The sequence below is a fragment of the Herbiconiux gentiana genome (genome assembly GCF_024978135.1).
Taxonomy (GTDB): domain Bacteria; phylum Actinomycetota; class Actinomycetes; order Actinomycetales; family Microbacteriaceae; genus Herbiconiux; species Herbiconiux gentiana.
In genome coordinates this window covers 56839-171667 of sequence record NZ_JANTEZ010000003.1, presented here as the reverse complement: position 1 = coordinate 171667, position 114829 = coordinate 56839, and the positions used below count along the sequence as shown (strand labels likewise).

Annotated in this window: 99 protein-coding genes and 4 tRNA genes (2 of these 103 running past the window's edge); 61 read left to right on the top strand and 42 right to left on the bottom strand. The window is 71.3% G+C overall.

The features are described from left to right. The 8 genes in view from NVV95_RS07855 to NVV95_RS07820 are tightly spaced (at most 56 nt apart) and all read left to right on the top strand, a layout consistent with a single transcriptional unit that may run on beyond the window. Positions 1–919, top strand: the 3' portion of a protein-coding gene (locus tag NVV95_RS07855; RefSeq protein WP_259485998.1) for an ABC transporter permease. The gene continues 167 nt to the left of window position 1, outside the view; the window shows 919 of its 1086 coding nt (coding positions 168–1086); its start codon lies off the left edge, out of view; the stop codon is at positions 917–919. 2 nt (positions 920–921) lie between these two features. Continuing rightward, positions 922–1953: an ABC transporter permease gene (locus tag NVV95_RS07850; RefSeq protein WP_259485997.1), complete on the top strand. Its 1032-nt coding sequence runs from the start codon at positions 922–924 to the stop codon at positions 1951–1953. Next, positions 1950–3707 (top strand): dipeptide ABC transporter ATP-binding protein, encoded by a 1758-nt coding sequence (locus tag NVV95_RS07845; RefSeq protein ID WP_259485996.1) that lies wholly within the window; start codon positions 1950–1952, stop codon positions 3705–3707. Before NVV95_RS07850 ends, NVV95_RS07845 begins: the two co-directional genes overlap by 4 nt. A 36-nt stretch (positions 3708–3743) precedes the next feature. After that, positions 3744–4469 carry an aggregation-promoting factor C-terminal-like domain-containing protein gene (locus NVV95_RS07840; RefSeq protein WP_259485995.1) on the top strand — a complete coding sequence of 242 codons (726 nt, stop codon included), beginning with the start codon at positions 3744–3746 and terminating at the stop codon, positions 4467–4469. Positions 4470–4473: 4 nt separating this feature from the next. Next, entirely contained in the window at positions 4474–5145 is a 672-nt protein-coding gene (locus NVV95_RS07835; protein WP_259485994.1) for an aggregation-promoting factor C-terminal-like domain-containing protein, read from the top strand. Positions 5146–5201: 56 nt separating this feature from the next. Further along, positions 5202–6848 carry a cation:proton antiporter gene (locus NVV95_RS07830; RefSeq protein ID WP_259485993.1) on the top strand — a complete coding sequence of 549 codons (1647 nt, stop codon included), beginning with the start codon at positions 5202–5204 and terminating at the stop codon, positions 6846–6848. Positions 6849–6887: 39 nt separating this feature from the next. Beyond that, on the top strand, positions 6888–7190 hold the full coding sequence (locus NVV95_RS07825; protein WP_259485992.1) for an Rv1322 family protein: 303 nt from the start codon (positions 6888–6890) through the stop codon (positions 7188–7190). Positions 7191–7194: 4 nt separating this feature from the next. After that, positions 7195–7914 (top strand): alpha/beta hydrolase, encoded by a 720-nt coding sequence (locus NVV95_RS07820; protein ID WP_259485991.1) that lies wholly within the window; start codon positions 7195–7197, stop codon positions 7912–7914. 11 nt (positions 7915–7925) lie between these two features. Here the strand turns inward: NVV95_RS07820 and NVV95_RS07815 are convergent, their stop codons facing one another. Beyond that, positions 7926–8981 (bottom strand): AI-2E family transporter, encoded by a 1056-nt coding sequence (locus NVV95_RS07815; RefSeq protein ID WP_259485990.1) that lies wholly within the window; start codon positions 8979–8981, stop codon positions 7926–7928. Between the two features lie 120 nt (positions 8982–9101). Between NVV95_RS07815 and NVV95_RS07810 the strand changes: the two genes are divergently transcribed. Both NVV95_RS07810 and NVV95_RS07805 read left to right on the top strand, forming a co-directional pair. Beyond that, a complete protein-coding gene (locus tag NVV95_RS07810) occupies positions 9102–10913 on the top strand; it encodes a DUF8094 domain-containing protein (RefSeq protein WP_259485989.1) in 1812 nt (603 codons plus the stop codon). Next, positions 10910–11917, top strand: a complete 1008-nt coding sequence (locus tag NVV95_RS07805; protein WP_259485988.1) for a tetratricopeptide repeat protein — start codon at positions 10910–10912, stop codon at positions 11915–11917. Before NVV95_RS07810 ends, NVV95_RS07805 begins: the two co-directional genes overlap by 4 nt. A gap of 76 nt (positions 11918–11993) precedes the next feature. On the opposite strand, the gene glgB is transcribed toward NVV95_RS07805, so the two are convergent. Further along, a complete protein-coding gene (glgB, locus tag NVV95_RS07800) occupies positions 11994–14216 on the bottom strand; it encodes a 1,4-alpha-glucan branching protein GlgB (RefSeq protein ID WP_259486463.1) in 2223 nt (740 codons plus the stop codon). Beyond that, complete coding sequence (locus tag NVV95_RS07795; protein ID WP_259485987.1) at positions 14213–16261, bottom strand: maltotransferase domain-containing protein; 2049 nt, start codon at positions 16259–16261, stop codon at positions 14213–14215. The genes glgB and NVV95_RS07795 overlap by 4 nt, the downstream gene beginning before the upstream one ends. Positions 16262–16453: 192 nt before the next feature. On the opposite strand from NVV95_RS07795, the gene glgP reads away from it, so the two are divergent. Then, positions 16454–19015 carry an alpha-glucan family phosphorylase gene (glgP, locus tag NVV95_RS07790; protein WP_259485986.1) on the top strand — a complete coding sequence of 854 codons (2562 nt, stop codon included), beginning with the start codon at positions 16454–16456 and terminating at the stop codon, positions 19013–19015. A gap of 167 nt (positions 19016–19182) precedes the next feature. Here the strand turns inward: glgP and NVV95_RS07785 are convergent, their stop codons facing one another. Further along, the gene (locus NVV95_RS07785; protein WP_259485985.1) at positions 19183–20373 is read right to left on the bottom strand and encodes a cysteine desulfurase family protein; all 1191 of its coding nucleotides are present in this window, start codon (positions 20371–20373) and stop codon (positions 19183–19185) included. 48 nt (positions 20374–20421) lie between these two features. On the opposite strand from NVV95_RS07785, the gene glgX (NVV95_RS07780) reads away from it, so the two are divergent. Further along, positions 20422–22482 (top strand): glycogen debranching protein GlgX, encoded by a 2061-nt coding sequence (gene glgX, locus NVV95_RS07780; protein ID WP_259485984.1) that lies wholly within the window; start codon positions 20422–20424, stop codon positions 22480–22482. A gap of 192 nt (positions 22483–22674) precedes the next feature. Beyond that, on the top strand, positions 22675–23625 hold the full coding sequence (locus NVV95_RS07775; protein WP_259485983.1) for a DUF559 domain-containing protein: 951 nt from the start codon (positions 22675–22677) through the stop codon (positions 23623–23625). Between the two features lie 140 nt (positions 23626–23765). Here the strand turns inward: NVV95_RS07775 and NVV95_RS07770 are convergent, their stop codons facing one another. Further along, a complete protein-coding gene (locus tag NVV95_RS07770; RefSeq protein WP_259485982.1) occupies positions 23766–24740 on the bottom strand; it encodes an endonuclease/exonuclease/phosphatase family protein in 975 nt (324 codons plus the stop codon). Between the two features lie 119 nt (positions 24741–24859). Between NVV95_RS07770 and mnmA the strand changes: the two genes are divergently transcribed. From mnmA to gatB, 6 genes are all read left to right on the top strand, one after another. After that, entirely contained in the window at positions 24860–26086 is a 1227-nt protein-coding gene (mnmA, locus tag NVV95_RS07765) for a tRNA 2-thiouridine(34) synthase MnmA (RefSeq protein WP_259485981.1), read from the top strand. Next, positions 26086–28683 carry an NAD-dependent DNA ligase LigA gene (gene ligA / locus NVV95_RS07760; RefSeq protein WP_259485980.1) on the top strand — a complete coding sequence of 866 codons (2598 nt, stop codon included), beginning with the start codon at positions 26086–26088 and terminating at the stop codon, positions 28681–28683. The genes mnmA and ligA overlap by 1 nt, the downstream gene beginning before the upstream one ends. A gap of 3 nt (positions 28684–28686) precedes the next feature. Continuing rightward, complete coding sequence (locus tag NVV95_RS07755) at positions 28687–29760, top strand: alpha/beta hydrolase (RefSeq protein WP_259485979.1); 1074 nt, start codon at positions 28687–28689, stop codon at positions 29758–29760. A 90-nt stretch (positions 29761–29850) separates the two neighbouring features. Beyond that, positions 29851–30150, top strand: coding sequence for an Asp-tRNA(Asn)/Glu-tRNA(Gln) amidotransferase subunit GatC (gene gatC, locus NVV95_RS07750; RefSeq protein WP_259485978.1), 300 nt, complete (start codon positions 29851–29853; stop codon positions 30148–30150). Further along, positions 30150–31694 carry an Asp-tRNA(Asn)/Glu-tRNA(Gln) amidotransferase subunit GatA gene (gene gatA, locus NVV95_RS07745; RefSeq protein ID WP_259485977.1) on the top strand — a complete coding sequence of 515 codons (1545 nt, stop codon included), beginning with the start codon at positions 30150–30152 and terminating at the stop codon, positions 31692–31694. Before gatC ends, gatA begins: the two co-directional genes overlap by 1 nt. Then, positions 31694–33211, top strand: a complete 1518-nt coding sequence (gene gatB, locus NVV95_RS07740; protein WP_259485976.1) for an Asp-tRNA(Asn)/Glu-tRNA(Gln) amidotransferase subunit GatB — start codon at positions 31694–31696, stop codon at positions 33209–33211. Before gatA ends, gatB begins: the two co-directional genes overlap by 1 nt. A gap of 143 nt (positions 33212–33354) precedes the next feature. Here gatB and NVV95_RS07735 read toward each other — a convergent pair whose 3' ends face one another. Next, a complete protein-coding gene (locus NVV95_RS07735) occupies positions 33355–33948 on the bottom strand; it encodes a TIGR03086 family metal-binding protein (protein WP_259485975.1) in 594 nt (197 codons plus the stop codon). Positions 33949–34113: 165 nt separating this feature from the next. Here NVV95_RS07735 and NVV95_RS07730 point away from each other — a divergent pair, with 165 nt between their 5' ends. Then, on the top strand, positions 34114–34635 hold the full coding sequence (locus tag NVV95_RS07730) for a GNAT family N-acetyltransferase (RefSeq protein ID WP_259485974.1): 522 nt from the start codon (positions 34114–34116) through the stop codon (positions 34633–34635). Positions 34636–34640: 5 nt separating this feature from the next. Here NVV95_RS07730 and NVV95_RS07725 read toward each other — a convergent pair whose 3' ends face one another. From NVV95_RS07725 to NVV95_RS07715, 3 genes are all read right to left on the bottom strand, one after another. Further along, positions 34641–35645: an aldo/keto reductase family protein gene (locus NVV95_RS07725; protein WP_259485973.1), complete on the bottom strand. Its 1005-nt coding sequence runs from the start codon at positions 35643–35645 to the stop codon at positions 34641–34643. A 78-nt stretch (positions 35646–35723) separates the two neighbouring features. Continuing rightward, on the bottom strand, positions 35724–38252 hold the full coding sequence (locus NVV95_RS07720; RefSeq protein ID WP_259485972.1) for an MprF family protein: 2529 nt from the start codon (positions 38250–38252) through the stop codon (positions 35724–35726). Next, positions 38249–39559 carry an alpha/beta hydrolase gene (locus NVV95_RS07715; RefSeq protein ID WP_259485971.1) on the bottom strand — a complete coding sequence of 437 codons (1311 nt, stop codon included), beginning with the start codon at positions 39557–39559 and terminating at the stop codon, positions 38249–38251. The genes NVV95_RS07720 and NVV95_RS07715 overlap by 4 nt, the downstream gene beginning before the upstream one ends. A gap of 205 nt (positions 39560–39764) precedes the next feature. Here NVV95_RS07715 and dinB point away from each other — a divergent pair, with 205 nt between their 5' ends. After that, the gene (gene dinB / locus NVV95_RS07710; protein WP_375163801.1) at positions 39765–40955 is read left to right on the top strand and encodes a DNA polymerase IV; all 1191 of its coding nucleotides are present in this window, start codon (positions 39765–39767) and stop codon (positions 40953–40955) included. 24 nt (positions 40956–40979) lie between these two features. Here dinB and treZ read toward each other — a convergent pair whose 3' ends face one another. From treZ to glgX (NVV95_RS07695), 3 genes are read right to left on the bottom strand one after another with little or no spacing between them, the layout of a single operon-like run. After that, complete coding sequence (gene treZ, locus NVV95_RS07705; RefSeq protein ID WP_259485969.1) at positions 40980–42812, bottom strand: malto-oligosyltrehalose trehalohydrolase; 1833 nt, start codon at positions 42810–42812, stop codon at positions 40980–40982. After that, positions 42809–45166: a malto-oligosyltrehalose synthase gene (gene treY / locus NVV95_RS07700; protein WP_259485968.1), complete on the bottom strand. Its 2358-nt coding sequence runs from the start codon at positions 45164–45166 to the stop codon at positions 42809–42811. The genes treZ and treY overlap by 4 nt, the downstream gene beginning before the upstream one ends. A gap of 47 nt (positions 45167–45213) precedes the next feature. Further along, positions 45214–47415, bottom strand: a complete 2202-nt coding sequence (glgX, locus tag NVV95_RS07695; RefSeq protein WP_259485967.1) for a glycogen debranching protein GlgX — start codon at positions 47413–47415, stop codon at positions 45214–45216. A 125-nt stretch (positions 47416–47540) separates the two neighbouring features. Here glgX (NVV95_RS07695) and NVV95_RS07690 point away from each other — a divergent pair, with 125 nt between their 5' ends. Beyond that, on the top strand, positions 47541–47906 hold the full coding sequence (locus NVV95_RS07690; protein WP_259485966.1) for a hypothetical protein: 366 nt from the start codon (positions 47541–47543) through the stop codon (positions 47904–47906). Positions 47907–47946: 40 nt separating this feature from the next. Here the strand turns inward: NVV95_RS07690 and NVV95_RS07685 are convergent, their stop codons facing one another. Continuing rightward, the gene (locus NVV95_RS07685) at positions 47947–48897 is read right to left on the bottom strand and encodes an endonuclease domain-containing protein (RefSeq protein ID WP_259485965.1); all 951 of its coding nucleotides are present in this window, start codon (positions 48895–48897) and stop codon (positions 47947–47949) included. A gap of 235 nt (positions 48898–49132) precedes the next feature. Here NVV95_RS07685 and NVV95_RS07680 point away from each other — a divergent pair, with 235 nt between their 5' ends. The 4 genes from NVV95_RS07680 to NVV95_RS07665 are packed head-to-tail and all read left to right on the top strand — an operon-like array spanning position 49133 to position 52725. Beyond that, positions 49133–49780: an ECF transporter S component gene (locus NVV95_RS07680; RefSeq protein WP_259485964.1), complete on the top strand. Its 648-nt coding sequence runs from the start codon at positions 49133–49135 to the stop codon at positions 49778–49780. Next, positions 49777–51447 (top strand): ABC transporter ATP-binding protein, encoded by a 1671-nt coding sequence (locus NVV95_RS07675; protein WP_259485963.1) that lies wholly within the window; start codon positions 49777–49779, stop codon positions 51445–51447. The genes NVV95_RS07680 and NVV95_RS07675 overlap by 4 nt, the downstream gene beginning before the upstream one ends. Beyond that, positions 51444–52226: an energy-coupling factor transporter transmembrane component T family protein gene (locus NVV95_RS07670; protein ID WP_259485962.1), complete on the top strand. Its 783-nt coding sequence runs from the start codon at positions 51444–51446 to the stop codon at positions 52224–52226. The genes NVV95_RS07675 and NVV95_RS07670 overlap by 4 nt, the downstream gene beginning before the upstream one ends. 10 nt (positions 52227–52236) lie before the next feature. Next, positions 52237–52725 (top strand): nucleoside/nucleotide kinase family protein, encoded by a 489-nt coding sequence (locus tag NVV95_RS07665; protein WP_259485961.1) that lies wholly within the window; start codon positions 52237–52239, stop codon positions 52723–52725. A gap of 63 nt (positions 52726–52788) precedes the next feature. Here the strand turns inward: NVV95_RS07665 and NVV95_RS07660 are convergent, their stop codons facing one another. The 4 genes from NVV95_RS07660 to orn all read right to left on the bottom strand — a co-directional run bounded on the left by NVV95_RS07660 (position 52789) and on the right by orn (position 55370). Then, positions 52789–54045: a D-alanyl-D-alanine carboxypeptidase family protein gene (locus tag NVV95_RS07660; RefSeq protein ID WP_259485960.1), complete on the bottom strand. Its 1257-nt coding sequence runs from the start codon at positions 54043–54045 to the stop codon at positions 52789–52791. A 122-nt stretch (positions 54046–54167) separates the two neighbouring features. Continuing rightward, on the bottom strand, positions 54168–54518 hold the full coding sequence (locus NVV95_RS07655; RefSeq protein WP_259485959.1) for a metallopeptidase family protein: 351 nt from the start codon (positions 54516–54518) through the stop codon (positions 54168–54170). Between the two features lie 108 nt (positions 54519–54626). Then, positions 54627–54702 (bottom strand) — tRNA-His (locus NVV95_RS07650). A 47-nt stretch (positions 54703–54749) separates the two neighbouring features. Then, positions 54750–55370 (bottom strand): oligoribonuclease, encoded by a 621-nt coding sequence (gene orn / locus NVV95_RS07645; protein ID WP_259485958.1) that lies wholly within the window; start codon positions 55368–55370, stop codon positions 54750–54752. A 76-nt stretch (positions 55371–55446) separates the two neighbouring features. Between orn and NVV95_RS07640 the strand changes: the two genes are divergently transcribed. Beyond that, positions 55447–55665 (top strand): SCO4848 family membrane protein, encoded by a 219-nt coding sequence (locus NVV95_RS07640; protein ID WP_259485957.1) that lies wholly within the window; start codon positions 55447–55449, stop codon positions 55663–55665. Positions 55666–55718: 53 nt separating this feature from the next. Here NVV95_RS07640 and NVV95_RS07635 read toward each other — a convergent pair. The 3 genes from NVV95_RS07635 to NVV95_RS07625 all read right to left on the bottom strand — a co-directional run bounded on the left by NVV95_RS07635 (position 55719) and on the right by NVV95_RS07625 (position 56943). Beyond that, positions 55719–55791 (bottom strand) — tRNA-Arg (locus NVV95_RS07635). A 43-nt stretch (positions 55792–55834) separates the two neighbouring features. After that, positions 55835–56650 carry a hypothetical protein gene (locus NVV95_RS07630; protein WP_259485956.1) on the bottom strand — a complete coding sequence of 272 codons (816 nt, stop codon included), beginning with the start codon at positions 56648–56650 and terminating at the stop codon, positions 55835–55837. Positions 56651–56715: 65 nt separating this feature from the next. Further along, a complete protein-coding gene (locus NVV95_RS07625) occupies positions 56716–56943 on the bottom strand; it encodes a hypothetical protein (RefSeq protein WP_259485955.1) in 228 nt (75 codons plus the stop codon). 73 nt (positions 56944–57016) lie between these two features. Between NVV95_RS07625 and msrA the strand changes: the two genes are divergently transcribed. From msrA to NVV95_RS07600, 5 genes are all read left to right on the top strand, one after another. Continuing rightward, positions 57017–57544: a peptide-methionine (S)-S-oxide reductase MsrA gene (gene msrA / locus NVV95_RS07620; protein ID WP_259485954.1), complete on the top strand. Its 528-nt coding sequence runs from the start codon at positions 57017–57019 to the stop codon at positions 57542–57544. A 124-nt stretch (positions 57545–57668) separates the two neighbouring features. After that, positions 57669–58241: a single-stranded DNA-binding protein gene (locus NVV95_RS07615; protein WP_259485953.1), complete on the top strand. Its 573-nt coding sequence runs from the start codon at positions 57669–57671 to the stop codon at positions 58239–58241. A gap of 87 nt (positions 58242–58328) precedes the next feature. Next, complete coding sequence (locus tag NVV95_RS07610) at positions 58329–58850, top strand: DUF6993 domain-containing protein (protein ID WP_259485952.1); 522 nt, start codon at positions 58329–58331, stop codon at positions 58848–58850. Positions 58851–58852: 2 nt separating this feature from the next. Further along, positions 58853–60535 carry an energy-dependent translational throttle protein EttA gene (ettA, locus tag NVV95_RS07605; protein WP_259485951.1) on the top strand — a complete coding sequence of 561 codons (1683 nt, stop codon included), beginning with the start codon at positions 58853–58855 and terminating at the stop codon, positions 60533–60535. A 7-nt stretch (positions 60536–60542) separates the two neighbouring features. After that, on the top strand, positions 60543–61025 hold the full coding sequence (locus NVV95_RS07600) for an acyl-CoA thioesterase (protein ID WP_259485950.1): 483 nt from the start codon (positions 60543–60545) through the stop codon (positions 61023–61025). Positions 61026–61087: 62 nt separating this feature from the next. Here NVV95_RS07600 and NVV95_RS07595 read toward each other — a convergent pair whose 3' ends face one another. Then, complete coding sequence (locus NVV95_RS07595; RefSeq protein ID WP_259485949.1) at positions 61088–61954, bottom strand: acyl-CoA thioesterase; 867 nt, start codon at positions 61952–61954, stop codon at positions 61088–61090. 84 nt (positions 61955–62038) lie between these two features. Here NVV95_RS07595 and NVV95_RS07590 point away from each other — a divergent pair, with 84 nt between their 5' ends. After that, entirely contained in the window at positions 62039–62707 is a 669-nt protein-coding gene (locus NVV95_RS07590; RefSeq protein ID WP_259485948.1) for a DUF8185 domain-containing protein, read from the top strand. A 63-nt stretch (positions 62708–62770) separates the two neighbouring features. Here NVV95_RS07590 and NVV95_RS07585 read toward each other — a convergent pair whose 3' ends face one another. From NVV95_RS07585 to pepN, 4 genes are all read right to left on the bottom strand, one after another. After that, the gene (locus NVV95_RS07585; RefSeq protein WP_259486462.1) at positions 62771–64441 is read right to left on the bottom strand and encodes an FAD-binding dehydrogenase; all 1671 of its coding nucleotides are present in this window, start codon (positions 64439–64441) and stop codon (positions 62771–62773) included. 70 nt (positions 64442–64511) lie between these two features. After that, positions 64512–64913, bottom strand: coding sequence for a globin (locus NVV95_RS07580; RefSeq protein WP_259485947.1), 402 nt, complete (start codon positions 64911–64913; stop codon positions 64512–64514). Continuing rightward, positions 64913–65992: a mechanosensitive ion channel family protein gene (locus tag NVV95_RS07575; protein ID WP_269909038.1), complete on the bottom strand. Its 1080-nt coding sequence runs from the start codon at positions 65990–65992 to the stop codon at positions 64913–64915. Before NVV95_RS07575 ends, NVV95_RS07580 begins: the two co-directional genes overlap by 1 nt. A gap of 78 nt (positions 65993–66070) precedes the next feature. Next, positions 66071–68626 (bottom strand): aminopeptidase N, encoded by a 2556-nt coding sequence (gene pepN, locus NVV95_RS07570; protein WP_259485946.1) that lies wholly within the window; start codon positions 68624–68626, stop codon positions 66071–66073. Positions 68627–68678: 52 nt separating this feature from the next. Here pepN and NVV95_RS07565 point away from each other — a divergent pair, with 52 nt between their 5' ends. From NVV95_RS07565 to NVV95_RS07545, 5 genes are read left to right on the top strand one after another with little or no spacing between them, the layout of a single operon-like run. Continuing rightward, a complete protein-coding gene (locus NVV95_RS07565) occupies positions 68679–69287 on the top strand; it encodes a mycothiol-dependent nitroreductase Rv2466c family protein (RefSeq protein ID WP_259485945.1) in 609 nt (202 codons plus the stop codon). Positions 69288–69297: 10 nt separating this feature from the next. Continuing rightward, complete coding sequence (locus NVV95_RS07560; RefSeq protein ID WP_259485944.1) at positions 69298–69786, top strand: ribose-5-phosphate isomerase; 489 nt, start codon at positions 69298–69300, stop codon at positions 69784–69786. Between the two features lie 14 nt (positions 69787–69800). Next, positions 69801–70913 (top strand): Fpg/Nei family DNA glycosylase, encoded by a 1113-nt coding sequence (locus tag NVV95_RS07555; RefSeq protein WP_259485943.1) that lies wholly within the window; start codon positions 69801–69803, stop codon positions 70911–70913. A 1-nt stretch (position 70914) separates the two neighbouring features. Then, the gene (locus NVV95_RS07550) at positions 70915–71631 is read left to right on the top strand and encodes an FMN-binding negative transcriptional regulator (protein ID WP_259485942.1); all 717 of its coding nucleotides are present in this window, start codon (positions 70915–70917) and stop codon (positions 71629–71631) included. Next, positions 71628–73169 carry an amidohydrolase gene (locus NVV95_RS07545; RefSeq protein WP_259485941.1) on the top strand — a complete coding sequence of 514 codons (1542 nt, stop codon included), beginning with the start codon at positions 71628–71630 and terminating at the stop codon, positions 73167–73169. Before NVV95_RS07550 ends, NVV95_RS07545 begins: the two co-directional genes overlap by 4 nt. 51 nt (positions 73170–73220) lie before the next feature. Here NVV95_RS07545 and NVV95_RS07540 read toward each other — a convergent pair whose 3' ends face one another. The 4 genes from NVV95_RS07540 to NVV95_RS07525 all read right to left on the bottom strand — a co-directional run bounded on the left by NVV95_RS07540 (position 73221) and on the right by NVV95_RS07525 (position 75524). Then, complete coding sequence (locus NVV95_RS07540; protein ID WP_259485940.1) at positions 73221–73718, bottom strand: Dps family protein; 498 nt, start codon at positions 73716–73718, stop codon at positions 73221–73223. 99 nt (positions 73719–73817) lie between these two features. Further along, entirely contained in the window at positions 73818–74291 is a 474-nt protein-coding gene (locus tag NVV95_RS07535) for a hypothetical protein (RefSeq protein ID WP_259485939.1), read from the bottom strand. A gap of 59 nt (positions 74292–74350) precedes the next feature. Beyond that, positions 74351–75157 (bottom strand): nitroreductase family protein, encoded by an 807-nt coding sequence (locus NVV95_RS07530; protein WP_259485938.1) that lies wholly within the window; start codon positions 75155–75157, stop codon positions 74351–74353. Between the two features lie 7 nt (positions 75158–75164). Beyond that, positions 75165–75524, bottom strand: coding sequence for a hypothetical protein (locus NVV95_RS07525; protein WP_259485937.1), 360 nt, complete (start codon positions 75522–75524; stop codon positions 75165–75167). A 69-nt stretch (positions 75525–75593) separates the two neighbouring features. Here NVV95_RS07525 and NVV95_RS07520 point away from each other — a divergent pair, with 69 nt between their 5' ends. Further along, entirely contained in the window at positions 75594–76496 is a 903-nt protein-coding gene (locus NVV95_RS07520) for a hypothetical protein (RefSeq protein WP_259486485.1), read from the top strand. A gap of 42 nt (positions 76497–76538) precedes the next feature. Here the strand turns inward: NVV95_RS07520 and NVV95_RS07515 are convergent, their stop codons facing one another. The 3 genes from NVV95_RS07515 to NVV95_RS07505 form a co-directional block, all read right to left on the bottom strand. Next, positions 76539–77399, bottom strand: a complete 861-nt coding sequence (locus NVV95_RS07515; protein WP_259485936.1) for an LLM class F420-dependent oxidoreductase — start codon at positions 77397–77399, stop codon at positions 76539–76541. Between the two features lie 28 nt (positions 77400–77427). Then, positions 77428–77775 carry a hypothetical protein gene (locus NVV95_RS07510; RefSeq protein WP_259485935.1) on the bottom strand — a complete coding sequence of 116 codons (348 nt, stop codon included), beginning with the start codon at positions 77773–77775 and terminating at the stop codon, positions 77428–77430. Between the two features lie 91 nt (positions 77776–77866). Next, a tRNA-Gly gene (locus NVV95_RS07505) sits at positions 77867–77940 on the bottom strand. A 105-nt stretch (positions 77941–78045) separates the two neighbouring features. Between NVV95_RS07505 and NVV95_RS07500 the strand changes: the two genes are divergently transcribed. The 5 genes from NVV95_RS07500 to clpX all read left to right on the top strand — a co-directional run bounded on the left by NVV95_RS07500 (position 78046) and on the right by clpX (position 82461). Further along, positions 78046–78120 (top strand) — tRNA-Pro (locus tag NVV95_RS07500). Between the two features lie 42 nt (positions 78121–78162). Next, positions 78163–79524 (top strand): trigger factor, encoded by a 1362-nt coding sequence (gene tig, locus NVV95_RS07495; protein WP_310796057.1) that lies wholly within the window; start codon positions 78163–78165, stop codon positions 79522–79524. 142 nt (positions 79525–79666) lie between these two features. Beyond that, complete coding sequence (locus NVV95_RS07490; RefSeq protein ID WP_259485934.1) at positions 79667–80266, top strand: ATP-dependent Clp protease proteolytic subunit; 600 nt, start codon at positions 79667–79669, stop codon at positions 80264–80266. Between the two features lie 35 nt (positions 80267–80301). After that, the gene (locus tag NVV95_RS07485; protein ID WP_259485933.1) at positions 80302–80967 is read left to right on the top strand and encodes an ATP-dependent Clp protease proteolytic subunit; all 666 of its coding nucleotides are present in this window, start codon (positions 80302–80304) and stop codon (positions 80965–80967) included. A 216-nt stretch (positions 80968–81183) separates the two neighbouring features. Next, positions 81184–82461 carry an ATP-dependent Clp protease ATP-binding subunit ClpX gene (clpX, locus tag NVV95_RS07480; RefSeq protein WP_259485932.1) on the top strand — a complete coding sequence of 426 codons (1278 nt, stop codon included), beginning with the start codon at positions 81184–81186 and terminating at the stop codon, positions 82459–82461. Between the two features lie 78 nt (positions 82462–82539). Here the strand turns inward: clpX and NVV95_RS07475 are convergent, their stop codons facing one another. Beyond that, positions 82540–83550, bottom strand: a complete 1011-nt coding sequence (locus tag NVV95_RS07475; RefSeq protein WP_259486459.1) for a 1-aminocyclopropane-1-carboxylate deaminase — start codon at positions 83548–83550, stop codon at positions 82540–82542. 77 nt (positions 83551–83627) lie between these two features. Between NVV95_RS07475 and NVV95_RS07470 the strand changes: the two genes are divergently transcribed. Next, the gene (locus NVV95_RS07470) at positions 83628–84284 is read left to right on the top strand and encodes a GntR family transcriptional regulator (RefSeq protein ID WP_259485931.1); all 657 of its coding nucleotides are present in this window, start codon (positions 83628–83630) and stop codon (positions 84282–84284) included. A gap of 34 nt (positions 84285–84318) precedes the next feature. Here the strand turns inward: NVV95_RS07470 and NVV95_RS07465 are convergent, their stop codons facing one another. From NVV95_RS07465 to NVV95_RS07450, 4 genes are all read right to left on the bottom strand, one after another. Continuing rightward, positions 84319–84567, bottom strand: coding sequence for a hypothetical protein (locus NVV95_RS07465; RefSeq protein ID WP_259485930.1), 249 nt, complete (start codon positions 84565–84567; stop codon positions 84319–84321). Positions 84568–84581: 14 nt separating this feature from the next. Then, a complete protein-coding gene (locus tag NVV95_RS07460) occupies positions 84582–85067 on the bottom strand; it encodes a GNAT family N-acetyltransferase (RefSeq protein ID WP_259485929.1) in 486 nt (161 codons plus the stop codon). Then, positions 85064–87682: a valine--tRNA ligase gene (gene valS, locus NVV95_RS07455; RefSeq protein ID WP_259485928.1), complete on the bottom strand. Its 2619-nt coding sequence runs from the start codon at positions 87680–87682 to the stop codon at positions 85064–85066. Before valS ends, NVV95_RS07460 begins: the two co-directional genes overlap by 4 nt. A gap of 124 nt (positions 87683–87806) precedes the next feature. Then, a complete protein-coding gene (locus NVV95_RS07450) occupies positions 87807–89642 on the bottom strand; it encodes a phosphoenolpyruvate carboxykinase (GTP) (protein ID WP_259485927.1) in 1836 nt (611 codons plus the stop codon). 112 nt (positions 89643–89754) lie between these two features. Here NVV95_RS07450 and NVV95_RS07445 point away from each other — a divergent pair, with 112 nt between their 5' ends. Then, positions 89755–91185 carry a helix-turn-helix transcriptional regulator gene (locus NVV95_RS07445; protein WP_259485926.1) on the top strand — a complete coding sequence of 477 codons (1431 nt, stop codon included), beginning with the start codon at positions 89755–89757 and terminating at the stop codon, positions 91183–91185. 41 nt (positions 91186–91226) lie between these two features. Here the strand turns inward: NVV95_RS07445 and NVV95_RS07440 are convergent, their stop codons facing one another. Next, positions 91227–92273: an App1 family protein phosphatidate phosphatase gene (locus NVV95_RS07440; protein WP_259485925.1), complete on the bottom strand. Its 1047-nt coding sequence runs from the start codon at positions 92271–92273 to the stop codon at positions 91227–91229. Between the two features lie 98 nt (positions 92274–92371). Here NVV95_RS07440 and NVV95_RS07435 point away from each other — a divergent pair, with 98 nt between their 5' ends. The 5 genes from NVV95_RS07435 (at position 92372) to NVV95_RS07415 (ending at position 96294) form a co-directional block, all read left to right on the top strand. Then, complete coding sequence (locus tag NVV95_RS07435) at positions 92372–93019, top strand: TetR/AcrR family transcriptional regulator (RefSeq protein WP_259485924.1); 648 nt, start codon at positions 92372–92374, stop codon at positions 93017–93019. A gap of 99 nt (positions 93020–93118) precedes the next feature. Next, the gene (locus tag NVV95_RS07430) at positions 93119–93931 is read left to right on the top strand and encodes an ABC transporter ATP-binding protein (RefSeq protein WP_259485923.1); all 813 of its coding nucleotides are present in this window, start codon (positions 93119–93121) and stop codon (positions 93929–93931) included. Continuing rightward, positions 93928–94620, top strand: a complete 693-nt coding sequence (locus tag NVV95_RS07425; RefSeq protein WP_259485922.1) for an ABC transporter permease — start codon at positions 93928–93930, stop codon at positions 94618–94620. The genes NVV95_RS07430 and NVV95_RS07425 overlap by 4 nt, the downstream gene beginning before the upstream one ends. Continuing rightward, positions 94617–95354 (top strand): ABC transporter permease, encoded by a 738-nt coding sequence (locus NVV95_RS07420; RefSeq protein WP_310796056.1) that lies wholly within the window; start codon positions 94617–94619, stop codon positions 95352–95354. The genes NVV95_RS07425 and NVV95_RS07420 overlap by 4 nt, the downstream gene beginning before the upstream one ends. A 4-nt stretch (positions 95355–95358) precedes the next feature. Beyond that, positions 95359–96294 (top strand): ABC transporter substrate-binding protein, encoded by a 936-nt coding sequence (locus NVV95_RS07415; protein WP_259485921.1) that lies wholly within the window; start codon positions 95359–95361, stop codon positions 96292–96294. A 17-nt stretch (positions 96295–96311) separates the two neighbouring features. Here the strand turns inward: NVV95_RS07415 and NVV95_RS07410 are convergent, their stop codons facing one another. Further along, complete coding sequence (locus NVV95_RS07410) at positions 96312–96992, bottom strand: DedA family protein (RefSeq protein WP_259485920.1); 681 nt, start codon at positions 96990–96992, stop codon at positions 96312–96314. 154 nt (positions 96993–97146) lie between these two features. On the opposite strand from NVV95_RS07410, the gene NVV95_RS07405 reads away from it, so the two are divergent. The 4 genes from NVV95_RS07405 to cydC are packed head-to-tail and all read left to right on the top strand — an operon-like array spanning position 97147 to position 103026. Continuing rightward, entirely contained in the window at positions 97147–98559 is a 1413-nt protein-coding gene (locus NVV95_RS07405) for a cytochrome ubiquinol oxidase subunit I (protein WP_259485919.1), read from the top strand. Positions 98560–98568: 9 nt separating this feature from the next. Next, positions 98569–99576 (top strand): cytochrome d ubiquinol oxidase subunit II, encoded by a 1008-nt coding sequence (gene cydB, locus NVV95_RS07400; protein ID WP_259485918.1) that lies wholly within the window; start codon positions 98569–98571, stop codon positions 99574–99576. 4 nt (positions 99577–99580) lie between these two features. Beyond that, positions 99581–101332, top strand: coding sequence for a thiol reductant ABC exporter subunit CydD (cydD, locus tag NVV95_RS07395; protein WP_259485917.1), 1752 nt, complete (start codon positions 99581–99583; stop codon positions 101330–101332). Further along, positions 101329–103026 (top strand): thiol reductant ABC exporter subunit CydC, encoded by a 1698-nt coding sequence (cydC, locus tag NVV95_RS07390; RefSeq protein WP_259485916.1) that lies wholly within the window; start codon positions 101329–101331, stop codon positions 103024–103026. Before cydD ends, cydC begins: the two co-directional genes overlap by 4 nt. A gap of 58 nt (positions 103027–103084) precedes the next feature. Here cydC and NVV95_RS07385 read toward each other — a convergent pair whose 3' ends face one another. After that, positions 103085–103864 (bottom strand): aminotransferase class IV, encoded by a 780-nt coding sequence (locus NVV95_RS07385; RefSeq protein WP_259485915.1) that lies wholly within the window; start codon positions 103862–103864, stop codon positions 103085–103087. Between the two features lie 277 nt (positions 103865–104141). Between NVV95_RS07385 and leuS the strand changes: the two genes are divergently transcribed. The 4 genes from leuS to holA all read left to right on the top strand — a co-directional run bounded on the left by leuS (position 104142) and on the right by holA (position 111314). Further along, a complete protein-coding gene (gene leuS, locus NVV95_RS07380; RefSeq protein ID WP_259485914.1) occupies positions 104142–106748 on the top strand; it encodes a leucine--tRNA ligase in 2607 nt (868 codons plus the stop codon). A gap of 168 nt (positions 106749–106916) precedes the next feature. Further along, entirely contained in the window at positions 106917–107633 is a 717-nt protein-coding gene (locus NVV95_RS07375; RefSeq protein ID WP_259485913.1) for a ComEA family DNA-binding protein, read from the top strand. A gap of 106 nt (positions 107634–107739) precedes the next feature. Then, positions 107740–110184, top strand: a complete 2445-nt coding sequence (locus NVV95_RS07370; protein WP_259485912.1) for a ComEC/Rec2 family competence protein — start codon at positions 107740–107742, stop codon at positions 110182–110184. An 86-nt stretch (positions 110185–110270) separates the two neighbouring features. Continuing rightward, positions 110271–111314, top strand: coding sequence for a DNA polymerase III subunit delta (holA, locus tag NVV95_RS07365; RefSeq protein ID WP_259485911.1), 1044 nt, complete (start codon positions 110271–110273; stop codon positions 111312–111314). A 259-nt stretch (positions 111315–111573) separates the two neighbouring features. Here holA and rpsT read toward each other — a convergent pair whose 3' ends face one another. Next, positions 111574–111834 (bottom strand): 30S ribosomal protein S20, encoded by a 261-nt coding sequence (gene rpsT, locus NVV95_RS07360; protein WP_259485910.1) that lies wholly within the window; start codon positions 111832–111834, stop codon positions 111574–111576. 230 nt (positions 111835–112064) lie between these two features. Here rpsT and NVV95_RS07355 point away from each other — a divergent pair, with 230 nt between their 5' ends. Continuing rightward, the gene (locus NVV95_RS07355) at positions 112065–113240 is read left to right on the top strand and encodes a pyridoxal phosphate-dependent aminotransferase (RefSeq protein WP_259485909.1); all 1176 of its coding nucleotides are present in this window, start codon (positions 112065–112067) and stop codon (positions 113238–113240) included. 1 nt (position 113241) lies between these two features. After that, the gene (locus NVV95_RS07350; RefSeq protein WP_259485908.1) at positions 113242–114285 is read left to right on the top strand and encodes a ketopantoate reductase family protein; all 1044 of its coding nucleotides are present in this window, start codon (positions 113242–113244) and stop codon (positions 114283–114285) included. 54 nt (positions 114286–114339) lie between these two features. Here the strand turns inward: NVV95_RS07350 and NVV95_RS07345 are convergent, their stop codons facing one another. Beyond that, positions 114340–114829, bottom strand: the 3' portion of a protein-coding gene (locus NVV95_RS07345; protein WP_259485907.1) for an NAD-dependent epimerase/dehydratase family protein. Its footprint extends 398 nt past the window's final position; only the last 490 of its 888 coding nucleotides appear in the window; its start codon lies off the right edge, out of view; the stop codon is at positions 114340–114342.

Genomic DNA, 114829 nt, shown 5'->3' with positions numbered 1-114829 from the left:
CCCGATCACCGCGGCCCAGGGCGGCCGGCTCACCGCCGAGCAGCTCCAGGAGCGCATCCATGCCGCCGGCTACGACCGGCCCGTGCTGGTGCAGTACTTCGAGTACCTCGGCCAGGTCTTCACCGGCAACTTCGGCAACACGATCTCCGACAACCGCCCGGTCACCGAGGTGCTGCTCACCTACGGCGGCGCCACCCTCGAGCTCGCGTTCTACGCCCTCATCGTCGCCTTCATCGTGGGCATCCCGCTCGGCATGCTGGCCGCCTCCCTGCGCGACCGGGTTCCGGATGCTGTCCTGCGCATCTTCGCCATCCTCTGCTACGCGACCCCGGTGTTCTTCGCCGGCCTGCTGCTGAAGCTCGTGTTCTCGGTCTGGCTGCAGTGGCTGCCGGTCGCCGGACGGGCCTCGACCCGCACCGAGCTGTCGATGCAGACGCTGCCGAACAAGACCGGCATCTACCTCATCGACGCCATCATGCTGGGCAACTCCACCGCCATCGGCGACGTGCTCTCGCACGCCGTGCTGCCGGGCATCGCCCTCGGCCTGCTCACCGCCGGCGTGTTCCTCCGCCTGGTGCGCACGAACGTCATCGGAACGCTCGGCACCGACTACGTCGACGCGGCCCGCTCGCGCGGCGTGAGCGAGTTCCGGCTCGTGCGCAAGCACGCCTACAAGCCGGCGCTCATCCCGATCATCACGGTGATCGGCCTGCAGATCGCCCTGCTGCTCGGCGGGGCCGTGCTCACCGAGACGACCTTCGAGTGGAAGGGCCTCGGCTTCCAGCTGGCCGCCTATCTGGCCGCGCGCGACTTCGTGGCCGTGCAGGGCATCGTGGCGCTGCTGGCCGTGTTCGTCGCCGTCACCAACTTCGTCGTCGACGTGATCGCGGCGCTGATCGACCCGAGAGTGAGGTACTGATCATGACGAGCGACGTCATCGCCTCCGTGCCGCCCGTGAAGAACAGCCTGCTGGGGCGGATGCCCGTGGTGAAGCAGCTCCGCCAGAGCGTGGGGCTGCAGCGCGGCATGCTGATCGCGGGCCTGAGCATCACGGGCCTGTTCGTGCTGGTGGCCGTCTTCGCGCCGCTGATCGCGCCCTACGGCTTCGCCCAGCTGCGCGACGCCCAGGGCTCCTTCGGCGCCCAGCAGCCGCCGAGCGCCGCGCACATCATGGGCACCACCGTCGGCGGCTACGACGTGTTCTCGCGCGTGATCTGGGGCGCCCAGACCGCCGTGCTCGTGATCGTGCTCGCCGTTGTGTTCTCGATCGTCGCCGGCATCCTGCTCGGTCTCGTCTCGGGCTACATCGGCGGCTGGCTCGACCGGGTGCTCGTCGTCATCGGCGACGCCATCTACGCGTTCCCGTCGCTGCTGCTCGCGATCGTGCTGTCGATCGTGATCTCAGGCGGGCAATCGAGTCTGTGGGGAGGAATTCTGGCGGCGGCGCTGTCGATCACCGTCGTGTTCATCCCGCAGTACTACCGGGTGATCCGCGCCGAGACCATCCGCATCAAGGCGGAGCCCTACGTCGAGTCGGCGAAGATGCTCGGGGCGTCGACCTCGCGCATCATGTTCCGGCACGTGCTGCGGAACGCGACCCGCACCCTGCCGATCATCTTCACGCTGAACGCGTCGGAGGCGGTGCTCACGCTCGCGGGCCTCGGCTTCCTGGGCTTCGGCATCGAGCCCTCGGCGGCGGCCGAGTGGGGCTACGACCTGAACAAGGCGCTTTCCGACGTCACCAGCGGCATCTGGTGGACGGCGCTGTACCCGGGGCTCGCCATCGTGCTCTCGGTGCTCGGCATCACCCTCGTCGGCGAGAGCCTGAACGACCTGGCCGACCCGCGCCTGCGCGGCCGCAAGCGCGTGAAGGCGAAGGCGGGTGCCGTGTCGCTCACCGCCGTCGACCAGACCCTGCCCTCCGACGTCGAGATCCGCGAGGAGAACGCATGACCGCCACCACCCCCGCCTCACCGGGCACCGGCGCGGGAGCCGTCGGCGACGCGGTCGTCGACATCGACCGTCTCGGCATCTCGTTCGCGACCGACGCCGGGGCCGTGAAGGCCGTCGACGACGTCAGCCTCACGGTGCAGAAGGGCGAGATCGTCGCCATCGTCGGCGAGAGCGGCAGCGGCAAGACCGTGACCGCGAAGTCGATCCTCGGGCTCCTGCCCGGCACCGCCACCGTCAACGGGGCCGTGCTGCTGTCGAACCGGGCGGGCACCGGGCGCTCCGACGTCGTGGCGCTGTCCAGGCGCGAGCTGCGCGAGGTGCGCGGCACCGACGTCGCCATGGTGTTCCAGGAGCCCTCGACCGCGCTGAACCCGGTCTACACGGTGGGCTGGCAGATCGCGGAGGGCCTGCGCGCCCACGGCCGCATCTCCCGCGCCGAGGCCAAGGCGCAGGCGGTCGAGATCCTCCGCAAGGTCGGCATCCCCGACCCCGAGACCCGGGTCGACTACTACCCGCACCAGTTCTCGGGCGGCCAGAAGCAGCGCGTCGTGATCGCCGCGGCCCTCGTGATGAACCCCGGGCTGATCGTCGCCGACGAGCCCACGACGGCGCTCGACGTCACCGTGCAGGCCGAGATCCTCGACCTGCTGCGGCGCCTGCGCGACGAGTTCGGCACGGCGATCGTGCTGATCACCCACAACATGGGTGTCGTCGCCGACCTCGCCGACCGGGTCGTGGTGATGTACCAGGGCCGGGTCGTCGAAGAGGCGGATGCGCAGACGCTGTTCTCCGCGCCGCAGGCCGAGTACACCAAGAAGCTGCTGGGCTCGGTGCCCCGCATCGGGCAGGGTCGGGCGCACACCGAGAGCCGGGCGGCGCTGCGGGCCGGGGAGAGCGCCGAGCGCGCATCCGCCGGCCGCGTCGAGAACGCGGTGGTCGAGGCCAAGGACCTCGTGATCGAGTACCCGGGTCGCCTCGGGCGCAAGGGGTTCCGGGCCGTTCAGGGCGTCTCGTTCGCGATCGCACCCGGCGAGGTGCTGGGGCTCGTCGGCGAGAGCGGATCGGGCAAGACCACGATCGGCCGCGCCATCGGCGGGCTCACGCGGGCGACCGGTGGCTCGCTGAAGGTGCTCGACTTCGAGATGGTCGGCTTCTCGGAGCGGCGCTTCAAACCGCTGCGCGCCGACATCGGCTTCGTCTTCCAGGACCCGGCGGCGAGCTTCAACCCGCTGCTCAGCATCGCCGACGCGGTGGCCGAGCCGCTGATCATCCACGGCCGGGCGACGAGCCCGTCCGGGGCGCGGGCGCGGGTCGACGAGCTGCTCGAGGCCGTGCAGCTGCCGAAGAGCTACGGCGACCGCTTCCCGCACGAGCTGAGCGGCGGTCAGCGCCAGCGCGCGAGTCTCGCCCGGGCGCTCGCGCTCGAGCCGAAGCTGCTGATCGCCGATGAGCCCACCTCGGCGCTCGACGTCTCGGTGCAGGCGCGCGTGCTCGAGCTGTTCGCCGAGCTGCAGCGGGAATTCGGCTTCGCGGCCCTGTTCATCAGCCACGACCTCGCGGTGGTCGATCTGCTGGCCGACCGCATCGCGGTGCTCTACCACGGCGAGCTCGTGGAGGAGGGGACCGGGGCGCAGGTGCTCGACGACCCGCAGCACGAGTACACCCGCCGGCTGATCGCCTCGCTGCCCGTGCCCGACCCGGTCGAACAGGCCGAACGGCGCACGGTGCTGGCCGCACTTCGGGCCGGAGCTTAGGAGTCTCCGGCCCGATGGGCTAAAATCGGACGAATCGTGGCCAAGCACTCCCAGAACGACGACCGCCCGAGAGTCACCCGCTCTCCCGGCGCCGTCGAGCGAACCTCCGAGCGCGCATCCGTGGCGCCCCGCACGCCCGCGCGGCGCACGGGTCGGCTCGCGCTGCAGCTGGCCGGTCTCGCCGCCGTGACGGCCTGCGCGTTCGTCACCGTCGTGGCCCCGAACATCGGGGCGTCGTCGGCGACGGCGTCGTTCTCGGGGGAGTTCGACGAGGGCAGTGTCGGGGTGCAGAACCTCGAGGTCTCCGCCTCGGCGGCCACCGCGCTCGTGCGCGACGGCTACACCGTGAAAGACCCGCCGCCCCCGCCGCCGCCCGTCATCGTGGCCGCGCCGTCGCCGGTCGAGAAGTCCACGAGCTCCGACAGCGGCTGCCCCGACCCGAACGCGGCGGTCGCCGACCCCGCCACCGCTCAGGCGGTCGCCCTCGAGCTCGCGGCCGCCCGCGGCTGGACGGGGGCGCAGTACGACGCCCTGATCGCCCTCTGGAGCCGGGAGTCGGGCTGGCGCGTCAACGCGCTGAACGCCTCCAGCTGCGCCTATGGCATCCCGCAGGCCCTCCCGGGGTCGAAGATGGCCTCGGCCGGCGCCGACTGGCTCACCAACCCGGCCACGCAGATCACCTGGGGCCTGAACTACATCCAGGGCCGCTACGGCGACCCGGCCTCCGCCCTCGCCCACTCCGACGCGAACCACTGGTACTGATCCCATGGCGCTTCGTCAGTCCTCCCCGAACCCCGTCGTGCACGCCGGGGTGAAAGCGCTCGCCTTCGGAGTCGCCGCCTCGTTCGTGCTGCTCTTCGCCGTCAACGCGCACTCGGCCGAGGCGCAGCCCACCGGCACCTTCGGGCCCGAGGTGACCAGCGCATCCGTCGCCGGTCAGTCGCTCACCGCGAGCGGGAAGTCGACCGCGATCGCCCGCGACGGCTACACCGTGAAAGACCCGCCGGCCCCTGAGCCGGTGCCGGTTCCCGCGGTCGTCGCTGCCCCCGCGCCCGCGTCGGGTGAGGACGAGGGCGGGTCGGCGGCCCCCGCCTCCTCGGCCGGCTGCGAGGCCAACGTGGTGCCCACCCCCGGCCCGCCCGCCGCGGGTTCGCTGCAGGACATCGCGTACCAGGCCGTCATGGGCTACGGCTGGGGCGAGCAGAACTATTACTACCTGCTGGCGCTGTGGAACCGTGAGTCCGGCTGGAACCCCGAGGCCCACAACGCCTCCTCGGGCGCCCACGGCATCCCCCAGGCGCTGCCCGGCTCCAAGATGGGGCCGGGTTGGGAGAGCGACCCGAACGTGCAGATCGACTGGGGCCTGCGCTACATCGCGGGCAGCTACGGCACCCCGTGCGAGGCCTGGGCGCACTCCGAGGACTACAACTGGTATTGATCCGCACGGCCCGAATGCGGGCCGGCTGCGCGCGGCCGCTTCACTAGGCTGTCGCCATGCGACCTGAGATCATCGGTGTGATCTGCCTGATCATCGTCGTCGGGGTCTCGGTGCTGTCGCCGAAGCTGAGACTCGCGACGCCCATCCTGCTGGTGCTGATCGGGCTCGGCATCTCGATCATCCCCGGGGTGCCGCCCGTGCACGTGCCGTCGGAATGGATCCTCGCGGGGGTGCTGCCGCCGCTGCTGTACTCCTCGGCGATCAACCTGCCGCTGGTGGACTTCCGCAAGAACATCGGCTCGATCTCGGTGCTGTCGGTGCTGCTCGTGATCGTGAGTGCGGTCGGCACCGGTTTCCTGCTGTTCATGATCCTGCCCGACCTCAACCTCGCCGGTGCGATCGCCCTCGGCGCGGTGATCAGCCCGACGGATGCGGTGGCCGCCACCTCGATCGGCAAGAAGCTCGGTCTGCCGCCGCGCCTGATCGCGGTGCTCGAGGGGGAGAGCCTGGTCAACGACGCCAGCGCCCTGGTGCTGCTGCGCACGGCGACGGCGGCGTCGGCGGGTACGCTCGCGCTCGGCGGGTTCGGGGGAGTGGCGGTCGACTTCGCCTACTCCTCCGTCGTCGCGGTGGGCGTGGGGCTCGTGGTGGGGGCGCTCACGGTCTGGGTGCGGTCGCGGCTGAACGACTCCGTGCTCACCACCGCGGTGTCCTTCGTCATCCCGTTCCTGGCCTACATCCCGGCCGAGGCCATCGGCGCCTCCGGGGTGCTGAGCGTGGTGGTCGCCGGTCTCTACACGGGGCACATGGGGGCGAAGCACTTCACCGCCTCGGTGCGCATCAGCGAGCGGCTGAACTGGCGCACCATCCAGTTCCTGCTCGAGAACGGCGTGTTCCTGCTGATGGGGCTGGAGCTCAAGGACATCTTCGTCGACGCCATCGGCCGCGACCCGCAGTCGCAGAACCTGAACGCGTGGGAGGCGGTCGTGCTCGGCATCGGGGCCGCGCTCGTGCTGTTCGTCATCCGCTTCGCCTTCGTCGGCCCGCTGCTGGCCTACCAGCGGGCGCGCGCGCACCGCCGCGACCCGTCGGGGCCCGAGGCCGTCGAGGCCACCGGGTGGAAGGGCGGACTGGTGCTCAGCTGGGCCGGCATGCGCGGGGTGGTCACGGTCGCCGCCGCCCAGTCGCTGCCCGAGTCCACGGCGTACCGCAGCCAGCTCATCCTGATCGCCTTCACCGTCTCGATCGTCACCCTGCTGCTCCAGGGCGGCACGCTGCCGTGGCTGATCCGGATGCTGAAGCTGCGCGGCGTCGACGCGGCGGCCGACCACGCCGAGTTCGCGACCCTCGTGGACGAGCTGCGCGCAGCCGGGCTGCAGGTGCTCGAATCGCCCGAACTGAGTCTGCCGACGGGCCAGGCGGTCGACGAGGGGGTGGTCGACCGGGTGCGCGGCGACGCCGAGCTCCGCAGCGAATCGGCCTGGGAGCGGGCGCACGCGGCGGCCGCGCACGATGGCGCCGCCGAGTCGGCCCCGCACGAGCAGTACCGGGTGCTGCGCATGGAGGTGCTGCGGGCCGAGCGGGCCGCGCTGCTGGAGGCGCGCGGGCGCGGCGAGTTCTCCTCGCGCATCCTGGTGCGGGCGCAGCTCATGCTCGACCAGGAGGAGTCGCGCCTGCTGCAGTCCGACGGCGAAGGGCACTGACCGGCCCCCCGGCTTCGTAGACCTTCGTAGACTGGAGGCATGCCCCGCAGCAACCGTCCCCGCCGCAGCGCGGGCGGAGCCGGCGACGACGACGAGTCGGGCCTCGAGCGCCTGCTGTCGGGCTGGAAGCGCACCGAGGTGCGCCGGGGCATCACCTGGAACGTGCAGCCCGTCTCGGCGGCATCGGCGGTGAAGGCCTACGCGTGCCCCGGATGCTCGGTGCCCATCGCCCCCGGAACGGCCCACCTCGTGACCTGGCGCGCCGACGGGGTGATGGGCGACGCCAGCGACCTGGCGGCCCGCCGGCACTGGCACACCCACTGCTGGAGAATCGGAGCCTGACCCTGTGACCACCCACGAGATCCGCTCGTCGACCGAGCTGCCGGCCCGCCGCGAGGACATCGAGCTGCACACCGACGACGGCCTCACCCTCGTCGGCGAGCTCGCGACACCGCTGTCGGGCGACCCGGTCGCCACCCTCGTCACCCTGCACCCGCTGCCGACGCACGGCGGCTTCATGGATTCGCACATCCTCCGCAAGGCCGCCAACCGGCTGCCGGCGCTCGCCGACGTCGCGGTGCTCCGCTTCAACCTGCGCGGCGTCAGCTCGCCGCGGGGCACGAGCGAGGGCGCCTTCGACGAGGGCGAGGGCGAGCGGCACGACGTGGCGGCGGCGATGCGCTTCGTCGAGGAGCAGGGGCTCCCGCATCCGTGGCTCGTCGGCTGGTCGTTCGGCACCGAGCTCGCGCTGCGCTACGGGGCGCAGTACCCGATCGACGGGGCCATCCTGCTCTCGCCGCCGCTGCACCGGGCGACCCCCGAGGAGGTCGCGGCGTGGGAGGGCAACGGCAAGCGGCTCGTGGCCCTGGTGCCGGAGCTCGACGACTTCCTGCGTCCGGCGGAGGCCCGCCAGAGGTTCGCGACCGTACCGAGCCTCGAGTTCGTCGAGGTCGAGGGGGGGAAGCACCTGTGGGTGGGGGAGCAGCAGACCCGCCGCGTGCTCGATGAGATCGTGGCGCGGGTCAACGCGGCGGCGTACCCGCTGCCGACGACGTACGAGGCTTAGCCGCGCATCCGTCAGCGCTCATTCTGTATCGGTATCACGACCTGCTTGATGATGAGCAGGATGCTCGCCGCGATCGGGATGGCGATGAGCGCGCCGAGCACCCCGAGCAGGGTGCCGCCCGCGAGCGCCGCGATGACGACGATCGAGCCGGGCACCGAGACGGCCCGGTTCATGATCTTGGGGCTCAGCAGATAGGCCTCGACCTGCATGTAGACGATGTAGTAGATCGCGGCGACCAGTGCCGTGAGGGGTGACCCGAGGCCGGGGATCAGGCAGACCAGCACGATGATGACCGAGCCCGAGAGTGTTCCGACGAGCGGCACCAGCGACAGCGCGCCGGCCAGGAACGCCAGCACCGCCGAGAACGGCGCGTTGATGATGTTCAGGAAGATGAAGCTGAGCACGCCGTTGGTGAGGGCGAGCGAGATCTGGCCCACCACGTAGCGGCCGACGGCCCCGGTGACCTGCTCGCCCAGATCGGCGAAGCGCTCGCGCTTGGTGGCGGGCACCAGGCGGTAGACCGACCGCTTCATGCCGTTCAGCGAGGCGGTGAAGTACAGGGTGAGGATGAGCACGATGATGGCGCCGAAGGCTCCGCTCGCGATGCCGATGCCCACCTGCAGGGCGCCACCGGCGAGGGCGGTCACGTTCCCGGCGTCGCGGAAGTAGTCGAGGATCGCGTTGTAGACCTCGTTGACGTCGATGAAGCCGCCGAGGTTGCGGGTGGCCTGATCGCGCCACTGCTGGTCGACCACCTGGTTGAGGAGCGTGGGCATCAGGTCGACGAGCTGCGAGATCTGGTCGACGATGATTGGCACCACGGCGAAGACGAGCCCGGTGAAGATGCCGAGCACCGCCACCAGAACAGTGAGGATGGCGAGCCAGCGGGGCCAGTGCTTGCGCTCCAGCCAGGAGATGATGGGGTCGAGGCCGAGGGCGATGAACAGGGCGACGCCGATGTAGGTGAGGATCGTCGCGAGCGAGGTGACGGCGCCCAGGATGCCGATTCCGACGCCCACACCCAGTGTCGCGACGAGACCGAGCGTGAAGGCGTTCTGAATCTTCACAGGTGCTCCCTCGAAGGTGGTGTCGGCGACGTGAAGCAATCCTACTTGTCGCCTGAACGCCGCCTGTGCGCCGGGCGGCAGCGCATCCGCTATCTTTTAATGTCTTTGTCAGGAGTCTTCGTGCGCTTTATCTTCGCCATCTTCGCCTTCATCATCGCGACCGCGCTGATCGGCGTCGGCGTCGCGCAGCGAACCGTGTTCCTCCCGCCGTCCACGGTCGCCTCGACGGTCGCCGTCGACGACCCGACGCCCTATCTCATGATCGACTCGTCGGCGCTGCTCGCGCACCAGGGTCGGCAGACGCTGGCCCTCACCGGCAGTGACACGGTGTTCGCCGCCTACGGCCGCACCTCCGACGTCGAGGCCTGGCTGAACGGCTCGGCCTACACCTCGATCGGGCTCGACGTCGACACCGACGAGATCACGGCGACCCCGGTCGAGGCGAACGCCGACGCGGCCGACAACGTGGCCGCGGGTTCGGCGAACCCGGCGGGCAGCGATCTCTGGCTCGAGCAGTTCACCTCCGACGACGCCATGTACCGCACGCTCAGCCTGCCCGCGGGCTACTCGGTGATCGTGGCCTCCGACGGCACCCAGCCCGCGCCCTCGCAGGTGCGCATCTCCTGGCCCATCGCCAACGCCACCCCGTGGGTCGGCCCGCTCCTGGTCGCCGGCGTGGTGTTCCTCATCGCCGGTCTGGTGCTGCTCGTGCTCGGGCTGCTCCACATGCGCCGCTCGCAGCGCCCTCGTCGCAAGCCACCGGCGCTGCCCAAGGGCAAGCGGTTCTCGCCGTCGCGCACCAACGCCATCGAGTCGGGCATGAAGCGCGGCCGACGTTCGATCGCCCCGATCATCGCCCTGCCCGTCGCGCTCGCCAGCGTGGTCGCGCTCGGCGGCTGCTCGAGCGACTACTGGCCGCAGGCGGCCCCGGCGACGTCGACGGATGCGGCGACGACGGCCGCGACCCCCGACCCGACGGCGACCCCCGGTGCCGACGGGGCCCTGCCGGTCGACGACGCCGACGACGACTCCCCGACGCCCGCGGTCACCGAGGCGCAGCTCGAGGCGATCGTCGCGAACATCTCCACCGTGGCCGCCGAGGGCGACGCCGCGTCGAGCACCGACGCGCTGTCGAGCCGCTTCGAGGGCCCCGCCCTCGACCTGCGGGGCGCCACGTACGCCATCCGCGCCGGCTATCCCGAGTACCCGGCGCCGCAGGCCATCCCCGCCGGCCCGCTGCAGGTCGTGCTGCCGCAGGCGAGCAGCACCTGGCCGAAGACGGTGTTCACCGTCGTGCAGGCCGACGACACCACGGTTCCGCCCGTGGCGCTCATGCTCGTGCAGGAGAGCCCGCGCGCGAACTACAAGGTCTACTACGAGATCTCGCTCGAGCCCGACACGAGCCTGCCGCCGGTGGCGGCCGCGAGCGTCGGCACCACGCGCCTCGCGCCCGAGACCAAGCTGCTCACCCTCACGCCCGACCAGCTGAAGACGGCCTACGCCGACATCCTGCTGAACGGCGACGCGAGCCAGTACATCGGCGACGTCGACCCCGAGGGCGACACCCTGCGCACGCAGGTCGGAGCGCAGTTCAAGGCCGACCAGAAGGCCGGCTTCTCGACCACCGCGTCGATGGAGTTCGCCTCGGTCGACGCGCCGGGTCAGGACATCGCGCTGGCGACCAGCGGCTCGGGCGGCCTCGTCGCCGTGAACCTGCGGGAGTCGCAGACGGTGAAGCCGGTCGAGTCGGGCGCCACCGTGAGCCCCACGGGTGCCGTGAAGGCGCTCTCGGGGGTCACCGAGTCGGCCAAGGGCACCGAGGCGGTCTACGACTACCAGCTGCTGTTCTACATCCCGCCGTCGGGTGACTCCAGCAAAGCCGAGCTCCTCGGGTTCACCCAGGGGCTGATCCAAGCCAAGGAGCTGCCGTGAGCATGATCCCGCCCTCCGCCGCGAGCCTGCGCGGAGCCGTCGACCTGTCGTCGCTGGTGAACCGGCCTCAGCCGGGCGCCCCGGGTGCCGGGGCCGGGGCGGGTGCGGGCGGAGCATCCGGTGCCCCGGGAGCCCCCGGAGCCCCTGGTGCCCCCCGAGCAGCGGGAGGCCCCGGCGCCGCCGGTGCCCTCGTGCAGGAGGCCACCGACGCCACCTTCACCCAGTTCATCGAGCTGTCGAACCAGGTGCCGGTGATCGTCGACCTGAAGGCCGACTGGGCCGAGGCGAGCGTCGAGCTCACCGCGCTGCTGACCCGCATCGTCACCGCGTACGCCGGCCGGCTCGTGCTCGTCGGCATCGACGCGCAGAACAACCCCCAGCTCGCGCAGGCCTTCCAGGCGCAGTCGGTGCCCACGGTCGCCGCCCTGGTGGGTGGGCGACCCGTGCAGCTGTTCCAGGGCTCCTACCCCGAGGAGGAGGTGCGCGCGGTCATCGAGCAGGTGCTGCAGCTCGCCGCCCAGAACGGGGTCACCGGAACGATCGAGGTCGGCGACGCCGGCGACGGCCCGGCCGAGCCCGTCGAGGAGCCGCTGCCGCCGCACCACGCCGAGGCCTACGACGCCATCGCGCGCGGCGACTACGCCGAGGCGATCCGGGAGTACCAGACCGCCATCGCCCAGAACCCGCGCGACGCCCTCGCGGTCGCCGGTCTCGCCCAGGTGAAGCTGCTCGAGCGCCTCCAGGACAAATCCCTCGACGAGATCCGCTCGGCGGCCGCCGCGGCCCCGGGCGACCTCGACGCGCAGATGCTCGTGGCCGACCTCGACGTCTCGGGCGGGCACATCGACGACGCCTTCGGCCGCCTGCTCGACCTCTTCCCGTCGCAGGACGCCGACGGCAAAACGGCGGTGCGCACCCGCCTCCTGGAGCTCTTCGAGATCGTCGGCACCGACGACCCGCGCGTCACGGCGGCCCGCCGCCGCCTCACGATGCTCCTCTACTGAGCTCACCCCCGATCCATCCGTCGCAAAACGCCCTCTCAGGTCATCGAGAGGGCGTTTTGCGACGGGTCGATCCCCGTCAGGGCTTGTGGGGCTTGAGGAAGAGCGCCGCCAGCGGGGGGAGGGTGAGCTCGACCGAGGCCGGGCGGCCCGACCAGGGGACGTACTCGGCCTCGACGGCGCCGTAGTTGCCGACGCCCGATCCGCCGTACTCGACCGCGTCGGTGTTGACGAGCTCGTCCCAGCGGCCGCCGAAGGGCAGTCCGACGCGGTACGGGCCCACGGGGGCACCCGAGAAGTTCATCAGCACGGCGATTGGGTTGCCCTCGCTGTCCCAGCGCAGGAACGACACGAGGTTCTGCGACGACGAGCCGCCGTCGATCCACTCGAAGCCCGCGGGCTCGTTGTCGAGCGCCCACAGGGCCGGGTTCTCGCGGTACACCCGGTTGAGGTGCCCCACGAGCGAGAGCAGCTGCTGGTGAACCGGCTGGTCGAGGATCCACCAGTCGAGCCCGCGCTCCTCGCTCCACTCGCTCGGTTGCCCGAACTCCTGGCCCATGAACAGCAGCTGCTTGCCCGGGTGCGCCCACATGAAGCCGAGGTACGCCCGCAGGTTCGCGAGCTTCTGCCAGTGGTCGCCCGGCATCTTGTTCAGCAGCGAGCCCTTGCCGTGCACGACCTCGTCGTGCGAGATCGGCAGCATGAAGTTCTCGCTGAAGGCGTAGACGAACGAGAAGGTGATCTCGCCGTGGTGGTACATGCGGTACATCGGGTCTTCCGCGATGTACGACAGGGTGTCGTGCATCCACCCCATGTTCCACTTCATGCCGAAGCCGAGCCCGCCGCGGCTGGTGGCGTGCGTGACGCCGGGCCACGAGGTCGACTCCTCGGCGATCATCACGATGCCGGGGTACTTGCGGTAGGCGGTGGCGTTCACCTCCTGCAGCAGGCTGATGGCCTCGAGGTTCTCGCGCCCTCCGTACTGGTTCGGCAGCCACTCGCCCTCCTTGCGGGAGTAGTCGAGGTAGAGCATGCTCGCCACGGCGTCGACCCGAAGACCGTCGATGTGGAACTCCTCGAGCCAGTACAGCGCGTTCGCGACGAGGAAGTTGCGCACCTTGCTGTTGCCGAAGTCGAACACGAGCGTGCCCCAGTCGGGCTGCTCACCGCGGCGCGGGTCGGCGTGCTCGTAGAGCGCCTCGCCATCGAAGCGGGCGAGCGCCCACTCGTCCTTGGGGAAGTGCCCGGGCACCCAGTCCATCAGCACGCCGAAGCCCGCCTGGTGCAGCCGGTCGATCAGGTAGCGCAGGTCGTCGGGCGAGCCGAAGCGCGAGGTGGGCGCGTAGTAGCCGGTGACCTGGTAGCCCCAGCTGCCACCGAACGGATGCTCGGCCAGCGGCATGAACTCCACGTGCGTGAATCCGGTGTGCTCCAGGTACGGGATGAGTTCGTCCGCGAGGGTGCGGTAGTCCAGTCCGGGCTTCCAGGAGCCGAGGTGCATCTCGTAGACGCTCATCGGGTTCACGTGGGGGTCGGTGGCCGCGCGGGCGGTCATCCACGTCTCGTCCTGCCAGGTGTACGAGCTCTCGCCGATCACGGAGGCGGTGAGCGGCGGCACCTCGGTGGCCCGGGCCATCGGGTCGGCGCGCTGCACCCATTGGTCGTGCTGGGTCAGGATCTCCCACTTGTAGTTCGAACCGGCGCCGATGCCCGGGACGAACAGCTCCCAGACACCCGTGCCGCCGAGGCTGCGCATGGCGTGACGGGTGCCGTCCCAGCCGTTGAAGTCGCCGATCACGCGCACCGCGCGGGCGTGCGGCGCCCAGACGGCGAACGCGGTGCCCTCGGTGTCGGAGTCGACGCCGCGCACCGTCTCCACGTGCGAGCCGAGCACGTCCCAGAGCTTCTCGTGCCGGCCCTCGCCGATCAGGTGCAGGTCGAGCTCGCCCAGCGTGGGGGAGTAGCGGTAGGGGTCGTCGGCCGTCCAGCTCGTGCCGTCGTCGTAGCGCGCCTCGATCTCGTAGTCGTTCAGGCCCGTCAGGGTGAAGCCCTGCCAGATGCCGCCCCAGAGGTGCGTGAGCGAGGCGCGGGCGCCGTTGGAGAGCACCGCGCTCACCTCGGTGGCGAACGGGCGCAGGGTGCGGATGACCGTGATCGGGTCGGAGACGCCCTCCGCGTTCACGAGGTGCTGGCCGAGCACCTCGTGGGGGTTGTAGTACGAGCCGTTCGCCACCTGGGCGAGCAGCTCCTCGGAGAGCTCGGGGAGGGTGAGGGCCGTCGTGCCGTCGGGAGTGGTCATCAGGAGGCTCCGCCTTCGCTGGGTCGGGTGACGTGGAAGATGTGCGCCGGGCGGCTGAAGGCGTCGAGCCGCACGTAGTCGTGCTCCGACCACTCGTAGCTCTCGCCGGTGAACAGGTCGGTGACCCCGAAGGTCGAGCCCGCCGGCAGGCCGAGGAGCGAGAGGTCGAGGTGCACGGTGGTCTCGCGCACCGAGTGCGGGTCGAGGTTCACGACGACGAGCACCGTGTCGGCCACTCCGTCGGGCGTGAACTCGGCGTCGAGGTGCTTGGAGTACACGACGATCGCGTCGTCGTCGCTGCCGTGCACCCGCAGGTTGCGCAGCTGGCCGAGCGCGGGGTGCGCCCGGCGGATGGCGTTCAGCCGCGTGATCTCCTGCGCGATCGAGAGCCCGCTCGCCTCGGCGGCCGAGTAGTCGCGCGCCTTGTACTCGTACTTCTCGTTGTCGATGTTCTCCTCGGCACCCGGGCGGGCCACGTTCTCGATCAGCTCGTAGCCCGAGTACACGCCCCAGAGCGGCGCCCCGGTGGCCGCGAGCACGGCCCGGATGAGGTACGCCGGACGACCGCCGAACTGCAGGTACTCGGTGAGGATGTCGGGGGTGTTCACGAACAGGTTCGGCCGCATGAAGGCGTCGGTCTCCTGCGAGATGGAGGTGAAGAACTCCTCGATCTCGGTGCGCGTGTTGCGCCAGGTGAAGTAGCTGTACGACTGCTGGAACCCCACCTTCGCGAGCCCCTGCATCGGCGCCGGGCGGGTGAAGGCCTCGGCCAGGAAGACGACCTCGGGGTGCGCGGAGTTCACCTCGTGGATGATCCACTCCCAGAAGTCCAGCGGCTTCGTGTGCGGGTTGTCGACGCGGAAGATCTTCACGCCCAGCGCGATCCAGTGCTCCAGGATGCGCAGCGCCTCGGCCCGGATGCCCTCGGGGTCGTTGTCGAAGTTGATCGGGTAGATGTCCTGGTACTTCTTCGGCGGGTTCTCGGCGTAGGCGATCGTCCCGTCAGGCAGCGTCGTGAACCACTCCGGATGCTCGGCCACCCACGGGTGGTCGGGCGACGCCTGCAGGGCGAAGTCGAGCGCGAGCTCGAGCCCGTTGGCTGCGACCTCGGCGGCGAAATGCTCGAAGTCGCTCTGGTCGCCCAGGTCGGGATGCACGGTGTCGTGACCGCCGGCGGCCCCGCCGATGGCCCACGGGGAACCGGGGTCGCCCGGCTGCGGGTCGAGCGTGTTGTTGCGGCCCTTGCGGAAGGCCTCGCCGATCGGGTGGATGGGCGGCAGGTAGAGCACGTCGAAGCCCATGGCGGCGACCTCGGGGAGGCGGGACTCCGCGCTGCGGAAGGTGCCGCTCGTCCAGGTGCCGTCGGGCGCCTGCTCGGCTCCGATCGACCGCGGGAAGAACTCGTACCAGGCGCCGGCGCCGGCGAGCGTGCGCTCCACCTTCAGGGGGTGCCAGTCGGAATGGGTGACGAGGCTCTCGGCGGGGCGGGCTCGCAGAGCATCCGTCACCCTCGTGCCGTAGGCCGCACCCAGGCGCTCGGCCGGGGGGCCGGCCGTCTCGCCGAGCTGCGCCGAGATCTCGGCGAACAGGGTGCGCTCGTCGGCGGGGCGGTGCTCCTCGGCGGAGAGGCGGTGGAACAGCTGCGCACCGATGGCGAACATGAGCTCGACGTCGATGCCGGCGGCGATCTTGACGCTCGCGTTGTGCTCCCAGGTGGCGTAGTCGTCGCTGTAGCCGCGGATGCGGAAGCGCCACCGACCGGGGCTCGTGACCTGGGCGAGACCGCGCCACTCGTCGTCCCAGCTGTGGGTGCGGGTGAGCGGGCGGTCGATGACGGTTCCGTCAGGCGCCTCGAGCTCGAGGTGGGCGCCGACGGCGTCGTGGCCCTCGCGGAAGACGGTCGCACCGAAGGGCATGACCTCGCCGACGTAGCCCTTCGCGGTGAAGCGGCCGCCGTCGACCGAGGGGAAGACGTCGAGGATGGGGATGCGGCCGACCGCGGGGCGGAAGGCGGAAGCGGCCGGGGCGGCCGGTGCGGGCTCCGTCACCGGCGCAGGGGGTGCCTGCACCGTCGTGCGGGCCTTGGAGGCGGGGGTCGTTGCGGGACGTTTCCGAGTAGCTGCCACATGTCAGACCCTACCGAGAACGGGAGGCGCTGCAACGGTGTGTTCACGTCGGCGTCGCCCCTCGGCCCTATGCTTGCCGGGATCGAAGACCCATCGTTTGGAGGAGGGCGTCGCGTGAGAGCGATTCGCAGGTTCACCGTCAGATCCGTGTTGCCGGAGGCGCTGTCGGCGCTCGGTGAGCTCGCCGCCAACCTGCGCTGGGCGTGGCATCAGCCGACCCAGCAGATCTTCGCGCACATCTCGCCCGACGACTGGCGCGCGACCCAGGGCGACCCGGTGGCGCTGCTCGGCGCGGTTCGACCCGAGCGGCTCTCGCAGCTCGCCGACGACCCGGGCTTCGTGGCCTGGGCGAACAGCCTGCGCGACGACCTGAACGCCTACCTCGGCGAGCCGCGCTGGTACCAGGGCCTCGAGGGCCCCCGGCCGCGGTCGATCGGCTACTTCTCGCCCGAGTTCGGCATCGCCGCCGCCCTGCCGCAGTACTCGGGCGGCCTCGGCATCCTCGCGGGCGACCACCTCAAGGCCGCGTCCGACCTCGGTGTGCCGATCATCGGCGTCGGGCTGTTCTACCGTTCGGGGTACTTCCGGCAGGCCATCTCGCGCGACGGCTGGCAGGAGGAGAGCTACCCCGTGCTCGACCCCGACGGACTGCCGCTGTCGGTGCTACGCCTGGCCGACGGCACTCCCGCGCAGATCGTGCTCGCCCTGCCCGACGACCGGGCGCTCTACGCCCGCATCTGGCAGGCGCAGGTCGGCCGCGTGCGCCTGCTGATGCTCGACACCGACATCCCCGACAACGACGACGCTCTGCGCAGCGTCACCGACCGCCTCTACGGCGGCGGCGGCGAGCACCGCCTGCTGCAGGAGCTCCTGCTCGGCATCGGCGGCGTGCGCGCGCTCGAGGTGGTCTCCGAGCTCAGCGACCAGCCGATGCCCGAGGTGTACCACACCAACGAGGGGCACGCCGGGTTCCTCGGCCTCGAGCGCATCTCGACCCTGATCGGCAACGGGCTCTCCTTCGACGAGGCGCTGCAGGTCGTGCGCGCGGGCACCGTGTTCACCACCCACACCCCGGTGCCGGCCGGCATCGACCGCTTCGATCGCGGGCTCGTGGAGCGGTACTTCTCCACCGACATGCTGCCGGGCCTCGAGGTGTCGTCGGTGCTCTCGCTCGGCGCCGAGGACTACGAGGGCGGATCACCCGACGTGTTCAACATGGCGGTGCTGGGCCTCCGGCTCGGCCAGCGCACGAACGGCGTCTCGGTGCTGCACGGCGCCGTCTCGCGCGGCATGTTCAGCGGGCTCTGGCCGGGCTTCGACCGCGACGACGTGCCGATCACCTCGGTGACCAACGGCGTGCACGCCCCCACCTGGACCGACCCGCTGCTGCAGGAGCTCGCCCGCACCAAGCTCGGCACGGGCGACACCACGGTCGCTGACTGGCGCTCCGACGCGGTCTCCGACGGCGAGCTCTGGGCGGTGCGCGGCGACATGCGGCGCCAGCTCGTGCACGACGCCCGCCGCCGGGTCACCGACGCCTGGCGCGAGCAGAACCCCGACTCGATCCCGCCGGCCTGGTTCCAGAACCTGCTCGACCCGTCCGTGCTCACGATCGGCTTCGCCCGGCGCGTGCCGACCTACAAGCGGCTCACGCTGATGCTGCATGACCCGGCGCGGTTGAAGGCCATCCTGCTGAACCCCGAGCGGCCCGTGCAGTTCGTGATCGCGGGCAAGTCGCACCCGGCCGATGACGAGGGCAAGCGCCTGATCCAGAAGCTCGTGCAGTTCGCGAGCGACCCCGAGGTTCGCACGCGCATCGTCTTCCTGCCGAACTACGACATCGGCATGGCGCAGCTTCTCTACCCGGGCACCGACGTCTGGCTGAACAACCCGCTGCGGCCTCTCGAGGCCTGCGGCACCTCGGGCATGAAGGCGGCGCTGAACGGCGGGCTCAACCTGTCGATCCTCGACGGCTGGTGGAACGAGTACTTCGACGGCGAGAACGGCTGGGCGATCCCCACCGCCGATTCCGCCGGCGACTCGGCCGAGCGCGACGCCATCGAGGCCGAGGCGCTCTACGACCTGCTCGAGAACCAGGTCGCGCCGCGGTTCTACGACCGCGACGGCGACGGCATCCCGCAGCACTGGCTGCAGAGCATCCGGCACACCCTCGCCACGCTCTCGCCCGAGCTGAGCGCCGAGCGCATGGTGCGCGAGTACGTCACCCGCCTGTACATCCCGGCCGCCGAGGCCGAGCGCGTGATGAGTGCCGACGACCACCAGGAGGCGCGCGCGCTCGCGGCCTGGAAGGAGCGCGTGCGGGCCGCCTGGCCCGGCGTCTCGGTCGTGCACGTGGAGTCGGGCGGGCTCGACGACACCCCGCAGGTCGGCGACGAGCTGCACGTGCGGGCCCACGTGCAGCTGGGCGGGCTGTCGCCCGACGACGTGGCGGTCGAGGTGGTCTACGGGCACGCCGTGCACGGCGACGAGCTGGCCGAGACGCAGACGGTGGAGCTCACGGCGTCGCCCGCCGCGGCCGACTCGACCGAGCTGGTCTACGCGGGCACGGTGCAGCTCGGTCGCGCCGGCTCGTTCGGCTACACGGTGCGCGTGGTGCCGAAGAACCCCGACCTGGCGTCGCCGGCCGAACTGGGCCTGATCGCGGTCGCGCACTAGCGCCGCCCGCTCGCCGCCCGCCCACTCTCGCCCGCCCGGGTCGCGCAAAAGCGCCCTCGCGCACGCCGCGCGGCGCTTTTGCGCGACCCGAACCCTTCCGCCTCCTTGGGCCCCTTGGACTGGGTCGCGCAAAAGCGCCTTCGCGCGGGGCGGGAGCGGACTTTGCGCTACCCGAAGGCCGTGGGCGCGGGGGTGCGGGTCGCGTGGCCCGCGCGGCGCGCCGAGGCGTAGGCCGCGGGCAGGGCCGCTGCGAGCGCGTCCACTTCCGCCGCCGTCGTGCCGTGGCCGAGCGTGAAGCGCAGGGCGCCGCGCGCCTCGTCAGAGGGCACACCCATCGCGAGCAGCACATGCGAGATCTCGGGCACGCCGGCCTGGCAGGCTGAGCCCGTCGACACCGAGAAGCCGGCCAGGTCGAGCAGGAACAGCAGCGAGTCCCCGTCACACCCCGGGAAGGTGAAGTGGGCGTTCCCCGGCAGGCGTCCGTCCGGCGCGGGGTCGCCCCGCAGCACGGCCTCGGGCACGGCGTCCCGGATGCCCGCCACGAGCCGGTCCCGCACCCCAGCGAGCTCCGCGACGAACGAGGGCTCCGGGAACGGCCGCGTCGAGGCCGCCGCCGCCGCGAACGCCACCGCGCCGGCGACGTCCTGGGTGCCCGAGCGCACGCGCTGCTGGCTTCCGCCGTGGATCAGCGGCTCCACCTCCCACGCCCGCGCCAGCACCAGCGCCCCCATGCCCACCGGCCCGCCGATCTTGTGCGCCGAGACGCTGAGCGCCGCAGCCCCCACGGCGGCGAAGTCGATCGGCAGGTACCCGTACGCCGCCACGGCGTCGACGTGCACGGGCACCCCGGATGCCCGGGCCACCGCCACGAGCGCCGCCACGTCGTTGATCGTGCCCACCTCGTTGTTGCCCCACAGCAGGCTCACGAGGGCGACGTCGTCGCCGTGCCGCTCCAGCGCCGCCGCGAGCACCGATGGATGCAGCCGCCCGAGCTCGTCCACCGGCATCGTCACCACCTCGGCGCCCTCGTGGGACGCCAGCCACTCCACCGCGTCGACCGTCGCGTGGTGCTCCCCGCCCGGCACGAGCACGACCCGGCGCGGTGCGCGCTTCCAGAACAGCCCCTTCACGCCGAGGTTGATCGACTCGGTGCCGCCCGAGGTGAGGATGACCTCGACGGGCTCGGCCCCGAGCGACGCGGCGATGGCCTCGCGCGCCTCCTCGAGCATCCGCTTCGCCTGCTGACCCTGACTGTGGATGGACGACGGGTTGCCCACCACGCCGAGCGCATCGACGTAGGCCGCGCGGGCGGCGGGGAGCATCGGCGTGGTGGCGGCGTGGTCGAGATAGACAGGCATGATGAGGGGATTTCAGTGGGTGAACCGGCTGTGACTACTCTAAGTCGCATGACTGCGGCCGACCCCCTCGCCCGGCTGGGCGTTCGCCAGACCTCGCACGGCGGAGAGCTGCGGGTGTGGTCGTCGACGGCGACGGGTATCGACCTGCTGCTCTACGACCATAAGGACCCGAACTGGGTCTACAAGACCAAGCCGCTCGAGCGCGACGAGGCGAGCGACGTGTGGAGCGTGCGCAGCCGCAGCCTGTCGCCCGGCCGCCGCTACACGCTGCGGGTCACCGGGCCCGACGGCCCGCAGAACGCCTTCGACCCGACCCTCGCGCTGCTCGACCCCTATGCCCGCGGCCTCGTGCGCGCCGGCCGCGAGCAGTGGCGGAGCGTCGTGGTCGACGAGGAGTTCGACTGGCACGGCGTCACCAAGCCGAACACCCCGCTCGACCACACCGTCATCTACGAGGCGCACGTGAAGGGGCTGTCCAAGCTCAACCCGCGCATCCCCGAGCACCTGCGCGGCACCTACGCGGGTCTCGCGCACGACACGAGCATCGGCTATCTGAAGAGCCTCGGCGTGACCGCGGTCCAGTTGCTGCCGGTGCACGCGTTCGTCTCCGAGCAGCGCCTGCAGAAGCAGGGCCTGACGAACTACTGGGGCTACAACACACTCGGCTTCTTCGCCCCGCACTCGCTCTACGCCTCGCGTGCCGCCCAGGCCGAGGGCCCGGCGGCGGTGCTGCGCGAGTTCAAGGGCATGGTGAAGCTGCTGCACGAGGCGGGGCTCGAGGTCATCCTCGACGTGGTCTACAACCACACCGCCGAAGAGGGGCGGATGGGCCCGACCACGAGCTTCCGCGGCATCGACAACGCCGGCTACTACCGGCAGACGGCGCGCGGCGACTACGTCGACGTGACGGGCTGCGGCAACTCGATCAACACCTCGACGCCGGCCGTGTCGCGGATGATCCTCGATTCGTTGAAGTACTGGGCGAACGACGTGCAGGTGGACGGGTTCCGCTTCGACCTGGCGGCCACCCTCGGGCGGAACGCCGACCACTACTACGACCACGAGCATCCGCTCATCACCGGTATCGTCAGCGACCCGGCGCTCGCCGACGTGAAGATGATCGCCGAGCCGTGGGACGTCGGGATGGGCGGCTGGCAGACCGGCAACTTCCCCAAGGGGTGGTCGGAGTGGAACGACCGCTACCGCGACCGCATGCGCAAGTTCTGGCTGCGCGACATCAAGTCGATCCGCGAGAACGGCAACCCGGGCGACGGGGTCGGGATGCTCGCCACCCGCATCGCCGGATCGTCGAACACCTTCGCTCAGGCCCGCGGCCCGCTCGCGTCCGTCGACTTCGTGACGGCCCACGACGGATTCACGCTCGCCGACCTCACGGCCTACAACGTCAAGCACAACGTGGGCAACGGGGAGTCGAACCGCGACGGCAGCGACAACAACATGTCGTACAACCACGGCATCGAGGGGCCCACCACCTCGCGCACGATCGAGCAGGCCCGTCGTCGTGCGATGCGCAACCTCATGGGCACGCTGCTGCTCTCGGCGGGTGTGCCGATGATCACGGCGGGCGACGAGTTCGGCCGCAGCCAGAAGGGCAACAACAACGCCTACTGCCACGACAGCGAGCTGACCTGGCTGTCGTGGGACAGGCGCACCTGGCAGAAGGAGCTCTGGCGCACGACCCAGCACCTGCTGCGCATGCGGCGGGAGAACCCGGCGCTGCGACCCGTGCGCTACGGCGTCTTCGGCGAGCGCACGCCGGGATCGAGCCAGATGGACTGGTACGACGCCGCGGGGGAGTCGATGTCGATCGCCGACTGGAACTCGCCCGAGAACCGCACGCTGCAGTACGTGGCGGCGTCGACGCCCGAGGAGGAGCCGTTCAACCGGATCCTCACGGTCATCCACGGGGTGGAGTCGCCGATCACCGTGACGTTGCCGGTGCACGAGGGGGTCGTGGCGTACGAGCTGCTCTGGGACTCGTCGAACGACGTGCTCCCCGCGGGGCACGAGCTGCCGCGCGTGGCCCCCGGGTCGCGGGTCGACGTGGCGGCGGCGTCGCTGCAGCTGTACCGCGCGCTCTCGTCCTGACCCGCGGTTCGCCCGCTCTCCCGTTGCCCTCGCGCCGCCTGATGCGCGCCCTCCCGCGTCCACCCGCCGCCTCTCTCCCTCCGGGTCGCGCAAAAGCACCTTCACGCGCTTACCGAGCGGCTTTTGCGCGACCCCGTTAGGGCCTGTGGATAAGTTCTGCGGGGACGGGCGCGGAGCGGGCAGAGTGTGCGGGTGAGTGCACGGGTTCCGCTTCCGCCAGGGCTGCTCGGGCGCGCGTTCTCGGTGCGTGAGGGGTACGCGCAGGGGGTGGGGCGGCATCGGATGCTCGGGGGCGACCTCGCCCGCCCGTTCCACGGTGCGCGCGTTCCGCCCGCCGCGCCGCAGGGGCTGACGTTCGAGGGTCTCGCCCGCGCGTACGAGCGCCGGGCGCCGGCGACGCACTTCCTCAGCCACTCCAGCGCAGCACTGCTCTGGGATGTGCCGCTCCCTCGGCGGCTCCAGCAGGGCCCGCTGCACGTGTCGGTGCTGGCGCCGACCGCCGCGCCCCGATCGCGGGCGGTCACGGGGCATCGCCTCCGCGACGCCGACCTCCGGGTGGAGCTGCGCCGCGGACTCAGGGTGGTCGACGCCGCCACGGCCTGGTGCCAGCTCGGTGCGATACTCGGTCACGACGACCTCGTGGCCGCCGCCGATCATCTCGTGCTCGAGCCGTATCGGGCGGAACCGGGGGAGGCGCGTCCGTACGTGACGTTCGACGCTCTCACGGCGCGGGCGGCCAGCTACTCGGCGCCGGGTGCGGCTGCGCTGAGACGCGCTCTCGCCGACGTGCGGCCGGGAGCCGAGTCGCGGCCCGAGACGCATCTGCGGCTGCTGATCGCGCGCGACGGACTGCCCGAACCGGAACTCGCGGCCTGGGTCGACGGATCGTTCGCGATCGAGGGCGGTAGACATTTCCGCGTCGACCTGCTGTACCGGCGGCACGGCGTGATCGTGGAGTACGACGGGGAGCAGCACCGCACCGACGACGTGCAGTACGACCGCGACCTCCGCCGCCTCGAGTCGCTCCGCGAGGCGGAGTGGGCGGTGGTGGTGGTGCGCCGCCGCGGCCTGTACGGCGACCCGGGAACCTTGCTCGCGCGCATCCGCTCTGCCCTTACGCGCGGACGCCCGCCCGCGCCGTGACCGGCCCGTCGTGACCCGCCCGCGCCGCGACCCGCCCGCGTCGTGCCCGCCCACGTGCGCCGTGATCAGCCCGGACGCCGGGGTCGCGCAAAAGCGCCTTCAAGCGGTGGATCCGCGGCTTTTGCGCGACCCGGGTGGGGTCAGAGGGCGAGGGTGGTGATGACCGCGAGGTGGTCGGAGGAGCCCGCGCGCAGTGTGGTGTTCGACGTGACCTCCATGCCCCGCGAGAGCACGTGGTCGGGGCGGGTCGCCGGGAAGGCGGCCGGCCAGGTGAAGCCGAACCCGCCGCCGTTCTGGTTCGCCTCGGCGAGCTGATCGGTGAGGCCGGCCAGGCTGCGGTCGGAGCTGCCGGCGTTGAAGTCGCCCATCATGATCAGCCGCGCGTTCTCGTCGCGCGGCACGTAGTCGGCGAGGTTCGCGAGCATCTCGTCGCGGGCCGCGTGGTCGGCCGGCCGCGCCGAGGCCGCGTGGATGACGTACAGACTCACGAGCCCCGTCGGCGTCGCCAGATCGGCCGCGATGCCGCGCTGCCAGCCGAGCCCGAGGTCGAGCGCCTGGGCGTTCTCGATCGGGTACTTGCTCCACACGCCCACCGTGCCGATGCCGTAGGAGTGCGGATAGCTCTCGCTGAGCACCGCCTCGACCTCGGCGCGCGCCGCGTCGTCCATCTCCTGCAGCCCGATCACGTCGGCCCCCTCGGCCGCCAGCGCCTGCGCCGACTCGGCCGCCGTGCCCGAGTCGGCCTCGACGTTCTGGCTCGCGACGGTCAGGGTTCCGGATGCTCCGCCGGCGCTCTGCGAGAGCGGCACGATGCCGGGCACGAACATCACGCCCCACACGATCGCGGGGATGAGCGCGGCGGCGACCGCTCCACGGCTGCGCGCCACGAGGCCCGCGACGAGCAGCACCGGCACCGCGGCGCCGAACCACGGGAGGGCGGACTCGACGATGAGCGAGAGCCCGAGCATCCGCGGCACGAGCACGTGGGCGCCCAGCAGGAGGGCCAGCGCGAGCGACGCCAGGCACACTGCGATGGCCAGGGCGGGGTGGCTGCGCCGGCGCCTCGGCGGTGTCGGGTGGCCGTTCTGACGCGGCTTCTCGAGCAGTGCTGACATCGGGAACATTCTGCACCGGACGACTGACAATCCTCTCAGTGGCGCGGGTGAATCGGCGGAGTGGTCGCCCATGCTCCCTCCCCGGGGCGGTGTCGGAGGCCCGCCGTATGCTGGACGGCATGAAGGTTCTCGCAGCAATGAGCGGTGGCGTCGACTCCGCGGTGGCCGCCGCGCGGGCGGTCGACGCGGGCCACGAGGTGGTCGGCGTGCACCTCGCGCTCAGCCGCATGCCCGGCACCCTGCGCACCGGCAGCCGTGGCTGCTGCACCATCGAAGACTCGATGGATGCGCAGCGGGCGGCGAACAGGATCGGCATCCCCTATTACGTGTGGGACTTCTCGGAGCGGTTCAAGGCCGACGTGGTCGACGATTTCATCGCCGAGTACTCGGCCGGCCGCACCCCCAACCCGTGCATGCGCTGCAACGAGCGCATCAAGTTCGCCGCGCTGCTCGAGAAGGCGCTCGACCTCGGCTTCGACGCGGTCTGCACCGGCCACTACGCCACGGTCGTCACCGACGCGGCGGGCAACCCCGAGCTGCACCGCGCGGCCGCCTGGGCGAAAGACCAGAGCTACGTGCTCGGTGTGCTCACCACCGAGCAGCTGAAGCACAGCTACTTCCCGCTCGGCGCCACCCCGTCGAAGGCCGAGGTGCGGGCCGAGGCCGCCGAGCGAGGCTTCTCGGTGGCGAACAAGCCCGACAGCCACGACATCTGCTTCATCCCCGACGGCGACACCAGCGGGTGGCTCGCCGAGCGCGTCGGCACCGCCACGGGCGAGATCGTCGACCGCTCCGGCGCCGTCGTCGGCTCGCACGAGGGGGCGCACGCCTTCACCGTCGGCCAGCGCCGCGGTCTCAAGCTCGGCATGCCCGCGCCCGACGGCAAGCCGCGGTTCGTGCTCGAGGTGCGGCCGGTCACCAACCAGGTGGTCGTGGGTCCGAAGGAGGCGCTGGCGATCGCCGAGATCGCGGGTGCGCGGTTCACCTGGGCCGGGCTCGCGCCGACCGACGCCGACCGCGGGTTCGACTGCCAGGTGCAGATCCGGGCGCACGCCGATCCGGTCGACGCGTGGGCCGTGGTGCGGGGCGGTGAGCTCGTGATCACGCCGGTGCTGCCGCTGAGCGGGGTGGCGCCGGGGCAGACGGCGGTGGTCTACGTGGGCACGCGGGTGATGGGGCAGTGCACCATCGACCGCACGGTGGCGGCCGACACGGTCGGCGACGGTGCGACGGGTGCGGCGGCCGGCGAGGGTACCGGTGCGGGGGCCCGTGCGGGCGCGGCGGCCGGTGCCGGTGCCGGTGCGACGGCTGGCGGGGTTCGCGTCGCGGCCGGGGCGGTCGCCTGATGGCCGGCGCCGAGGCGGGCGGCGACGCGCTGCCCGACGAGACACCCGACGAGCTCGAGTCGGCGGCGGTCGAGGTCGATCGACTGACCACCCGCATCCTCGAGCTGCGCGACCAGTACTACGAGCAGAACGCCTCCACGGTCTCCGACCAGGAGTACGACGCGCTGGTGCGGCAACTCGACGAGCTCGAGCACGAGCATCCGGAGCTCAGGTCGCAGGACAGCCCGACCCAGACCGTCGGCGGCCGAGCCGTCACCACCATGTTCACCCCCGTCACGCACGCCGAGCGCATGCTGAGCCTCGACAACGTGTTCAGCGAGGAGGAGCTCGACGAGTGGGCGACGAAGGTGCAGCGCGACGCCGGCCGCGGGGTCGTGCGCTTCCTCAGCGAGCTGAAGATCGACGGCCTCGCCATCAACCTGCGCTACGAGAACGGCGTGCTCGTCACGGCCGCCACCCGCGGCGACGGGGTGGTGGGTGAAGACGTCACCGAGAACGTGCTGCAGATCGACTCGATCCCGGCGCGGCTGAAGGGCTCGGGGCATCCGTCGCTCGTCGAGGTGCGGGGGGAGATCTTCTTCCCCGTCGCGTCGTTCGACGAGCTGAACGCGGCGCAGGAGGCGGCGGGCGAGCGCGTCTTCGCCAACCCACGCAACGCGGCGGCGGGGTCGCTGCGGCAGAAGTCCGAGGGCAAGAACGAGCGTCAGCTGGCGCTCGTGGCGGCCCGTCTGCACCGGCTGCGGATGCTCGTGCACGGCATCGGCGCGTGGCCCGACCCCCCCGTGGCCGCCCAGTCCGAGGTGTACGGGCTGCTGGCCGAGTGGGGGCTACCCACCTCGACGCACTACCGGGTGTTCGACACGGTGGGTGAGGTGGCGGAGTTCATCCGCTCGTACGGCATCAACCGGTCGAGCGTCGAGCACCAGATCGACGGCATCGTCGTGAAGGTCGACGACCTCGCGCTGCACGACGAGCTCGGTGCCACCAGCCGGGCCCCGCGCTGGGCCACGGCCTACAAGTACCCGCCCGAAGAGGTGAACACGAAGCTGCTCGACATCGTCGTGAGCGTCGGGCGCACCGGCCGGGCCACGCCGTTCGCCGTGATGGAGAAGGTGGAGGTCGCGGGCTCGGAGGTGCGGCAGGCCACGCTGCACAACCAAGACGTCGTGAAGGCCAAAGGTGTGCTGATCGGCGACACGGTGGTGCTGCGCAAGGCGGGCGACGTCATCCCCGAGGTGCTCGGGCCGGTGGTGGAGCTGCGTGACGGCAGCGAATACGCCTTCGTGATGCCTGAGAACTGCCCCGAGTGCGGCACGCGTCTCGCGCCCGCGAAGGAGGGCGACATCGACCTCCGCTGCCCGAACGCCCGCAGCTGCCCGGCGCAGGTGCGCGGTCGTGTCGAGCACGTCGGATCGCGTGGGGCGCTCGACATCGAGGGCCTCGGCGAGGTGTCGGCGGCGGCGCTGACCCAGCCGAGCGAGCCGGCCGAGCCGCCGCTCGACACCGAGGCGGGGCTGTTCTCGCTCGAGATGCGCGATCTGTTCCCCATCCGGGTGATCGTCCGCGACAACGAGACCGGGCTCGAGAAGCTGAACGACGACGGCACGCCGAAGCTCGTCACCCCGTTCCGCCGCAAGCGGCGGGTCTCGGGGCGCGACGCCGACCCGGCCCACGACCCCGAGGCGACGGAGTTCTGGGGTGACGCCGGCTCGGTGCCGTCGTCGAACGCGATCGAACTGCTCGCGAACATCGAGAAGGCGAAGACCAAGCCGCTCTGGCGCATCCTGGTGTCGCTGAGCATCCGGCACGTGGGGCCCGTGGCGGCCCGCGCGCTCGCCGACTACTTCGGCTCGCTCGACGCCATCCGGGCGGCCACGCGCGACGAGCTCGCGGCGGTCGACGGCGTCGGCGGCATCATCGCCGACGCGCTGATCGCGTGGTTCGAGGTCGACTGGCACGTCGAGATCCTCGACCGCTGGGCCGCGGCCGGCGTGCAGTTCGCCACCCCCGGCCACCCCGGCCCCGGCGCGAACGTCGGAGCGGGCGGGGTGCTCGAGGGCATCACGGTCGTCGCGACCGGCTCGCTCGAGGGCTTCACCCGGGAGGGCGCGCAGGAGGCGATCATCGCGGCCGGCGGCAAGGCGGCTTCGAGCGTGAGCAAGAAGACCGACTTCGTGGCGGCCGGCCCCGGCGCCGGCTCGAAGCTCCCGAAGGCCGAGGCGCTCGGCCTCCGCATCATCGACGCCGCGCAGTTCGCGCTGCTCGTCACCGAGGGCCCGGCGGCCCTGGGCCCACCCCCGGGCGCCGACCCGGGCGACGCCGACCCGGCTGGTTCGATTCCTCCCACCGCAGGCGACGACGCCGCGCCGGCCGGTTCGATCCCTCCCGCCGCGAGCAACGACGCCGTGCCGGCCTCCGCGGAGGCGGGGGCGACGCCGACGAAGCCTCGGGCGAAACGGGCGCCCCGGGCCAAGAAGCCCACCACACCGGCACCGTCGCCCGACGACGAGGCAGCAATCGGCGAGGCAGCAACTGGCGAGGCATCGGTCGACGAGGCTGTGGTCGACCTGGCTGCGGCCGACGGCAACGAGAGGTAGCGGATGCGCGGGCGCGCGGCCGCGGTCGGGGGAGTGATCGCGGCGGCGGCCGGCCTCGGCGCGGCTGCCGTCTGGGTGCGCAGCTCACCGTGGCCGGCGGTCATGGTCATCCGCGCGGTCTTCGATCGGGACGCCCGCCGCACGGTCGCCCAGCTGGAGCGCCACGCACCGCCCGGCCCGTTCCGCGAACTCCACGACGTGCCCTACGGGCCGGTCGCCGGTCGCCCCGCCGGCACCTTCGACCTCATCGCGCCCGCCACCTTCGCACCGGGCGACGCCACGGCGCCCGACCACCCCACCGCGGCCGGCGGGTCGGTCGGGCGGGGCGCCGGGCGGCCCGTCGTCGTGTGGGTCCACGGCGGTGCGTGGATCTCGGGGAGCAAGGGGCACGTCACCCCCTACCTGCGGCACCTGGCCACCGCGGGGTACGTCGGAGTCGCGGTCGACTATACGATCGCGCCCGAGGCCGCCTACCCCACCGCGGTCGGCCAGCTCGGCGACGCGCTCGCCCACCTCGTGCGGCACGCCGACGAGCTCGGCATCGATCCCACGCGCATCGTGCTCGCCGGCGACTCGGCCGGGGCCCAGGTCGCCAGTCAGCTCGCGGCCGCGATCGTGAACCCGGCCTATGCGGCCCGCACGGGCATCCGCCCCGCTCTCGAGCCCGAGCAGCTCGCCGGGCTCGTGCTGCATTGCGGAATCTACGACCTCGACGCCATGACCCACCTCACCGGCGTGCTCGAGTGGGGCTTCAAGAGCGCCCTCTGGGCCTACACCGGCAGCCGCGACTGGTCGGCGACCGAGGCGGCCGACTCGATGAGCACCATCCGCGCGGTCACCGGCGACTTCCCGCCCACGTTCATCTCCGGCGGCAACGGCGACGGTCTCACGGCGGCGCAGTCGGTGCCCCTGGCCGAGCGGATGCGCGCGGCCGCAGTCCCCGTCACGACGCTGTTCTGGCCCGCCGACCACGAGCCCTCCCTCGCGCACGAGTACCAGTTCAAGCTCGACTACGCCGATGCCCGCGAGGCGCTCGACGCGACCGTCCGCTTCCTCGACGAGGTGACCGGCACGTGACTGGAGGAGCCGAGCCCCCGCCCCCGACCCCCCGATGCCCCACCCCGTAGAATTGCCCCACACCCTTCGCGAACAGAACACCGGAGCACCATGTCCGAAATAACCCAGGAGCAGGTCGCGCATCTCGCGAACCTCGCCCGGATCGCCCTGACGCCCCACGAGATCGAGAGCCTCACGAACGAGCTCGGGTCGATCGTCGACAACGTCGCCAAGGTCTCCGAGGTCGCCACGGCCGACGTGCCGGCCACGAGCCACCCGATCCCGCTGCAGAACGTCTACCGCGACGACGTGCCCGGCACCACGCTCACCACTGAGCAGGCGCTCGCCGGCGCCCCCGACCACGACGGCTCGCGCTTCCGCGTGACCGCGATCCTCGGAGAGGAGCAGTGATGGCCCGCCACGACCACGAGCTCGTGCGCCTGTCGGCCGCCGCGCTCGCCGAGAAGCTTACGAGCGGCGAGATCAGCGCCGTCGAGGCCACCGACGCCCACCTCGACCGCATCGCCGCGGTCGACGAGGAGGTGCACGCCTTCCTGCACACCGCGCCCGAGCTGAGCCGCCGCACCGCCGCCGCGATCGACGAGCGTCGACGTGCGGGGGAGGCCCTGCATCCGCTCGCCGGCGTGCCGATCGCCATCAAGGACGTCATCGTCACCAACGACATGCCCACCACGAGCGGGTCGAAGATCCTCGAGGGCTGGGTGCCGCCCTACGACGCGACCGTCATGACCAAGCTGCGCGCGGCCGGCCTCGTGCCGATCGGCAAGACCAACATGGACGAGTTCGCGATGGGCTCGACCACCGAGCACTCCGCCTACGGCCCCACCCACAACCCGTGGGACCTCGAGCGCATCCCCGGCGGCTCGGGCGGCGGCTCGGCCGCGGCGGTCGCGAGCTTCGAGGCGCCGCTGGCCCTCGGCAGCGACACCGGCGGCTCGATCCGGCAGCCGGCCCACGTCACGGGCACCGTCGGCGTCAAGCCGACCTACGGGGGAGTGAGCCGCTACGGCGCCATCGCACTCGCCTCGAGCCTCGACCAGATCGGCCCCGTCAGCCGCACCGTGCTCGACTCGGCGCTGCTGCACGACGTCATCGGCGGTCATGACCCGCGCGACTCGACCTCGCTCACTGACGGCTGGCCGAGCATGGCCGAGGCGGTGCGCCGGGCCGACGTGAAGGGTCTGAAGATCGGCGTCGTGAAAGAGCTCGACGGCGACGGCTTCCAGGCCGGCGTGCTCGAGCGCTTCCGCGAGGCGCTCGACCTGCTCGCCGCGAACGGCGCCGAGATCGTCGACGTCAGCCTGCCGAGCCTGGAGTACGCCATCGCGGCCTACTACCTGATCATGCCGGCCGAGGCCTCCTCGAACCTGGCGAAGTTCGACTCCGTGCGCTTCGGCCTGCGGGTCAACCCGCCGGGTGGCGGCACCGTCGAAGACGTCATGGCGGCGACCCGCGAGGTCGGCTTCGGCGCCGAGGCGAAGCGTCGCATCATCTTGGGCACCTACGCGCTGAGCGCCGGCTACTACGACGCCTACTATGGCAGCGCCCAGAAGGTGCGCACGCTGGTGCAGCGCGACTTCGCGGCGGCCTTCGCCGGCGTCGACGTGCTGGCCTCGCCCACCGCCCCGACCACCGCGTTCAAGCTCGGCTCGAACGAGGGCGACCCGATGGCGATGTACCTCAACGACATCGCGACGATCCCGGCGAACCTCGCCGGCATCCCCGGCATCTCGCTGCCCGTCGGCCTCGCCCGGGAGGACGGGCTGCCCGTCGGCATCCAGTTCCTCGCCCCCGCCCGCGAAGACGTCCGTCTCTACGGCGTCGGCGGTGCCCTCGAACGGATGCTCGAGGACAAGTGGGGCCACACGCTGATCTCTCTGGCCCCCGACCTCGCCCCCGGCGAGATGGCGGCCGCGCAGGAAGGAGCCGTCTGATGGCCACCGCGAAACTGATGGACTTCGACAAGGCCCTCGAACTGTTCGAGCCCGTGCTCGGCTTCGAGGTGCACGTCGAGCTCTCGACCAAGACCAAGATGTTCTCCGACGCCCCGAACTTCTTCGGAGGCGAACCCAACACGAACATCACGCCGGTCGACCTGGGCCTCCCCGGGTCGCTGCCCGTGGTGAACGGCGAGGCGGTGCGGTACAGCATCAGCCTGGGGCTGGCTCTCGGATGCTCGATCGCACCCTCGAGCCGCTTCGCCCGCAAGAACTACTTCTACCCCGACCTGGCGAAGAACTACCAGATCTCGCAGTTCGACGAGCCCATCGCCTTCGGCGGATCGGTCGACGTCGAGCTGCCCGACGGCCGCATGTTCACCGTGCCGATCGAGCGCGCGCACATGGAGGAGGACGCCGGCAAGCTGACGCACGTCGGCGGGGCCACCGGCCGCATCCAGGGTGCCGAGTACTCGCTCGTCGACTACAACCGCGCCGGGGTGCCGCTCGTCGAGATCGTCACCGACATCATCTACGGTGCCGAGGCCGACGCGCCCGAGCTGGCCAAGGCGTACGTGGCGACCATCCGCGACATCGTGGTGGCGCTCGGCATCTCCGAGGCGCGCATGGAGCGCGGCAACCTGCGCTGCGACGCGAACATCTCGCTGCGTCCGCGCACCGCGCCCGGCGAGCCGCCGGCACCGCTCGGCACGCGCACCGAGACGAAGAACGTCAACTCGCTGCGCTCGGTCGAGCGGGCCATCCGGTACGAGATCCAGCGCCAGGCGCAGATCCTCGCCGACGGCGGAACGATCACGCAGGAGACCCGCCACTGGCACGAAGACACGGGCACGACCTCGGCCGGCCGGCCCAAGAGCGACGCCGACGACTACCGCTACTTCCCGGAGCCCGACCTGCTGCCGGTCGTGCCCTCGGCCGAGCTGATCGAGGAGCTGCGCGCCGCCCTGCCCGAGCCGCCCGCCGCACGTCGGCGCCGGCTGAAGCAGGAGTGGGGGTTCACCGACCTCGAGTTCCAGGACGTGCAGAACGCCGGGCTCCTGGTCGAGGTGACCTCGACGGTCGAGGCCGGGGCGTCGCCGCAGGCCGCCCGCAAGTGGTGGTCGGGCGAGATCTCCCGCATCGCGAACGCGCGCTCGGCCGAGCCGTCGTCGCTGGTGTCGCCGTCGGATGTGGCGGCGCTCGTCGCGCTGATCGACAACGGTGCACTGAACGACCGCCTGGCGCGCCAGGTGCTCGAGGGCGTCATCGACGGCGAGGGCACCCCGCAGGAGGTCGTCGACGCCCGTGGGCTCGCCGTGGTGTCCGACGACGGCGCGCTGATCGCGGCGATCGACGAGGCGCTCGCGGCCCAGCCCGACGTGCTCGCGAAGATCAAGGACGGCAAGGTGCAGGCGGCCGGCGCGGTCATCGGAGCCGTCATGAAGGCGATGAAGGGCCAGGCCGACGCGGCCCGCGTGCGCGAGCTCGTGCTCGAGCGCGCCGCGGCCTCGTAGCGCGCGCTCGCGCCGCGCGCCCGCGGCCCGCATCCGGGTCGCACAAAAGCCCCTTCCCGTCATGGGAGAGGGGCTTTTGCGCGACCCGGGCCCGCCAGGGAGCGGGGTCGAGGGTGGGGTGAGGTGAGGTGGCGTGCGGCGCGCTACGCGGCCGCGCGCGCGTCGCGGCCCGTGAGGGCGAGCAGCCGCACCTGCAGCGGCGCGTCGTCGGCCACCGGAACGGGCGACGCGAACAGCCCGCTGAGCTCCAGAGCGTCGCGTTGCGGCTCGAACACCGTCCAGACCGCGGCGACCAGGTCGTCGTCGAGCGACTCCGGCGCGCCCACGGCCCGGGCGAGGTCCCAGCTGTGGATCGTCACGTCGGCCACCTGCTCCTTGAGGTACTCCACGACGGTCACCGTGTCGGACGCTAGGTTCACCTCCGAGTCGGGAGCCGCGTCCTGCCAGGCGGTGGTGGCGGCGAGCGAGTAGCGGTGCCACTCGTGCCGCAGATCGGCCTCGATCGCCCGCAGGCGGCTCTTCGCCTGCCGTGTGCTCAGCCCGGACAGCAGCCACGGCACCCACTGCTGCTCCTCGATCACGTGCTGCACGAGGTCGCGCACGCGCCACTCGGTATCGGGGGTCGGGCCGTCCCAGTCGTCGACGGCGGCCAGGCGGCTGCCGAACTCGTGGTGGGCGCGGCGCTGCAGGCGCAGCCACTGGGCGGTCTCGGTGTCGAGGGGGGTTCGTGCGGTCATCCTGAGCTCCTGTCGATCTCTATTGTCAATGACGGCTCCCGGATGCGCATTCCTCCCGTCCCCGTCCCCGCCGGCCGATCCGCGCAGAGCGAACATGGCGAGGCCGACCCTTCGGCGCCTGGTGACGACCCGACCCTGGCCTCGCCCGATTGCTAGGGTCGCCTCATGGATCCCGACACCCGCGTTCGCCCCCTCACCGAGGCTGACGTGCCCCGCCTGCTCGAGCTCAACCACGCGGCGGTGCCGGCGGTCAACGACATCGGCGCCGAGGAGATGAGCGCCCTCGTCGGCGCGGCGGCGCTGGCGGCCGGGGTGGTGCGGGGCGGGCATCCGGATGCCCGTGCCGAGGAGCTCGCGGGCTTCGTGCTCGCCCTTGCGCCCGGCGCCGACTACGCGAGCGAGAACTACCGCTGGTTCTCGGCGCGGGGCGACCGCTTCCTCTACGTGGACCGGATCGTCGTGGGGGAGGGGCACCGCGGGAAGGGCCTCGGGCCTTTGCTCTACGACGCCGTCTTCGCCGAGGCGCAGGCCCGGGGAGCGGCCGAGGTGGACTGCGAGGTCAACGTCGAGCCGCCGAACCCGGGCTCGCTCGCGTTCCACGCGCGCCTCGGGTTCGAGGAGGTGGGCCGCCAGTCGACGAAGGGCGGCTCGGTGGTCGTCGCGCTGCTCGCGCGGCCCACCCCCTAGAAGGTTCAGACCACGCGCGTCGCGGGCGACGTCGTCTTGGCCGCGTCGCGCACCGCGACCGACCCGATCGCGTCGTCGATCTGCGACAGCACCTCGTCGGGCAGCGAGACGCCCGACGCCTCGACGTTCGACGCCACCTGCTCCGGCCGCGAGGCTCCGATGATCGCGGCGGCCACGTTCTCGTTCGACAGCACCCACGCGATTGCCAGCTGCGCCATGGTGAGCCCGAGCGACGAGGCGATCGGCTCGAGCTTCTCGACCCGCTGCAGGATGTCGTCGGTGAGGAACGACTTGACCGTGTCGGCCCCGCCCTTCTCGTCGGTGGCCCGCGAGCCCGAGGGCAGCGGCTGCCCCGCCTTGTACTTGCCGGTCAGCACGCCCTGCGCGACGGGCGACCAGACGATCTGCGAGATGCCGAGCTCCTTCGAGGCCGGCACGACCTCCTCCTCGATGACCCGCCAGAGCATCGAGTACTGCGGCTGGTTCGAGATCAGCTGGAAACCGAGCGACTCGGCGAGGGCGTGCCCCTCACGCAGCTGCTCGGCCGTCCACTCGCTGACCCCGATGTAGAGCGCCTTGCCCTGACGCACCACGTCGGCGAACGCCTGCATGGTCTCGAACAGGGGCGTCTCGTAGTCGTAGCGGTGCGCCTGGTAGAGGTCGACGTAGTCGGTGCCGAGCCGCTGCAGGGAGCCGTCGATCGACTCGAGGATGTGCTTCCGCGAGAGACCGGTGTCGTTCGGGCCCTTCGGGCCGGTGGGCCAGTAGACCTTCGTGAAGATCTCGAGCGAGGAGCGCCGCTCGCCCTTCAGGGCGTCGCCCAGCACCTGCTCCGCGACGGTGTTCGCGTAGGCGTCGGCCGTGTCGAAGGTGGTGATGCCGTTGTCGAGGGCGGCCCGCACGCATTCGGTCGCCGTGTCGTTCTCGACCTGGGAGCCGTGGGTGAGCCAGTTGCCGTAGGTGATCTCGGAGATCTTGAGTCCGCTGTTGCCGAGGTATCGAAACTTCATGCTCCGAAAGCTACTCCCGCCACCCGCGAAGCGCCCGGGCAAGCGCCACCGCGAAGCGCCCGCGACGCACCCGAACGCTCACTGCTGCCGCCCGAAGCTCCGCACCGCCTGCCGCGCCGACAGCGTCGGCAGATACGCACGCGCCAGCGCCAGCCCGATCGCCGGCAGCGCCAGCGGATCGGGATAGCACAGGTGCAGCCGGTGGAACTCCGGCCGGAACTTCAGCTTGAACCGCAGCAGCGACCGGAAGCCGTACACCGGCTCGAGCGTGCGGCTGAGGAAGGCGAGCACCGCGTCCATCGGCCCGGGACGGGCATCCGCCCCGGGCCCCACGGCCAGCGGCGCGCCCGAGAGGCTGACGAACTCGACCCCGTCGTCGCGCGCCCGCAGGATGGTCTGCGCGATCAGGAACTCCATCAGCCCGTTCATGCCGTCGGGACGCCGCCGCATGAAGTCGAGGGTCCAGCCCACCACGCGCCCGTCGGCGTAGGTGGGCAGCCAGCTCGTCACGCCGTGCACCCGGCCCTCGTCGTCGAGGCCGACCATGAGCATCACCTCGTCGCCCATCAGCTCGTCGAGGCCGCCGAGGGTGAAGCCCATCTCGGGCAGCTCCTTCTCGGCCACCCACAGCTCCGAGATCTCGCGGATCTGTCCGGTCTGCGCCGCCGGCAGCTCGCGGTAGCGCACCCACTCGGCTCGCAGGCCCTCCTTGGCCGCCCGGTTGATGGCGGTGCGGATGTCCTGCATCTTCTTCCCGTCGAGCGACCAGCCGGCCGGCCGCACGAGGGTCTCCTCGGCGACCTGCAGCGACGACCAGCCGATGCCGAGCAGAGCGTTCCGCAGCGCATCCGTCACCGAGTAGAACGCCGGGGTCCACCCGTGGTCGGCGCAGTACGCGGCGAACGCCAGCGCCGTGGCGGGCTGCGTCTCGACCGGGCCGAGCGGGTCGCCCGTCGTCACCGCGACCCCGCCCACCACGCGATAGGCGACGACACCGCCCGAGGGCGCGAACCAGTACTGGTTGCCCTCCCAGGTCGTCATCCACGACAGGGTGCCGCCCGAGCCGGCGTGCAGCAGTGCCCGCACGCGGCCCTCCTCGGTCGAGGCGAGCTCGGTCGAGACGAGCGGATGCGCGTTCCGCATGCCCCGCACCGCCGCGACGATCACGGCCCCCCAGAACAGCGGGCCGACCCACTGCGACGCGATCACCGCCACCGGCCCCACCGGCACGATGTCGAAGGGCTCGAACGCGAGGAAGCTGACCGGCACGAACCGCTCGGGCAGATCGAGCAGCAGCTCGTACAGCGACGCCGTGGGGGAGAACTGATCCCGCACGATCCAGGCGACGGCGAGGTACAGCACCGAGCAGGCCGCCGCCGCGAGGGCGACCGTGGCGGCGAACCTCAGCACCGGCCGGCGCCCCGGCGAGACGGGGAAGAGGCGGGAGGCGGCGATCAGGGCCGCCGCGATCACGAGCGGCACCAGGGCGGAGACCAGTTCGAACGAGCGGAAGTCCTCGGCGGCGGTCGCCTGGAACCGGGTGAACTCGCTCGTGGCGAGCACCGGGAAGAAGCCGTAGTAGACGGCCGCCAGCACGGCGAGGGCGAGGTTGATCCACACGGCGAGGTGGAGGCCCACCCGCCGGCCGCGCTGGATGCCCCGGGCCGCCACGAGCAGCGCGACCAGCGGCAGCAGGGTGAGCAGCACCGCACCGGGCCCGTCGAGCCGCGACAGGGCGAGCGCGTCGACGCAGTGCCGCGAGTAGTCACCGGTCTGGCAGCGGGCGGCGATCGCGGCGTAGTCGCGCAGCGGGTCGCGGAACAGCAGCCCGAGCGGGTTGAGGATGCCCACGCCCTGGGGAGCGGCGATCGTCACGAGCGGTCCGAGCGCTGTCACGGCCACGACGGCGGCCAGCAGGGTGCGGGTCTCGCGCCGGGTCGCGCGCGGCAGGCGCACCTGCAGCCGGGTGCGGGCGAGAGCCAGGCCGAGCACGAGCCCCACCACCGCCGCGAACAGCCGGAACTGATCGCTCGGAGCGCCCGAGTACAGCACGAAGACGGCGAGCAGGGTGAAGCCGACGATCCGGATGCGCCGCCGCAGCAACGGCCCGCAGAACGCGCTCGCGGTCATCACCACTCCGGTCACGGCGATCAGCGGGTCGACGATGCGGTGCGTGCGGGTGATCTCGGAGGCGTAGAGGTCGAGTCCGATGCCGAAGCCCTGCGCGGCGAGCCCGAGGGCGATCCCCACCACGGTCACGATCACGAAGGCGACGACGGTGCGCAGGTGGCCCATCCTCCGTTCGCTCCAGCCGACGCCCACGAGCACCACGGCGAGCACCGGCACGAACAGCCAGACGTTGTGCACGAAGAACACCGAGGTGAGGGTGGAGAGCCAGTCGTGGTGCACGAAGACGGCGTCGAAGCCGGTCGAGACGAACGCGTCGACGTCGCCGCGGGCGCGACCGGGCCGCAGCGTGAGCCGGTAGCTGCTCGCGGCCAGCATGACCGCCACGATCACCCAGGTCACCGGGATCGACCGGGCGCGGGAGCCGAGAGCCCGCAGCACCGCGCTGAGGGCAGGGCGGCGACGGGCGGCGGCTGTCATCGGTTCAGTCCCCAGTGGTCGGCGATCAGCGTGAGCCCCTTGTCGAACACGTAGCTCCAGCTGGTGGCGTCGTGGGCGCTTCCGGGCGATTCGACGTAGGTGGCGGTCATCCCGGCGGCCTGGGCATCCGCGTAGAGGGTCTTGATGCCGGGGAGGTAGGCGGCGTCGGCGCTGCCCACGCCGAAGACGGCGAACATGTCGGCGTACGGGGCGTTCGCCGCCATGATCGCCGAGGGCGCCGCCGCGGCGAAGGCGGCCGCGTCGCCGCCGAAGCCCTTGGCGATGGTGGTGGCGTCGTCGCCCAGGGAGGGATGCAGCTCACCCGAGGCGTCGAGGATGGCGCTGAACAGCTCGGGGTGCGCCGCTCCCAGCTGGATGGCGCAGGTGCCGCCCTGCGACAGTCCGCCGACACCCCAGCCGGCGGGGCTGTCGAGCACGTTCAGGTGTCCGCGGATCCAGTTCGGCACGTCGACGGTGAGGTACGTCGCCGAGTTGCCGCCGGCCGCCGAGTCGATGCACATCGGGTTGCGGTCGGGGGCTCCGAGCTGGTCGGGGGAGACCACGATCGGGGCGAGCCCCTGGTGCGCCGCGGCGTAGGCGTCGAGGTACTGCTGCAGCTTGTCGGTCACCAGCGGATCCTCAGGGGTGCCCGGTTGGCCCGACATGACGATCAGCACCGGCAGCTTCGGCGGGTTCTTCACGAGGGCGGCGGGCGGGAGGTACACGACCGCCTGCCGGGGGGTGAAGCCCGAGACGGTGCCGGGGATGTCGGTGAGGGCCGCCGTGCCCTTCGCGGGCAGGTCGGCGGGCGGCGTCCAGCTGTCGATCGTGGGGGCGTCGCCGGCGCTCGCCGTGGGCCGCGTGGGCAGGGTGCCGTCGATGCTGCTGATGCCGAGCGCGGTTCGCACCGTCGGGTACTGGCCGAAGTCGATGTTGATCGACATGGCGGTGGTGCCGGCGAACAGCAGCACGGCCAGCAGGCTTGCGATCACCCGGCGCCAGCTCGCCCGCCACAGCGAGACGAGTGCGAGCAGGATGCCCGCGAAGCCGACCGCGATCCAGCCGCGCACCACGGGGGTGAGCTCGGCGCCGAACAGGTTCAGCGTGTCGGACAGCAGCCAGGTCAGCCCGACACCGATCAGTGCGCCCACCCCGAGGGCCACGGCCGCCGTGCCGAGCCAGCGCGCCCGTCGCCATTTCGTCGAGGGCCGCACGGCGATCAGAAGCACCGCGGCGACGGCGGCGAGCGCGTAGACCACGATCACGAACGGGCCGGAGATGATGCCGATGTCGAGGAGGGCGTTCATCGGTCGGGGGTCCTGTCGTCGGGCAGCTCACCCGCGGCGGCGGGCGACGAACAGTATTCTGGCCCAGTCTGGACGGCGACTGAACGACCTCGGTGTCGGTGGTCGTGATTAGGCTCGGAGGGTGACCTCCGAAGCGCCCTCCGGCACCCCGTCCCAGGGTGCGTCCGCCGAGCGCGAGGCCAGTCCGCCCATCCTGCACGTCGACATGGATGCGTTCTTCGCGTCGGTCGAGCTGCTGTCCCATCCGGAGCTGAAGGGCCGCCCGGTCATCGTCGGAGGGCGCTCGCCGCGTTCGGTCGTCACGAGCGCCACCTACGAGGCCCGGGCGTTCGGGGTGCACTCCGCCATGCCGGTCGGCGCCGCCCTTCGGCTGTGCCCGAAGGCGGTCGTGCTCGAGCCGCACATGCACCTCTACCGGGAGTACTCGCGCCAGGTGATGGCCCTGTTCCGGGATGTCACGCCGCTCGTCGAGCCGCTCAGCATCGACGAGGCATTCCTCGACGTCTCGGGCGCCCGGCGGCTGCTCGGCGAGCCAGACGTCATCGCCCAGAACCTGCGCGCGCGGGTGCTCGCCCAGACGGGGCTGCCCTGCTCGGTGGGGGTGGCGCCCACGAAGTTCATGGCGAAGCTCGCCTCGGGTCGGGCCAAACCCGACGGCATGCTGGTCATCCGCCCCTCTGAGCTGGTGGCCTATCTGCGGCCCCTGCCGGTGCGCGCGCTCTGGGGTGTGGGCGCCAAGACGGCCGAGCAGCTCGAGCGGCTGGGCCTCCGCACGGTCGCCGACATCGCCGACACCCCGCTCGACGCGCTGGTGCGGGCCGTCGGCGAGGCGACCGGGTCGAAGCTGCACGAGCTCGCGCAGGGCATCGACACCCGCTCGGTGGTGCCCGCGAGCCAGGAGAAGAGCGTCGGGCACGAGCGCACCTTCGACATCGACGAGCGGTCGACCGAGGTGCTGAAGCGCGAGCTGCTGCACCAGGCGAGCCGCGTCGCGGTGCGGCTGCGGGCGGCCGGGCTGATGGGGCGCACGGTCGCGCTCAAGCTGCGGTTCAGCGACTTCACCACGATCACACGCTCGCGCACCCTCGCCGAGCCCACCGACCTCGGGCGGCGCATCTACGAGGAGGCGGTCGCGATCTTCGACGCCGTGGGGCTCCGCGGCGAGGCCATCCGGCTGATCGGGGTGCGCGTCGAGCAGCTCTCCGAGGCCGACGGCACGATGCACCAGCCGGCCCTGTGGGCCGACAAGACGGTGCCGTCGGAGGGCTGGCGCGAGGCCGAGCTCACGATCGACCGCGTTACGGCGCGTTTCGGCACCGACATGGTGCGCCCGGCGTCGCTCGTGCGCGCGCCGAAGACGGGCGAGACCGCCGACCGCAACGGCACCCGCTCGTAGCGGCGGGTGCCGTCGCGGTGAGCGCTACTGCTGGCGCGCCACCACGACCGACCGCGCGGCCACGCCTGCCGGTCGGCCCGCGGCCTCGTCGGGCGTCGTCGCGGTCGGCCCGTGCAGCACCGCGTGCGAGTCGAGCAGCGCTTCGCCGGCGAGCGGCGCCACCCGCGCCACCGTGCCCGCGTCGAGCCGCTCCTCGCCGAGGTTCACGATCACGACGATCGACGGCCGCGACAGCACGAGCCATCGCGCGTCCTCGTCGAACTCGACGTTCACGTCGGCCAGGGTCAGATCGTCGCCCGCCGGCAGCGTGCGGCGGATCGCCGCGAGCCGCCGGTAGACCTCGAGCACCCCGGCGTGAGGCGCCGTACCGAGCTCGTCCCAGTCGAGCTTCGAGTTCCGGAACGTCTCCGGGTCCTGCGGGTCGGGCACGATCGCCGGGTCCCACCCGTGCTTCGAGAACTCCTCGATCCGGCCCTTCGCGGTCGCCTCGCCGAGCTCGGGCTCGGGGTGCGAGGTGAAGAACTGCCACGGCGTCGACGCGCCCCACTCCTCGCCCATGAACAGCATCGGGGTGAACGGGCCGAGCAGGGTGAGGGCGGCGGCGATCGCGAGGCGGTCGGGCTCGAGGGTCGCGGTGAGCCGGTCGCCGGTGGCGCGGTTGCCGATCTGGTCGTGGGTCTGCGACGCCACCACGAGCCGCCAGGGCGACGTGGTGGCACGGTCGAGCTCCACCCCGTGCATCCGCTCTCGGAAGCTCGAGTAGGTGCCGTCGTGGAAGAAGCCGCGCGTCAGCACCTTCGCCAGTGCCCCCACCGAGTCGAAGTCGGCGTAGTAGCCCGCCGTCTCACCCGTCAGGTTGACGTGCACGGCGTGGTGGAAGTCGTCGCTCCACTGCCCGTCGAGCCCGTAGCCGGTGCCCTGGGCGCCGGCGGCCCGGGGGTCGCCCTCGCGGGGCAGGAACATCACGGGGTCGTTCAGGTCGCTCTCCGCGACGACGAGCCGCTTGATGCCCGTCGACTCCGACAGCGCGTCGGCCTCCGCGGCCAGCTCGGCCAGCAGGTGCGTCGGGCTGTCGTCGACCAGCGCGTGCACCGCATCCAGCCGCAACCCGTCGACGTGGTAGTCCCGCAGCCACAGCTGCGCGTTGTCGAGGATGAACCGCCGCACCTCCGACGAGCCCTCCTTGTCGAGGTTCACCGAGACGCCCCAGGTGTTCTTGTGGGCGTCGCTCAGGTACGGGCCGTACAGCGGCAGGTAGTTGCCGCTCGGCCCGAGGTGGTTGTAGACCACGTCCTGGATCACCGCGAGGCCGGCCGCGTGGCACGCGTCCACGAACCGCCGGTACGCCTCGGGCCCGCCGTAGCCCTCGTGCACGGTGAACCACGCCACCCCGTCGTAGCCCCAGTTGTGGGTGCCGTTGAACCCGTTCACGGGCAGCAGCTCGACGTGGGTCACGCCGATCGAGAGCAGGTGCTCGAGCTTGTCGGGCGCGGCGGCCGCCTCGAGGGTGCCCTCGGGGGTGAACGTGCCGACGTGCAGCTCGTAGATCTCGGCACTGTCGATCGGCAGCCCCGTCCAGTCGGCGTCGTGCCACTCGAAGGCCGACGGGTCGTCGGTGCGCGAGAGCCCGTGCACCCCTTCGGGCTGGCGGCGCGAGCGCGGGTCGGGGTAGGGGCCCTCACCGTCGAGCAGGTAGCCGTAGTCGGTGCCGGGCATCCATTCGACGTCGGCGGCGGGGCTCCACCAGCCGTCGCCGTCCACGGTCATCGGATGCTCGCTGCGCCCGCTCCCGTCGGCGAGCACCAGCTCGACCTTCGAGGCGCGGGGCGCCCAGACGCGGTAGTCACTCTCGGTCATGATTCGATCCTCTGCAGCAGGGCGACGGGGTAGGTGGCGAGCAGCTCGGCCAGCCGCACGGATCCGTCGCGGTAGAGCCGGCCGGTCAGCGCGTCGGCGTAGCCGTTCCGCGCCTCGGGCAGCTCGAGGGTGGTGTCGTCCCAGCCGCCGTGGCGGGCTAGGCCGATGGGCAGACGGGTCACGACGGTCACGGCGCCGCCGCGGTCGAACGCTACCGCGTGGCGGGCGGCCGACCCGCGCGGCTCGAGCGGCTCGTAGCCCTCGAACAGCTCGGGACGGTCGCGTCGGAGCTTCAGCGCCGAGGTGGTGACGAGCAGCTTCACGGCCCCGGTGTCGTCGGCGCCCTCCTCGAGCACCGGCGGCTCGCCGGCCTCGATGGCGGCCAGCAGGTCGGAGCGCAGCTCGTAGTCGACCGCGCGGCGGTTGTCGGGGTCGACGAGCGACAGGTCCCACAGTTCGGAGCCCTGGTAGACGTCGGGCATGCCCGTCGTGGTCAGCTGCACCAGCTTCTCGCCCAGCGAGTTCGAGCGACCGGCGGCCTCGACCGCGGCGACCGCGCTCGTGACCAGTCCGGCGGTGATCTCGTCGTCGTAGACCGCGTCGATCGCCGCGGCCATGCTCTCCTCGAACTCCTCGTCGACGTCGAGCCAGGCCGTCGTGTTGCCGGCCTCGCGGGACGCCTTCGTGGCGTAGGCCTGGGCGCGCTCGCGGCTGATCGGCCAGGAGCCGACGATCGCCTGCCAGAGCAGGTTCTCGAGCGGTCCGTCGCCGAGGGGGTGGCGCGAGCGCAGCTTCTCGAGGGTGCCGGCCCAGCCGTCCGGCGTCTCGGCGAGCGTCGTGATGCGGGCGCGCACGTCCTCCGAGCGCTTCGTGTCGTGGGTCGAGAGCGTCGTCATGGAGTGCGGCACGGTCTCGAGCCGGCGGCGCTGGGCCGCATGGAAGCGCTCGGGGCTCCAGCTGAAGTCGTCGGGGTCGGCGCCCACCTCGGTGAGGCTCGTCAGCCGGGTGAAACGGTAGAAAGCGCAGTCCTCCACGCCCTTCGCCATCACCATGCCCGACGTCTGCTGGAACCGGATGCTCGGGGCGGTGCCGGTGCGACCGAGCACCTCGGCGACCTCGCGCAGCACGGCGTCGAGGTCGGGGCGGTGCTCCAGCGCCAGGGTGAGGGCCTCGTCGAGGTGCTCGCGGCCGGCGGGGAGGTAGGAGCGGTAGACGGGGAAGCAGGCCAGGAGCTCGGCGAGAGCATCCTGGACCACCGTCTTCTCGGTGGGCGTCGGGAGACCGCCGGCGCGCTCGATGTCGCGGGCGAGCCGGCGCACCTCGGCCTGCAGGATGCCGTCGGCCACGTCGCGCTTGGTGTCGTGGATCAGCGCGCGATAGCGGTCGGCCGCGGCGCCCTGGGTCTCGACACCCTCGCGCAGCGCGACGTCGAGGCGGTCGAGACCGGCCTCGCCCTCGGGGTCGACGAACAGGCGGTCGATGCCGGCGAGTGCGTCGTAGCCCGTGGTGCCGGCCGAGGGCCAGGACGGCTCGAGCGGCTCGTCGCCCTCGAGGATCTTCTCGATCAGGATGTATGCCCCATCGGTCAGCTCGGACAGCCGCTCGATGTACCCGCCCGGGTCGGCCAGGCCGTCGGGGTGGTCGACCCGCAGCCCGTCGACGAGCCCCTCGCGGAACCAGCGGCCGATCTCGGCGTGCGACTCGTCGAACACCCACGGCTCCTCGACGCGGATGGCGGCGAGCGTCGACACCGCGAAGAAGCGGCGGTAGTTGAGGTCGGTGCCCTCGCGGCGCCAGTTCACCAGCTCGTAGCTCTGGCGCTCGTGGACGGTCTGCGCATCCGCCCCGTCGTCGGCCGTGCCGGGAGCGACCGGGTAGCGGTTGTCGTAGTAGGCGAGGATCGTGCGGTCGTCTTGGAGGGTGAGCGCGTCGAGCGAGTCGTCGCCGAGCACGGGGAGGAGCAGGCGCCCGTTGCCGGCCTCCCAGTCGATGTCGAAGGCCTCGGCGTAGCGGCTGGCGCGGCCGTGCGTCAGGAGGTCCCACCACCAGGGGTTCTGCGACGGGGTCGCGACGCCGACGTGGTTCGGCACGATGTCGACGAGCACACCGAGGCCGGCGTCGTGGGCCGCCTCGGAGAGCTCGCGGAGACCCTCCTCGCCGCCGCGCGAGACGTCGATGCGGGAGTGGTCGGTGACGTCGTAGCCGTGCTCGGAGCCCTCCTCGGCCTGCAGGATGGGGGAGAGGTAGACCCAGTCCACCCCGAGCCGCTTGAGGTAGGGCACCAGCCGCGCCGCGTGCTGCAGCGTGAAGTCGGCGGTGAGCTGGAAGCGATAGGTGGAACGGGGGGTGCGCATCCGCTGCCCTCTTTCTGCGTGGTGGATTCTCTGGTGCCCTCCCCTGACTACACCACCGTCGGAACGATCGGGATGGCCTGTGTCGTGGTGTCGGCCTGTGCGGTCAACGACGCGGCGACGGAGTGGTCGGGCTCGGTCTCGGGCTCCTGATGGACCCGTAGCACCACCATCGATCGTGCCCTGACGTTGACCTCGCCGCCAGCGGTGAAGACCTGGGAATCCGCCGCCTCTCCCGCGGTGTCGATCACGACGTCCCACCCCTCGCCGTACTCGGCGGTGGGGAGGGCGAACTGCTCGTCCTCGTCGTGGGCGTTGAAGTAGAGCAGGAAGTTGACGTCGGTGAGGCGCTGACCGCGGGGGTCGCGGCCTGAGATGCCCTGACCGTTCAGGAACAGGCCGACCGAGCGCGACAGGCCGGAGTCCCAGTCCTCGGGCGACATCTCGACGGCGTCGGCGGTGAGCCAGACGATGTCGGGCAGCGGCTCGCCCGCTCCACGCCGCACCGGGCGGCCGTCGAAGAAGCGGCTGCGCCGGAAGGTCGGATGCTCCTTCCGCAGCCGGAGCACGGCGGCGGTGAAGTCGATCAGCGGCTGGTCCTCCTGGTCCCAGTGGATCCAGGTGAGCGGCGAGTCCTGCGCGTAGGTGTTGTTGTTGCCGAGCTGCGTGCGGCCGAGCTCGTCGCCGTGCAGGAGCATGGGCACACCCTGGCTGAGCAGCAGCGTGGCGATGAAGTTGCGCTGCTGACGGGCGCGGAGGCCGAGCACGCGGGCGTCGTCGGTCGGACCCTCGACGCCGCAGTTCCAGGAGCGGTTGTGCGATTCGCCGTCGTTGTTGTCCTCGCCGTTGGCCTCGTTGTGCTTCTCGTTGTAGCTGACGAGGTCGCGCAGGGTGAAGCCGTCGTGGGCCGTGACGAAGTTGATGCTCGCCACGGGGCGGCGGCCCGAGTGCTCGTAGAGGTCGGCGCTGCCCGTGAAGCGGCTCGCGAACTCACCCAGCGTGCTGGGCTCGCCGCGCCAGAAGTCGCGCACGGTGTCGCGGTACTTCCCGTTCCACTCCGTCCACTGGGGCGGGAAGTTGCCCACCTGGTAGCCGCCGGGGCCGACGTCCCAGGGCTCGGCGATCAGCTTCACCTGCGAGACCACCGGATCCTGCTGCACGAGCTCGAAGAAGGTCGACAGGCGGTCGACGTCGTAGAACTCGCGGGCCAGGGCGCTGGCGAGGTCGAATCGGAAGCCGTCGACGTGCATCTCGGTGACCCAGTAGCGCAGCGAGTCCATGATCAGCTGCAGCGAGTGCGGGTGGCGCACGTTCAGGGTGTTGCCCGTGCCGGTGTAGTCCATGTAGTAGCGCAGGTCGTCCTCGACCAGGCGGTAGTAGGCGCCGTTGTCGATGCCGCGGAACGACAGCGTCGGGCCCAGGTGGTTGCCCTCGGCGGTGTGGTTGTAGACCACGTCGAGGATGACCTCGATGCCCGCCGCGTGCAGCGACTTCACCATGCCCTTGAACTCCTGCACCTGCTGACCGCGGTCGCCGGTCGAGGAGTAGGAGTTGTGCGGCGCGAAGAAGCCGATCGTGTTGTAGCCCCAGTAGTTGCTGAGGCCCTTGTCGAGCAGCACGCTGTCGTTCACGAACTGGTGCACGGGCATCAGTTCGATCGCGGTCACCCCGAGCTTCTTCAGGTGGTCGATGATCGCCGGATGCGCGACCGCCGCATAGGTGCCCCGCTGCTCTTCGGGTATGGCCGGGTGCAGCTCGGTGAGACCCTTCACGTGGGCCTCGTAGATCACCGTCTCGCTGTACGGGATGCCGAGCTTGCGGTCGCCCGACCAGTCGAAGAACGGGTTGATCACGACGCCGAGGGTCATGTGCGGGGCGCTGTCCTCGTCGTTCACCGAGTCGGGGTCGCCGAAGGTGTACGAGAAGAGCGACTGGTCCCAGTCGATCTCGCCGGCCGTGGCCTTGGCGTACGGGTCGAGCAGCAGCTTGTTCGGGTTCGAGCGCTGCCCCGTCTTCGGGTCGTACTCGCCGTGCACCCGGTAGCCGTAGCGCTGGCCGGGCTGCACCTGCGGGAGGTAGGCGTGCCAGACGTAGGCGTCGACCTCGAACAGCTCGACCCGGGTCTCGGTGCCGGCGTCGTCGAAGAGGCAGAGCTCGACGCGCTGGGCCGCTTCGCTGAACAGTGCGAAGTTGGTTCCGCTTCCGTCGTAGGTGGCTCCGAGCGGGTAGGCGGATCCTGGCCAGGACTGCATCTGGTCTCCTCGTGGTGGGGGTGGTGACGTCGTGCACGGTCGGCCCTCACCGTACCGGTTTCTCGCCGACGCTCCACATCGAGCGGGCTCTGTACCCGCCGCCACCCGCGCTGTAGCGTTGCCCCATGGCCGACCTCGTGGAAACCCTGACCGACTCCCTGAAGAAGCTCGGCATCGACGCCGCGTACGGCGCCCCCGTCGAGATTGACGGCGCCACCATCGTGCCCGTCGCGCTCGCCTGGTCGGGCTTCGGCGGTGGCACCGGCACCGCCTCCTCGCCCGGCACCGTCACCGAACGCATCGCGGCGGGCGACGCCGGCGGCGAGGGCTTCGGCGGGGGCGGGGCGACCATCCCGATCGGAGCGTACGTGGCCTCGGGCGGAACCGCGGTCTTCCAGCCGAACGTCGTGGCGCTCGCCGCGGTGGCGATCCCCCTCGTCTGGACCACGGGCCACGCCCTGGCCCGCATCATCCGCGCCCTCAAGCGCTGACCCCCCCATCGAGTTTCCCCTTTCCGCCCTAAAACGGCGGTTATAGGGCCGAAAGGGGAAACTCGATCGAGCCGTGGCGGGACAGGGCGCGGCGGACCAGGGCGGTCGCCTCCGTGGCGTCGTGGCGCATCTGCGGGCTGCGGATGCGGATGACCGTCCAGCCCAGGTCGTGCAGGGCGTCGATCCGCCGGATGTCCCGGTCGTACTGGCGCCGGTCCGTGCGGTGCTGGTCGCCGTCGTACTCCACGATCACGCGCTCAGTGCGGTACAGCATGTCTACGCGGGCGACGAAACGGCCGGATGCGCTGCGGAGCTCGGGGTTCAGCTCGGGTTCCGGCAGCCCCGACCCCACCAGCGCGAGCCTCAGCCGCGACTCCTGCGGCGAGTCCGACCCCTCGCGGACGAGTGCTGCCGCTTTCCGCGCCGACGCCGCACCGCGTCCGGACGTGCTGTCGGCACGCTGCACGAGGTGCTCCCGATCGCAGAAGGGTCGGCGCGGGTCCTCGCTCCGGGGAGGACGTCGCACGAGGTAGTCGCCCGCGGCGACGAGACCGGGGAACGACAGCGACTCGGCGAGCTGCAGCCAGACCGAGACCGGGTCGATCGTCGGCAGGCCGGCGACGGTGACGCGCTGCCGTCCGGCGCGGGCGAGCCGGTGCCCGTGCACCCCGCGGCCGCGCGCCGCCCGCCCAGGTGCCGGGATGGAGACGTGAAGCGGCTCCGATTCCGCCCACTCGTCGTCGACGGGGATGCCCCAGAGGCGCGCGGCGGTGACGTGCGAGAAGACCTCTCCCGGTCGAAGCCGGCCCGAGTACGCCCGGCACGTGGTGCGGAGGTCGAGCTGGATGGTCGCGGACATCCGGACGGCGGGGAACGGGGCCGCGAGGTCGGAGCCGCGCATCCTTTTCTCGCTCAGGCCCGCCGCCGAGCCCTCGTGGATGGTGAAGGGATCGGTGCCGAGCTGCACGGGAAGGGGCACGTGACGGGGCATGGCGGGCAGTCTGCCTGACTGGGGTGGCCCGGAACGGGTTATCCACAGGAGCGGGGGCGGTGCCTATACTGGGGGCACACGGGAGTCCGGTGAGCCGGGCTGAGAGGAAGGTTCTCAACCTTCGACCGTCGAACCTGATCTGGATCATGCCAGCGCAGGGAGGCATCTCGAGGTGCGTCGGCATCAGCCGCACGCCCGACCCGTGCCCCTTCCACCGAATGAAAGGGCACGAACAGTGCATTCCACCATCAGCAAGCCCGCGGCCGCCGCCGCGACCCGCCCCCGCCCGACGCTGAAATGGCGGGTGGTCGACATCGTCATCGCCAGCGTCATCGGTGTCGCCGCCGGACTCATCTTCTGGGTCTGGAACCTCACCTACTCGCCCTTCAGCGCCGGCCTCGAGGCCGTGCTCCCGGGCCTCCAGTCGGCCATCGGCGGGGTGTGGCTGTTCGCCGGCGTGCTCGGTGGGCTGATCATCCGGAAGCCCGGCGCCGCCATCTACACCGAGCTCGTCGCCGCCACCGTGTCGGCGCTCGTCGGCACCCAGTGGGGCGTGCTCACGCTCGAGGCGGGCCTCGTGCAGGGCCTCGGCGCCGAGCTCGTGTTCGCGCTGTTCCTCTACGGCAACTACCGCGCCTACGTGGCCGTGCTCGCGGGCGCGGGCGCCGGTCTCGCCATGGGCATCAACGACATCGTGTTGTGGTACCCGGCGCTCGGCGCCGACTTCAAGACGATCTACGTGATCGCCGCGGTGATCGGCGCCTCGATCGTCGCCGGGCTGCTGTCGTGGCTGATCGTGCGGGCGCTCGCGTCGACCGGCGCGCTCAACCGCTTCGCCGCGGGCCGCGAGGTCACGGCCCGAGAGGCGTCGGCGCGGGCGTGACGAGGTCGACTCGGGTGGCGGTTCCGGATGCTCGCCCGGCGCCTCCCGTCGGCGCCACCCTCCGCGCCGAGGGCTGGGGCTGGCGGCACGCCGGTCGCCCCGGCTGGGCGGTGCGGGGCCTGGATCTCGTGATCGAGCCGGGGGAGCGCGTGCTCCTCCTCGGCGCCTCGGGCGCCGGCAAGTCGACGCTCGTGCACGCCTTCGCGGGCGTGCTCGGCGGCGCCGACGAGGGCGAGCACGAGGGGATGTTGACGGTCGGCGGCCGGGCTCCGGCCGAGTCGCGCGGCCGCACCGGCCTCGTGCTGCAGGACCCGGACTCGCAGGTCGCCCTCGCCCGCATCGGCGACGACATCGCGTTCGGTTGCGAGAACCTCGGAGTGCCGCGCGACGAGATCTGGCGGCGCGTCGACCAGGCGATGGACGCCGTCGGCCTCGACCTCCCGCTCGACCGCCCGACGTCGGCGCTCTCGGGCGGACAGAAGCAGCGGGTGGCGCTCGCCGGGGTGCTGGCGATGCGCCCGGAGGTGGTGCTGCTCGACGAGCCGACGGCGAACCTCGACCCGGCCGGTGTGTCCGAGGTGCGGGACGCGGTGGCCGCCGTCGTAAGCGCCTCGAACGCCACCTTCGTCGTCATCGAGCACCGCGTCGACGTCTGGCTCGACGTCGTCGACCGCGTCATCGTGCTGGAGCCCGGCGGCGGCGTGCTGGCTGACGGCGACCCCGCGACGGTGCTGCGCGAGCGCGGCGCCGAGCTCGCGCGGGGCGGGGTGTGGGTGCCGGGCTTCGATCCGCTCGAGGGGCGGCCGGCTCGGCGCGGTGCGTCGTCGGCTCCGGATGCGCGGACCGCGCTGCTGGCGACGGCCGAACTCGCCGTCGGCCGAACGCCCGGCGTCGCCGCGGCCCGAGGCCTCGACCTCGAGGTGACCCGGGCGTCGGCGCTCGCGCTGACGGGGCCGAACGGTGCCGGGAAGTCGACGCTCGCGCTGACCCTCGCGGGGCTGCTCGAGCCCGAGTCGGGGGTGCTGCGTGCGCTGCCGGCGCTGAGCGGCGACCCCGTGGCTCCGGCGGGCGGCGCCGCGAGTGGGGCGGGAGCGTCGGCGGGGACAGGGGCCGCGGGCGGGGACGCGGGTGGGCGGGGTGCGCGAGCGCGCCGCCGCGCGGTGCGGCGTGCGCGCCGGCGGGGTGGGGTGCACGGGCGGCGGCTGGGCGAGCATCCGTTCGCCTGGCCGTCGCGGGAGTTGCTCACTCGCATCGGCACCGTCTTTCAGGACCCGGAGCACCAGTTCGTCGCCGGCACCGTTCGTGGCGAGCTCGAGATCGCGCTGAAGGCGCTTCGCCTGGACGCGGACGAGATCGCCGAGCGGGTCGCCGACGTCGCCGGCCGGCTGCGGCTCGACGGGCTGCTCACCGCGAACCCCTACACGCTCTCGGGCGGCGAGAAGCGGCGTCTCTCGGTCGCGTCGGTGCTGGTTGCGCGGCCGGCGGTGCTGGTGCTCGACGAACCGACCTTCGGCCAGGACTCGCGCACCTGGGCCGAGCTCGTGCGGCTGCTCGGCGAGCAGCTCGACCGGGGCACGGCGGTGGTCGCCGTCACGCACGACCGCGCCTTCATCGACGCCCTGGCCGACCACGAGCTCGTGGTCACCCCGGTAGGTGGCGACTCGTGAGCGTGCTGACCCCGGTGCGCGGCACCGGACGCATCTACGCCGTGAACCCCGTGGCGAAGCTCGCCGCGTCGCTCGTGCTGAGCCTGTTCCTGCTGGTGACGATCGACTGGGTGTCGGCGCTGGTCGCCCTGGTACTCGAGAGCGTGCTGTTCGTGGGGGCCGGGCTGGGCGTGCGGGCGTTCTTCCGGCGCACGGCCGCGATCTGGATCGCCGCTCCGCTGGCCGGCGTCACCACCGTGCTCTACGGGCTGCCGTCGGGGGCGGCGTATTTCGAGTTCGGGCTGATCCACGTCACGGAGGGGTCGGTGCAGCTCGCGCTGGCGTCGGCGCTGCGCATCCTCGCGATCGGGCTGCCCGCCGTGGTGCTCTTCGCGACGATCGACCCCACCGATCTCGCCGACGGGCTCGCCCAGGTGGTGAAGCTGCCGAGCCGCTTCGTGCTCGGCGCGCTGGCGGCGCTGCGCTTGGTGGGGCTCTTCCTCGATGACTGGCGCCAGCTCGAGCTCGCCCGCCGGGCCCGCGGGATCGGCGACACCGGCCGCCTCCGGCGCTTCCTCAACCAGGCGTTCGCGCTGCTCGTGCTCTCGCTCCGGCGCGGCAGCAAGCTCGCGACCGCGATGGAGGCGCGCGGCTTCGGCGGCAGCACCGTGCGCACCTGGGCGCGTCCGTCGCGATTCGCAGCGCGCGACTGGATGCTCGTGCTGATCGGTGTCGCGATCGGCGCCGTGGCGCTCGGCACCTCGATCGCCACCGGATCCGTCAACTTCGTGCTGGGGTGAGGGGTCGACGATGACGGTGATCCTGATCGACGGGCCGAGCGGCTCGGGCAAGACGGCCCTGGCCGAGCGGATGCGCGCGGGCTGGGTCGGGGCGGACACCCCGACCGTCGTGCACCTCGACGACATCTATCCCGGGTGGGACGGGCTCGAGGCGGCGAGCTCGCAGCTGGTGACCGAGCTCCTGGAGCCGCTGCGGGCCGGACTGCCCGCGGGGTGGCGGCGCTGGGACTGGGCCGCCGACGCGGCTGCGGAGTGGCACGGGGTCGACCCCGCGCATCCGCTCATCGTGGAGGGCTGCGGGACGATGAGCCGGCGCGCCGTCGAGCTGGCCGACCTCGCGGTGTGGGTGGAGGCCGACGACGTGGAGCGGAAGCGCCGGGCGCTGGAGCGGGACGGCGAGCTGTACGCCCGCGAGTGGGAGCGGTGGGACGCGCAGTGGCGCGGCTTCGTGGCCCGGGAGCAGCCTCGGGCGGTGGCGACGGTCGTCGTGCCGACCTGAGGTCGACGCCCACCTGAGGTCGACGCCCACCTGAGGTCGACGTCGCCCGAAGGGCCCGAGCGGTCAGCCGAAGCGGGAAGCGATGAAGGCCTCGATCACCGGCACCGGGTGGGTGAGCCGCCAGATGGGCCCCGGGTCGCCGAGGCGGCCGTCGAGCTCGAGCAGCACGTTCAGCGGACCGTCGGGCGTGGTGACGGTGACGCTGCCGATCTGCTCGCCCTTCGAGCCCGTGCTGAGCGGCTTGGCGTCGACGTCGTACTGCAGCGGTGTCGTGGCCCAGAGCAGGCGGCTCTCGGTGCCCATCGCGACGCCGTTCGCGCTCTCGCCCCAGGCCGTGCTGTAGCTGACGAAGCTCTGCCCCTCGGTGACGACCGGGGTGGCGCGCACCGTGGTGGCCGCCGACTCGGCGAGGGTGGTGAGGTCGGCGTCGAGCGTCTCCCAGTCGGGCTCGCGCAGGAACGCACCGTAGAGCCGCACCGTGCCCTCGGCGCCGGCCGGGGTGACGTCGAGGGCGAAGAGCACGCAGACCCCGGCCTCGTCGGTGTAGCTGCGGGAGAGCATCCGGTAGCCCTTGTCGACGGCGTAGGCGGCCAGGTTCTCGACCGAGCGGTTGCCGTTCACCGTGACGCTCTCGCTCGCCATGATCTCGGCGACGGCCGGGTCGGCACCGGCCAACGCGGCGATCTGCGCGAGGTCGGATGCGCTGCCGACGTCGCCCTCGGCGAGCCCGGTCGCGTCGACGAGCTGCACCGTCGTGAAGCCCTTCTCGGTGAGCCAGTCCTGCGCGGCCGTCAGGTAACCGTCCATCGAGCCGAAGGCCCAACGGGCGAGGGCGTCGGCGTGGTTGTTGCTCGAGCCGAGGAGCATGGCCTCGAGCATCTGCCGCTGCGTCCACTGCTCGCCGGTGATGAATGAGATGGCTCGGGCGCGTTCGCTGAGGTACTGCACGTAGGAGGCGTAGTCGTCGGCCGTGACGGTGACCTGCTCGCCGGCGGCGCCCGCCGCGAGCGGCTTGGCGTCGAGCACGACGAGGGCGGTGATGATCTTGGCCGTACCGCCGAGGGGCACGGGCTCGGCGATGCCCCCCGAGGCGAGCACGCCGCCCGACGACTCGGCGACGATCGCGCTCGCACCGGTCTCCGGCACGGTGGGCGCCCCCGTGCTGGCCGATTCGGCGCCGGTGTCGACGACCGTGGCGGTGGCCCCCGGCAGCGGACCCACCAGCGTCGCCGGACCGTAGACGCCGACCGCGAGGATCACGACGACACCGACGACGATCACGACGGCGCGGAGGGCCTTGCGCGCGGGGGAGGCTGCCATGGCACCAGGCTAGGGGTGACCGCCGACAGCGCCCGGGAGCGACGCCGGTGGGTGGGTCACGATGTTCTGTGAAGCGCGCACGGGCGCAGCAGAAGCCACGGCCTTATCGGCTGCGTTCGCGTTCAGCCCCAGCCGAGCTCGTGCAGCCGCTCGTCGTCGATGCCGTAGTAGTGGGCGATCTCGTGCACCAGGGTGACGTGCACCTGGTCGCGGAGCTCTTCGACGTCGTCGCAGATGGCGAGCAGCGGCTCGCGGTAGACCGTGATGCGGTCGGGCATCTCGCCGAAGCCGTACTGGCCGCGCTCGGTGACGGCGACTCCGTCGTAGAGGCCGAGCAGGTCGGGGCTGCCGTCTTCAGGCCGGTCGTCGACCACGAAGACCACGTTGTCGAGGCCGTCGAGCATGTCGTCGGGCAACTGGTCGAGTTCGTCGCCCACGAGCGCCTCGAATTCGTCGGCGGTCATCTCGAGCATCCGGAACCCGTTTCTCGTGCGGAAACCGCAGGGAGCGGCCGTCGATCTGTGGTGAGACGACGATGGCCCGGCGTGAACCGGGCCATCGTGGCGACTGTCAGTCGCCGGTGGGGTGAATAACGGGACTCGAACCCGCGACATCCGGCACCACAAGCCAGCGCTCTACCAACTGAGCTATATCCACCATGTGCCCCGTGATCGAGATCGTTGGGGCAACGACATAAGAGTCTATTACATTCTCGCGCCGAAGTCGCGCATCACGTCGGCCGAGATGGTCTTGAGCTCGACCGAGGTGGGCCCCGGCTCCTGGATGAAGACCGCCTTGCGGTAGTACTCGAGCTCGCGGATGGACTCGAGGATGTCAGCCAGGGCGCGGTGCCCGCCGGCCTTCTCGGGCGCGTTGAAGTAGACGCGGGGGAACCAGCGGCGGGCCAGCTCCTTGATCGACGAGACGTCGATGCTGCGGTAGTGCAGGTGGCCGTCGACCCGGGGCATGAACTTGGCGAGGAACATGCGGTCGGTGCCGATGGTGTTGCCCGCGAGAGGTGCCGTCTGGGCTCCCGGGACGTACTTCAGGATGTACTCGAGCACCTGGTACTCGGCGTCGGCGAGGCTCACGCCGTGCGGGATCTCGTCGGCGAGACCGCTCGAGGCGTGCATGTTCGTGACGAAGTCGTTCATGTGCTCGAGCGCGGAGTCGTCGGGCTTGATGACGATGCTGAAGCCCGGGTCGACGAGGTTCAGGTCGAAGTCGGTGACGACCACCGCGACCTCGACCAGCTCGTCGACCTCGAGGTCGAGCCCGGTCATCTCGCAGTCGATCCACACGAGACGGTCTGAGGAAGAACTCATGGCACGAGTCTAGGGGCGGGCGCCGACACCGGGCCCGGCGGGGCTCTTCGAGACTTGCTCTTCTAGACTCGGGGGGATGACTACCGCACTCGCCGTCCTGCTGTTCGTGAACGCCGCCTTCAACGTGATCGTGTGGCCGCGGTTCTACAAGCGCGTGGCCCGCGACGAGCGGGCTCGCGACGCGCAAGGAAAGCCGACGACGTTCCTGATCGTGCACGCGGTGCTGATCGCGATCGCGCTGGTGATCGCCGTGGTGTCGGCGATCGCGGGGATCGTGGCACTGACCGGGGCCTGATCGACTGCGCCCCCTGCTGCGGCTGACCCCGGCGGCCAGTGCTCGGCGGCCTGTGCCCCTGGCTGGATTCGAACCAGCGACAAACGGATTAGAAGGCCGGTGCTCTATCCACTGAGCTACAGGGGCGACCCCAGAAGCGTACTACCTCCGCCGGGCCGCCCCCGGGGCCTCAGTCGGTCGGGCCGGCGTGCGGGTCCGCCGCGACGGGCTTCCGCGGAGCGACACCGCGGGTGCCGGTGCCCGAGGCGACCTGCTGCACGATCGGCCGCGGCTCGTGGGTCGGCGCCAGCGGCGACGAGGGCATGATCGGCGTGGCCTGGGTGGGCACGTCGGTGTAGTCGGGGCGAGCGGATGCCGTGGGCGCCGCGTCCGACGCCGCGGGACGCTGCTCGGCCCGACCCTGCGCCTCGTCGGGGCGGGCGAACTGCTCGTGGTGCTGCTGCGCCACCCACTCGTCCTGCTTCGCGGCGAGCTCGGACTCCTTCGTGGACTCGGCCGAGGCCCAGCGCTCGAGGTCGTCCTGGAACACGCGCTTGGCGCGACCCGGTCGCTTCTGCCACTCGATCAACCGGTCGCGGAACTCGATCACCGCCGGCTCGATGCGGTAGCCGAAGGTGGCCGACTCGCGCTTCATCTCGGCGAGGCAGTGCCCGGCCCAGTTGGCCGCCACATCGGAGCCCTTGATGGGCAGCAGGCGCACCTGGATGTCGGCCTGGCCGCTCGCCCGGTCGCTCAGGATCTGCTCCTGCGGGCTGAGCGAGTTCCACACCGAGGCCTGCTCGGCGGCGTCGACGAGCGCGGCGATGGCGGAGATCTTCAGTTCGCGGTCGTGCTTCGCGAGCAGCCGCTTGACCGAGGAGTGCGCGATCCAGGCGGCGAGGAGGCCGGCCACGATGATCGCGGCAGCGGGGAGCACCAGATTCGAGACGACGTATTCACCATCGGCGGACGAGAACCACCGGACAAGACCATTCCACCATTCCATGAGCGGCACGATACCCGCGGCTCAGCCGCACGCCGGGGCGACGAGCCGGTGTCGCCGGGATCGACTCAGCGGAGGCATTCGACGGCCTCCGCACGCTGCCAGAACTCGCCCACGTCGCCGACGCGGCCCGAGGAGTAGAGCCGGCGGGCGCGGAACCGCGGCCCCTGCGGGTCGGCCAGCTGCTCGACGTAGCCGAGCACGATGCCGGATGCGGCGGTGACGCGCCAGTAGCCGTCGCGCACCCGGTGCACGGCGGGGCCCGACGCGGTGGCGGTGAGCGTTTCGATCGACATGACAGCACGCTACGGCCGACCACCGACATCGGGGCGGGGCGGCGACGCGGCGGCCCCGACGTAGAATCCCGTCATGGAAACTTTCGTTGTCGCAGGAGGCTGCTTCTGGTGCCTCGACGCCGTCTACCGCACCCTCGAGGGTGTGCAGGACGTGGTGTCGGGCTACACGGGCGGCACCGTCCCGAACCCCAGCTACGAGGAGGTCTGCACCGGCACCACGGGGCAGGCCGAGGCCGTGGCCGTCACCTTCGACCCGGCCGTCATCCCGGCCGAGGTCATCCTCGACGTGTTCTTCACCCTGCACGACCCGCGGCAGCTGAACCGTCAGGGCAACGACGTCGGCACCCAGTACCGCTCGGCGATGTTCTACGACGGCGACGAGCAGAAGCAGCTCTTCGAGGCGGCCCTCGAGCGCGCCACCGACCTCTGGGACGGCGGCATCGTCACCACGCTCGAGCCGCTGGGTGAGTTCTACCGCGCCGAGGAGTACCACCAGGACTTCTTCGCCAAGAACCCCGGCCAGGGCTACTGCATGGCCGTCGCGGTGCCGAAGGTGAACAAGGTGCGGAAGGCCTACGCGAAGTACATCAAAGCCGCGTAGCCACTCCTCCTGCACTTCCTGCTCCGGCCGGAGCCCCGTCCACAGATGGGGCCCCGGCCGTTCTTCGTGGGGCCGCGCCACCGCAGAATCGGGGCACGGATCACCCACACAGAAGGAGCACCCCATGACCGACACCATGACCCTCACCGGAGTCGTCGCGACGCTGCCGCGGCACATCACCACGAACACCGGCCTCGACATCACGAGCTTCCGGTTGGCCTCCAGCCAGCGGCGCTTCGACCGCGAGCAGCAGAAGTGGGTCGAGACCGACACGAACTGGTACACGGTCACCGGGTTCCGGCAGCTGGCCCAGAACATGGCCGCGTCGATCGAGCAGGGTCAGCGTGTCGTCGTTTCGGGTCGCGTGCGCATCCGGCCGTGGGAGAACGCGGAGCGTTCCGGCACCACCATCGAGATCGAGGCCGACGCGCTCGGGCACGACCTCGGCTGGGGCACCGCGGTCTGGGCCCGCACGCAGTCGTCGGGCTCGGGCGGCGGCGCAGGCGCAGGGCACGGCTCCGCGTCGGGCGACGGCGGCTCGGGTGAGAAGTGGGCGCACGACGAGCTGGCGGCCGGCCTGGCACCGGCCGGCGGTCTCCGCGATCCGCAGCAGGGGCAGGGGGTTCCGGATGCGCGGGGCGACGTCTCCGACGCGACCGCACCCGAGGCGCCCCTCGAGGCCGGCCTCCCGTTCTGAGACCGAGGGGCGGGGTGGTCTCCCAGGCGCACACGGCCGAGACCACATACACTCGTCACGGTCTCACGGCCCGGGCGGGATGGTGCCGTGATCGAGCAGATTGTGGGAGTGATGCAGACGAGACGACCCGGGGTTCCGGTCGGGCGATGGGCGGTCGCCGTCGTGGTGCCGCTGGCGCTGGTGGGGCTGCTGAGCGCCTGCACGGCCGACGCCGAGCCGGCGCCGTCGGTGAGCGCTGCGCCGACCCCGTCGGCGGCGCCGAGCGAGACCGCTGCGGCGCCCGCGGCGCTCAACCCCGAGGGGTCGGCGGCCGACAACAAGGCGTTCTTCGACCAGGTGAACCAGGCGCTCGTGGCCGGCAACCCGTCGGCCGGCGGAGTGGAGTTCACGAGCAACCTCCGCACGAACGGCTTCGACATCGCCGCCATGCAGGTCACGCCCGACATCACGACGGTGGGGGTCGCTGCCGACTCCATCCAGTTCTCGGTGCTCTGGAAGGACGACTGCCTGATCGGGCAGTACGGCCACGGCACCTACACGAGCACCGTGGCGCCGAAGCTCGGCACGGGCCAGTGCCTGATCGGTCAGACCCGCACAATAGACTGGTAGGCATGGCCGAATACATTTACTCGATGGTGCGCGCCCGCAAAGCGGTGGGCGACAAGCTGATCCTCGACGACGTCACGATGGCATTCCTGCCCGGGGCGAAGATCGGTGTGGTGGGCCCCAACGGTGCCGGAAAGTCGACCATCCTCAAGATCATGGCAGGGCTCGACACGCCCTCGAACGGTGAGGCCAAGCTCACCCCCGGCTTCACGGTGGGCATTCTGATGCAGGAGCCCGAGCTCGACGAGACCAAGACGGTGCTCGAGAACGTGCAGGAGGGTGTCGGCCCGATCAAGGGCCAGATCGACCGCTTCAACGAGATCAGCGCGCTGATGGCCGAGCCCGACGCCGACTTCGACGCGCTGCTGGAGGAGATGGGCACGCTGCAGGAGGCCATCGACGCCGCCGACGCGTGGGACCTCGACTCCCAGCTCGAGCAGGCGATGGATGCGCTGCGCACCCCGCCCGCTGACTCGCCGGTCGCCAACCTCTCCGGTGGTGAGAAGCGCCGCGTCGCGCTCTGCAAGCTGCTGCTGCAGAAGCCCGACCTGCTGCTGCTCGACGAGCCCACGAACCACCTCGACGCCGAGAGCGTGCTCTGGCTCGAGCAGCACCTGAAGCAGTACCACGGCGCCGTGCTCGCCGTCACCCACGACCGGTACTTCCTCGACCACGTGGCCGAGTGGATCGCCGAAGTCGACCGCGGTCGCCTCTACCCCTACGAGGGCAACTACTCGACCTACCTCGAGAAGAAGCGCGAGCGCCTCGAGGTGCAGGGAAAGAAAGACGCGAAGCTGGCCAAGCGCCTCGGTGAGGAGCTCGACTGGGTGCGCAGCAACGCCAAGGGCCGCCAGGCGAAGTCGAAGGCGCGTCTGGCGCGCTACGAGGAGATGGTCACCGAGGCCGAGCGCACCAGGAAGCTCGACTTCGAGGAGATCCAGATCCCCGTGGGCCCGCGCCTGGGCTCGCAGGTGATCGACGCCAAGAAGCTGCGCAAGGGCTTCGGCGAGCGCGTGCTCATCGACAACCTCTCCTTCACTCTCCCGCGAAACGGCATCGTCGGCGTGATCGGCCCGAACGGCGTCGGCAAGTCGACGCTGTTCAAGACCATCGTCGGCTTCGAGCCGCTCGACGGCGGTGACCTGAAGATCGGTGAGACGGTCGACATCTCGTACGTCGACCAGAGCCGTGGCGGCATCGACCCGAACAAGACGCTGTTCGAGGTCGTGTCCGACGGGCTCGACTACATCCAGGTCGGCAAGACCGAGGTGCCGGCCCGCGCCTACGTCTCGACCTTCGGCTTCAAGGGCCCTGACCAGCAGAAGAAGGCCGGGGTGCTCTCCGGCGGTGAGCGCAACCGCCTGAACCTCGCGCTCACGCTCAAGCAGGGCGGCAACCTGCTGCTGCTCGACGAGCCCACCAACGACCTCGACGTCGAGACGCTGTCGAGCCTCGAGAACGCGCTGCTCGAGTTCCCCGGCTGCGCCGTGGTGATCACTCACGACCGGTGGTTCCTCGACCGCATCGCGACTCACATCCTCGCCTACGAGGGCACCGAGGACGACCCGGCGAACTGGTACTGGTTCGAGGGCAACTTCGAGGCCTACGAGGAGAACAAGATCGAGCGCCTCGGCGCCGACGCCGCCAAGCCGAGCCGCACCACCTACCGCAAGCTCACCCGCGACTAGGCGCACGATGCGGTTGCACGTCCCGATCCAGCTGCGCTGGAGCGACCTCGACGCGTACGGGCACGTCAACAACGCGTCGATGCTGAAGATCCTCGAGGAGGCGCGCGTCTTCGCGTTCTGGGTCGACGGCGACGTCGCCGACCCGGAGCAGGCGCAGTGGTCGACGGCGGTCATCGACGCAGGGCCGCTGGCCGACACGAAGAGCGTGATCTCGCGGCAGGAGATCGAGTACGTCACGTCGATGCCCTACATCCGGCAGCCGATCGATGTCGAGCTGTGGATCGGGCACCTCGGCGGGGCGAGCCTCGACGTGTACTACGAGGTGAAGAGCCCGCTGGGCGTCGACCCGCGGGTCACCTACGTCAAGGCGTCGACCACCCTCGTGCTCGTCGACGCGGGGTCCGACCGGCCGCGTCGCATGCACCCGCACGAGCGCGCCGCGTGGGAGCCGTACCTCGACGAGCCGCTCACCTTCCGCCGCCGCACCTGACGGCCGCGGCACCGCGAGGCTGCCGCGACTCGAGGCCGCCGTGCGGCGGCGCCGCGGCCGCGTCAGTCTCTGACGCGGACCATGCCCTCCTGCGCGACGGAGGCGACGAGGCGCCCGTCCAGGTCGTAGATGTGGCCGAGCGCGAGCCCGCGCCCGCCGCTCGCGCTCGGCGAGCTCTGCGTGTAGAGCAGCCACTCGTCGGCCCGGGCGAAGCGGTGCCACCACATCGCGTGGTCGAGGCTCGCCATCTTCAGGTCGGGGCGCGCCCACGACACCCCGTGCCGCCGCATCACGGGCTCGAGGATCGTGTAGTCGCTCGCGTAGACGAGCGCGGCGCGGTGCAGGTCGGGGTCGTCGGGCAGGGTGCCGAGCGCGCGGATCCACACGGCCTGCCGCGCCTCCCGCTCGCCCTCCACGCTGAAGTAGATCGGGTTCGGCACGTGCCGCATGTCGAACGCCCGCTCGCGGGCCCAGGTGCGGGCCACCGGGTGGTCCACCGCCGAGAGCACCTCCACCGCGCTCGGCAGCTCCTCGGGGCGGGGCAGGTCGGTGGGCATCTCGAGCTGGTGCTCCAGGCCTGAGTCCTCCGTCTGGAAGGACAGGATCGCCGAGAGGATCGGCACGCCCTTCTGGTAGGCCTGCGCGCGCCGGGTGCTGAAGGAGCGGCCGTCGTGGATGCGGTCGACCGCGAAGGTGATGTCGGCCGTGGCGTCGCCCGGGCGCAGGAAGTAGCCGTGCAGCGAGTGCACCGCCCGGTCGTCGTCGACCGTGCGCGTGGCGGCGATCAGCGACTGGGCCAGCACCTGTCCGCCGAAGACGCGACCGTTCGGCATCGACTGCGAGGGGCCGGTGAAGATGTCTTCGGTGGTGCGGGCGCCGGTGTCGACGAGGTCGAGGGTGGTGAGGAAGGCCGTCAACGCGTCTGACACGATGTCTCCCGGTGGTTCAGGCTGGTGCGAACGCGACCGGGATGCGTGCGCATCCGTCGCTGTGAAGTAGTTTAGACAGCACAGATGGTCCAGTCCTTCACGCTCATCGACGCTGCGTCGCTCGGCGACCTCAAGGTGTACCTCGGCCGTGCCGCCCGGGTCGAGCCAGGGTCGGCGCGCCTGCTCGGCAGCCTCGGCGTGCTCGCGGTGTACACGCCGACGCTCACGCCGAAGGGTCTCCTCGACCGTTCGCCGACCGTGCTCGGCCTCCGCACCTTCGCGCTGAACAGCCCCGAGCCGTTCGACACGGTGGTGCCCATCCGTTCCCTGCTGGATCGGCTGGCGCAGCTCTCGGTGATGTCCAACGCCGCCGAGGGGCCGCTCGAGGTGCCGCTGCCTCCGGGCGAGCAGGGGGTGGCGTGGGCCGGCATCAGTCCGCCGCGCGGGGGCTGGGAGGCGGCCGGCGCCGTCGAGGGCGCCGTGCTCGAGCAGGCGACGCGCGAGGGTGTGGCCGAGGTGGCCGCCGCCGTGCCCGACAACACGGGGGAGCAGCTCGTGCACAAGGTGCGCTCCGAGGTCTGGGGCCGCGACCTCGACGTGCTGCCCGAGCTCGAGCCGCGCATCCCGGCCGGCGCGGCCTTCAGCGCCGTGAGCCTGGGCTTCGTGCGGGCGGATGACGCCGTGTCGGTCTACCGATCCGGTTCCTGGCTGCGCCTCACGACCCGCCGCGGCCACGTGCTCGTGCGCCGCTGAACCGGAACCGCAGCCGCGACACGCGCACCCGCAGCAGCGACACGAGCTCGAGAACCCCGCGCCTCACACCGCCCCCGCAGCTGCCCGCCCCGCGGCCCGCCCCGAGAACAGGCACCCTCCGAGGAACGTCCCCTCCAGCGCCCGGTACCCGTGCATCCCGCCCCCGCCGAACCCGCTCGCCTCACCCGCCGCGTACAGCCCGGGCACCGGCGATCCCGAGGCGGAGAGCGTCCGCCCCTGCAGATCGGTCTGGATGCCGCCGAGGCTCTTGCGCGTCAGCACGTGCAGCTTCACCGCGATCAGCGGCCCGGCCGCCGGGTCGAGCAACCGGTGCGGTTTCGCCACCCGGATCAGCTTGTCGCCGAGGTAGTGCCGGGCGCCGCGCACGGCGGTGAGCTGCGCATCTTTGGTGAAGACGTTGTCGACCTCGCGGTCGCGAGCGACGATCTCCCGTGTCACCCGCGCCGGGTCGAGCGGGGCGGTCGTGATCCGTGCCATGCCGTGCAGCAGCTCGGGCAGCGTCGAGGCGACCACGAAGTCGGCGCCCTTCGCCTTGAACGCCTCCACCGGCGCCGGCGCCCCCGGCCGGACGCGCTGGGCCAGCAGCTTCAGGTCGCGCCCGGTCAGATCGGGGTTCTGCTCGCTGCCCGAGAGCGCGAACTCCTTCTCGATGATCGACTGCGTCAGCACGAACCAGCTGTGGTCGTACCCCGTCGACAGGATGTGCTCGAGCGTCCCCAGCGTGTCGAAGCCCGGGAACAGCGGCACCGGCAGCCGTCGCCCGGTGGCGTCGAGCCAGAGCGACGAGGGCCCGGGCAGGATGCGGATCCCGTGCCGCGCCCACACCGGGTCGAAGTTCTCGATGCCCTCGGTGTAGTGCCACATGCGGTCGTTGTTGACGAGGCGCGCTCCGGCCGCGGCCGTGATGCCGAGCATCCGCCCGTCGACATGGGCCGGCACCCCCGACAGCATCGTCTCGGGAGCCGCCCCGAGCCGCCGCGGCCACTGCTGCCGCACCAGCTCGTGGTTGCCGCCGATGCCCCCGCTCGCCACGATCACGGCCCCCGCCGCGATCTCGAACGAGCCGACCACCTCGCGCGAACTCCCCTCGCCGCGGCCCACGGCACTCGCGGCGAGCACCGACCCGCGGGCGCCCACCACGCGGTCGGCGGATGCCCGCCCCGACCCGTCGCCGGTCGTGACCAGCTCGTCCACCCGGTACCGGTGCAGCACCCGAGCGCGCCCCTCCGCAACGCCCCGTCGGAATCGCGCCACGAACGGCTCGAGCACCCCCGGCCCCGTGCCCCAGGTGATGTGGAAGCGGGGCACCGAGTTGCCGTGACCGTTCGCGGTGTAGCCGCCGCGCTCGGCCCAGCCGACGACGGGGAAGAAGCGCACGCCGAGCGAGTTCAGCCAGGCCCGCTTCTCCCCGGCGGCGAACTGCAGGTAGGCCTCGGCCCAGCGCCTGCCCCAGTCGTCCTCGGGGCGGTCGAAGCCGGCGGAGCCGAGCCAGTCCTGGCGCGCGAGGTCGAGGGAGTCGCGCACGCGCATCCGTCGCTGCTCGGGGCTGTCGACGAGGAAGATGCCCCCGAACGACCACCACGCCTGCCCACCGAACGAGGAGGCGGGCTCCTGCTCGAGCACGGTGACGTGCTTGCCCGCCTCGAGCACTTCGCAGGCCGCGACGAGACCGGCGAGACCGGCCCCGACGACGATGACGTCGGTCGATGTGATCGATTCCACGGGCAACTCCTTCGTCGCAGGTGAGTCGTGAGGCCGCCGCACGGCCGGCAGCCGGGTGGGACTAGTCCTCGAACGTATTCACCATGGCATGCGCCGCGCGCTCGAGATAGTCCCAGAGCAGCTCGCGGTCGGCCGGCGCGAGCGACAGCGAGTCGACCGCCACGCGCATGTGGGCGAGCCAGCGGTCGCGGGCGTCGGGGTTGACCTTGAACGGGTTGTGGCGCATCCGGAGCCGCGGGTGCCCGCGTTCGGCGCTGTAGGTGCCGGGGCCGCCCCAGTACTGCTCGAGGAACATCGTCAGTCGGCGCACCGCCCCGTCCCAGTCGTCGGCCGGGTACATCGGCTTCAGCACGGGGTCGGTCTCGACGCCCTGGTAGAACCGCTCGACGAGGGCGACGAAGGTGTCGTGCCCGCCGACCTGCTCGTAGAACGGGTTCTCGGGCACCTTGGGGGTGAGGTCCATCACGCGTCGTCCTTCGGAGGTTCGGGGGTGCGCGGTGCGCGGGCGGCCCGCGGCGCGCGGGGAGCGCGAGGTGCCTTGGGCGCCTTCGGTGCCTTCGTCAGCGCGTCCGCCTGGGCGGCCTGCTGGGTCTCGACCGACTTGGTCTTGGGCGGCCGCGCACCCTGCACGCTCGCCGCACCCTCGAAGCCCGACAGCACGACGGTGTTCAGCGACGGCAGGGTCACCCCGATCTCGTCGAGCGACTTCTTCAGACGGATGCGCAGCTCACGCGCCACGTCGTCCTTCGCCGAGGTGCGGGTCTTCACCACGATGCGGATCACCAGCGCCTCGGCCGAGATCGACTCGAGCCCCCAGATCTCGGGCTTCTCCACGATGCGCGAGCGCCACTTGGGCTCGTTCGCCATGGCGGTCGCGGTGGAGAGCATCTTCTCCTGCACCCGGTCGAGGTCGGAGTCGTAGGGGATGGCCAGGTCGATGATGACCCGCGACCAGCCCTGCGACATGTTGCCGACGCGCAGGATCTCGCCGTTCCGCACGAACCAGAGCGTGCCGTTGACGTCGCGCACCTGGGTGATGCGGATGCCGACCCCCTCGACCACACCGGTCGCCGGCCCGAGGTCGACGACGTCGCCGACGCCCAGCTGGTCCTCGAAGACCATGAAGAGGCCGTTCAGCACGTCCTTGACGATGTTCTGGGCGCCGAAGCCGAGGCCGGCGCCGAGGGCCGCGGTGAGCAGGGCGAGGGAGCCGAGGATGGAGGAGTCGATCGTCTGCACGATGAGCAGCAGCGAGACGACGACGATCGTGACGTTGATGATGTTCTTCAGCACCGAGCCGAGGGTGCGGGTGCGCTGCACGATGCGCACCGCCGCCAGGGGCGAGGCGACGAGGGCCTGGGTGTCGCTGACGTTCTGCTTGCGCTTGACCCCGCTGACCACCTGATCGACGAGGCGGCGCACGAGCGTCAACAGCACCGCCCGCACGATGAACGCGACGACGATGATGGCGAGGACGCCGAGAGGGATGCGGTAGTCGTGGGCGAAGGAGGCGATGTTCGCCCAGATCATGTTCCAGTCCATATGCCTCGATCCTACGGGCGCACTCTTGGCAGAGCCTCGGAGCGCGCCCGCCGGACCGTGGGCACAGGGGGCGGCGGGCTACCGCGCGTCGCGCGCCTGGGCGGCCAGCGCCCGGTCGACCCCGGCGAGGTTCTCGACCACGAGCCGGCGGAGCGCGGGCGGCTCGCCGTTCCGGTCGAGCCACTGCTGGGTGGCGTCGCGCAGCTCCTGGTTCGCCAGCGCCGCCGGGTAGAGGCCGTTGATCACGGCGCTCGCGATGGCGTAGCTGCGGGTCTCCCAGAGCAGCTGCAGCGAGTCGAAGTAGCGCTCGATCAGCGGCTGGAACAGGGCCGGGTCGCTGCCGCGCTGGAAGCCGAGACCGGTCGCGCGCACGATCGCGTTGGGCGCGGTGTCGACGTCGACCAGCGAGGCGAACGCGGCCGCCTTGCCCTCAGGCGTCGGGATGGCCGCGCGGGCGTGCGCCGCGGACTGGGCGCCCGAGGCGGTGTTGTCGGCCTCGAGCGTCGCCGCGATCTCGGCCTCGCCGGCCTTGCCGCCCGCGACGAGCGCGATCAGCAGCTCCCAGGTGAGGTCGGTGTCGATGTCGAGCCCCTCGAGCACGACGGTGCCGTTCTTCAGGTGCGCGACGTTCTCGAGCTGCTCGTCGGTGGCGGCGAGCGCGGCGAAGAACTTCACGAACTGGAACTGCGCGTCCGATCCGGGTTCGGCGTCGAGCGCGAGGTGCCACAGGGTGGTCGCCGCCTCCTCGAGGACGGCGTCACGCGCATCCGGAGCCACGTAGCTCGACGCCGTCAGCACGAGCTGGTTCAGCACGGTGCGGATGGTCGTCGACTCGGTCTCGGTGGCGATGTTGCCGAGCACGAGCCGCACGAAGTCGCGGGGGCGGGTCTCGGCGTCGCGCGTCGCGTCCCAGACGGAGCCCCAGACGAGGGAACGGGCGAGCGGCGACTCGATCTTCGCGAGGTCGTCGAGCGCCGTGTCGAGCGAGTAGCCGTCGAGGCGGATCTTCGCGTAGGCGAGGTCGTCGTCGTTCAGCAGCACCAGGTCGGGGCGGTCGCGGCCGACCAGCTCGGGCACGGAGGTGGCGGTGCCGTCGACGTCGAGCTCGACCCGGTAGGTGCGCACCAGCTTCTCGCCCTCGCGCTCGTAGAAGCCGATGGCCAGGCGGTGCGGGCGGATGGTCGGGTAATCGAGCGTGGCCTCCTGGGCGACCGTGAAGCTCGTGATGACGTCGTTCTCGTCGTACTCGATCACGGGGCGCAGCGTGTTGACGCCCGCGGTCTCCAGCCAGAGCTCCGACCAGCTGGTGAGGTCGCGGCCGCTCGTGGTCTCGAGCTCGACCATGAGGTCGTTCAGCTCGGTGTTCGAGAACTGGTGCTTGTTCACGTAGGCGGCGACGCCCTTCATGAACTCGTCCTGGCCGACCCAGGCGACGAGCTGCTTCAGCACCGAGGCGCCCTTGGCGTAGGTGATGCCGTCGAAGTTCACCTGCACGTCTTCGAGGTCGTTGATGCGGGCGACGATCGGGTGGGTCGAGGGCAGCTGGTCCTGGCGGTAGGCCCAGCTCTTCTCCATCGCGGCGAAGGTGGTCCAGGCCTCCTTCCACTCCGTGGCCTCGGCGGTGGCGAGGGTCGACATGTACTCGGCGAACGACTCGTTCAGCCACAGGTCGTTCCACCAGCGCATGGTCACGAGGTCGCCGAACCACATGTGGGCCAGCTCGTGCAGGATCGTGACCACGCGGCGCTCCCGCACCGCATCCGTCACCTTGGAGCGGAAGACGTAGGTCTCGGTGAAGGTCACCGCACCCGCGTTCTCCATCGCGCCGGCGTTGAACTCGGGCACGAAGAGCTGGTCGTACTTGGCGAAGGGGTACGGGAAGTCGTACTTCTCCTCGTAGAACGCGAAGCCCTCGCGGGTCTTCTCGAAGATGTATTCCGCGTCCATGTACTGCGCCAGGGAGGCGCGGCTGAACACGCCGAGCGGGATCTCGCGGCCGTCGGCGCTGGTGAGGGAGGAGCGCTCGACCACGTAGGGGCCGGCGACGAGAGCGGTGATGTAGCTGGAGATGCGCGGGGTGGGCTCGAAGGTCCAGGTCTTGCTCCGGCCGGCGACCGCCTCGACGGGCTCGGGGGTGGGGGAGTTCGACACGACCTCCCAGTAGTCGGGCGCGGTGACCGTGAAGGTGAAGACGGCCTTCAAGTCGGGCTGCTCGAACACCGCGAACATGCGGCGGGAGTCGGGCACCTCGAACTGGCTGTAGAGGTAGACCTCGTCGTCGACCGGGTCGACGAAGCGGTGCAGGCCCTCACCGGTGTTGGTGTAGATCATGTCGGCGTCGACGACGAGCACGTTCTCGGTCTTCAGGGAGGGCAGCTGGATGCGCACGCCGTCGCTCACCTGGGCGGGGTCGAGCGACTCGCCGTTCAGGGTCACCGAGTGCACGGTGCGGGTGATCGCGTCGATGAAGGTCGACGCCCCGACCGCCTCGGGGATGGCGCTGAACGTCACGGTCGTGGTGCTGCGGAACGTCTCGGGACCGGTGGTGAGGTCGAGGACGACGTCGTAGCTCGTCACGTCGACGATGGCGGCGCGTTCGCGGGCTTCTGCGCGGGTGAGGTTTTCTCCAGGCACGGGGTTGCTCTCCTTTTCGATTGCCCGCTCAGCCTAATGCGATGATGGTTCGGTGACTTCAGAGAAGACGAGCGTTGATTTCTGGTTCGACCCCTCCTGCCCCTGGGCCTGGATGACCTCCCGCTGGGTGGACGAGGTGGCGGAGCACCGCGACCTCGACGTGACCTGGCACATCATGAGCCTGGCCGTGCTGAACGAGGACCAGGACGTCTCGGAGGAGTACCGCGCCTTCTTCCCCCGCGCCCTCCGTTACACGCGCCTCGTGGCGGCCGCCGCCGAGCTGCACGGACAGCAGATCGTGAAGCCGCTCTACGACGCGCTCGGCACGCGCATCCACCCGGGGGAGAGCACCGACTCCGACGAGGTCATCGCCGGGGCGCTCGCCGAGGTGGGGTTGCCCGCCGAGTTCGCGGCGTACGCCGACTCCGAGGAGTTCGACCCGCAGATGCGGGCCTCGCACTTCGACGGCATCGAGCGCGTGGGCCAAGACGTGGGAACCCCCGTCATCGCGGTGAACGGCGTCGCGTTCTTCGGCCCCGTGATCAGCCCCGCGCCCACGGGCGAGATGGCGCTGACGCTCTGGGACGGCGTGGTGGCCGCAGCCTCGTACGACGGCTTCTTCGAGCTCAAGCGCAGCCGCACCCGCGGCCCGCAGTTCTAAGCTGAAGGCCATGCGCATCCACATCGGCACCGACCATGCCGGGCTCGACTTCAGCCGCACGATCACCGAGCACCTCACCGCCGCCGGGCACGAGGTCGTCGACCACGGCCCCGCGAGCTACGACCCGCTCGACGACTACCCCTCGTTCTGCATCAATGCCGCCCACGGCGTCGTGCAGGACCAGCAGGCCGGCGTCGAGGCCCTCGGCGTCGTCTTCGGCGGCTCGGGCAACGGCGAGCAGATCGCCGCGAACAAGGTCACCGGCGTGCGTGCCGCCCTGGTCTGGAACGAGGCCACGGCCAAGCTCGCGCGGGAGCACAACGACGCCAACGTCATCTCGATCGGCGCTCGCCAGCACACCGTCGAGGAGGCGATCGCGCTGATCGACTGGTTCGTCGCCGAGCCGTTCTCGTTCGAGGAGCGTCACGTGCGCCGCATCGCCCAGCTCGCCGAGTACGAGGCCACCGGGTTCATCGCCGGCCGCAGCGTCGACGCCTGACCCGGGCGCCCGTCATGCCCGAGGGTCATTCCGTCCATCGCATCGCGCGGCAGTTCGCCGCGAACTTCGTCGGTCATCGCGTCTCGGCGAGCTCCCCGCAGGGCCGCTTCGCCGAGGGCGCCTCCGTGCTCGACGGACGCACCATGACCGGCGCCCGCGCGGTCGGCAAGCAGATGTTCCTCGAGTTCGACGACGGCGTCTGGCTGCGGGTGCACCTCGGCATCTACGGCGCGTGGGACTTCGCCGGTGAGATCACCACCGACGCGACCATCCGCTCCGCCGGAGGCCGCATGGGCCAGACGAACATGCGCGGCACCGACCTCGAGCCCGGCCTCGGCGCCCAGGCCGAGGGCACGATCGACGAGCTCGCCGCGGCGGGCGAGCTGCCCGAGAGCGCACGCGAGGCACTCGCGGGTGCGGCCCCCGGCACGGCTGCCGGCGCGGTCCCCGACGACGCCGACGACGCCGACGGCGAGGACTCCGTGCGCTCCATCGGCGCCCCCCGCCGCGCCCGCCTGCGCATGTCCGAGCAGGAGAAGGAGTCGGAGGAGGAGGGCGACTTCCCGCCTCCCCCCGTCGGCGCCGTGCGCGTGCGCCTGCTCACCGAGACCGCGGTCGCCGACCTGCGGGGGCCGACCGCCTGCGAGGTGCTCGACGTCGCCGGCGTCGAGCGCGCCATCGCGAAGCTCGGACCCGACCCGCTGAACGACGACTCCGCCGAGGCCGAGGAGCGCTTCGTCGCCGCCGTGCGCAAGAAACCGACCCCGATCGGCCTGCTGCTGATGGACCAGAGCGTCGTCAGCGGCATCGGCAACGTCTACCGCGCCGAGATGCTCTTCCGCGCCCGCCTGAACCCGCACACCCCGGGCAAGCAGGTCACCGTCGACACCGCGCGGGCGCTCTGGCGCGACTGGGTCTACCTGCTCGACCTGGGCGTCCGCACCGGGCAGATGCTCACCATGGACGGCCTCGACGACGAGGCGCAAGCCCTCGCCATGGCGAGCCGCGCCGACCGGCACTGGGTCTACAAGCGCGAGGGGCTGCCCTGCCGGGTCTGCGGCACGAACATCGTGCTCGAGGAGTTCGGCGGCCGCAAGCTCTACTGGTGCCCGACGGACCAGGTCTGACGTGCGCCACAGCCCCGTCTTCGCCCTCACCGACCCGACCGCGGTCGCGCAGCTCGTGCGCGACCACCCCTGGGCCACGCTCGTCTCGAACACCTCCGACGGGCTCGTCGCGTCGCACTACCCGGTGCTGATCGACGAAGGCGTCGACGGTTCCCTCGCGCTGCTGACCCACGTCGGCCGGCCCGACGAGCGGCTGCACGAGCTCGGCGAGCACGAGCTGCTCGTGGTGGTGCAGGGCCCGCACGGCTACGTCTCGCCCGGCTGGTACGACGAGCATCCGGCCGTGCCCACCTGGAACTTCGTGACCGCTCACCTCTACGGCACCCCCGAGCTGCTCGACCCGGCCGAGAACCTGCGCGTGCTCGAGCAGCTGGTCGACCACTTCGAACAGCGGATGCCCGAGCCGCGCTCGATGCGGGGCACCCTCGCGAACTCCGCCTACGCCGACCGCATCAGCGCGGGCACGGTGGGCCTGCGCATCCCCGTCGAGCGGTTCACCGCCAAGCTCAAGATGAGCCAGAACCGCACCGAGGGCAGCCTCCGCCGCATCGTCGAGGCTCTGGAGGGCGACGGGCCGTATGCGAGCGCCGAGCTCGCCGAGCAGGTGCGCCGGGCGAACCCCGAGGTCTTCGCGACCACCACCCCGTCGGCCGTCCCGACCGCCAGCCCGTCGGCCCCCTCGGCACCGACAGCCCCCTCCGAGGAGACCAGCGGATGACCGGAGACCTCCTGCTGGCCGGCGGACGACTGCCCGGCAGCACCTCCGAGGGCCGCTTCTCCGACGGCGGCGCCGCGGTGGACATCGTGATCGCCGACGGCGAGATCGCCGTCATCAGCCCCGCCGGCGACGGTGCCCCCAAGGGCTTCGAGCGCATCGAGCTCGACGGCCGGTGGGTGGTGCCCGGCCTCTGGGACAACCACGTGCACTTCACCTCCTGGGCGGCGGTGGCGCAGCGCCTCGACGTGGCCGCGGCCCGCTCGGCGGCCGAGGCCGCGACACTCGTGGGAGAAGCGGAACGGAGCGAGGCGGCCCGGGGCGCGAGCGAGCACGGCGGGGACGTGCATCCGCTCATCGGAATCGGCTTCCGCGACGCGCTCTGGCCCGACGAGCCCTCGGCGGCCCTCCTCGACGCCGTCAGTGGCAGCCGGCCCGTGGTGCTGATCTCGGCCGATCTGCACTGCTGCTGGCTGAACACTGCGGCCCTTCGACGCTTCGGTCTCGACGGCGACCAGGCCGGCAGCCCCCGGGGCGTGCTGCGGGAGGAGCCCGCCTTCGCCGTGCAGCGTGCCCTCGGCGACCTGCCCGACGAGCTCACCGACGCCTGGGCACTCGACGCGGCCCGAGCCGCCGCCGCGCGCGGCGTCGTGGGTGTCGTCGACCTCGAGATGACCTGGAACGCGACCACCTGGGCCCGCCGGGCGGCGAACGGCCACGACCTGCTGCGTGTCGAGTTCGGCGTCTACCCCCAGCACCTCGAGCGGGCGATCGCGGAGGGCCTGCGCTCCGGCGAGGCGCTCGACGGCACCGGGGGACTGGTGCAGGTCGGCCCGTTCAAGGTCATCACCGACGGCTCGCTGAACACCCGCACGGCCTACTGCTTCGACGAGTACCCGGGGCTGGAGGGGCAGCCGCACTCCCGCGGTCTGCTGACCGTGCCGCCCAAGGAGCTCCGCGCGCTGCTCCTGCGGGCGCGCGAGGCGGGCCTCGTGCCGGCCGTGCACGCCATCGGCGACCACGCGAACCGGCTCGTGCTTGACGCCTTCGAGGCCCTCGGCGCCGGCGGGTCGCTCGAGCACGCGCAGCTGCTCGCCGAGACTGACATCCCGCGCTTCGCCCGCCTCGGCGTGACCGCGAGCGTGCAGCCCGAGCACGCGATGGACGACCGCGACGTCGCCGACCGCTACTGGGCGGGCCGCACCGGTCTCGCGTTCGCCCTCGAGAGCCTGCGGGCCGCGGGGGCCACTCTGGCGCTCGGCTCCGACGCCCCGGTCGCACCCCTGGACCCATGGGTGACGATGGCCGCCGCCGTCGGGCGCTCCCGCAACGGGCGCGAGCCCTGGCACCCCGAGCAGCGCATCCCCGCCACCGCGGCCCTCGCCGCCAGCACCCGCGGGCGCGGCTCGGTGCGCACCGGCGACTTGGCCGACCTGGCCGTCATCGAGCACGACCCGCTCACGGTGGGGTCGGATGCGCTGCGCACGATGCCCGTCGCCCTGACGCTCCTCGGCGGTCGCGAAACGCACAGCGCCCTCTAGCCGGGGCGCGGGGCCCGGGCCGGAGGGCGCGGTGAGGGTGGTCTCGGAGGACTACTCCGAGATGTGCGCGAAGAGGAACCAGCGGTCCTTATCGAGGCCGCGCGCGATCTCGATCGCGACATCCTGCGAGGAGGCGTCGATCTCGCCGAGCTCGGCGACGGCCTTGTTGACCACGGTGAGGGCCACGTCGATCTGACCGATGATCGCCTGGATCATCGTGTCGGACTTTTGGAACCCGGCCGGCATGGCGGTGGTGCCGGTCTTCTCGGCGACGGTCTGGATGCGCGCGTCGATCGGCAGGCCGAGGGCCACCACGCGCTCGGCCGCCGTGTCGGCGTACTCCTGGGCGTGGTCGACGATGGTGTCGAGCAGCTCGTGCACACCGATGAAGTTGGAGCTGCGCACGTGCCAGTGGGCCTGCTTGCCGTTGACCGCGAGGGCCTGCAGCTCGATCACGACGGGGCTGAGGAACTGGGCGGCCGCGGCGGCCACGTCGGGGCTCGTGGTGCTGGCGGGGCTGGTGGTGCGGGTGCCGATGACTTCGGTCATGATGAGGTGTCCTTCCGATCCCTGTGCCTCAACGGTACTCAGCGAGAAATGTTCCGCAAGCAAGCTGAGGCAACGCTCACGAAGGTGAGGCGTACCTTGCTAAACGCCCGCTGACGTGGGGAAAGGCGCGCGGATCCAGGCGTTGGAGTTCGGCAGGTACATCGTCACGAGGGCGACGACCGTGACCAGCGCGTGCGCGATCGCCACGGCGGCGTTGCCCTGGAACTCCAGCACGACGCCGAACAGCGCCAGTACGCCCAGGATCGTGAGGGCGTTGCGGGCCCACGGCCTGCCCCGCAGCAGCTTCGCCGCGCAGACGATGCGGAACACCGCGAGCGCCATGATCACGACGCCCGCTCCCACGACCAGGGCGATCGTGATCGGTGCGGCGTCGCCCTCGGTGCCGACCACCAGGGCGACGGCCGCTCCGGCGAACACCACGAGCAGCCCGCTGATCAGCGCCAGGATCGCCTCGGCCAGCCAGAGGCCGAACGAGAGCTTGATCTCCCAGGGAGAGGCCTCGAGGGGCCGTTCGCCGGTGAACTCGGGGCCGGAGAGGGTGTGGTCTGCCATGGGGAGCCTTTCGGGATCGACGGGAACGAGCATCCGTCGCCCTGCCCCCAGCACCGACCCTAGGGCACGGGTGGACTCTCGTCCCACCCCGTTTCGGGGGAGGCGCAGGTGCCGCGGAAGACGTACTGCGACGGCTTCCTGCGCTCGTGGCTCGACCAGTCGATGGCCGGGCGCACCTGATCGGCGGGCAGGTAGCCCAGCCGGTAGACCGCCATCAGCTCGAGGTCGTCGGGCACCTCGAGCAGCGCCTCGATCTCGGCCCACTTGCCGGGCACCTCCATGGGGAAGGAGACGAACTGGATGCCCATGCCGAGTTCGGCGGTGGTCAGCCAGACGTTCTCCATGGCCGCGCCCATGCTGAACACCGAGTAGAACGAGCTCAGCTCGCCCGGCCGGTACTCGGCGCGGTCGAGCATCACGCCGAGCAGAAGGGGCGAGCCGGCGACCAACTTGCGGTTCTCCTCGCCGAGCGTCTGCGGCACGCGGAACGAGTTCATCAGCTTCTGTCCGCGCGGCGTGAAGACCTGCTTGGTGAAGGGGCGGAGCACGGCCGGCAGCTTGTCGAACAGCATGCCGCTGCGCTTCTCGGCCATCTCCTCGGCGCTGAACCGGAAGTAGGGCTTGTAGCGCTCAAAGAACGTGCCGTTCGACATGGCCTCGGTCATGCTGTCGCCGCTGATGCGGGCGATCCGCTCGATCGTGTCGCGCTCCTCGACGATGACGAAGCGCCAGGGCTGGCTGTTCAGCTGCGAGGGGGCGCGGCCCGCCACCTCCATCAGCAGCCGCTGGTGCTCCCGGCTCACCGGGTCGGGCCGGAAGGGGCCGTTGGTCGTCTTGCGTCGGCGCACGACGTCGAGGAACTCCACGGGACTGCTACCTCCTGGACAGGATCAGGCCGGCCGCGAGGAAGGGGGCGGCGGTGAGGGCGACGATCGGATGGCGCGCGGTGCGCGCGCTCACCCGGGGGATGACGACGAGGGGCACCGCGGCCGGCGCCAGCGCGAGGGCTGCGCGGCGGGCCGAGGCGGCAGCGGCGGCGCCCGACGGACGCAGCGCGGGCAGCATCGCTGAGGCGGCGGCCGCGCCCGCGAGCGTGCAGGTCGCGATGTACAGGGCGTGGTGCACCCAGCGGAAGCGGCGCGTGTCGACGACGCCGGCGGCGACCGAGGCGCCCAGTGCGCAGTTGACCGCGTAGCTCGTCGTGGCCGCGAGGAAGAGCGGCTGAGGGGACATGCCGTCAGACTACGCGGCCCGCCGTCGAACGGCAGGGGGCGGGGCGCTGCGGGTGCGAGACTGTGGGGGATGCCGTCGACCCCGCCGCTCCCGCCTCTGCCGCCACTCCCGCCGTCGTTCGGCGGGCGCGACGACGACGGCACGCCGCCACGGGCCGCCGCTCCCGCGCCCGCGCCCGTGCCGACGCCTGCCCCGGCCGCTGGGCCGGCCCGGGCTGCCGCGCCGGCCGCCGTCCCGGCTCACGCTGCTGCGCCCGCACCTGTGGTGCCGCCCGCTCCGGCCGAGCCGAACCGCTGGGAGCTGAAGCGGCCGGGCAACCCCCTGCCCGGCACCGCCCCGGCGACCCCGTCCCGCTCGCCGGCTCCCGTGCGCCAGCCGCCGGCGCGTGCGCTCGGGCACGCCCACGGTCAGGTGCGTGCCCCGCGCAATCCGTTCCTCGTGCCCGGGCTCGTGCTCGCCGGGCTCGCCTTCGTGCTGGTCGTGGTGCTCGGGGTCGTGTTCGCCGTCGGGGTGATCGGCGCGGCCGCCCCAGGGGCGCTTCTCGGCGGTCAGGCGGCCGACGGCGAAGGGCCGGCCGCATCCGCCACCGAGGTCGTGCCGGCGCTCTACGACCAGACCGTGACCTACGACGACGGCCTGCAGATCTCGGTCGCCGCCCCCGAGTCGTTCAGCCCCTCGCCGCAGGCCTCGGGCGCCGGTCAGCCCGCCAACATCGCCCTGACCGTCACCGTCTACAACGGCAGCGCGAACGACTTCGTGCCCGGCACCGTCACCTCGGTGACGTCGGCCGGTGCGAGCGGCAACCCCATCGTCGACCCGTCGAACGGCATGACCGGGCTGCCGCCGGCCGCCACCGTGGCGCCGGGCGCGACGGTGAGCTACGTCGAGGCCTACTCGGTGGCGGATGCCGACGACGTCGTGTACGTGGTCACCCCGGCGCCGGCGTACCTGCCCGCGCGCTTCACCCGCTGAGCACCGCGCGGCCGCCCCGCCCGCTCGGATCACCCCGCCCGCTCAGATCGCGGCGATCTCCTCACGGAGCGACGCGAGCAGCTCGACGGCCTGCAGCGGCTGAGGGCCCGCCGGCATGAGATACATCACCGAGAAACCCTGCTCCCGCGCTCCGCGCAGCAGGCCGAGCAGCTCGTCGGCCGACGTCCCGGGCACGAGCCCGCTGATCGTCGTCTTCTCGATGCTGTCGTAGTCGCGGCCGAGGTCGTCGCAGTGCGCCCGCAGCACCTCGAGCTTCCGGCCCGCATCCGGCCCGCCGAAGATGTTGCAGGCGTCGGCGTACTGCGCCACGAGCCGCAGCGTCTTGCGCTCACCGGAGCCGCCGATCATCAGATAGGGGTGCGGCCGGCTGAGCGGAGCGGGCTCGCTCAGTGTGCGCCCGAGCCGGTAGTGCTCGCCCTCGAAGGGGCCCTCGTCGTCGCTCCACATCTGCAGGCAGATGCGGATGGCCTCCTCGAGCCGCTCGAAGCGCTCCTTCATCGGCGGGAACTCGAGGCCGAGGCCCGTGGCCTCCTCCTCGTTCCAGGCGGCGCCGATGCCGAGCCCGGCACGCCCGCCGCTCAGCACGTCGAGGGTCGCGATCTGCTTGGCGAGGAGCCCGGGCGCCCGATAGGTCACGCCGGTCACGAGGCAGTGCAGGAGCATCCGCTCGGTGTGCGCGGCCAGGAAGCCGAGCGTCGTGTAGGCCTCGAGCATGGCGTTCTCGGCCGGGCCGACGCCGCGGATCTGCCAGAGGTGGTCCATCACCGTCAGCCGGGCCACCCCGGCGGCCTCCGCCTCGCGGGCGACCCGCGCGAGGGTGGGGGCGAGCAGGGCGGTGCCGCCTTCGAACGTCAGGTCAGCGAGGTGCAGTCCGATCTCCATGGATCGGAGACTACGCCCGAACGGGCGCTCAGCTGAAGCGGTCGAGTGCCAGGTAGACCAGGGCGGCGGTGCCGGCGAGCAGCAGCACGACGACGGTGACCTTCACCACGACGCTGCCGGTGATGCGCTGGGTCGTGCTGTAGAGCTCGGGTCGGTAGAAGCGGCCCTTGGGGTGGTGCGCCTCGGCGGGCTGCTCGCGGGGGCGGACGGGGGCCGCCGCGTTGGTGTGGGTGCGCGCCGGCTTGGGCGCCGCCTCGACGGGGGCGGGAGCGTCATCGCTGATCAATTCGTCGAAGCTCACCTCCTCGACGATGCGTCGGGAGCGTCGGGTGTCGCCCGAGGTGGGGCGGATGCGCGGCTCGTCAGTCGCGGTCATGAGGCTGGCCTTTCTCGGCCGCCCGGGTCGGATCGTGCGGCGTTCTGCACGACGGTAGTAGAACTAGGGGGGTGGGGGCAAGCGCACCGCGTGGAGGGGATGACGGGAATCGAACCCGCGTGATCAGTTTGGAAGACTGAGGCTCTACCATTGAGCTACATCCCCGAGCAGGGCTCGCGCCCGGCACCCGACACATCGTAGTACAGCTTCGAACGCGCTGTGTGACCGGCGGCGACCCGTGCACTAGACTTGCCGAGGCCATTTCGCCGCCGGGGCGTAGCTCAGCTTGGCTAGAGCGCCCGCTTTGGGAGCGGGAGGTCGCAGGTTCGAATCCTGTCGCCCCGACACGACGTACGAACCTCGAAACAACCACAGGAGACACTCAACGTGAAGACCACGGTCGAAAAGCTCAGCCCCACGCGTGTGAAGATCGCCATCTTCGTCACCCCCGACGAGCTGAAGCCCAGCATCGATCACGCCTACAGCCACATCGCCGAGCAGGTCAACATCCCCGGCTTCCGCAAGGGCAAGGTGCCGCCGCCCATCATCAACCAGCGCGTCGGCAAGGCCGCGGTGCTCGAGCACGCCGTCAACGAGGGCCTCGACCGCTTCTACCGCGACGCCGTCACCGAGAACGAGCTGCGCCCGCTCGGCCGCCCCCAGGCCGACATCGTCGAGTGGCCCAAGGCCGAGGACTTCTCGGGTGACCTCGAGCTCGCCATCGAGGTCGACGTGCGCCCCGAGATCGAGCTGCCCGACTACGAGGGCTTCGAGGTCGCGGTCGAGCCCGCCGTCGTCGAAGACAGCGACGTCGACGAGGAGCTCGAGCGCCTGCGCAGCCGCTTCGGCACCCTGGTCACCGTCGACCGCCCCGCCAAGACCGGCGACTTCGCCCAGCTCGACCTCGTCGCCACCGTCGACGACGTCGAGGTCGACACCGCCTCGGGCATCTCCTACGAGATCGGCTCGGGCGAGCTGCTCGAGGGCATCGACGAGGCGCTCGACACCCTCACCGCCGGTGAGACCACCACCTTCGAGGCCCCGCTGCTCGGCGGCGAGCACGCCGGCCGCGACGCCCTCGTCACGGTCACGCTGAACTCGGTCAAGGAGCGCGAGCTGCCCGAGGCCGATGACGACTTCGCCCAGATCGCCAGCGAGTTCGACACCCTCGACGAGCTGAAGAACTCGCTCAAGGAGCAGGTCGAGAAGCAGAAGGCCTTCGGACAGGCGTCCGAGGCCCGCACCAAGATCGTCGAGAGCCTGCTCGAGAAGGTCGAGATCCCGGTTCCCCCGGCGCTCATCGAGGACGAGGTACACCGTCACCTCGAGAGCGAGAACCGCCTGGAGGACGAGGAGCACCGCGCCGAGGTCACCGCCTCGAGCGAGAGCACCTTCAAGACGCAGATCCTGCTCGACGCGGTCGTCGACCGTGAAGAGGTCAAGGTCTCGCAGGACGAGCTGACCCAGTACCTCGTGCAGTCGGCCGCCCAGTACGGCATGGAGCCGAACGAGTTCGTGAAGATCCTCTCGGAGTCGAACCAGATCCCCGCCATGGTGGCCGAGGTCGCCCGCAACAAGGCGCTCGCCATCGTGCTGTCGAAGGCCAAGGTCGTCGACACGAACGGCAAGGCCGTCGACATCTCGGAGTTCACCACCCTCGCCGACGACGACGCCGACGCCGAGAACCTGGTCGGCATCGAGTCGGCCGACGAGCACGAGGGCCACGACCACGAGGGCCACTCGCACTAATCGAACCCACCACGACGGGCCCGCATCCTGCACCGGATGCGGGCCCGTCGTCGTTCGCGGCTCTGCCGACGGCGAACACGGGGGCCGCGCTGCGTCGCACCCAGTAGATTCAAACCACTGCAAGTGAATTGGAGCGACACACATGGCCGATCAGGCTTTCCCCTCAACTGTCTTCGACCGACTGCTGAAGGACCGCATCATCTGGCTCGGGTCCGAGGTTCGCGATGACAACGCGAACGAGATCTGCGCCAAGATCCTGCTGCTCGCGGCTGAAGACCCGAAGCGCGACATCTTCCTCTACATCAACTCTCCCGGTGGCTCCATCACGGCCGGCATGGCGATCTACGACACGATGAAGTTCGTGCCGAACGACATCGTCACCGTGGGCATCGGAATGGCGGCCTCGATGGGCCAGTTCCTGCTCACCTCGGGCACCAAGGGCAAGCGCTACATCACGCCCAACGCCCGCGTGCTGCTGCACCAGCCGCACGGTGGCTTCGGTGGAACGGCCTCCGACATCCAGACGCAGGCGCAGCTCATCCTGAGCATGAAGCAGCGTCTCGCCGAGATCACCGCCTCACAGACGGGCAAGACCGTCGAGCAGGTCAACGAGGACGGCGACCGCGACCGCTGGTTCAGTGCGCAGGAGGCCCTCGAGTACGGCTTCGTCGACCACGTGCGCGAGTTCGCCACCGACGTCGCCGGTGGCGGCGGCACGGTCGACGCCCCCTCGGCCCTCTAGTCGCAATCGCATCTCAGAGAACAGGTAAAGAGAACATGGAAACCCCCACCTTCGGTGCGAGCGCCTACCGCAACGGCACCATGCCGAGCGACCGCTACATCCTGCCGAGCTTCGAGGAGCGCACGGCCTACGGCTTCAAGCGCCAGGACCCGTACGCGAAGCTCTTCGAGGACCGCATCATCTTCCTCGGCGTGCAGATCGACGACGCCTCGGCCGACGACGTGATGGCCCAGCTGCTCGTGCTCGAGTCGCAGGATCCTGACCGCGACATCGAGATGTACATCAACTCTCCCGGTGGCTCGTTCACCGCGATGACCGCGATCTACGACACGATGCAGTACGTGCGTCCGCAGATCCAGACCGTGTGCCTCGGCCAGGCGGCCTCCGCCGCCGCCGTGCTGCTCGCGGCCGGCACGCCCGGCAAGCGCCTCGCGCTGCCGAACGCGCGCATCCTGATCCACCAGCCCGCCACCGGGCAGGGCGGCGGCCAGGCCTCCGACATCGAGATCCAGGCCCGCGAGATCATGCGCATGCGCACCTGGCTCGAGGGCACGCTGTCGAACCACTCGAACCGCTCGCTCGAGCAGGTCTCGAAGGACATCGACCGCGACAAGATCCTCTCGGCCGACGAGGCGCTCGAGTACGGTCTGATCGACCAGGTGCTGAGCTCCCGCAAGGCCGTGCCGGCCCTGGTCAGCTGACCTCGACCACGGCATGACGCCGCTGGCCCGCTCCTTCGGGGGAGGGATCACCGACAGCCGGGTCATCCGCAGAGCATCGCTCTCGGCGGATGCCCCGGCTGTCGCCGTCTCCTGGCCGGGCCGCGGGAACGGGTAGGTCACGAATGCGGGTCGGTGTCGGTGCTTGTCGGGGGTTCGGGTTAGGCTCGTCGGAACACAGTGTTGAGGAGAGTGGGCATGGCACGCATAGGGGAGAGCGCCGACCTGCTGAAGTGCTCGTTCTGCGGAAAGAGCCAGAAGCAGGTCCAGCAGCTCATCGCCGGTCCCGGCGTCTACATCTGCGACGAGTGCGTCGAGCTCTGCAACGAGATCATCGAGGAGCGACTCTCCGAGGCCAGCGAAGAAGCGGCCGGCGAGTTCGAGCTGCCGAAGCCGAAAGAGATCTACTCCTTCCTCGAGGAGTACGTCATCGGGCAGGATGCGGCGAAGCGCGCCCTCTCGGTCGCCGTCTACAACCACTACAAGCGCACCAAGGCGCGCACCGGCATCGTCTCGGCCGAGGCCCAGGCCAACGAGGTCGAGATCGCCAAGAGCAACATCCTCCTCATCGGCCCCACCGGCTGCGGCAAGACCTATCTCGCCCAGACGCTGGCGAAGCGACTGAATGTCCCGTTCGCCGTCGCCGACGCCACGGCCCTCACCGAGGCGGGCTACGTCGGTGAAGACGTCGAGAACATCCTGCTGAAGCTCATCCAGGCCGCCGACTACGACGTCAAGCGGGCCGAGACGGGCATCATCTACATCGACGAGGTCGACAAGATCGCCCGGAAGGCCGAGAACCCGTCGATCACCCGCGACGTCTCGGGCGAGGGCGTGCAGCAGGCGCTGCTGAAGATCCTTGAGGGCACGGTGGCCAGCGTTCCGCCGCAGGGCGGGCGCAAGCACCCGCACCAGGAGTTCATCCAGATCGACACGACGAACGTGCTGTTCATCGTGGCGGGCGCGTTCGCGGGCCTGGAGGAGATCATCTCCCAGCGTGCCGGCAAGCGCGGCATCGGGTTCAACTCCCCGCTCTACAGCAAGAAGGCCGACGCCAACCTGTTCAACGAGGTGCTGCCCGAAGACCTGCACAAGTTCGGGCTGATCCCCGAGTTCATCGGCCGGTTGCCTGTCGTCACCACGGTGACGCCGCTCGACCAGTCCGCGTTGATGCAGATCCTCACCGAGCCGCGCAACGCCCTGGTGCGCCAGTACCAGCGCATGTTCGAGCTCGACGGCGTCGACCTCGAGTTCGAGCACGACGCCCTCGAGGCCATCGCCGATCTGGCCGTGCTGCGGCAGACCGGTGCGCGCGGCCTCCGCGCCATCCTCGAGGAGGTGCTCGGGCCGATCATGTTCGAAGTGCCCTCCACCGACGAGGTCGCCCGCGTCATCGTCACCAAGGAGACGGTGATCGAGAACGCCGCTCCCACCATCGTGCCGCGCAAGCCGCGCCGCGAAGAGAAGTCGGCGTAGCCGCACGACCACGCATCACGACGAAGGGCCGCCCCCGAGGGAGTGGCCCTTCGTGCATCCGGCCTACGACCGAAGCGTCTACGACCGGAACAGCCCGCTGTAGGCGTTCAACGCCACCTGCCCGCCGAGGTGCGCGTAGAGCACCGTGCTCGTCGCCGGGATGTCCTTCGTCTGCACCAGCTCGATCAGCCCGGCGAGCGACTTCCCCTCGTAGACGGGGTCGGTGATCATCGCCTCGAGCTCGGCTCCCAGCCGGATGGCCTCGAGCGTCGACTCGACCGGGATGCCGTAGAGGTCGCCCGCCCATCCCTCGAGCACCTGGATCTCGTCGTCGCGCAGCTCCCGGCCGAGCTCGATCAGCTGCGCCGTGTGCCGTGCGATGCGCGCCACCTGGTCGCGCGTCTTCTCGAGCGTCGCCGAGGCGTCGATGCCGATCACGCGGCGCGGCCGCTCCTGCCCGGCGAAGCCCGCGATCATGCCGGCGTGCGTCGACCCGGTCACCGTGCACACCACGATCGTGTCGAAGAACACGCCGAGCTGGCGCTCCTGCTGCTCGACCTCGTAGGCCCAGTTGGCGTAGCCGAGGCCGCCCAGGCGGTGCTCCGACGCGCCCGCCGGGATGGCGTAGGGCGTGCCCCCGTCGGCGACGACCTCGTCGATCGCCTCCTGCCAGCTCGAGCGGATGCCGATGTCGAAGCCCGCCGAGTCGAGGGTGACCTTCGCCCCCATCATCCGCGAGAGCTGGATGTTGCCGACCCGGTCGGTCAGCGGGTCGGGCCAGTCGACCCAGTTCTCCTGCACGAGCCGGGCCTTGAGCCCGAGCTTCGCGGCGACCGCGGCGACCTGGCGGGTGTGGTTGGACTGGTAGCCCCCGATCGACACCAGCGTGTCGGCACCGCTCGCGAGAGCATCCGGAACCAAGTACTCGAGCTTGCGGGTCTTGTTGCCGCCGAACGCGAGCCCGCTGGAGACGTCGTCGCGCTTGGCCCAGACCTGGGCGCCGCCGAGGTGCTGCGTCAGCCGCGGCAGTTGCTGCACCGGGCTCGGCCCGAAGGTGAGGGGGTAGCGGGGGAAGTCGGCGAGGGCCATGGGGCTCCAGACAGTCAAGGGGTGAGTGACAATGCTCTATGCAATATATCGCACGCGGAGAGCGATACGATGTCACCATGCCCGTTCCCTCCACGACTGCCGTCCGCGCCCGCACCCTGCTGCGCGACGACGTCTACCTCACGCTCCGCGACGCCATCGTCGACGGCACCCTCCAGCCGGGCGAGCGACTGCGCGACCCCGAGCTCGAGAGCTGGCTCGGGGTGAGCCGCACCCCCATCCGCGAGGCGATGCTGCGGCTCGAGCGCGCCGGCCTCGTCATCGCCCGGCCCGGTCGCGCGACCACGGTGGCCCCGGTCGACGGGCCCGAGGTGACGGATGCGCAGCAGGTCGCCGCGTCGCTGCACGAACTGGCGGCCCGCCTCTCCGTCCCCGTGCTGGGGGCCGACGAACTGGCCCGGTTGCGCGCCGCCGCCGACGACTTCGCCCACGCCCTGGACGCCCAGGACGTCGACCGCGCCCTCGAGGCCGACGACCGCTTCCACGCCGTGTTCGTCGAATCGAGCGGCAACCGCCTGATCGCCGAGGTGCTCGACGGGGCGACCGCCGTGCTGCGCCGGGTGGAGCGCCTGCGTTTCGCGTCACTCGGCGGGCGGGAGTCGGTCGAGCAGCACGAGCGCATCCTCGCGGCGGCGACGGCAGGCGACGCCGAGGAGACCGCCCTGCTCACGCGCGAGAACTGGCTCACGCTGGGGCTGGCCGACCCGACCAGCTGAGCGCCGGCGGGCAAGCAAGCAGTGCGCCCGACCGCTACTCTGCGTCGTCGGGCGCCGTCACCAGCGCCGTGTCGGTCTCGGGGTCGAACTCGATCGTCGTGTCGTCGTCGAGCGACACCACGGGACGACCCTCGAGCCAGGTGAGCGTCCAGCTCCAGTCCTTGGCGTCGACGCCCTGTTCGGCGAGCTCGCCCTCGACCTCGTAGACCGCGTCGATCACGGCCTGGGGAAGGCGGGAGGGTGGTTCGTCACCGACGAGCCAACGGGTTCCGAGCTGCATCATGGTGGTCCTCTCGGTCAGAGCGCCTTGTCGTACGTGACCCAGCGGGTCTTCTCGGCGAGGGTGTCGTAGAGCGCGCGGGCGGTCTCGTTGTCCTTCGCCGTGATCCAGCGCACCACGCTGGCGCCGCGGCGGCGGCCGATGTCGGCGACGCCCTCGATCAGCGCGGTCGCGATGCCCTGCTTGCGGTTCTCGGGCAGCACGAACAGGTCGTCGAGGTACAGGCCCCGGCTGCCGTCGAGCGGGCGGGAGAACGGGCGGTAGTGTGCGAGCCCTACGATCTGGTCGCTCTCGTCGACCGCCACGAGGCACTCGAGCTCCTGCTCCGGGTCGATGATCCAGCTCCAGACCAGCACGGCCTTCTCGTCGTGCAGCGGCGACTCGTAGAACTCGCCGTAGCCCGTGTAGACCGCGTGCCACGCGAAGAACTCGTTGCCGGCGACGGGGCGCACTCGCACCGAGGTCGTGGTGGTCTCGTTCGGCATCGTGGACTCCTGGCTCATGCGGTGCCCTCGGCGTTCTGCTCGGGCGCTAGAACTATATCCCCGACCGAGAGTTCCTCAGCGGAGGCGTAGCCGAGAACCGCGATCCGGCCGAGCGCCTTGAGGTCTCCCTCGGCGCGCTGCAGCAGGGCGATCTCCTCGTCGGTGCCCGAAATGACGGCCGAGGCGACCGGGGTCTTCTGCGAGGCCTTGGCGTCGGTCTTCGCGCGGCGCACCGACACGATGGCCCGGGAGGCGAGCGCCAGCAGACCGGCGTCCTCGGCGAGCGTCGCCGTGACGCCCTCGGGCAGCGACTCGAGCACCGAGGTCGGCCAGCCGCTCGTGTGCACCGAGCCCTCGTGCGTCCACGACCAGACTTCTTCGGTGGCGAACGGCAGGTAGGGCGCGAACAGGCGCAGCAGCACGTCGACGGCGGTCTGCAGTGCGAGCACGGCGGAGGCCTTGCCGGCCGCCTCCGACTCGTCGCGGTAGGCCCGCTCCTTGACCAGTTCGAGGTAGTCGTCGCAGAAGGTCCAGAAGAAGGTCTCGGTGATCTCGAGGGCCCGCGCGTGGTCGTAGCGCTCGAGGGCGGCCGTGGCGGTGCGCACGACCTCGTCGAGCCCGGCCAGCATGCTGAGGTCGAGCGGCTCGGTGATCTCGGTGTGGCCCTCGGGCAGCGTGAAGCCGTAGACGAACTTCGCCGCGTTCAGGATCTTGATCGCGAGGCGACGGCCGATCTTGATCTGGGTCGGGTTCTTCTCGTCGAAGGCCGCGTCGGTGCCGAGGCGCGACGAGGCGGCCCAGTACCGCACCGCATCCGAGCCGTGGGTCTTGAGGATGTCGGCCGGGGTGACGACGTTGCCCTTCGACTTCGACATCTTCTTGCGGTCGGGGTCGACGATGAAGCCCGAGAGGGCGGCGTTCTGCCAGGGCTTCACGCCCTCCTCGAGGGTGGCGCGCAGCATGGTCGAGAACAGCCAGGTGCGGATGATGTCCTGCCCCTGGGGGCGCAGGTCGTAGGGGAAGACGAGCTTCCACAGCTCCTCGTCCCGCTCCCAGCCGCCGGCGAGCTGCGGGGTGAGCGAGCTGGTCGCCCAGGTGTCCATCACGTCGACCTCGCCCTGGAAGCCGCCGGGCACGCCGCGCTGGTCCTCCGTGTAGCCGGGTGCCGCATCCGACGACGGGTCGACCGGCAGCAGCTCACGCGGGGCGAGGATCGGCTGGTCGAAGACGGGGTTGCCGTCGCCGTCGAGCGGGTACCAGACGGGCAGCGGCACACCGAAGAAGCGCTGGCGCGAGATGAGCCAGTCGCCGGTGAGGCCGCCGACCCAGTTCTCGTAGCGCACGCGCATGAAGTCGGGGTGCCAGTCGAGCTCGGCGCCGAACTCGAGCAGCTTCGCGCGCAGGGCCTCGTCGCGGGCGCCGTTCGTGACGTACCACTGGCGGGTCGAGACGATCTCGAGCGGGCGGTCGCCCTTCTCGAAGAACTTGACGGGGTGGGTGATCGGCTTGGGCTCGCCGATCAGCTCACCGGTGCCGCGCAACAGCTCGACCACGGCCTGCTTGGCCGAGAAGACCGTCTTGCCGGCCAGCTGGGTGTACGCCTCGCGCCCGGCCTCCGAGGTGATCGCGGCGGGGGCCTCGCTGATGATGCGGCCGTCGAAGCCGATGATCGCGCGGTTGGGCAGGTCGAGGTCGCGCCACCAGATCACGTCGTTCAGGTCGCCGAAGGTGCAGACCATGGCGATGCCCGAGCCCTTGTCGGGCTGCGCGAGGTGGTGCGCCACGACGGGCACCTCGACGCCGAACACGGGGGTGGTGACGGTCGTGCCGAACAGCGCTTTGTAGCGCTCGTCGTCCGGATGCGCGACCAGCGCCACACACGCCGGCAGGAGTTCGGGGCGGGTGGTCTCGATGAAGACCCCCTCGCCGTCGGGGCGGTGGAACTCGAGCCGGTGGTAGGCGCCCGGCTGCTCCTTGTCCTCGAGCTCGGCCTGGGCGACCGCGGTGCGGAAGGTGACGTCCCACAGCGTGGGCGCCATGGCCTGGTAGGCCTCGCCGCGCTCGATGTTGCGGAGGAACGCCAGCTGCGACGCGGCCTGCGACTCGCGGGAGATGGTGCGGTAGGTCTGGGTCCAGTCGACCGAGAGGCCGAGGTCGCGCCAGAGCGTCTCGAACTGCTTCTCGTCCTCGACCGTGAGGATCTCGCAGAGCTCGATGAAGTTGCGGCGTGAGATCGGGATCTGGTCGGCGGCCTTCGACGACTTGTTGTCGCCGCCCTCGAAGGGCGGGGTGAAGTCGGGGTCGTAGGGCAGCGACGGGTCGCAGCGCACGCCGTAGTAGTTCTGCACGCGGCGCTCGGTGGGCAGGCCGTTGTCGTCCCAGCCGATCGGGTAGAACACGCGCTTGCCGGCCATGCGGCGGAAGCGCGCGATGACGTCGGTGTGCGTGTACGAGAACACGTGCCCGATGTGCAGCGAGCCCGACGCGGTGGGCGGCGGGGTGTCGATCGAGTAGACGTCGTCACGGGCGGCGTCGGCGCGGTCGAACAGGTAGGTGCCCTGCTCGGCCCAGACCCCGTCCCATTTCGCCTCGAGGCCTTCGAGTGCGGGCTTGTCGGGCACGTGTGCGGACATGGATGGGCCTCCTGGCGATATGGGCGGCACCGTGTCAGGTGGAGAGGTGCCTCACTGTCCTCCCAGGATACCGGTCGGCGCCGCCCGTCGCCTCAGCCCAGTTCGGCGCCGACCCGCGCGAACCTCAGCGCAGGTTCGCCTTCAGCGACGCCAGCTGCCGCCGCAGCTCCACCGGCACCCGCTCGCCGCCGATCTCGCCGAAGAACGCATCGATCTCGTCGACCTCGCGCAGCCACGCCGCCCGATCGACCGAGAGGATTCCCTGCAGCTCCTCGTACCCGAGCGACAGCCCCTCGACGTTCATGTCGCGCAACCGCGGCAGCTGCCCGATCGGGGTGTCGACGGTCTCCACCGAACCCTCGACGCGCCGCACGATCCACTCGAGCACGCGGGAGTTCTCGGAGAAGCCCGGCCAGACGAACCGGCCGTCGGCGTCCTTGCGGAACCAGTTGACGGAGAACACCGGGGGAGCATCCGCCCCCAGCGTCTCGCCGATCTCGAGCCAGTGCGCGAAGTAGTCGGTGACGTCGTAGCCGCAGAACGGCAGCATGGCGAAGGGGTCGTGACGCAGCCGGCCCACGGCGCCCTCGGCGGCGGCGGTGGTCTCGGAGGCCATCGTGGCCCCCATGAACACGCCGTGCGCCCAGTCGCGTGCCTGGGAGACCAGGGGCACCGTGCTCGGCCGGCGGCCGCCGAACAGGATCGCGTCGATGACGACACCCTCGGGCGAGTCCCAGTCGTCGGCGATGGTGGGGCACTGGTCGGCGGTGACGGTGAACCGCGAGTTCGGATGCGCGGCGGGGCCTTCCGACGACGGCGTCCAGTGCTCGCCCTGCCAGTCCAGCAGGTGCGCCGGCGCCTTGGGCGTGAGCCCCTCCCACCAGACGTCCCCGTCGTCGCGCAGGGCGACGTTCGTGAAGATGGTGTTGCCCCAGACGGTGTCGACGGCGGTCGGATTGGTGGTGATGCCGGTGCCGGGGGCGACCCCGAAGAAGCCGCGCTCCGGGTTGATCGCGCGCAGCTTCCCGTCGGCGCCCGGCCGCATCCAGGCGATGTCGTCGCCGATGGTCTCGACCTTCCAGCCGGGGATCGAGGGGTTCAGCATCGCGAGGTTCGTCTTGCCGCAGGCCGACGGGAACGCGGCGGCCACGTGGTGCACGCGACCCTCGGGCGAGGTGATCTTGATGATCAGCATGTGCTCGGCCAGCCAGCCCTCGTCGCGGGCCATCACGCTGGCGATGCGCAGGGCGAAGCACTTCTTGCCGAGCAGCGCGTTGCCGCCGTAGCCCGAGCCGAACGACCAGATCTCGCGGGTCTCGGGGAAGTGCGAGATGTACTTGGTGGGGTTGTGCGGCCAGGCGACGTCGTCGTGCCGGGTGCCGTCGGCGTCGACGAGCGGGGCGCCGACCGAGTGCAGCGCGGGCACCCAGGGGGTGTCGGTCTCGATCAGGTCGAGCGCCGCGCTGCCCATCCGGGTCATCAGCTGCATGCTCACCACGACGTAGGGGGAGTCGGTCAGCTGCACGCCGAGCTGCGAGATGGGCCCGCCGAGCGGCCCCATCGAGAACGGCACGACGTACATGGTGCGGCCGCGCATGCTGCCGGCGAACAGGGTGGTGAGCTCCTCGCGCATGGCGAAGGGGCTGCGCCAGTTGTTGGTGGGGCCCGCGTCCTCGCGGCGCTCCGAGCAGATGAAGGTGCGGTCCTCGACGCGGGCGACGTCGGCCGGGTCGCTGCGGGCGAGGAAGCTGTTCGGCCGCCACTCCGGGTTCAGGCGGATGAGCGTGCCCTGCGCCACCATCGACTTGGTCAGCTCGTCCCACTCGCGGGTGGAGCCGTCGCACCACACGATGCGGTCGGGCTTGGTGAGCAGCGCCACGTCGCGCACCCACTCGTTGATCGCGGGGTTCTTCGACGGCCCGTCGGTGTCGACCACGCTCGTCGTCTCCAGAATGCTCATCCTCGGCCTCATCCTCGTCAATTGGCGGCTGGTTCTTCCACTATGAGCGCGGCGAGCGGTAGATTCTGGGTCACGGGCTGTAAAGATCGCCCGATCTTGACGAGGAGAGAAGATGAACGGCGACCTCATCACACTCGGGAGGCGCATCCGCCATCACCGCCGGCTGCGTTCACTCACCCTCGACCAGCTCGGCGAGAAGGTCGGCGTCGTCGGCAGCCAGCTCTCGCTGATCGAGAACGGCCGCCGCGAGCCCAAGCTCTCTTTGCTGCAGGCGCTCGCCACCGCCCTGGGCGTGCCGATGGCCGATCTCTTGAGCGACGAGGCTCCGGATGCGCGCACCGCCCTCGAGATCGAGCTGGCGAAGGCCCAGCAGAGCCCGCTCTACGCCTCGCTCGGCCTGCCCGCGGTGCCGGCGAGCCGCTCGCTGCCCCAGGAGACGCTGGAGTCGCTCGTGGGGCTGCACCGGGAGCTGCGCCGTCGGGCCGCCGAGGCGATCGCCACCCCCGAGGAGGCGCGGCGCGCGAACACCGAGAACCGCCTCGCCATGCGCGCCCGCGACAACCACCTGCCCGAGCTCGAGCGTCTGGCCGAGGAGACCCTGGCCACGGTGGGCCACAGCTCGGGGGCGCTCACCCATCGCAGCGTGTCGCTCCTGGCCGAGCACCTCGGCTTCACCTTGATCTACGTCGACGACCTGCCGCACTCGGCGCGCTCGGTCACCGACCTCGAGAACGGGCGCATCTACCTGCCGCCGGCGTCGATCCCCGGCGGCCACGGCTTGCGCTCGATGGCGCTGCAGGCGATGGCGCACCGGCTGCTCGGGCACACGCCGCCGCAGAGCTACGCCGAGTTCCTCGAGCAGCGGCTCGAGATCAACTACTTCGCCGCGGCCTGCCTGATGCCGCAGACGGCGTCGGTCGCGTTCCTCAGTGCCGCCAAGCAGCGTAAGGACCTCTCGGTCGAGGACTTCCGGGACGCCTTCGGGGTGACCCACGAGGCGGCGGCGCTGCGCATGACGAACCTCGCGACCGCGCACCTCGACATGCGGGTGCACTTCCTGCGGGTGGGGGAGGACGGCGCGATCTACAAGTCCTACGAGAACGACGGCCTGCCGCTGCCGGTGGACGTGACGGGCGCCGTGGAGGGGCAGCTCGTCTGCCGCAAGTGGGCGGCGCGCGGGGCGCTCGGCCGCACCAACCGCACCACGGAGTTCTACCAGTACACCGACACCCCGGCCGGCACCTTCTGGTGCGCGACGCAGACCGGCAAGACCGACGCGGGGGAGTTCTCGATCAGCTTCGGCGTGCCGTTCTCCGACGCGAAGTGGTTCCGGGGGCGCGACACCGCGATGCGTCAGCAGTCGCGCTGCCCCGACGAGTCGTGCTGCCGGCGCCCGGCCTCCGAGCTGGCCGAGCGCTGGTCGGATGCGGCCTGGCCGAGCGCGAAGCTGCACGCGCACATCCTGTCGCCGCTGCCCTCGGGCAAGTTCCCCGGGGTCGACGAGAACGAGGTGTACCAGTTCCTGGAGGCGCACGCGGGCTGAGGGCGGCGCACGCGCCCATCGGCGCGGGCGGCCACGTACAGCTAGGCCCGGCCGAGCTCCTCGAGCTGCTCCAGCAGCCCCGCCCCGTCGGGCGCGAACACCCACGGCACGGCCGAGCTGGCGAGCCCCTGGTCGAGCTTGGAGCGGCCGCCCGCGAGCACCGCCTCGCTCGGTGAGAGCTGCCGGATGACCACCGCACGAACGTGCCCCGGCTTATCGAGCGCGAACTCGCCGTAGATCTCCTCGTCGTGCTGACCGTCGTCGCCGATCAGGATCCAGCGGATCTCGGGGAACTCGGCCGCGAGTCGCCGGAGGTTCTTCTCCTTGTGCTCCCGCCCGTTGCGGAAGAACCGGTCGTGCGTCGGCCCCCAGTCGGTCAGCAGCAGCGGCCCGCGCGGGTAGAGGTTGCGCGAGAGGAAGCGGGTGAGCGTCGGCGCGACGTTCCAGGCCCCCGTCGAGAGGTAGACGACCGGGGCCGTCGGATGCTCGGCCGTCAGCCGCTCGAGGAACACCGACATCCCCGGGGTGGGCGTGCGGGCGTGCACGTCGAGCACGAAGGTGTTCCAGAACGCCAGGAACGGACGGGGCAGCGCCGTGACCATGACCGTGTCGTCGATGTCGCAGACGATGCCGACGTCGGTGCCGGGCGCCACGATCGACACCGGCGCCTCGACGGGCTCCGACCCGGCGGCCGTCATGGTGATGGAGTGCCAGCCGGGCTCGAGCTCGACGTCGACCGAGGCGTCGACCACGCCGCCGCGGTCGGCCCGCACGGTGCGGCGGATGCCCTCGACCTCGATGAGCACGTCGACGTCGCCGAGGGGCACGCTGGTGAAGCTGCGCCAGCCGCGCACCCGGTCCTCGCGCTTCTGCAGCTTCTTGGCGGCGCGCGATCCGGGTTTGGGCTGCGTCGCGAGCACCACCCGGCCGAGCACACGGATGCGCGTGGTCGATCCGTAGCCGGCGTAGGGGATGACCGTCGGCTGATGCCCGCGTCGGCGGGCCCATCTCACCCGGAAGCCGTGGATCGCGTCGTCGATGCGGGCGGCCCGGTGCAGTCGAGGTGCCGCAAGTCGTGTCTCTGGCACCAGCCCAGTCTGTCACGGCTTGCCCTGATCGCGCGCCCCGCGTACGAATGACGGAAACTCGGATCTACACTGGGAGCGGGACATCGGGAAGGAACTCCGTGGCATTCAACGACCTGATCAGCGGTGCGCTCACGACGAGCGGCCAGGTGCGCAACGAACCGGTGCAGGCGCGAAGCAGTGAACGCATCGCGACCCTGCTCGACGCGGCATCGGCGGTGGTGGCCGAGGTCGGCATCGAGCGACTGACGACCGCGATGGTCGCCGAGCGCGCCGGCGCCTCGATCGGCACGGTGTACCGCTACTTCCCCGACCGCATCGCGGTGCTCGCGGCCATGAGCCTGCGCGGCTTCGAGCGGTTCCTCCGCGCGAGCGTCGAGAACCTCGAGGCCACGCGGCCCACGACCCTCGACGAGGCGATCACCTGCCTGATCGACGCCGCCGTCGAGCTGCACCGCACCGAGCCCGGCTTCACGTCGATCCGGCTGAGCGATCAGATCGCCCTCCCCGAGGTCGACGGGGGAACCGCATCCGCCTCGCGGGTCGCTGCGCCCCTGGCGACGATCTTCGTCGAGGAGCTCGGCGTCGACGGCGAGGGGCTGGCCGAACGGCTCGACATCGCCCTCACCATGGCCGACGCGCTGCTCGTGCGCGCGTTCGTCATCGACCCGAAGGGTGACGCCGACGCCATCGAGGCCACCCGTGCCCTCGTGGCGGGTTATCTGGCGCCGGCGGCCTCGCGCACCTGAATGTGACGCTTTGGTACAAGGGCCTTTGCGTTTCCGACGGATGATGCTTGGCTGATGCGGCGGACCGTGCTGTGCGGTCCCCGACGATTGGGCTGAGCGATGATCGAGTTCCGATCGGTGACCAAGCGATTCCCCGACGGCACCGTCGCGGTCGACTCCTTCGACCTGGTCATCCCCCCGCGCAAGACGACCGTGCTGGTCGGCTCCTCCGGCTGCGGCAAGACCACCCTGCTCCGCATGATCAACCGGATGATCGACCCCACCTCGGGCAGCATCATCATCGACGGGGAGGACACGGCCGGCCTCGAGCCCGTGAAGCTCCGCCGCCGCATCGGCTACGTGATGCAGAACTCGGGCCTGCTGCCGCACCGCAAGGTCATCGACAACGTCGCGACCGTGCCGATCCTGAACGGCACGCCGAAGCGCGAGGCCCGCGAGCACGCCCTCGGGCTGCTCGACACCGTGGGGCTCGACCGCTCGCTCGCCGACAAGTACCCCCGACAGCTCTCGGGCGGCCAGCAGCAGCGCGTCGGCGTCGCCCGCGGCCTCGCGGCCGACCCGAACATCCTGCTGATGGACGAGCCCTTCGGCGCCGTCGACCCGATCGTGCGCGCCGAGCTGCAGCAGGAGACCATTCGCCTGCAGGAGGGCCTCGGCAAGACCGTGGTCTTCGTCACGCACGACATCGACGAGGCGTTCCTGCTCGGCCACCAGGTCGTCATCCTGCAGAAGGGCGGGCACATCGCCCAGGCCGGGTCGCCGGCCGAGATCCTCGCGGCGCCGGCGAACGACTTCGTCGCCTCCTTCGTCGGGGCCGACAAGGGCAAGCGGGCGCTGCGCATCCAGCGCGTGGGCGACCGCGACGTGGTGGTCGACGAGAACGGCACACCGACAGGGGTCCTCCAGCCGTGAAGTGGCTCGAGTCGAACCTCGATCTCGTCTGGGAGCTCGTGCTGGCGCACATCGGCCTCAGCGTTCCGCCGATCCTGATCGGTTTCCTCGTCTCCATCCCGATCGGCTGGGTGGCGAACCGGTACCGTCCCTCGCGCGGAGTCATCCTCGTGGTGCTGGGGCTGCTCTACACGGTGCCGTCGATACCCCTGTTCATCTTCATGCCGATCTTCCTCGGCACCCCGCTGCTCTCGCCCGTGAACGTGGTGGTGGCGCTCACAATCTATGCGGTGGCCCTGATGGTGCGCACCGCGGCCGACGGCCTCGCCTCGGTCGACGACGACACCCTGCTGGCCGCGTCGGCCATGGGCTACTCGGGCTGGCAGCGGTTCTGGCGGGTCGAGCTGCCGCTGAGCGGCCCGGTGCTGCTCAGCGGGCTCCGCGTCGTCTCGGCCAGCACGGTGAGCCTCGCCACCCTCGGCGTCATCATCGGCGTGCAGAGCCTCGGGTACCTCTTCACCAACGGCTTCCAGCGGAACATCCCGGCCGAGGTGATCACCGGCATCGTGGCGACGCTCGTGATCGCCGTCGTGTTCGACCTGCTGCTGGTGCTGATCGGCCGCCTGCTGCTGCCTTGGAGCACCCCCGACCGCCGCCGTCGGGCCGCTCGGCGCACGACGCCCGCCCTGGTCGCCGGGGGTGTCTCGTGAACCTCGTGCTCGGCGGAATCGCCTGGATCCTCGACCCCGCCAACATGAACGGGCCCTCGGGCTGGATCGCCCGCCTGTTCGAGCAGCTCGGCTACACCTTCGGCGCCGTCGCCATCGCGGCGATCGTCGCCATCCCGTTGGGCTACGTGGTCGGGCACACCGGGCGCGGTCGCGACATCGCGGTGGCGTTCTCGGGCGGGCTCAGGGCCCTGCCGAGCCTCGGCGTGCTGATCCTCTTCGGCTTCGCGCTCGGCATCGGCTTCAAGGCCCCGATGCTGACGCTCGTCATCCTCGCGATCCCGCCGCTGCTGGCCGGTGCCTACGCCGGCTTCGAGGCCGTCGACCGGCGCACGATCGACGCCGCCCGCGCGGTCGGCATGACCGAGCTGCAGGTGGTGGGCAAGGTCGAGGTGCCGCTCGGGCTGCCGCTCCTGATCGGCGGGGTGCGCTCCAGCGTGCTGCAGGTCGTGGCCACCGCGACGCTGGCCGGCTACATCGGCGGCGGGGCCCTCGGCACCTTCATCTTCCAGGGCGCGGCGACGCGCAACTACGACATGATGCTCGGCGCGTCGATCCTCGTCACCGCACTGGCGCTGGTGCTCGAGGGAATCTTCGCCCTGCTGCAGAAGTTGGTCGTTCCACGGGGCGTCGTCGCCACGAGGCAGCAGAACGTCCGTGCGCGGTCATCCCGTTCGCGCGCGGTGATGGGATCCCCCATCCGAGAAGGGAAATGATCACATGTTCACAGCAATCACGAAAGGCCGGCTCGTCGTTGGGCTAGTCGCGGTCAGCGCAGCGGTGGCGCTGGCAGGGTGCTCGTCCAGCGATCCGCTGGACACCTCGTCCACGTCGGCGGCCGGCTCGACCGACGGCGGAGCCATCGTCATCGGCTCGCAGGCCTACTACTCCAACGAGATCATCGCCGAGATCTACGCCCAGGCGCTCGAGGCCAACGGTGTCGAGGTCACGCGCCAGTTCAACATCGGCCAGCGCGACGCCTATCTGCCCGCGCTCGAGAACGGCGAGGTGCAGCTGTTCCCGGAGTACTCCGGCAACCTGCTGCAGTACTACGACCCCGAGACCACCGCCAAGACGAGCGACGACGTCTACGCCGCCCTCGCCGGCGCGCTGCCCGAGGGGCTCGAGGTACTCGACCAGTCGCCCGCCACCGACCAGGACTCCTACAACGTCACCAAGGAGTTCTCCGAGGCCAACGGCGTCACCAGCATCGCCGACCTCGCCAAGGTCACGACCCCGCTCACCCTGGGCGGCAACTCCGAGCTGCAGACCCGCCCCTACGGCCCCGAGGGCCTGAAGAGCACCTACGACGTCACCGTCGGCTTCACGCCGATCGAGGACTCGGGCGGACCGCTCACCATCCAGGCGCTGAAGGACAACACCGTTCAACTGGTGAACATCTACTCGGCCGACCCCAACATCAAGACCAACGACCTCGTCACGCTGGAGGACCCGAAGGGCCTCTTCCTCGCCTCGAACGTGGTGCCGCTGATCAACACCGATGCTGCCACCCCCGAGGTGACCGAGGTCATCAACAAGGTCAGTGCCGCGCTGACGGCCGCCGACCTCGTCGACCTCAACTCGCAGAGCGTCAACGACCAGGAGTCGCCGGACACGATCGCGAAGACCTGGCTCGAGAAGGTCGCGCTCTTCTAAGCGCCCCTCTCACCAGGTCAGGAGGCCCCGCTCTCCCCGTCGTCGATGGGGGAGGGCGGGGCCTGTTCCATGTGCCGTCGCTCGACCCGGTTGATGACCTTCTTCACGACGAACACCGCGACGACGAACAGGGCGATGACGCCCACGAAGAGGTACCCGGCCCAGTGCAGCTCGCGCGAGAGCTCCCGGTAGCCCCCGGCGGCGGCGCTGCCGACCGACACGTACGCGAGCGCCCAGAGGATGCACGCGGGCACCGTCCAGGCCATGAAGCGCCGGTAGCGCATCGGGCTCATGCCGACGGTCAACGGGATGAGCGAATGCAGCACCGGGATGAAGCGGGACAGGAACACCGCGATTCCGCCGCGCCTCGCCAGATAGGTCTCGGCCCGCACCCAGTTCTTCTCGCCCAGCCTCCGGCCGAGCTTCGAGGCACGCAGGCGCGGCCCGAACCAGCGCCCGATCGCGAAGCCGATGCTCTCTCCGGTGAGGGCTCCGACGATCACCACGATCACCAGCGACGTGTATTCAAGCGGCCCTTCGACGCCGGTCGCGGCCACGAGCACGACGCTGTCGCCCGGCACGATCAGACCGATCAGGATGCTCGTCTCGAGCATGATGGCGACTCCGGCCAACAGGGTTCTGACCAGGGGATCCACCGACTGCACGGTATCCAGCACCCAGGACAGCGCCTCGTTCATGCTTGTATTCCACATCGCATGCCCGCCACTCTAGCGGAGCGACCATGGGAATCGCCGATGGGTTTGGATGCTTGTATACAAGGGCGCTAAACTGACGGTGTCGCAATCCACTGCGACGGCAGCGTGGCCTCACTTCCCACGCAAGGAGTACAGCGTGAACGAGCTGCTCGACCCCCTGATCCTCTCCCGCTGGCAGTTCGGCCTCACGACGATCTACCACTTCCTCTTCGTGCCCCTGACGATCGGGCTCGCGGTGACGGTGGCGATCTTCCAGACGGCCTGGGTGCGCACCGACAAGGCGAAGTACCTCCAGCTGACACGCTTCTTCGGCAAGATCTTCCTGATCAACTTCGCCATGGGCGTCGTGACGGGCATCGTGCAGGAGTTCCAGTTCGGCATGAACTGGAGCGACTACTCCCGCTTCGTCGGCGACGTGTTCGGTGCCCCGCTCGCACTGGAGGGGCTGCTCGCCTTCTTCCTCGAGGCGACCTTCATCGGTCTCTGGATCTTCGGTTGGGACCGGCTGCCGAGGAAGCTGCACCTCGCGAGCATCTGGATCGCCGCGGTCGGCAGCGTGCTCTCGGCGTACTTCATCATCGCGGCCAACGCCTTCATGCAGAACCCGGTCGGCTTCCGCATCAACGAGGCCAAGGGCCGGGCCGAGCTCACCGACATCTGGGCGCTGCTGACCAACAAGGTGGCCCTGGCCGCCTTCCCGCACACGATCTTCGCCTGCTTCATGGTGACCGCGGGCCTCATCATCGCCGCGGCCGCCTGGCACCTGTACCGCAACCAGCACCTCGAGACGATGCGCCCGGCGCTCAAGTTCGGCCTCTGGATGATGGTCGTAGCCGGCGCCCTCACCGTGCTCTCCGGCGACCAGCTAGGGCTCGCGATGGTCGAGACCCAGCCGATGAAGATGGCAGCGGCCGAGGCGCTCTACAACACCTCGACGGGGGCCGCGGCATCCTTCTCGATCTTCACGCTCGGCACGCCCGACGGCACCAGCGAGCTGTTCTCGATCCGCATCCCGTACCTGCTGTCGTTCCTGTCGACGCACACCCTCGACGGCACCGTGGAGGGCATCAACGACCTGCAGGCGCAGTACGTGCAGGCCTACGGACCCGGCGACTACACCCCGACGGTCTGGATCACCTACTGGGCCTTCCGCTGGATGATCGCGCTCGGCATGCTGCACGTGCTGATCGCCGTCGCCGGTCTCTGGCTCACCCGCAAGGGCCGCGACCCGAAGTGGCGCTGGATGTGGCGTGTGGCCGTCTGGGCCTTCCCGCTCTCGCTCGGCGCGATGATCGTGGGCTGGATCTTCACGGAGATGGGTCGGCAGCCCTGGATCGTGTTCAGCCTGCTGAAGACCTCCGACGCGGTCTCGCCCGGCATCTCCGGCCTCGACGTGCTCATCTCGCTCGTCGTCTTCACCGTGCTCTACGGCTCCCTCGCCGTCGTGGAGTTCCGGCTGATCAAGAAGGCCATCCAGAAGGGGCCCGACGACGCGCCGCCGGTCGACGAGGAGACCGGCGAACTGCAGCACACGGCGACGGTCTACTAGGAGCGCACGATGGATCTCACAATTCTCTGGTTCGGCATCGTCGGCTTCCTGTTCGTCGGCTACTTCGTGCTCGACGGGTTCGACTTCGGCGTGGGCATGTCGCTGCCGTTCCTGTCGAAGGACGACACCGACCGCCGCGTGCTGATCAACACCATCGGGCCCGTCTGGGACCTCAACGAGACCTGGGTCATCGTGGCCGGGGCCTCGCTGTTCGCGGCCTTCCCCGAGTGGTACGCGACGCTGTTCTCGGGCTTCTACCTGCCGCTCCTGCTCATCCTCGCCGCGCTCATCCTGCGAGGCGTGTCGTTCGAGTACCGGCACCAGCGGCCCGAGAAGGCCTGGAAGGCCCGCTTCGACCGGATGATCGTGGTCGGCTCCGCCGTGCCCGCCTTCCTCTGGGGCGTGGCCTTCGCCAACATCGTGCGCGGCGTGCCGCTGGATGCGAACCACGACTACATCGGCGGCTTCTTCGGCCTGCTGAACCCCTACGCCCTCCTCGGCGGACTCACCACGCTGCTGCTGTTCTTCACCCACGGCGTGGTGTTCGTGGCGCTGAAGACCGACGGCGAGATCCGGCAGCGGGCGCGCCGCCTCGCCACCCGCAGCGGAATCGCCGCCATCGCGGTGGCCGCCTCGTTCCTCGTCTGGACCTCCCTCGCCTACGGCACCCCCACCTCGGTGCTGCTCTCGGGAGCGGCGGCCGTGGCCCTCGTGGTGGCCGTGCTGGCGAACCGCGCCGGCGGCGAGAAGCTCGCCTTCGGGCTGATGGCCGCCACCATCGGCTTGGCCGTGCTGAGCCTCTTCTCCGCGCTCTTCCCCGACGTGATGCCGGCGTCGAACGACCCGGCGAACAGCCTCACCATCGCGAACGCCTCCTCGTCGGAGTACACCCTCACGATCATGAGCTGGGTGGCGCTGATCTTCCTGCCGCTGATCCTGGCCTACCAGGGCTTCACCTACTGGATCTTCCGCAAGCGGGTCACCCGCGCCCACATCCCGGTCGACGCGGCACACTAGTACGGTGCGTCCCGTCGATCCCCGACTCCTCAGATACGCGGCGTCGGCCCGGGCGTTCTTCGCGGCCGGCGGCGTGCTGGCGCTGGGGCAGACCGCTACGATCATCGCCTTCTCGTGGCTCGTCACCCAGGTGATCGTCGGGGCGATCGGGGGGTCGCCGCTCTCGGCGCTGCTGCCCTCGCTCGGCGCGCTCGCCGGCGTCGTGGCGGTGCGGTTCGCGCTCGGCTGGCTGTCCGAGTACAACGCCGCCCGTGGTGCGGCGGTGGTCAAGAGCGAGCTGCGCCGCCGGGTGCTCGACGCCGTCACCCGCCTCGGGCCCGGCTGGCTCGGCGGCCGCAGCAGCACGGCGGTCGGGGTGACGGCCGGGCCGGGGCTGGATGCGCTCGACACCTACTTCTCGAAGTACCTCCCGCAGCTCATCCTGACCGCCATCGCGATGCCGCTCGTGGTGCTGACGATCTGGTCGCAGGACTGGGTCTCGGGCCTCACCGTCACGCTCACCCTCCCGCTCATCCCCGTGTTCATGATCCTGATCGGCTGGGCGACCCAGACGGTGCAGCAGCGCCAGTTCGAGAGGCTCACCCGGCTCTCCACGGCGTTCCTCGACGTCGTGGGCGGGCTGTCGACGCTGACCGTCTACGGGCGGCAGCACCGGCAGGCCGCCCGCATCCGCGAGGTCACCGAGGAGTACCGCACGCAGACCATGAAGGTGCTGCGGGTGTCGTTCCTCAGCGGCTTCGCGCTGGAGCTGGCGGCAAGTCTGTCGGTGGCGCTCGTGGCGGTGTCGATCGGGGTTCGGCTGATCGACGGCAGTCTCGGCCTCGGCGTGGGGCTGTTCGTGCTGCTGCTGGCGCCCGAGGCGTTCCTGCCGCTGCGGAACGTCGGGGCGCAGTTCCATGCGGCCGCCGACGGGGTGGCGGCGTCGACGTCGGTGTTCGAGATCCTCGATGAGGCGGGGGCGACGGGCGCGGTGTCGACCTGGGGCGCGGTGCCGACGGAGGGTGCGGCGGGTGCGGAGGCCGTCGACGCAGGGCTCGAGGTGCGGGGGCTCGGGGTGCGGTACGGGGAGGCGGTGGCGTTCGCGGGGCTGCGGGCGAGCATCCGTCGCGGTGCCGTCACGGCCGTCACGGGGCCGTCGGGCAGCGGCAAGACCTCGTTCGTGCACGCCCTGCTCGGCTTCGTGCCGGTCGAGGGGCGGATGCTCGTCGGCGGCCGCGACGTCACCGACGACCCGGCGCCCCGCCCCTGGCTCGCGTGGGCCGGGCAGCGCGCCGCACTCGTCGAGGGAAGCGTGCTCGAGAACGTGGCGCTCGGAGACGACGAGCCCGACGCCGCCCGCGCCCGGGCGGCCCTCGACCTCGTGGGCGGGGCGGGCATCCGTCTCGCGGAGCGGATCGACCCGCGCGGCGGCGGACTCTCGGGCGGGCAGGCGCAGCGCGTCTCGAGTGCCCGTGCGGTCTACCGCGCCCGGGCCCTCGACTGCCCGGTCGTCGTGTTCGACGAGCCGACGTCGGCGCTCGACGGGGGGACGGAGGCGGAGTTCAGCCGCAGTCTGCGCGCGCTCGCCGACGAGGGGCGCGCCGTGATCGTGGTGAGCCATCGGCCCGCGGTGACGGCGTCGGCGGACGACCGGCTGGTGTTCGCGCTGCCGGAGGCCGCGCATCCGCTCGCTGTGGCAGCCGGCCTGCCCGCCGGCCCACTTGCCGGTTCGCCGGCTCACGCCGCCGCTCACTCGCCCGGGGGAGGCGTCGCGTGAACCGGCGGGATGTGCTGCGGCTCGCGCAGCCGCGACTCGTGCGCTTCGCCCCCGGGGTGGTGCTCGGGCTGCTCGGTGCGCTGTGCGCGGTCGGGCTGCTCGGGGTGTCGGCGTGGCTGATCACGCGGGCGGCCGAGCAGCCGCCGATCCTGTTCCTCTCGGCGGCGATGGTGGGGGTGCGGGCGTTCGCGCTGGGGCGGGCGACGTTCCGCTACCTGGAGCGGCTCGTCAGTCACGACGCGGCCTTCGCCACGATGCCCGAGCTGCGGGTGGGCGTGTACGAGCGGCTCGTGCCCGTCGCGCCCGACGGGCTGGGCTCGGCGCGGAGCGGGGATCTGCTGAGCCGGCTCGTCTCGGACGTCGACGAGCAGCAGAACCTGCCGCTGCGGGTGGTGCAGCCGCTCGTGGTGTCGGGGCTGACGGCGCTCGCCGCAGTCGTCGTCGTGTGGCTGCTGCTGCTGACCGCCGGGATCGTGCTCGCCCTCTCGCTGCTCGCCGCGCTGCTCGTCGGCACGGTGCTGAACGCCGCCCTGTCGGCGCGGGCCGAGCGCACGCTCGCGGGCCTGCGGGGCACGCATCGGGCGGCGCTCGCCGACTACCTCACGAACCTCGACGTGCTGGTGGCGTACGGAGCCGACGGCGCGGCGCTCTCGGCGCTGTCGCACGCGGATGCCGCTCTCACCGCCGCATCCAGGCGGCGGGCCGTGGGGGCCGGAGCGACCGCGGCGGCCGTGACGTTCTTCGCGGGGCTCGCGACCGTGCTGACGCTGGTGGTGGGGGTGCCGGCGCTCGGGGCGGGCGCGGGCGCTCTCGGCGGGTCGGGCGGGTTCGACGGGCCGGCGCTCGCCGTGGTGGCACTCGTGCCGCTGGCCGCGTTCGAGGTGTTCGCGATGATCCCGCTGGCGGCGGGGGCGTGGCGGCAGGTGCGGGCGAGCGCCGACCGCATCGCGTCGGTCGTGCCGTCGACCGTGCCGGCGGGCATCCCGGTCGACGGGCCGGAGTCGGTGCGGCCGGCGCCCGCCGTCTTCACGGGGCTGTCGCTGCGGGACGTGACCGCGCGCTGGCCCGGTGCCTCCGCCGCCGCCCTGGCGCCGGTCTCGCTCGACCTCGCGCCGGGTGACCGGGTGCTCCTCCGCGGGCCGAGCGGTGCGGGCAAGACGACGCTCGCCCACGTGCTCGTGCGCTTCCTCGACCACGAGGGCGGCTACCGGCTGAACGGGCACGACGTGCGGGAGTACCCGGCCGACGCCGTGCGCCGGGTCGTCGGACTCTGCGAGCAGCGGCCGCACCTGTTCGACGACGACATCCGGCAGAACCTGCTCTTCGCGCGCGACACGGCGAGTGACGACGAGCTGCTCGCGGTGCTCGACCGTGTCGGGCTCGCGTCGTGGGTGCAGGCGCGCGGCGGGCTCACGGCGCGGGTGGGGGAGCGGGGCGCCCTCGTCTCGGGCGGTCAGGCGCAGCGCCTGGCGCTCGCCCGCGCCCTCCTCGCCGACTTCCCGGTGCTCGTCCTCGACGAGCCCACGGCCAACGTCGACCCCGAGCAGGCCGACGCCCTCATCACCGACCTCCTGGCCGCGGCGGCCTCCGCCTCCCGTGCCGTGCTCCTCATCTCCCACACCCCGGTCCCGCCCGCCCTCGTCACCCGCACCCTCAGCCTCTCGTCTGTCGAGCCGTCGCAAAACGCCCTCTGAGGGGCCCGAGAGGGCGACTTTCGACGGCTCGACGGGACGAGGGCGGGGTCGGGTGGGGTCAGAGGGGGCGGGAGAGGGCCGCTAGGCGGCGGCGCCAGGTGGTTGCGCGGGAGGGGCGGGCCGAGGTGGCGGGGCCGCCGATCCAGGTGTCGACGACCGTGATGCCGTGCAGGGCGCTGACCGACCAGACCTCGCAGCCCGCCAGGTCGGCCGGGCGGGCCCGTTCCTCCACGACGCGCGTGCCGGTCGCGGTGGCGATCAGGCGGATGCTCCGGGCGGTCACGCTCGCCACCCGAGGCAGGTCGCCCGCCGGCGCCACCAACGTCTCGTCGCGCCACCACAGCAGCGCCGACGTGCTGCCGTCCACCACCAGGCCGTCGCGGAGCAGCACCAGCTCGTCGGCCCCGTCCTCCTGGGCGGCGGCGCGGAGGGCGAGCAGCGCCTCGAGGTCGGGGCCCTTGATCCGCGGCGCGGTGCGCGGGTCGGGGCCAGCGTGGGTCGCGAGAACCGTGGAGGTGCGCAGGCGCGGTGCGAGGCGGGCGCGGAGGCGGAGCTCGGGCCCGTCCGGGGTCTCGGCGAGTTCGACCCGCGGGAAGAGGGCGGTGCCAGCGTAGGAGCGGAGGCGACCGACGGCGGCGCCCCAGAAGGGCTCGGCGTCAGCGTGCATCCGCTCGCCCGTCGCCGCGAGGAAACGGTTGCGATGGGCGTCGAGCGCCCGCACCCGGCCCTCGGGGGAGACGTACCAGGAGTCGGCCGCCGCGAGCGCGTGGTGCGGCGCGAGCTCGGTCTCGACGAGGGCGCCGCCCTGCCAGGCGAAGGCGGCGGGGGCGTCGGCCACGGGTCGGCTCCTCTCTGCCGGCTGCGGCGTCGTCGGGCGGGGCGTCGCGCCGCGTCGGCAGGCGGCGCGGGCGGGCGGTGCCTTCAACGGTAGTGCAGGCGCTTCGGGGCGGGGCGGGCATCCGGAACCCTCACCGGGACCGGCCACCCGGCGGGAACACGGCGGCATTCGCTACTGTTGTTCACTGGTGCGCCCCGCGCGCCTTCCCAGCGACCCACCCTCTGGCACCTGCTGCCGACCCGCGTGGTGAGCCGCGCCAGCAACGAATGAGAGTCCCGTGGTCACCGAGAACACCTCAGCCCCCGCCGGTCAGCCCGTCTCCGGCCAGCCCGACGACGAGCGCGACGGCGCCGAGCGCTACGACTTCCGCGCCCTTCAGGACAAGTGGCTGCCGGTCTGGGAGGAGCAGAAGCCCTTCCGCGTCGACATCGAGGGCGACAACCGCCCCCGCAAGTACGTGCTCGACATGTTCCCCTACCCCTCGGGCGACCTGCACATGGGGCACGCCGAGGCCTACGCCCTCGGTGACGTCGTGGCGCGCTACTGGCGCCAGCAGGGCTTCAACGTGCTGCACCCCATCGGCTGGGACTCGTTCGGCCTGCCCGCCGAGAACGCCGCCATCAAGCGCGGCCTCGACCCGCGCCAGTGGACCTACGACAACATCGAGCAGCAGCACTCGAGCTTCAAGAAGTACGCCGGATCCTTCGACTGGGACCGTGTGCTTCACACCAGCGACCCCGAGTACTACAAGTGGAACCAGTGGCTGTTCCTGAAGATGTACGAGAAGGGCCTGGCGTACCGCAAGGCCAGCTGGGTCAACTGGGACCCGGTGGACCAGACCGTGCTCGCCAACGAGCAGGTGCTGCCCGACGGCACGTCCGAGCGCTCGGGCGCCGTCGTGGTGAAGAAGAAGCTGACGCAGTGGTACTTCCGCATCACCGACTACGCCGACCGCCTGCTCGACGACCTGAAGCAGCTCGAGGGCACCTGGCCGGCCAAAGTGATCGCGATGCAGCGCAACTGGATCGGGCGGTCGATCGGCGCCGACGTCGACTTCGCCGTCGAGGGGCGCGCCGAGCCCGTCACCGTGTTCACGACGCGGCCCGACACGCTGTACGGGGCGACCTTCATGGTCGTCGCGCCCGACTCCGATCTGGCGATCGAGCTGGCGGCGGGGTCGCCCTCGTCCGAAGTGCGGGAGCGGTTCGACGCCTACCTCGCCGAGGTGCAGAAGTCGTCGGAGACCGAGCGTCAGGCCACCGACCGGCCGAAGACCGGCATCTTCCTCGAGCGCTACGCGATCAACCCCGTCAACGGCGAGCGCCTGCCCATCTGGGCCGCCGACTACGTGCTGGCCGACTACGGCCACGGCGCCGTGATGGCCGTGCCCGCGCACGACCAGCGCGACCTCGACTTCGCCCGCGCCTTCGGGTTGCCCGTGCGCGTCGTGGTCGACACGCTGCAGCCGGTCACCGGCGTCATCCCGGTGCTCGATCCCGACGACCTGCCCGAGCTGGAAGACCTGAACCCGGGCACCACCGGCATCGCGCTGGCCGGCGAGGGGCGCCTTATCAACTCCGGTCCGCTCGACGGGCTGTCGAAGTCGAACGCGATCCGTAAGATCATCGAGATCCTCGAGGCGGCGGGCACCGGCCGCCCGGCCAAGAATTACCGCCTGCGCGACTGGCTGATCTCGCGGCAGCGCTACTGGGGCACGCCGATCCCGATCATCCACGGCGAGGATGGGCAGGAGTACCCGGTCCCCGAGGACCAGCTGCCGGTCGAGCTCCCGCCGACCGAGGGCCTCAACCTCACCCCGAAGGGCTCGTCGCCGCTCGGCGCCGCGACCGACTGGGTGAACGTGCCGAACCCGGTCGACGGCTCGCCCGCGCGCCGCGACCCCGACACGATGGACACCTTCGTCGACAGCTCGTGGTACTTCCTGCGCTTCCTGTCGCCGAACGACTCCACCCAGGCCTTCGACCCGCGCGAGGTCGACAAGTGGGCACCGGTCGACCAGTACGTCGGCGGTGTCACGCACGCGATCCTGCACCTGCTCTACGCGCGCTTCATCACGAAGGTGCTGTTCGACCTCGGCTACGTCGGCTTCACCGAGCCCTTCAGCGCGCTGCTGAACCAGGGCATGGTGCTGATGGACGGCTCGGCGATGTCGAAGTCGAAGGGCAACCTGGTGCGCCTGTCCGACCAGCTCGACGAGCACGGTGTCGACGCCGTGCGCCTCACGATGGCCTTCGCCGGGCCGCCCGAGGACGACATCGACTGGGCCGACGTGTCGCCGGCCGGGTCGGCGAAGTTCCTGGCGCGCGCGTGGCGGCTGGTCTTGGACGTTGCTTCGCCTCCCACCGTGAACTGGCGCGACGGCGATCGTGCACTGCGGCGCCAGACCCACCGGTTCCTCGCCGAGGCGCCTGGGCTGATCGAGGCGTTCAAGTTCAACGTCGTCGTCGCGCGCCTGATGGAGCTCGTCAACGCCGCCCGCAAGGCCATCGACTCGGGCCCCGGAGGCGGCGACCCCGCCGTGCGCGAGGCCGTCGAGACGATCGCGCTCGGCCTGTCGCTGTTCGCGCCGTACACGGCCGAGGACATGTGGGCGCGTCTCGGCTACGAGCCCTCCGTGGCGAACTACGGCTGGCGCAAGGCCGACCCGTCGCTGCTCACCCAGGACCTCGTGACCGCCGTCGTGCAGGTCGACGGCAAGGTGCGCGACCGGCTCGAGGTGTCGCCGAAGGTCGAGGGCTCGGCCCTCGAGGAGTCGGCCCGGGCGCTGCCGTCGGTGCAGCGGGCCATCGGGGATCGCACGATCGTGACCGTGGTCGTGCGGGCGCCTCGGCTGGTGAACTTCGTCACCAAGCCGGCTTCGTAGGGAGTTCTCCACAGGGTTCCGGTTCTGCGCCTCGGGAGGGGGCGGGGTTCGTAGGGTGACGGCATGTCACAGCCTGCGGCGCCGCCCCCTTCGTCGACTTCTCCTTCTGCGTCCTCTGTTCCAGGTGCTGTTGCTCCCGATGCTCCCGCCGCTTCGTCTGGTGCGTCGGTGCGGGTACGGGTGGGCGTCGGCGCCGCGGTCGTGCTGGTGGTGGCGGCCCTGGTGGCGTCCGTGCTGATCACGGCGCTCACTCCTGTCGGCGCGACGACGGTGGTTCCGGATGCTCGTCCCTCCGCCTCCGCATCTGCACCGCCTCCACCCAAACCGGCCGCGTCATCTTCGTCATCCGGCTCGTCACCCGCCTCGTCGCTCGTCGAACCCGCGGTCGACGCGCCGCAACCGCTGCTCATTCACGTGCTGGGTGCAGTCGCCACGCCTGGGGTCTATGAGCTGAGCGCCGGCTCGCGCGTGGTCGACGCGGTCGCAGCCGCGGGCGGACTCGACCCCACTGCCGACAGCGCCTCTGTCAACCTCGCCCGCCCGCTCTCCGACGGGGAGCAGCTGCGCGTCCTGGCGGTGGGCGAAACGCCACCCCCGCCGCTCCCGGGTGCGCCCGTTTCCGGCGGCTCTCCCGCAGGGCCGAGCGGTGCTCCCGCGGGGGCGGGCGGCGCGGGCGCCTCCGGCGGGATGCCCGCGCTCGTGAACCTCAACACGGCCACCGAGATCGACCTCGACACCCTGCCCCGCATCGGCCCGTCGATGGCCGCCCGCATCATCGCCTACCGCGACGCCAACGGCCCCTTCACCTCGATCGACGACCTCCTCCAGGTCCCGGGCATCGGCGACAAGACGCTCGAGTCCCTCCGCCCCCTCCTGACGCTGTGACACCCTCACCTGTCCGCCTGCGGCATCGCGCGCACCTGTTCCCCAGAGCCGGCGGCCGTCGTCCGGGTGCGAAGGCCGCCGGACTTCCGGCTCCCGCGGGTGCCCGATGAGGGGTGAACTCGATCTACGGCTGGTGCCGGCCGCTCTCGGGGCCTGGCTCACGGCGTGGGTGCTCGGCAGCACGAGCGGCCGCACCGCCGCCGTCGTCGCGACCGCGGCGTGGCTGCTCTCGGCCGGTTCGATCCTCGTGCTCGTGCTGGCGGTACCTCGAGTTCACGACTCCTCGCGACCTGCACGGCGCCTGCACCTGCGCCGTCCACCGGTTATGCCCGGTCGATCTCCCCGGCCTCCACGCGCTGCGGGTGGCCGAGGAACAACGGCGGTGGCCGCGATGGCGGTCGTCGCGGTGGCGGTGGCCGCGGTGGCGCTCGTGGCGACCGCGGTCGCTGCGGGGGAGGGGGTGCGGCGGCCCGGAGAACTGGATGTCGGGCATCCGCGGCAGGGCAGTGCCCTGCTGGTCGTGACCGGCACGCCGAAGGCCGCCCGGGCGTCCCCCTTCGGTGACGAGCACGCGGACGGGGGAGAACGGGTGACGTTCGACGCCGAGCTGCATGGGTTCACGGCGGGTGGGCGGGCCACGGCGGCCCGGGCCTCCGTGCTCGTGTTCGCCACGGTCGGCGACGTCGGCGCGCTGGCGATCGGCACGAGCATCCGCGTCGACGGGTCGCTCGCCCCGCAGCCGCGCGGCGAGACCCACGACTACCTGGTGTTCGGCCGCAGCCCGCCCGTCGTCACGGCACCGCCCCCGCCGACGCTGGCCTGGGCCGCGACGGTGCGGGCGGCCTTCCGCACGGCCACCGCCCCGCTGCCGGGCGACGGTGCGCAGCTGCTCACCGGACTCGCCATCGGCGACGACAGCCGCGTCACCGACGATCTCGTCGACGACATGACCATCGCGGGCCTGACCCACCTCACCGCCGTCTCGGGCGCGAACTGCGCCATCGTGGTCACCGCGGTGATGCTCGTCGGGGGAGCGGTGGGGCTCGGCCGGCGGTCGCGTATCGCCGTCTCGATCGCCGTGCTGGCGCTGTTCGTGGTGCTCGTCACGCCGGAACCGAGCGTGCTGCGCGCGGCGACGATGGCCGTGATCGTGCTCGCCGCGCTGGCGGCGGGGCGGCCCGCCGCGGGGATCCCGCCGCTGGCGCTCTCGGTGGTCGTGCTGCTGGCACTCGACCCGTCGCTCGGGCGCAGCGCCGGGTTCGCGCTCTCCGTGCTCGCGACGGCCGGGCTCCTGGTGCTCACCCGCCCGCTCGCCGCGGCGGCGACGCGCGTGATGCCGCGACCGCTCGCACTCGCGCTGGCCGTGCCGGCCGCGGCCCAGCTCGCGTGCCAGCCGGTGCTGTTCCTGCTCGCTCCGCAGCTGACGCCCTACACACTGCCCGCCAACCTGCTCGCGGATCCGGCAGCGGCGCTCGTCAGCGTGCTCGGCCTGATCGTCTGCCTGGTCGCGGTGGTCGCCCCGGGGCTGGCGTCGCTGCTCGCCTGGCTGCCGTGGCTCCCCTCCGCCTGGATCGCCGCCGTCGCCCGCTTCTTCGCCCGCGCCCCGTTCGCGGCGGTCCCGGTGCCCGACGGCGCCCTGGCCGCGGTCGCAGCCGTTCTCGCCCTGCTGCTCGTCGGCACCGCCGCCCTCGCCGCGCACCGCCGACCCCGGCTGGCCCGCGCCGCCGCCTTCTCCGCCGCGCTCGGGCTCGTGGTGGCCGCCGGAACGATCGCGGGTGGACAGGTCGCCCGCTTCACGTCGATCCCGCGCGACTGGCACCTCGCCGCCTGCGACATCGGGCAGGGCGACGCGGTGCTCGTGCGCAGCCGCGGGCAGACCGCCCTGATCGACGTGGGCCCCGACCCCGAACCCCTGGCGGCCTGCCTCGACCGGCTCGGCATCGCCCGCCTCGACCTGCTCGTGCTGACCCACTACGACCGCGACCACGTGGGCGGCCTCGACGCGGTGGTGGGCCGCGTCGACCGCGCACTCGTCGGGCCGCCCGACGGCCCCGGCGACGAACGGATGCTCGCCCGCCTGCGGGACGCCGGAGCCGACGTCGTCCCCGCCCACCGCGGCCTCTCGGGCACCCTCGGCGACGACCGCTGGAACGTGCTCTGGCCCCGCCCCGGCACACCCCTCCGCGGCAACGACGCGAGCGTCACCCTCCTCGTCACGGGCACGCTCAGGATGCTCTTCCTCGGCGATCTCGGCGAGTCCGCCCAGCGCGGTGTCGACGCCGGCAGCGCACTCGGCCCGGTCGACGTCGTCAAGGTCGCCCACCACGGCAGCGCCGACCAGAGCCCCGAGCTCTACGCCGAGGCCGACGCGACCCTCGGCGTCATCTCGGTCGGAGCCGGCAACAGCTACGGCCACCCCACCGACCGCCTCCTGGGCATCCTCGGTCGCACGGGCACCCGCCCCCTCCGCACCGACCTCGGCGGTCTCACCCTCATCGCGGGCACCCCCTCGTCCCTCACCGTCTGGACGGAGCGCCGTGCCCCACCCTGACCGGTGAGGCGGCGTGAGCGTCGGTGCGGGCGGCGGGGGCGTCGGTGGTGGCCGGTAGGCTGGGCAGGGAATTCGAGGGAGGGTGCATGGCCGTCGCACGCGGGAGCCGGGCGCCGTCGAAAGCGGCGAAGCCGAGCGCCAAGATCGCGATCCCTCAGCTCGAGTGGAACCAGGTGCGACCCGCCCCGGTCGTGCTCGTGTCGGGCACCGAGTCGTTCCTCGCCGAGCGGGCCATCCGCCAGCTGCGCGACCTCGTGAAGGCCGAAGACCCGAGCCTAGAGATCACCGACATCGAGGCGTCGTCGTACGGGCCGGGAGAGCTGCTGTCGCTCGCCAGTCCGTCGCTGTTCGGCGAGCCTCGGCTGATCCGGGTGGCGGGGGTCGAGAAGTGTACCGACGCGCTGATCGAGGACGTCATCTCCTACCTCGCCTATCCGGCTGACGACGTGTACCTCGTGCTGCGGCACGGCGGCGGCGTGCGCGGCAAGAAGATGCTCGAGGCCGTGCGGGCCGCGGCGGGTGTCGCCGTCGAGGTGGTCTGCGCCGAGATCAAGCGCGACGCCGACCGCTACGAGTTCGCGTCGGCCGAGTTCCGGGCGCTCGGCAAGCGGGTGTCGCCGGGGGCGATCCGGGCGCTCGTCTCGGCGTTCAGCGACGACCTGGCCGAGCTGTCGGCGGCGTGCGCGCAGCTGGCGTCCGACTCGGCCGAGGAGATCACCGAGGTCACCGTCGAGCGCTACTACGCGGGGCGGGTCGAGACGAACGCGTTCGCGGTCGCCGACTCGGCGATCGGCGGGGCGTACGGCGACGCGCTGGCGCTGTTGCGGCACGCGCTGGCGTCGGGGGCCGATCCGGTGCCGATCGTGGCGGCGTTCGCGATGAAGCTCCGCACGATGGCGAAAGTGCTCGGCACCCGCGGTGGCTCGGGGCAGCTGGCGGGCCAGCTCGGCATGGCGCCCTGGCAGATCGACCGCGCACGCCGCGATCTCTCGGGGTGGACGGGGGAGGGGCTCGGTCGCAGCATCCAGGTGCTGGCCGAGACCGACGAGTCGATCAAGGGGGCCGGCCGCGACCCGGTCTTCGCCCTCGAGCACATGATCGGCGTCGTCTCCTCCCGCGGCACCCTCTAGCGCCGGCTCAGCACGCCCCCCGCGTGGTGGCACCACTGGCGACGCCGGGTCGGCGCCGTGAACACGCCCCACGACAGCTCGCCTCAGGCGCGACGAAGGGCTCCGCCGAAACGCGGCCCCAGGCGCAACGAAGGGCCCCGCCGAAACGCGGCCCCACGCACGACGAAGGGCCCCGCCGGAGCGGGGCCCTTCACGTCCCGGAGACCGGGTGCGCCGCCCGAAGGCGGGCGCGAGCGGCGCACGAGGCGCCGCGCGGAACTCAGAGAGCCGCGACCTGCTTGGCGATGGCCGACTTGCGGTTCGCCGCCTGGTTCTTGTGGATGACGCCCTTCGACGCAGCCTTGTCGAGCTTCTTGGTGGCGAGGGTCAGGGCCGCGGTGGCCTTGTCCTTGTCACCCGAGACGAGGGCGGCGCGGGTGGCGCGGATGGCGGTCTTGAGCTCGCTCTTGACGGCCTTGTTGCGCTCCTGGGACTTCTTGTTGGTGCCGATGCGCTTGATCTGCGACTTGATGTTTGCCACGGAAATAACCTCTGTATCTGTTCGGATGAGTGCGGTGCGATGGTCCGCTGCGGCCGGGCCGCGGATGGAGCCACTCGCTGTTCGCACCCACCTTGTCGCGCGGATGCGTAAGCCAACAGGCAACATTACCAGGTAGAGCACCGACCATCAATCCAGGAGCGGAAACGACCGAAAATGGAGCAGGTACGAGACCGAAAATGGAGCAGGTACGAGGGGTACCGTAGAACCCTATGCCACGCCTAGCCGCCCACACCGACACGGTCCCGCCCTCGGGCATCCGTCGCCTGTTCGAACTGGCCCACTCGCTCGAGAACGTCGTCTACCTCGTGGTGGGCGAGCCCGACGTCGCCGTCGACCCGGCGGTGCTCGCCGAGGCCGCCGTCGCCTGGCAGGCCGACGACACGGCCTACACGCCGAACGGCGGCATCACCGAGCTGCGCGAGGCGATCGTCGACACCGTGCGCGAGCACAACGGCATCACCACCGAGCTCGAGCGGGTCTGGGTCACCGCGGGCGCCACCCAGGGCCTCTACCTCGCCATGTCGATCCTGCTCGACCCGGGCGACGAGGTGCTCGTGCCCGACCCGGGCTACACGACCTTCACCATGAACGCGCACCTGGTCTCGGCCGTGCCGGTGCCCTATCCGCTCCGCCCGGCGGCGGGCTTCGCGCCCGACCTCGACGAGCTCGACCGCCTGGTCACGCCGAAGACCCGCGTGCTGATCGTCAACTCGCCCTCGAATCCGCTCGGTGCCGTCTTCGACCGTGAGACCCTCGGCGCCCTGCTCGACTTCGCCGAGCGCCACGACCTCTGGGTGATCAGCGACGAGGTCTACGAGCGCTTCACCTACGGCGTCGAGCACGTCAGCCTCGCCGCCCTGGCCGCCGAACGCGGAGACGCCGCCGAGAACCGGGTGCTCACCGTCTTCTCGGCGTCCAAGACCTACGCGCTCACCGGCGGCCGCGTCGGCTGGCTGCTCACCCCTCCCGGATTCGCGCCGCTGCTCCGCGCCGCCCAGGAGGCCATGGTCAGCTGCGTCAACACCCCCGCCCAGCGCGCGGTCGTCACCGCCCTCCGCGGCTCGCAGCAACACGTCGCCGACGCCGCCCGGCACTACCGCGAGAACCTCGACGCCGCCGTCGCCCTGCTCACCGAGCGCGGCATCGCCCACCTCGAGCCCACCGGCGCCTTCTACCTCTGGGTCGACGTCTCCTATGCCACGGGCGGCGACGTCGCCGAGTGGGCCGAGCGCTTCCTGATCGAGCAGCGCGTCGCGGTCGCCCCCGGAAGCGCCTTCGGCCGCACGGGCGAGGGCTGGATCCGGCTCTGTGCCGCCGCCTCCACCGACGATCTGCTCGAGGGCATCCGCCGACTCCCGGCGCCCCCGGCCGGCCCGCAGGCCTGACGTGCGCGTCGGGGTCATCGGCGCCGGAGCCGTCGGCGGCGTCATCGCCGCCCTCGCCGACCGGGCGGGGCACGACGTCGAGGTCACGGCCCGCGGCGCCCAGCTCGACGCGATCGAGCACCGCGGTCTGCGGCTGTCGGGTCACTGGGGTGAGCACACGGCGCGGCCCCGGGCATCCGCACTTCTGCACGTCGACCGGACGAACCCGTTCGACCTGGTGCTGCTGACGGTCAAAGCCCAGGATGCGCGCCCCGCCCTCGAGGCCAACGCCGCCGCCCTGGCCGGGGTGCCCCTCGTCGTGGTGCAGAACGGTCTCGGTGGGGCCGCCGCGGCCGCCGCCCAGCTGCCGGGCACCCCGGTCGTGGGCGCGCTGGCGCTCTTCGCCGCGTCGTACCTGTCACCCGGCGAGGTGTCGATCACGACCCCGGCGAGCACCTACCTCGGTCTGCCCGGGGCCACGGATGCCCGCCCGGCACCCCCCGCCGACACCGCCGCCCTGGCCCTCGCCGAGCGCGCGCTCGGGGCGCTCCTGCCGATCGAGCGCACCGCCAACTTCGCCGGCGCGCAGTGGACGAAGCTGATCGTCAACCAGATCAACGCCCTCCCCGCGATCACAGGGCTCGCGGTGCAGGAGACGATCGCCGACCCGCGGCTGCGCGCGGTGCTGACGGCGAGCATGCGCGAGGCGGTCGCGGTGGCCCGGGCGTCGGGGGTGCGGTTCGAGACGGTGCTCGGGCTGAGCGATCCGCTGCTGCGCGTGTTCGGCGCCGCGCCCGAGCCGCTCGCCCGCCTGCTGCCGCGGCTGATGGCGCGGCGGATGGGCAGGACGCCCAATCCGGGATCGACGTTGCAGAGCATCCGTCGCGGACAGCTGACCGAGATCGACCACCTGAACGGGGCGGTCGTCGACGCGGCGCACGACCTCGGGCGCGAGGCGCCCGTGAACCGCACCCTCGTGGAGCTGGTGCACCGCGTCGAGCGCGAGAAGACGTTCGTCACGCCCGACGCGGTGGCCGCCGCCGTGGCAGCGGCCCGCGCGGCCTGACCGCGGCCGAAGCTGACCGCCCGGCCGAACGCGCCCGCCCGCGCGGCCCGACCCCTACCGCTTGTACGACCCCGACCGCAGCTCCTCCACGAGCGACGGCCCGTTCGGCTCCCACCCCAGGTCGATCCGCGCCGCCGAGCCGGTGGCCTGCTGATCGAGCAGCAGCGCGTCGGCGAACTGCTCGCCCAGGCGCTCGTGCGCGGCCTCGACGGTCGACGCCTCCACCCGCCCGTCGAGCCCGGCCGCCTGCGCCGCGGCCTCGGTGAGCTCGCGCACGGTCGGGTTCTGCCCGCTCGCCCCGATGTAGTACGACCCGGCCTGAGCGAGGTCGAACGCGAGCACGTACAGCTCGGCGAGGTCCTCGACGAAGACGGTCGTCCAGTGCTGCTCGCCCGAGCCGATCAGCTCGAGCGCCGGGGCGTCGCCCGAGGTGCGGGGCGACTCGACGATCAGGTTCGGGATGCCGCCGCTGTTGCCGAACACCACGGCCGGGGCGATGATCGTCGTCTTCACGCCCACGGCCGAGCGCACGCGCGCCTCGACG

Coding starts and splice junctions, on each gene's coding strand:
- NVV95_RS07850 (WP_259485997.1), top strand. CDS start 922: ATGACGAGCGACGTCATCGCCTCCGTGCCGCCCGTGAAGAACAGCCTG.
- NVV95_RS07845 (WP_259485996.1), top strand. CDS start 1,950: ATGACCGCCACCACCCCCGCCTCACCGGGCACCGGCGCGGGAGCCGTC.
- NVV95_RS07835 (WP_259485994.1), top strand. CDS start 4,474: ATGGCGCTTCGTCAGTCCTCCCCGAACCCCGTCGTGCACGCCGGGGTG.
- NVV95_RS07830 (WP_259485993.1), top strand. CDS start 5,202: ATGCGACCTGAGATCATCGGTGTGATCTGCCTGATCATCGTCGTCGGG.
- NVV95_RS07825 (WP_259485992.1), top strand. CDS start 6,888: ATGCCCCGCAGCAACCGTCCCCGCCGCAGCGCGGGCGGAGCCGGCGAC.
- NVV95_RS07785 (WP_259485985.1), bottom strand. CDS start 20,373: ATGCCTGTCTATCTCGACCACGCCGCCACCACGCCGATGCTCCCCGCC.
- glgX (WP_259485984.1), top strand. CDS start 20,422: ATGACTGCGGCCGACCCCCTCGCCCGGCTGGGCGTTCGCCAGACCTCG.
- NVV95_RS07770 (WP_259485982.1), bottom strand. CDS start 24,740: ATGTCAGCACTGCTCGAGAAGCCGCGTCAGAACGGCCACCCGACACCG.
- mnmA (WP_259485981.1), top strand. CDS start 24,860: ATGAAGGTTCTCGCAGCAATGAGCGGTGGCGTCGACTCCGCGGTGGCC.
- ligA (WP_259485980.1), top strand. CDS start 26,086: ATGGCCGGCGCCGAGGCGGGCGGCGACGCGCTGCCCGACGAGACACCC.
- NVV95_RS07755 (WP_259485979.1), top strand. CDS start 28,687: ATGCGCGGGCGCGCGGCCGCGGTCGGGGGAGTGATCGCGGCGGCGGCC.
- gatC (WP_259485978.1), top strand. CDS start 29,851: ATGTCCGAAATAACCCAGGAGCAGGTCGCGCATCTCGCGAACCTCGCC.
- gatA (WP_259485977.1), top strand. CDS start 30,150: ATGGCCCGCCACGACCACGAGCTCGTGCGCCTGTCGGCCGCCGCGCTC.
- gatB (WP_259485976.1), top strand. CDS start 31,694: ATGGCCACCGCGAAACTGATGGACTTCGACAAGGCCCTCGAACTGTTC.
- NVV95_RS07735 (WP_259485975.1), bottom strand. CDS start 33,948: ATGACCGCACGAACCCCCCTCGACACCGAGACCGCCCAGTGGCTGCGC.
- NVV95_RS07730 (WP_259485974.1), top strand. CDS start 34,114: ATGGATCCCGACACCCGCGTTCGCCCCCTCACCGAGGCTGACGTGCCC.
- NVV95_RS07725 (WP_259485973.1), bottom strand. CDS start 35,645: ATGAAGTTTCGATACCTCGGCAACAGCGGACTCAAGATCTCCGAGATC.
- NVV95_RS07720 (WP_259485972.1), bottom strand. CDS start 38,252: ATGACAGCCGCCGCCCGTCGCCGCCCTGCCCTCAGCGCGGTGCTGCGG.
- NVV95_RS07715 (WP_259485971.1), bottom strand. CDS start 39,559: ATGAACGCCCTCCTCGACATCGGCATCATCTCCGGCCCGTTCGTGATC.
- dinB (WP_375163801.1), top strand. CDS start 39,765: ATGGATGCGTTCTTCGCGTCGGTCGAGCTGCTGTCCCATCCGGAGCTG.
- treZ (WP_259485969.1), bottom strand. CDS start 42,812: ATGACCGAGAGTGACTACCGCGTCTGGGCGCCCCGCGCCTCGAAGGTC.
- treY (WP_259485968.1), bottom strand. CDS start 45,166: ATGCGCACCCCCCGTTCCACCTATCGCTTCCAGCTCACCGCCGACTTC.
- glgX (WP_259485967.1), bottom strand. CDS start 47,415: ATGCAGTCCTGGCCAGGATCCGCCTACCCGCTCGGAGCCACCTACGAC.
- NVV95_RS07690 (WP_259485966.1), top strand. CDS start 47,541: ATGGCCGACCTCGTGGAAACCCTGACCGACTCCCTGAAGAAGCTCGGC.
- NVV95_RS07685 (WP_259485965.1), bottom strand. CDS start 48,897: ATGCCCCGTCACGTGCCCCTTCCCGTGCAGCTCGGCACCGATCCCTTC.
- NVV95_RS07665 (WP_259485961.1), top strand. CDS start 52,237: ATGACGGTGATCCTGATCGACGGGCCGAGCGGCTCGGGCAAGACGGCC.
- NVV95_RS07660 (WP_259485960.1), bottom strand. CDS start 54,045: ATGGCAGCCTCCCCCGCGCGCAAGGCCCTCCGCGCCGTCGTGATCGTC.
- NVV95_RS07655 (WP_259485959.1), bottom strand. CDS start 54,518: ATGCTCGAGATGACCGCCGACGAATTCGAGGCGCTCGTGGGCGACGAA.
- orn (WP_259485958.1), bottom strand. CDS start 55,370: ATGAGTTCTTCCTCAGACCGTCTCGTGTGGATCGACTGCGAGATGACC.
- NVV95_RS07640 (WP_259485957.1), top strand. CDS start 55,447: ATGACTACCGCACTCGCCGTCCTGCTGTTCGTGAACGCCGCCTTCAAC.
- NVV95_RS07630 (WP_259485956.1), bottom strand. CDS start 56,650: ATGGAATGGTGGAATGGTCTTGTCCGGTGGTTCTCGTCCGCCGATGGT.
- NVV95_RS07625 (WP_259485955.1), bottom strand. CDS start 56,943: ATGTCGATCGAAACGCTCACCGCCACCGCGTCGGGCCCCGCCGTGCAC.
- msrA (WP_259485954.1), top strand. CDS start 57,017: ATGGAAACTTTCGTTGTCGCAGGAGGCTGCTTCTGGTGCCTCGACGCC.
- NVV95_RS07615 (WP_259485953.1), top strand. CDS start 57,669: ATGACCGACACCATGACCCTCACCGGAGTCGTCGCGACGCTGCCGCGG.
- ettA (WP_259485951.1), top strand. CDS start 58,853: ATGGCCGAATACATTTACTCGATGGTGCGCGCCCGCAAAGCGGTGGGC.
- NVV95_RS07600 (WP_259485950.1), top strand. CDS start 60,543: ATGCGGTTGCACGTCCCGATCCAGCTGCGCTGGAGCGACCTCGACGCG.
- NVV95_RS07590 (WP_259485948.1), top strand. CDS start 62,039: ATGGTCCAGTCCTTCACGCTCATCGACGCTGCGTCGCTCGGCGACCTC.
- NVV95_RS07580 (WP_259485947.1), bottom strand. CDS start 64,913: ATGGACCTCACCCCCAAGGTGCCCGAGAACCCGTTCTACGAGCAGGTC.
- NVV95_RS07575 (WP_269909038.1), bottom strand. CDS start 65,992: ATGGACTGGAACATGATCTGGGCGAACATCGCCTCCTTCGCCCACGAC.
- NVV95_RS07560 (WP_259485944.1), top strand. CDS start 69,298: ATGCGCATCCACATCGGCACCGACCATGCCGGGCTCGACTTCAGCCGC.
- NVV95_RS07555 (WP_259485943.1), top strand. CDS start 69,801: ATGCCCGAGGGTCATTCCGTCCATCGCATCGCGCGGCAGTTCGCCGCG.
- NVV95_RS07545 (WP_259485941.1), top strand. CDS start 71,628: ATGACCGGAGACCTCCTGCTGGCCGGCGGACGACTGCCCGGCAGCACC.
- NVV95_RS07540 (WP_259485940.1), bottom strand. CDS start 73,718: ATGACCGAAGTCATCGGCACCCGCACCACCAGCCCCGCCAGCACCACG.
- NVV95_RS07535 (WP_259485939.1), bottom strand. CDS start 74,291: ATGGCAGACCACACCCTCTCCGGCCCCGAGTTCACCGGCGAACGGCCC.
- NVV95_RS07525 (WP_259485937.1), bottom strand. CDS start 75,524: ATGTCCCCTCAGCCGCTCTTCCTCGCGGCCACGACGAGCTACGCGGTC.
- NVV95_RS07520 (WP_259486485.1), top strand. CDS start 75,594: ATGCCGTCGACCCCGCCGCTCCCGCCTCTGCCGCCACTCCCGCCGTCG.
- NVV95_RS07515 (WP_259485936.1), bottom strand. CDS start 77,399: ATGGAGATCGGACTGCACCTCGCTGACCTGACGTTCGAAGGCGGCACC.
- NVV95_RS07510 (WP_259485935.1), bottom strand. CDS start 77,775: ATGACCGCGACTGACGAGCCGCGCATCCGCCCCACCTCGGGCGACACC.
- NVV95_RS07490 (WP_259485934.1), top strand. CDS start 79,667: ATGGCCGATCAGGCTTTCCCCTCAACTGTCTTCGACCGACTGCTGAAG.
- NVV95_RS07485 (WP_259485933.1), top strand. CDS start 80,302: ATGGAAACCCCCACCTTCGGTGCGAGCGCCTACCGCAACGGCACCATG.
- clpX (WP_259485932.1), top strand. CDS start 81,184: ATGGCACGCATAGGGGAGAGCGCCGACCTGCTGAAGTGCTCGTTCTGC.
- NVV95_RS07475 (WP_259486459.1), bottom strand. CDS start 83,550: ATGGCCCTCGCCGACTTCCCCCGCTACCCCCTCACCTTCGGGCCGAGC.
- NVV95_RS07470 (WP_259485931.1), top strand. CDS start 83,628: ATGCCCGTTCCCTCCACGACTGCCGTCCGCGCCCGCACCCTGCTGCGC.
- NVV95_RS07465 (WP_259485930.1), bottom strand. CDS start 84,567: ATGATGCAGCTCGGAACCCGTTGGCTCGTCGGTGACGAACCACCCTCC.
- NVV95_RS07460 (WP_259485929.1), bottom strand. CDS start 85,067: ATGAGCCAGGAGTCCACGATGCCGAACGAGACCACCACGACCTCGGTG.
- valS (WP_259485928.1), bottom strand. CDS start 87,682: ATGTCCGCACACGTGCCCGACAAGCCCGCACTCGAAGGCCTCGAGGCG.
- NVV95_RS07450 (WP_259485927.1), bottom strand. CDS start 89,642: ATGAGCATTCTGGAGACGACGAGCGTGGTCGACACCGACGGGCCGTCG.
- NVV95_RS07445 (WP_259485926.1), top strand. CDS start 89,755: ATGAACGGCGACCTCATCACACTCGGGAGGCGCATCCGCCATCACCGC.
- NVV95_RS07430 (WP_259485923.1), top strand. CDS start 93,119: ATGATCGAGTTCCGATCGGTGACCAAGCGATTCCCCGACGGCACCGTC.
- NVV95_RS07415 (WP_259485921.1), top strand. CDS start 95,359: ATGTTCACAGCAATCACGAAAGGCCGGCTCGTCGTTGGGCTAGTCGCG.
- NVV95_RS07410 (WP_259485920.1), bottom strand. CDS start 96,992: ATGAACGAGGCGCTGTCCTGGGTGCTGGATACCGTGCAGTCGGTGGAT.
- cydB (WP_259485918.1), top strand. CDS start 98,569: ATGGATCTCACAATTCTCTGGTTCGGCATCGTCGGCTTCCTGTTCGTC.
- NVV95_RS07370 (WP_259485912.1), top strand. CDS start 107,740: ATGAGGGGTGAACTCGATCTACGGCTGGTGCCGGCCGCTCTCGGGGCC.
- holA (WP_259485911.1), top strand. CDS start 110,271: ATGGCCGTCGCACGCGGGAGCCGGGCGCCGTCGAAAGCGGCGAAGCCG.
- NVV95_RS07355 (WP_259485909.1), top strand. CDS start 112,065: ATGCCACGCCTAGCCGCCCACACCGACACGGTCCCGCCCTCGGGCATC.